At 66.2% G+C, this 107,720-nt stretch carries 98 protein-coding genes, 1 tRNA gene and 1 pseudogene; 55 read left to right on the plus strand and 45 right to left on the minus strand.

The features are described from left to right. The 13 genes and pseudogenes from tssI to VK92_RS03695 all read left to right on the plus strand — a co-directional run. The coding region (tssI, locus tag VK92_RS03650) for a type VI secretion system tip protein TssI/VgrG (protein WP_048024812.1) at positions 1-798 on the plus strand (798 nt) is incomplete at its 5' end. Positions 799-815: 17 nt separating this feature from the next. Next, the gene (locus VK92_RS03655; protein WP_021161429.1) at positions 816-1,274 is read left to right on the plus strand and encodes a DcrB-related protein; all 459 of its coding nucleotides are present in this window, start codon (positions 816-818) and stop codon (positions 1,272-1,274) included. Then, on the plus strand, positions 1,271-5,572 hold the full coding sequence (locus tag VK92_RS03660) for an RHS repeat-associated core domain-containing protein (protein ID WP_231600654.1): 4,302 nt from the start codon (positions 1,271-1,273) through the stop codon (positions 5,570-5,572). Before VK92_RS03655 ends, VK92_RS03660 begins: the two co-directional genes overlap by 4 nt. A 9-nt stretch (positions 5,573-5,581) precedes the next feature. Continuing rightward, positions 5,582-6,004, plus strand: a complete 423-nt coding sequence (locus VK92_RS39390; RefSeq protein ID WP_063808140.1) for a hypothetical protein — start codon at positions 5,582-5,584, stop codon at positions 6,002-6,004. A gap of 578 nt (positions 6,005-6,582) precedes the next feature. Then, complete coding sequence (locus VK92_RS03665; RefSeq protein ID WP_048024800.1) at positions 6,583-7,350, plus strand: RHS repeat domain-containing protein; 768 nt, start codon at positions 6,583-6,585, stop codon at positions 7,348-7,350. Between the two features lie 225 nt (positions 7,351-7,575). Further along, on the plus strand, positions 7,576-7,929 hold the full coding sequence (locus tag VK92_RS03670) for a hypothetical protein (RefSeq protein ID WP_048028265.1): 354 nt from the start codon (positions 7,576-7,578) through the stop codon (positions 7,927-7,929). A 497-nt stretch (positions 7,930-8,426) separates the two neighbouring features. After that, positions 8,427-9,041 (plus strand): hypothetical protein, encoded by a 615-nt coding sequence (locus VK92_RS41490; RefSeq protein WP_131723270.1) that lies wholly within the window; start codon positions 8,427-8,429, stop codon positions 9,039-9,041. Between the two features lie 377 nt (positions 9,042-9,418). Continuing rightward, positions 9,419-9,703, plus strand: a complete 285-nt coding sequence (locus VK92_RS03675; RefSeq protein ID WP_053076291.1) for a hypothetical protein — start codon at positions 9,419-9,421, stop codon at positions 9,701-9,703. Between the two features lie 79 nt (positions 9,704-9,782). Next, positions 9,783-10,106 carry an AHH domain-containing protein gene (locus VK92_RS39395; protein WP_081082777.1) on the plus strand — a complete coding sequence of 108 codons (324 nt, stop codon included), beginning with the start codon at positions 9,783-9,785 and terminating at the stop codon, positions 10,104-10,106. Between the two features lie 148 nt (positions 10,107-10,254). Then, positions 10,255-10,749: a hypothetical protein gene (locus tag VK92_RS41495; RefSeq protein WP_131723269.1), complete on the plus strand. Its 495-nt coding sequence runs from the start codon at positions 10,255-10,257 to the stop codon at positions 10,747-10,749. Positions 10,750-10,941: 192 nt separating this feature from the next. Next, positions 10,942-12,029, plus strand: a pseudogene (locus VK92_RS43460) (RHS repeat domain-containing protein); the annotation flags it as partial. Between the two features lie 104 nt (positions 12,030-12,133). Further along, complete coding sequence (locus VK92_RS39400; RefSeq protein ID WP_081082744.1) at positions 12,134-12,676, plus strand: SMI1/KNR4 family protein; 543 nt, start codon at positions 12,134-12,136, stop codon at positions 12,674-12,676. A 272-nt stretch (positions 12,677-12,948) separates the two neighbouring features. Then, the gene (locus VK92_RS03695; RefSeq protein ID WP_027789678.1) at positions 12,949-13,188 is read left to right on the plus strand and encodes a PAAR domain-containing protein; all 240 of its coding nucleotides are present in this window, start codon (positions 12,949-12,951) and stop codon (positions 13,186-13,188) included. A gap of 169 nt (positions 13,189-13,357) precedes the next feature. Here the strand turns inward: VK92_RS03695 and VK92_RS03700 are convergent, their stop codons facing one another. After that, positions 13,358-13,699 carry a hypothetical protein gene (locus VK92_RS03700; protein ID WP_048024797.1) on the minus strand — a complete coding sequence of 114 codons (342 nt, stop codon included), beginning with the start codon at positions 13,697-13,699 and terminating at the stop codon, positions 13,358-13,360. 291 nt (positions 13,700-13,990) lie between these two features. Here VK92_RS03700 and VK92_RS03710 point away from each other — a divergent pair, with 291 nt between their 5' ends. The 4 genes from VK92_RS03710 (at position 13,991) to VK92_RS03720 (ending at position 16,924) form a co-directional block, all read left to right on the plus strand. Further along, positions 13,991-14,368, plus strand: coding sequence for an immunity 22 family protein (locus VK92_RS03710; RefSeq protein WP_053076290.1), 378 nt, complete (start codon positions 13,991-13,993; stop codon positions 14,366-14,368). Positions 14,369-14,789: 421 nt separating this feature from the next. After that, complete coding sequence (locus VK92_RS41500) at positions 14,790-15,587, plus strand: hypothetical protein (protein WP_131723268.1); 798 nt, start codon at positions 14,790-14,792, stop codon at positions 15,585-15,587. A gap of 359 nt (positions 15,588-15,946) precedes the next feature. Further along, positions 15,947-16,231 (plus strand): hypothetical protein, encoded by a 285-nt coding sequence (locus VK92_RS03715; RefSeq protein WP_042976333.1) that lies wholly within the window; start codon positions 15,947-15,949, stop codon positions 16,229-16,231. A gap of 474 nt (positions 16,232-16,705) precedes the next feature. Beyond that, positions 16,706-16,924 carry a hypothetical protein gene (locus VK92_RS03720; protein WP_048024796.1) on the plus strand — a complete coding sequence of 73 codons (219 nt, stop codon included), beginning with the start codon at positions 16,706-16,708 and terminating at the stop codon, positions 16,922-16,924. A gap of 86 nt (positions 16,925-17,010) precedes the next feature. Here the strand turns inward: VK92_RS03720 and VK92_RS39405 are convergent, their stop codons facing one another. Beyond that, the gene (locus tag VK92_RS39405) at positions 17,011-17,634 is read right to left on the minus strand and encodes a hypothetical protein (RefSeq protein ID WP_082160883.1); all 624 of its coding nucleotides are present in this window, start codon (positions 17,632-17,634) and stop codon (positions 17,011-17,013) included. 811 nt (positions 17,635-18,445) lie between these two features. On the opposite strand from VK92_RS39405, the gene VK92_RS03725 reads away from it, so the two are divergent. The 7 genes from VK92_RS03725 (at position 18,446) to VK92_RS03755 (ending at position 24,373) form a co-directional block, all read left to right on the plus strand. Next, positions 18,446-19,564, plus strand: coding sequence for a branched-chain amino acid ABC transporter substrate-binding protein (locus tag VK92_RS03725; protein ID WP_048024795.1), 1,119 nt, complete (start codon positions 18,446-18,448; stop codon positions 19,562-19,564). A gap of 184 nt (positions 19,565-19,748) precedes the next feature. Beyond that, entirely contained in the window at positions 19,749-20,675 is a 927-nt protein-coding gene (livH, locus tag VK92_RS03730; protein ID WP_027789674.1) for a high-affinity branched-chain amino acid ABC transporter permease LivH, read from the plus strand. An 11-nt stretch (positions 20,676-20,686) separates the two neighbouring features. Continuing rightward, on the plus strand, positions 20,687-21,958 hold the full coding sequence (locus VK92_RS03735; protein ID WP_042976328.1) for a high-affinity branched-chain amino acid ABC transporter permease LivM: 1,272 nt from the start codon (positions 20,687-20,689) through the stop codon (positions 21,956-21,958). Continuing rightward, on the plus strand, positions 21,955-22,728 hold the full coding sequence (livG, locus tag VK92_RS03740) for a high-affinity branched-chain amino acid ABC transporter ATP-binding protein LivG (RefSeq protein WP_027789672.1): 774 nt from the start codon (positions 21,955-21,957) through the stop codon (positions 22,726-22,728). Before VK92_RS03735 ends, livG begins: the two co-directional genes overlap by 4 nt. Then, positions 22,728-23,429 carry an ABC transporter ATP-binding protein gene (locus VK92_RS03745; RefSeq protein ID WP_011694813.1) on the plus strand — a complete coding sequence of 234 codons (702 nt, stop codon included), beginning with the start codon at positions 22,728-22,730 and terminating at the stop codon, positions 23,427-23,429. Before livG ends, VK92_RS03745 begins: the two co-directional genes overlap by 1 nt. Positions 23,430-23,680: 251 nt before the next feature. Beyond that, positions 23,681-23,956 carry an EamA family transporter gene (locus VK92_RS03750; protein WP_226281415.1) on the plus strand — a complete coding sequence of 92 codons (276 nt, stop codon included), beginning with the start codon at positions 23,681-23,683 and terminating at the stop codon, positions 23,954-23,956. Positions 23,957-24,022: 66 nt separating this feature from the next. Further along, a complete protein-coding gene (locus VK92_RS03755; RefSeq protein ID WP_048024792.1) occupies positions 24,023-24,373 on the plus strand; it encodes a VOC family protein in 351 nt (116 codons plus the stop codon). 27 nt (positions 24,374-24,400) lie between these two features. On the opposite strand, the gene VK92_RS03760 is transcribed toward VK92_RS03755, so the two are convergent. From VK92_RS03760 to VK92_RS03770, 3 genes are all read right to left on the minus strand, one after another. Then, on the minus strand, positions 24,401-24,808 hold the full coding sequence (locus tag VK92_RS03760) for a DUF2000 domain-containing protein (RefSeq protein ID WP_021161420.1): 408 nt from the start codon (positions 24,806-24,808) through the stop codon (positions 24,401-24,403). Between the two features lie 44 nt (positions 24,809-24,852). Further along, positions 24,853-25,716 (minus strand): AraC family transcriptional regulator, encoded by an 864-nt coding sequence (locus VK92_RS03765; protein ID WP_048024790.1) that lies wholly within the window; start codon positions 25,714-25,716, stop codon positions 24,853-24,855. An 89-nt stretch (positions 25,717-25,805) separates the two neighbouring features. Beyond that, positions 25,806-26,783, minus strand: coding sequence for an AraC family transcriptional regulator (locus tag VK92_RS03770; RefSeq protein WP_021161418.1), 978 nt, complete (start codon positions 26,781-26,783; stop codon positions 25,806-25,808). Positions 26,784-26,831: 48 nt separating this feature from the next. On the opposite strand from VK92_RS03770, the gene VK92_RS03775 reads away from it, so the two are divergent. Beyond that, complete coding sequence (locus tag VK92_RS03775; RefSeq protein WP_048024789.1) at positions 26,832-27,581, plus strand: SDR family oxidoreductase; 750 nt, start codon at positions 26,832-26,834, stop codon at positions 27,579-27,581. 81 nt (positions 27,582-27,662) lie between these two features. Here VK92_RS03775 and VK92_RS03780 read toward each other — a convergent pair whose 3' ends face one another. Continuing rightward, a complete protein-coding gene (locus VK92_RS03780; protein ID WP_048024787.1) occupies positions 27,663-28,964 on the minus strand; it encodes an aspartate aminotransferase family protein in 1,302 nt (433 codons plus the stop codon). 78 nt (positions 28,965-29,042) lie between these two features. Between VK92_RS03780 and VK92_RS03785 the strand changes: the two genes are divergently transcribed. Then, positions 29,043-29,927, plus strand: a complete 885-nt coding sequence (locus VK92_RS03785; RefSeq protein ID WP_081052663.1) for a LysR family transcriptional regulator — start codon at positions 29,043-29,045, stop codon at positions 29,925-29,927. A 25-nt stretch (positions 29,928-29,952) separates the two neighbouring features. Here VK92_RS03785 and VK92_RS03790 read toward each other — a convergent pair whose 3' ends face one another. The 4 genes from VK92_RS03790 to VK92_RS03805 are packed head-to-tail and all read right to left on the minus strand — an operon-like array spanning position 29,953 to position 34,125. Next, positions 29,953-31,404, minus strand: a complete 1,452-nt coding sequence (locus tag VK92_RS03790; RefSeq protein WP_048024784.1) for an isochorismate synthase — start codon at positions 31,402-31,404, stop codon at positions 29,953-29,955. Continuing rightward, positions 31,401-31,706: an isochorismate lyase gene (locus tag VK92_RS03795; RefSeq protein ID WP_048024780.1), complete on the minus strand. Its 306-nt coding sequence runs from the start codon at positions 31,704-31,706 to the stop codon at positions 31,401-31,403. The genes VK92_RS03790 and VK92_RS03795 overlap by 4 nt, the downstream gene beginning before the upstream one ends. Continuing rightward, positions 31,703-32,476: a thioesterase II family protein gene (locus VK92_RS03800; protein WP_048024778.1), complete on the minus strand. Its 774-nt coding sequence runs from the start codon at positions 32,474-32,476 to the stop codon at positions 31,703-31,705. The genes VK92_RS03795 and VK92_RS03800 overlap by 4 nt, the downstream gene beginning before the upstream one ends. Further along, a complete protein-coding gene (locus VK92_RS03805; protein ID WP_048024777.1) occupies positions 32,473-34,125 on the minus strand; it encodes a (2,3-dihydroxybenzoyl)adenylate synthase in 1,653 nt (550 codons plus the stop codon). The genes VK92_RS03800 and VK92_RS03805 overlap by 4 nt, the downstream gene beginning before the upstream one ends. Before the next feature lie 217 nt (positions 34,126-34,342). On the opposite strand from VK92_RS03805, the gene VK92_RS03810 reads away from it, so the two are divergent. The 10 genes from VK92_RS03810 (at position 34,343) to VK92_RS03855 (ending at position 55,248) form a co-directional block, all read left to right on the plus strand. Continuing rightward, a complete protein-coding gene (locus VK92_RS03810) occupies positions 34,343-35,284 on the plus strand; it encodes a helix-turn-helix transcriptional regulator (RefSeq protein ID WP_021163802.1) in 942 nt (313 codons plus the stop codon). A gap of 123 nt (positions 35,285-35,407) precedes the next feature. After that, complete coding sequence (locus VK92_RS03815; RefSeq protein ID WP_048024775.1) at positions 35,408-39,829, plus strand: non-ribosomal peptide synthetase; 4,422 nt, start codon at positions 35,408-35,410, stop codon at positions 39,827-39,829. Further along, the gene (locus VK92_RS03820) at positions 39,826-45,300 is read left to right on the plus strand and encodes a non-ribosomal peptide synthetase (protein WP_048024773.1); all 5,475 of its coding nucleotides are present in this window, start codon (positions 39,826-39,828) and stop codon (positions 45,298-45,300) included. Before VK92_RS03815 ends, VK92_RS03820 begins: the two co-directional genes overlap by 4 nt. After that, on the plus strand, positions 45,297-46,349 hold the full coding sequence (locus VK92_RS03825) for a Gfo/Idh/MocA family oxidoreductase (protein WP_048024772.1): 1,053 nt from the start codon (positions 45,297-45,299) through the stop codon (positions 46,347-46,349). Before VK92_RS03820 ends, VK92_RS03825 begins: the two co-directional genes overlap by 4 nt. Then, on the plus strand, positions 46,346-48,067 hold the full coding sequence (locus VK92_RS03830) for an ABC transporter ATP-binding protein (protein ID WP_048024771.1): 1,722 nt from the start codon (positions 46,346-46,348) through the stop codon (positions 48,065-48,067). The genes VK92_RS03825 and VK92_RS03830 overlap by 4 nt, the downstream gene beginning before the upstream one ends. Beyond that, a complete protein-coding gene (locus tag VK92_RS03835) occupies positions 48,064-49,866 on the plus strand; it encodes an ABC transporter ATP-binding protein (RefSeq protein WP_048024770.1) in 1,803 nt (600 codons plus the stop codon). The genes VK92_RS03830 and VK92_RS03835 overlap by 4 nt, the downstream gene beginning before the upstream one ends. Before the next feature lie 212 nt (positions 49,867-50,078). After that, the gene (locus VK92_RS03840) at positions 50,079-52,202 is read left to right on the plus strand and encodes a TonB-dependent siderophore receptor (protein ID WP_196799039.1); all 2,124 of its coding nucleotides are present in this window, start codon (positions 50,079-50,081) and stop codon (positions 52,200-52,202) included. Then, positions 52,202-52,465, plus strand: a complete 264-nt coding sequence (locus VK92_RS03845) for a hypothetical protein (protein ID WP_048024768.1) — start codon at positions 52,202-52,204, stop codon at positions 52,463-52,465. The genes VK92_RS03840 and VK92_RS03845 overlap by 1 nt, the downstream gene beginning before the upstream one ends. Position 52,466: 1 nt before the next feature. Further along, positions 52,467-53,978 carry a PepSY-associated TM helix domain-containing protein gene (locus VK92_RS03850; protein WP_048024767.1) on the plus strand — a complete coding sequence of 504 codons (1,512 nt, stop codon included), beginning with the start codon at positions 52,467-52,469 and terminating at the stop codon, positions 53,976-53,978. A 22-nt stretch (positions 53,979-54,000) separates the two neighbouring features. After that, entirely contained in the window at positions 54,001-55,248 is a 1,248-nt protein-coding gene (locus VK92_RS03855) for an MFS transporter (protein WP_048024808.1), read from the plus strand. 109 nt (positions 55,249-55,357) lie between these two features. On the opposite strand, the gene VK92_RS03860 is transcribed toward VK92_RS03855, so the two are convergent. Then, positions 55,358-56,599 (minus strand): MFS transporter, encoded by a 1,242-nt coding sequence (locus VK92_RS03860; protein ID WP_048024766.1) that lies wholly within the window; start codon positions 56,597-56,599, stop codon positions 55,358-55,360. 138 nt (positions 56,600-56,737) lie between these two features. On the opposite strand from VK92_RS03860, the gene VK92_RS03865 reads away from it, so the two are divergent. From VK92_RS03865 to VK92_RS03870, 3 genes are all read left to right on the plus strand, one after another. Beyond that, positions 56,738-57,628, plus strand: a complete 891-nt coding sequence (locus VK92_RS03865) for a LysR substrate-binding domain-containing protein (RefSeq protein ID WP_048024765.1) — start codon at positions 56,738-56,740, stop codon at positions 57,626-57,628. Positions 57,629-57,666: 38 nt separating this feature from the next. Then, on the plus strand, positions 57,667-57,885 hold the full coding sequence (locus VK92_RS41505; protein WP_131723267.1) for a hypothetical protein: 219 nt from the start codon (positions 57,667-57,669) through the stop codon (positions 57,883-57,885). Positions 57,886-58,102: 217 nt separating this feature from the next. Next, entirely contained in the window at positions 58,103-58,588 is a 486-nt protein-coding gene (locus tag VK92_RS03870) for a hypothetical protein (protein WP_131723266.1), read from the plus strand. Positions 58,589-58,854: 266 nt separating this feature from the next. On the opposite strand, the gene VK92_RS03875 is transcribed toward VK92_RS03870, so the two are convergent. After that, positions 58,855-58,939 (minus strand) — tRNA-Leu (locus VK92_RS03875). A 151-nt stretch (positions 58,940-59,090) separates the two neighbouring features. On the opposite strand from VK92_RS03875, the gene VK92_RS03880 reads away from it, so the two are divergent. Next, entirely contained in the window at positions 59,091-60,416 is a 1,326-nt protein-coding gene (locus VK92_RS03880; RefSeq protein WP_048024806.1) for a leucine-rich repeat-containing protein kinase family protein, read from the plus strand. A gap of 40 nt (positions 60,417-60,456) precedes the next feature. Here VK92_RS03880 and VK92_RS03885 read toward each other — a convergent pair whose 3' ends face one another. From VK92_RS03885 to VK92_RS03915, 8 genes are all read right to left on the minus strand, one after another. Next, positions 60,457-61,086 (minus strand): LysE family translocator, encoded by a 630-nt coding sequence (locus VK92_RS03885; RefSeq protein WP_048024763.1) that lies wholly within the window; start codon positions 61,084-61,086, stop codon positions 60,457-60,459. A 98-nt stretch (positions 61,087-61,184) separates the two neighbouring features. Next, entirely contained in the window at positions 61,185-61,358 is a 174-nt protein-coding gene (locus VK92_RS42375) for a hypothetical protein (protein WP_021163271.1), read from the minus strand. Between the two features lie 31 nt (positions 61,359-61,389). Then, positions 61,390-61,836 (minus strand): copper chaperone PCu(A)C, encoded by a 447-nt coding sequence (locus tag VK92_RS03890; protein ID WP_048024762.1) that lies wholly within the window; start codon positions 61,834-61,836, stop codon positions 61,390-61,392. An 80-nt stretch (positions 61,837-61,916) separates the two neighbouring features. After that, positions 61,917-62,282, minus strand: a complete 366-nt coding sequence (locus VK92_RS03895; protein WP_048024761.1) for a copper resistance CopC family protein — start codon at positions 62,280-62,282, stop codon at positions 61,917-61,919. 302 nt (positions 62,283-62,584) lie between these two features. After that, complete coding sequence (locus tag VK92_RS03900; RefSeq protein ID WP_048024760.1) at positions 62,585-62,962, minus strand: DUF2946 domain-containing protein; 378 nt, start codon at positions 62,960-62,962, stop codon at positions 62,585-62,587. Between the two features lie 92 nt (positions 62,963-63,054). Continuing rightward, positions 63,055-63,549: an SRPBCC family protein gene (locus VK92_RS03905; protein ID WP_048024759.1), complete on the minus strand. Its 495-nt coding sequence runs from the start codon at positions 63,547-63,549 to the stop codon at positions 63,055-63,057. A 56-nt stretch (positions 63,550-63,605) separates the two neighbouring features. Beyond that, the gene (locus VK92_RS03910; RefSeq protein ID WP_048024758.1) at positions 63,606-63,908 is read right to left on the minus strand and encodes a 2Fe-2S iron-sulfur cluster-binding protein; all 303 of its coding nucleotides are present in this window, start codon (positions 63,906-63,908) and stop codon (positions 63,606-63,608) included. 82 nt (positions 63,909-63,990) lie between these two features. Then, positions 63,991-65,895 (minus strand): sigma-54-dependent Fis family transcriptional regulator, encoded by a 1,905-nt coding sequence (locus VK92_RS03915; protein WP_048024757.1) that lies wholly within the window; start codon positions 65,893-65,895, stop codon positions 63,991-63,993. 517 nt (positions 65,896-66,412) lie between these two features. Between VK92_RS03915 and VK92_RS03920 the strand changes: the two genes are divergently transcribed. From VK92_RS03920 to VK92_RS42780, 3 genes are all read left to right on the plus strand, one after another. Continuing rightward, complete coding sequence (locus tag VK92_RS03920; protein WP_011354307.1) at positions 66,413-66,604, plus strand: DUF2964 family protein; 192 nt, start codon at positions 66,413-66,415, stop codon at positions 66,602-66,604. Between the two features lie 240 nt (positions 66,605-66,844). Further along, positions 66,845-67,132 (plus strand): DUF1488 domain-containing protein, encoded by a 288-nt coding sequence (locus VK92_RS03925; protein ID WP_011354308.1) that lies wholly within the window; start codon positions 66,845-66,847, stop codon positions 67,130-67,132. Between the two features lie 337 nt (positions 67,133-67,469). Next, the gene (locus tag VK92_RS42780) at positions 67,470-67,619 is read left to right on the plus strand and encodes a tetratricopeptide repeat protein (RefSeq protein ID WP_231600652.1); all 150 of its coding nucleotides are present in this window, start codon (positions 67,470-67,472) and stop codon (positions 67,617-67,619) included. A gap of 90 nt (positions 67,620-67,709) precedes the next feature. Here VK92_RS42780 and VK92_RS03930 read toward each other — a convergent pair whose 3' ends face one another. Then, entirely contained in the window at positions 67,710-69,011 is a 1,302-nt protein-coding gene (locus VK92_RS03930) for an NCS2 family permease (RefSeq protein WP_021163282.1), read from the minus strand. 831 nt (positions 69,012-69,842) lie between these two features. Here VK92_RS03930 and VK92_RS03935 point away from each other — a divergent pair. Then, complete coding sequence (locus tag VK92_RS03935; RefSeq protein ID WP_006480752.1) at positions 69,843-70,121, plus strand: hypothetical protein; 279 nt, start codon at positions 69,843-69,845, stop codon at positions 70,119-70,121. Positions 70,122-70,269: 148 nt separating this feature from the next. Here VK92_RS03935 and VK92_RS03940 read toward each other — a convergent pair whose 3' ends face one another. From VK92_RS03940 to VK92_RS03965, 6 genes are all read right to left on the minus strand, one after another. Further along, positions 70,270-70,647 (minus strand): DUF2917 domain-containing protein, encoded by a 378-nt coding sequence (locus VK92_RS03940; RefSeq protein ID WP_048024756.1) that lies wholly within the window; start codon positions 70,645-70,647, stop codon positions 70,270-70,272. Positions 70,648-70,961: 314 nt separating this feature from the next. Beyond that, positions 70,962-71,339 carry a DUF2917 domain-containing protein gene (locus VK92_RS03945; RefSeq protein WP_048024804.1) on the minus strand — a complete coding sequence of 126 codons (378 nt, stop codon included), beginning with the start codon at positions 71,337-71,339 and terminating at the stop codon, positions 70,962-70,964. Positions 71,340-71,590: 251 nt separating this feature from the next. Continuing rightward, positions 71,591-71,878: a hypothetical protein gene (locus tag VK92_RS03950; RefSeq protein WP_021163286.1), complete on the minus strand. Its 288-nt coding sequence runs from the start codon at positions 71,876-71,878 to the stop codon at positions 71,591-71,593. 79 nt (positions 71,879-71,957) lie between these two features. Then, positions 71,958-72,863, minus strand: a complete 906-nt coding sequence (locus VK92_RS03955; RefSeq protein ID WP_021163287.1) for a metal-dependent hydrolase — start codon at positions 72,861-72,863, stop codon at positions 71,958-71,960. A gap of 30 nt (positions 72,864-72,893) precedes the next feature. Further along, positions 72,894-74,681 carry an SDR family oxidoreductase gene (locus VK92_RS03960; RefSeq protein ID WP_048024755.1) on the minus strand — a complete coding sequence of 596 codons (1,788 nt, stop codon included), beginning with the start codon at positions 74,679-74,681 and terminating at the stop codon, positions 72,894-72,896. 44 nt (positions 74,682-74,725) lie between these two features. Next, entirely contained in the window at positions 74,726-75,622 is an 897-nt protein-coding gene (locus tag VK92_RS03965; protein ID WP_048024754.1) for a M24 family metallopeptidase, read from the minus strand. A gap of 432 nt (positions 75,623-76,054) precedes the next feature. Here VK92_RS03965 and VK92_RS03970 point away from each other — a divergent pair, with 432 nt between their 5' ends. Next, complete coding sequence (locus VK92_RS03970; RefSeq protein WP_048024753.1) at positions 76,055-77,332, plus strand: haloacid dehalogenase-like hydrolase; 1,278 nt, start codon at positions 76,055-76,057, stop codon at positions 77,330-77,332. A gap of 90 nt (positions 77,333-77,422) precedes the next feature. On the opposite strand, the gene VK92_RS41510 is transcribed toward VK92_RS03970, so the two are convergent. The 5 genes from VK92_RS41510 to VK92_RS03995 all read right to left on the minus strand — a co-directional run bounded on the left by VK92_RS41510 (position 77,423) and on the right by VK92_RS03995 (position 82,377). Next, positions 77,423-77,638: a hypothetical protein gene (locus VK92_RS41510; RefSeq protein ID WP_131723265.1), complete on the minus strand. Its 216-nt coding sequence runs from the start codon at positions 77,636-77,638 to the stop codon at positions 77,423-77,425. A gap of 131 nt (positions 77,639-77,769) precedes the next feature. After that, positions 77,770-78,711 carry an Abi family protein gene (locus VK92_RS03980; protein WP_048024752.1) on the minus strand — a complete coding sequence of 314 codons (942 nt, stop codon included), beginning with the start codon at positions 78,709-78,711 and terminating at the stop codon, positions 77,770-77,772. A gap of 156 nt (positions 78,712-78,867) precedes the next feature. Beyond that, complete coding sequence (locus tag VK92_RS03985; protein ID WP_048024751.1) at positions 78,868-79,641, minus strand: slipin family protein; 774 nt, start codon at positions 79,639-79,641, stop codon at positions 78,868-78,870. Next, positions 79,638-81,221 (minus strand): NfeD family protein, encoded by a 1,584-nt coding sequence (locus VK92_RS03990; protein WP_048024750.1) that lies wholly within the window; start codon positions 81,219-81,221, stop codon positions 79,638-79,640. Before VK92_RS03990 ends, VK92_RS03985 begins: the two co-directional genes overlap by 4 nt. 121 nt (positions 81,222-81,342) lie before the next feature. Continuing rightward, positions 81,343-82,377: an AraC family transcriptional regulator gene (locus VK92_RS03995; protein ID WP_021161959.1), complete on the minus strand. Its 1,035-nt coding sequence runs from the start codon at positions 82,375-82,377 to the stop codon at positions 81,343-81,345. Between the two features lie 137 nt (positions 82,378-82,514). Here VK92_RS03995 and VK92_RS04000 point away from each other — a divergent pair, with 137 nt between their 5' ends. From VK92_RS04000 to VK92_RS04025, 6 genes are all read left to right on the plus strand, one after another. Further along, positions 82,515-83,648 carry an acyl-CoA dehydrogenase family protein gene (locus VK92_RS04000; protein WP_027789617.1) on the plus strand — a complete coding sequence of 378 codons (1,134 nt, stop codon included), beginning with the start codon at positions 82,515-82,517 and terminating at the stop codon, positions 83,646-83,648. Between the two features lie 184 nt (positions 83,649-83,832). Further along, positions 83,833-85,539 carry an AMP-binding protein gene (locus tag VK92_RS04005; RefSeq protein WP_048024749.1) on the plus strand — a complete coding sequence of 569 codons (1,707 nt, stop codon included), beginning with the start codon at positions 83,833-83,835 and terminating at the stop codon, positions 85,537-85,539. A gap of 108 nt (positions 85,540-85,647) precedes the next feature. Beyond that, positions 85,648-87,177, plus strand: a complete 1,530-nt coding sequence (locus tag VK92_RS04010) for a CoA-acylating methylmalonate-semialdehyde dehydrogenase (protein WP_048024748.1) — start codon at positions 85,648-85,650, stop codon at positions 87,175-87,177. Positions 87,178-87,195: 18 nt separating this feature from the next. Continuing rightward, positions 87,196-88,098: a 3-hydroxyisobutyrate dehydrogenase gene (mmsB, locus tag VK92_RS04015; RefSeq protein ID WP_027789614.1), complete on the plus strand. Its 903-nt coding sequence runs from the start codon at positions 87,196-87,198 to the stop codon at positions 88,096-88,098. Then, positions 88,095-88,886: an enoyl-CoA hydratase gene (locus VK92_RS04020; protein ID WP_048024746.1), complete on the plus strand. Its 792-nt coding sequence runs from the start codon at positions 88,095-88,097 to the stop codon at positions 88,884-88,886. Before mmsB ends, VK92_RS04020 begins: the two co-directional genes overlap by 4 nt. Then, the gene (locus tag VK92_RS04025) at positions 88,883-90,022 is read left to right on the plus strand and encodes an enoyl-CoA hydratase/isomerase family protein (RefSeq protein WP_048024744.1); all 1,140 of its coding nucleotides are present in this window, start codon (positions 88,883-88,885) and stop codon (positions 90,020-90,022) included. The genes VK92_RS04020 and VK92_RS04025 overlap by 4 nt, the downstream gene beginning before the upstream one ends. Positions 90,023-90,073: 51 nt before the next feature. Here VK92_RS04025 and VK92_RS04030 read toward each other — a convergent pair whose 3' ends face one another. Then, positions 90,074-90,994: a LysR family transcriptional regulator gene (locus VK92_RS04030; RefSeq protein ID WP_048024742.1), complete on the minus strand. Its 921-nt coding sequence runs from the start codon at positions 90,992-90,994 to the stop codon at positions 90,074-90,076. 185 nt (positions 90,995-91,179) lie between these two features. On the opposite strand from VK92_RS04030, the gene VK92_RS04035 reads away from it, so the two are divergent. Further along, positions 91,180-92,718, plus strand: coding sequence for an MFS transporter (locus tag VK92_RS04035; RefSeq protein WP_048024739.1), 1,539 nt, complete (start codon positions 91,180-91,182; stop codon positions 92,716-92,718). Positions 92,719-92,769: 51 nt separating this feature from the next. Here VK92_RS04035 and VK92_RS04040 read toward each other — a convergent pair whose 3' ends face one another. The 7 genes from VK92_RS04040 to VK92_RS04070 form a co-directional block, all read right to left on the minus strand. Next, positions 92,770-94,143: an efflux transporter outer membrane subunit gene (locus VK92_RS04040; protein WP_048024738.1), complete on the minus strand. Its 1,374-nt coding sequence runs from the start codon at positions 94,141-94,143 to the stop codon at positions 92,770-92,772. 13 nt (positions 94,144-94,156) lie between these two features. Continuing rightward, positions 94,157-96,217: a MacB family efflux pump subunit gene (locus VK92_RS04045; RefSeq protein ID WP_048024736.1), complete on the minus strand. Its 2,061-nt coding sequence runs from the start codon at positions 96,215-96,217 to the stop codon at positions 94,157-94,159. Between the two features lie 2 nt (positions 96,218-96,219). Next, positions 96,220-97,413 (minus strand): macrolide transporter subunit MacA, encoded by a 1,194-nt coding sequence (macA, locus tag VK92_RS04050; protein ID WP_048024735.1) that lies wholly within the window; start codon positions 97,411-97,413, stop codon positions 96,220-96,222. 287 nt (positions 97,414-97,700) lie between these two features. Then, positions 97,701-98,429: a class I SAM-dependent methyltransferase gene (locus VK92_RS04055; protein ID WP_048024733.1), complete on the minus strand. Its 729-nt coding sequence runs from the start codon at positions 98,427-98,429 to the stop codon at positions 97,701-97,703. A 55-nt stretch (positions 98,430-98,484) separates the two neighbouring features. Then, positions 98,485-99,066 carry an HD domain-containing protein gene (locus VK92_RS04060; RefSeq protein ID WP_048024732.1) on the minus strand — a complete coding sequence of 194 codons (582 nt, stop codon included), beginning with the start codon at positions 99,064-99,066 and terminating at the stop codon, positions 98,485-98,487. Between the two features lie 82 nt (positions 99,067-99,148). Then, on the minus strand, positions 99,149-99,706 hold the full coding sequence (locus tag VK92_RS04065) for a helix-turn-helix domain-containing protein (RefSeq protein ID WP_048024730.1): 558 nt from the start codon (positions 99,704-99,706) through the stop codon (positions 99,149-99,151). Positions 99,707-99,760: 54 nt separating this feature from the next. Next, entirely contained in the window at positions 99,761-100,438 is a 678-nt protein-coding gene (locus tag VK92_RS04070; RefSeq protein ID WP_048024729.1) for a hypothetical protein, read from the minus strand. 361 nt (positions 100,439-100,799) lie between these two features. Between VK92_RS04070 and VK92_RS04075 the strand changes: the two genes are divergently transcribed. Further along, a complete protein-coding gene (locus VK92_RS04075) occupies positions 100,800-102,203 on the plus strand; it encodes an HdeD family acid-resistance protein (protein WP_048024728.1) in 1,404 nt (467 codons plus the stop codon). Positions 102,204-102,299: 96 nt separating this feature from the next. After that, positions 102,300-102,878: a hypothetical protein gene (locus VK92_RS04080; protein ID WP_021162777.1), complete on the plus strand. Its 579-nt coding sequence runs from the start codon at positions 102,300-102,302 to the stop codon at positions 102,876-102,878. A gap of 81 nt (positions 102,879-102,959) precedes the next feature. Here the strand turns inward: VK92_RS04080 and VK92_RS04085 are convergent, their stop codons facing one another. Beyond that, positions 102,960-103,349 (minus strand): OsmC family protein, encoded by a 390-nt coding sequence (locus VK92_RS04085; RefSeq protein WP_048024726.1) that lies wholly within the window; start codon positions 103,347-103,349, stop codon positions 102,960-102,962. 230 nt (positions 103,350-103,579) lie between these two features. Here VK92_RS04085 and VK92_RS04090 point away from each other — a divergent pair, with 230 nt between their 5' ends. Continuing rightward, entirely contained in the window at positions 103,580-104,311 is a 732-nt protein-coding gene (locus VK92_RS04090; RefSeq protein ID WP_048024724.1) for a ribonuclease T2, read from the plus strand. Between the two features lie 159 nt (positions 104,312-104,470). Here the strand turns inward: VK92_RS04090 and VK92_RS04095 are convergent, their stop codons facing one another. The 4 genes from VK92_RS04095 to VK92_RS42785 form a co-directional block, all read right to left on the minus strand. Then, positions 104,471-105,109: an isochorismatase family cysteine hydrolase gene (locus VK92_RS04095; protein ID WP_048024722.1), complete on the minus strand. Its 639-nt coding sequence runs from the start codon at positions 105,107-105,109 to the stop codon at positions 104,471-104,473. A 430-nt stretch (positions 105,110-105,539) separates the two neighbouring features. Next, the gene (locus tag VK92_RS04100; RefSeq protein ID WP_048028257.1) at positions 105,540-106,418 is read right to left on the minus strand and encodes a hypothetical protein; all 879 of its coding nucleotides are present in this window, start codon (positions 106,416-106,418) and stop codon (positions 105,540-105,542) included. A 556-nt stretch (positions 106,419-106,974) separates the two neighbouring features. Next, positions 106,975-107,436, minus strand: a complete 462-nt coding sequence (locus VK92_RS04105) for a Rid family hydrolase (protein WP_053076289.1) — start codon at positions 107,434-107,436, stop codon at positions 106,975-106,977. Positions 107,437-107,474: 38 nt separating this feature from the next. Beyond that, positions 107,475-107,720 (minus strand): hypothetical protein (locus VK92_RS42785; protein ID WP_048028255.1); only part of this gene is annotated, 246 nt, incomplete at its 5' end.

Here is a 107,720-nt window from a genome sequence, read left to right on the forward strand (position 1 = left end):
AAGGTGCCGTATCGCGCGCCGCGCGGCACGCCGAAGCCGGTGATTCACGGCACGCAGTCGGCGATCGTCGTCGGGCCGAAGGGTGAGGAAATCTACACCAACGGCAGCGCGGTGAAGGTGCATTTTCCGTGGGACCGGCGCGGCAAGAAGGACGGGTCCGATTCGATGTGGGTGCGCGTGTCGCAACCTTGGGCCGGCGACGGCTGGGGTGCGGCGGCGATTCCGCGGATCAAGCAGGAGGTGCTCGTCGCGTTCAACCAGGGCGATCCGGACAACCCGGTGATCGTCGGCCGCGTGTTCAACGGCGAGCAAGGCAATCCGTATCACGGTGCGGCCGGCCAGACGATGGGGATCAAGAGCCAGACGCACAAGGGGCAGGGGTCGAACGAGATCCGCATGACCGACACGAACGGCATGCAGGAGTTCTTCATGCACGCGCAGAAGGACATGAACACCGTCGTCGAGAACAACGAGACGCACAAGGTGCTGGGGCCGATGCGTACCGTGCTGGTGGCCACCGGCAGCGAAGAGAAGCAGATTCCGCAGGGCAACCTGACCGAGACGATCGCCGAGAAGCGCAGCACGACCGCAACCACCGTCGAGGTGACGACGCCGGCCAAGGACGGGGGCGGCGGCACGCAGGTTTACATGGCCGAGCGAGGCATCCTGCTGAAGGTGATGGACAGCTCGATCTCGCTCGCGCCGGAAGGCATTCGCCTCGAACACAAGGGCTCCGTGATCCTGATGACCGACGACGGCGTGATGGTCAACGGCAAGCGCATCGATCTCAACAAATAAAACCAACGAAACCAGCCATGCACTACGCAATTCACGAAGGCACCTTCGAACTGCCGGACGCGGCGCTTGATCGCACGGTCAACATCCTGATGATGAACGCCGGCCCCGGCGGCCTCAATCTCGTGATCGCTCGCGGGCGCTTGCGTGACGGGGAGAATCTCGACGCGTTCGTCGCGCGCGAATGGGAAGTGGCGTCGCGCGATGCCAGGATGCTGACCGAGAAAGCACGCCGGCCCGTGACGGTGGCGGGTCGTGCGGGCATCCAGATCGACTCCACGCACGAACGGGACGGCCGGCTCTGGCATCAGGTGCAGACCATGTTTCCGTCGGACGACGCCGGCCGCGTGCTGGTGATGACGCTGACCAGCGCGGCACCGCTGACCGAAGAACAGCAGGCGATCGCCGACCGCATGCTGGCCAGTTTCCAGCCGCGCGCGGCGCGACCGACCCTGCTCGGGCCGGGTGACGCGTCGTGAGCGCGGAAAACTTCGCGGCCGCTCGCTTCGAAGATCCGATCCAGCACACGTCGTTTCTGGGTGAACTGGTCGGTACGGTCGGGTCGGTGGTCGGCGGCGCCATCGTCGGGGCACTGGTGGCGGAGGCGATGGAGGGGCTGATATTCGCCGGCCTCGCCGCGCTCGAGATCGGCACGGCCGGGCTGGCGACGCCGCTCGTGATCGCGATTGGCGTCGGCGTGGCCGTTGGCTCGGGCGCGCTGATGGAAGCGAGCGGGATGAACGAGGCCATCGACGACGGCGCGAAGGCGCTGGCCAATTCGATGGTGCCGCCCGAGATCAAGGGCAAGATCGCAAGCGGATCGGGGAACGTTTACGTCAACAACAAGAAGGCGGCGCGGGCGGCGAAGCCGGGCGATCTCGATACCGTTGCGTGTACCGATCATCCCGGGCCGCAGATGATTGCCGATGGGTCGGGGAGTGTTTACATCAACGATCAACCGGCCGCGCGGGTTGGGGACAAGACCACGTGCGACGGGACGATTGCCGAAGGTTCGGACAACGTTTTCATCGGCGGCGGCACGCAGCGGGTGAGGGACGTGAAGTCGGCTACCCGGCTCGGATGGCTGGGGGCGGCGCTGGGTATTGCGCTCGCAGTTTGCGGGCGCGGGAAGATGAGCTGGGGGCAGTTCCTGAAGAGCAAGGTGCCGTGTCTTGCGGTGAATTTTGCGGCGGGTGCGTTCGGTACCTGGCTGGGTAGCCTGGCGCGGCCGTCGGCAGGGCATCCGGTCAACGTCATTACCGGCAGCAAGGTTCTCGACGGCACGGACGATACCGACTTCGTACTGCCCGGGCCGTTGCCGATCGTGTGGCAGCGTTTCTATAGCAGCCTCGATGATCGTGCCGACAGCCTGTTCGGGACGGGATGGAGCGTGCCGATCAGCGTCGAACTGCGGCTCGCGCGTGAACACGGCGAGGTTCAGTCGATCACTTACTGGGACGAGCAAGGGCGCGATATCGTGTTCCCGGCCGTGTCGCCGGGTGAGAGTCACTTCAGCGTGCCTGAAGGCATTTACCTGATCTGCACCGCGGGTGGCCACTATGTGGTCGAGACGGTCGATGGTGTGTATCGCGATTTCGGTCGTGCCCGCAGCGATGCGGATAACGAAACGCTCAAGCTGTGGCGTCTCGAGGATCGCAACGGCAACTGGATCGAGGTGGAGCAGGAAGCGGCCGGTGAGGTCGTGCGGCCGGCACGGCTGCATGACAGCGCTGGTCGCGTATTGGCGTTCGCCTACGACAAGTCGCACGCCCGACGCATTGCCGCGATCGAGCTGACCCGTGGTGTGGACGGAGAGCAACCCGATACGCTGGTGCGTTACGCGTACAACGATGCTGGCGAACTGGTTGCCGTTACCGACCGCAGCGGCTATATCGCGCGACGTTTCGCGTACGAGCGTGGACTGATGGTTCAGCACACGTTGCGTGGCGGCTTGCAGTGTTTCTATGCGTGGGAGGGTGTTGGGCGCGATGCACGTGTCGTGCGCCACTGGACCAACGACGGCGAAGCGTACACGTTCAATGCGGACCTCGCCGGGCGCACGGTGACGATCACCGACCAGATCGGCCGCGTGACGCAGTGGACGTGGAACGAGGATCTGCAGCCAACGAGTCATACGGATGCCGAAGGTCACGTGTGGCACCTCGAATGGAACGCGATGCGGCAGTTGGTCAGTACGACCGATCCGGCAGGGAACACGACCCGCTTCGAATATGACGAGCGCGGGCGGCAGACGCAACGCATCGATGCACTGGGCCAGGTCGAGCGCACTGAGTGGAACGGGCACTACGACCTGCCCGTCGCGGAAACCGATCCGGCCAATTCGCGCTGGATCTATCGCTACGACGATCGCGGCAACCTGACGATGACGCGCGATCCGGCGGGCTTCGCGACCGAGTATCACCGGGATGAACGCGGGTTGGTACACACGATCCGCGATGCGCGCGGTGGTTACAAGTTCCTCGAATGGAACGGCCGCGCGCAGTTGACCTCGTACACGGATTGTTCCGGGAAGATCACGCGGTTTGCATACGATGCGCGGGGTACGCTTGCGCGCGTGACCGACGCGATGGGCCAGTCCACCGTCTATGAAACGGATGCGATGGGACGTGTCACGGGGATCGGAACGGCTGACGGCGCGCGCCAGATGTTTCGATACGATGCGGCCGGGCGGCTCGTTGAAGTTGTCGATGCGAACCAGCGCAGCACGCGTTATGAACTTGATCCGCGCGGATTGCTGATAGCACGCACGGATGCGGCTGATCGTGTCGTGCGATTCGGGTACGACGATGCGTTCCGGTTGGCGAGTTTGACCAACGAGAATCGCGAGACGTATCGCTTCCAGTATGACCGTCGCGATCTGGTTTCTGCGCAGATCGGCCTCGATGGTCACAAGCGTACGTACGAATATGACGTGTGCGGCCAAGGCACGAGTGTCCGGGATGGACAGATCGAGACGCGATACGAGCGCGACGCGATCGGTCGACTGACGGCGAAGCAAGCCGCGCATGAGCGGTGTGAATATCTGTACGACAAGGCGAGCCGAATCACATCCGCAGAGTTGTACACGCTGGCTGCTCGCGGCCCGTCGCTGAAGAATCGGGTCAGCTTGAAATACGGCGCTCGCGGTGAGGTCGTCGAGGAATACACACCGACCGGCTGGCTCGCGCATACCTATGATGAACTCGGCAATCGCGTCAGCACCACGATCTCCGGCGAGCGCACGATCGACTGGCTGCATTACGGGTCGGGACATGTGCACCAGATTCGCGTTGACGGTGCTGCGGTCGCCGACATGGAACGCGATGATCTGCATCGCGAGGTGCTGCGAACGCAGGGCAAGCTGACCAGTCGTTTCGGATACGACGCGGTAGGCCGTCGCGCGCGGCACGCTGCGCAGCGGGGCCATGCGGCTGACGACCTGCTTGCGAAGCAGTGGCAATACGATGCGGCGGGCGATGTGATCCAGAAGCGCGATCAGCGTTATGGCACGACGAACTATCGGTATGACCCGACTGGTCGCATTGAACAGGCGGCGGGGCCGGGATTGCCGTCGGAGGTGTTTCGCTGGGATGCGGCGGCTAACCTGGTGTCGAGCGATCATCCGGGTGGCTACGTCGAGCACAACCGGCTCAAGATGTTCGAGGACAAGCGCTTCGAGTATGACGTTTATGGTCGGCTGGTTCGCAAGGTGAGTGGTCATGGGCCTGCCAAGGAACTGATTCTTGAGTACGACGATTGGAACCAGTTGAAGACCGTCGTGACGAAGGATCGGCTTGGGATCTCGACGACGCATTTTGAATACGACGCGTTTGGTCGGCGGATTCGGAAGCTCAATGGCAGTTACGCGAGTACGGATTTCCTGTGGGACGGCATGCGGCTCGTGCAGGAGACGTATCACGACCGTCAGGGCGAGGAAGCGCTGACGTATTTGTATGAGGCTAATAGCTATGTGCCGCTTGCGCGAATCGATCAGGGCAAGCCGGCGGCTAACGATGCTGATGCGAGGGATGCGGTTTACTATTTCCACAACGACGTTTCGGGGTTGCCGGAGGAGTTAACTGACGCAGGCGGCGAGCTGGTTTGGCAGGCCCGCTACAAGGTTTGGGGCAATGCGGTGCAGGAGGAGTGGGTTGCGCGGGCGCCGCAGCGGTCGACGCCTGCATGGGGCGAGGTGCAGGAGACGGCACCTGTGTCTGTCCGTGCGCCACGGTCGCAGAATTTGCGTTTCCAAGGGGAATATCTGGATCGAGAGACGGGGCTGCATTACAACCTGTTTCGATACTACGATCCAGATGTAGGGCGCTTCATTACGCCAGATCCGATTGGTCTCTCCGGTGGACTCAATCTATATCAATATGCCCGCAACCCCATCTCGTGGATTGATCCTTGGGGGTTGACGTGTACGAAGGCATTTAACAAGAGGAATAATATTGCCGAGCGATGGGTTGATCGGCTCACTGGAAAAAAACCTCAGGATGTAGAGTCGTTTCTAACGGATAAAGGGTTTACGAAGAGCATAACAAATCAAAATAGCCCCAAGACTTCTCACACATTGTTCACACGAACGACCGGGAATGGTGACGTAGATGTTCTAGATTTCCACCCTGGAGGCGGAGTTCATGGGAGTGAGTATTGGAAGGTGTATCGAAATGGGGAAGTTCAAGGGCGAATTGGACCATCTGAGTTTCAGAATTTCGACAGAATTTTCGATAGCCCTGTGTATGTGGATGGGAATTTGTCTAATTCTCCAAAATAAGGAATATGGATGCTGAATAATATAATTGTTCCCGCGGAATCTCTGGGTGGAATTTTACTGGGCGAGGAAGTTCAGGGTGTTGTTGATAGGTTGAGTGCGGAGTGTGAGGTAGAGCGAGTCAATCAAAACACCGTCAAAATCAATGGTGGTGCAATTACGATCTACCATGATCCAGAAAGTGGGCGGATTGAAAGTCTTGCTTGCAACAGAAATTTCGGAGGAAATTTTCTCGGGAAACTCTGGCCTGGTATGTCCGTGGGTGACGTGCTGAAAAATTCTGATACTCAGATTGCATGGTGTGGATTTGTTCAGATCGATGGGATAAAGGGAATCGGTCTTTCATTGCCCGATGAGCTGGATGATTTTGAAAGATTGACCGATTTTTTGAGCGCGGAATTTGTTTTTGATGAGTTGTGGGTGTATTCATTTTGAAATTAAATGTTCCCGTGATTGGGGAATTTTGATAGGGGAGGTTGTGTGCTAATAGGCGCTTAGGCGGACGTAAGGCGCAATGATCTATATCGAGAATTTTAAAACACGAAGCAAATGTCGGTTTCTGTTGCTGGTCGTCTCAGTGGGCCACAGTTCATAGCGTCGCGAATATTGATCGGGGGCGATGGGCGAAAACGTGATGTGGTCGTGACGGATGATCAATGTGGGGCAAATTGTGGAGATTCGTGATTCTCTTGTAGAGCTGATTGAGGGTATTCCATTTTTTTTTTGGAAAAGACTGGATTTATGCGAACTTGAATTCATGGAAGAATAGCCAAAAAGAGACGAAATTTATCTAGATGAAGAGGGTGTGGAGATGCCGAAGTCTGTTGGGGGTTGCAATTTGAGATGCTGGATGTTGGTGAGTCAATTGGGCGACATTTTTAAAAACAAGGTCGACCGGAATGAGGGTGTGAAGTGGTTTATCGATGAAATTAATTATTGTATAGAAAATGATGAATTTCGGAGTTGATTTATAGATATAAAATAATTTTCTTGGATGCGACGATTGGAACCAGTTGAAGGCCGTCGTGAGGAAGGACCGACTGGGTATCGGGACGACGCATTTCGAATACGACGCGTTTGGTCGGCGGATCCGCAAGTTCAATGGCAACTACGCGAGTACAGATTTCCGGTGGGGCGGCATGCGGCTCGTGCGGGAGACGTATCACGACCGTCAGGGCGAGGAAGCGCTGACGTATTTGTATGAGACCAACAGCTATGTGCCGCTGGCACGGATCGATCACGGCACGCCGGCGGCTAACGATGCCGATGCAAGGGATGAGGTCAACTATTTCCACAATGACGTGTCGGGGCTGCCGGAGGCGCTGACCGACGCCGACGGCGAGTTGATCTGGCAGGCTCGCTACAAGATGTGGGGCAACTCGGTGCAGGAGGAGTGGGTTGCGCACCGATCCGTAGCGGCTTGGGTTGCGGTGCAGGAGGTGACGCCGACACCTGTTCATGTGCCCAAACCGCAGAACTCGCGCTTCCAGGGGCCGTATCTGGATCGCGAGACTGGACTGCACTGCAACACCTTCCGCTTCTATGATCCGGACATCGGACGGTTCATCAACTCTGGTCCGATTGGATTGATGAGGGGATCTTTATCAATATGCACCGTAGGGTGGGCTGGCGAATATATATTTATTCATTATATCAATTGGGTTCGTTTGGGTTATATATTTAAAATTGTCGCTATAAGTCTAAATTCGATTGAAAAGGTTTATTTGGCGAATATTTTGATTGCGCATGGTGATGTTGAGAGAGATATTTGTTGGAAATGAGGGGGCGGGAAGAGGGGGTTGTGTATTTGTATTCAAGGCAACAGGTGAGCGGATGGTTAATATTAAGTCGTCTTCGCTTCTTGAATATATTCGTGATGGAAGGCTGGGTGTTGGTGAAACGTCGCATTCAGGAAAGAATCCCAATGGAAATTTATCCGGTATGTCATGTGAGGAGCGATTGGGTATGACGAGTCGTCAGATAAATTCTAGAGGAGGTGGATGCGCATGACTGATCAGAGTGAGCCGAAAAAGAGTATTTCTTTGAAGGTGGGCGAAATTAATGCTCTGAAAAAGGCGATACTATATTTGAAATTTTCCTGCGAAGATGCGGGCGCGGATATTTTTGCGTCTAGTTCGCTAATTAATAGTGCGTTTGAGAGTCTTCTTGAGGCTAGTGACCTCGGTGAGATGGAGTTGAAATTTTACCAAAAAGGTAATGAGGTGAATGAGGGGTATGTAATTTCAAGGGTAAATCAAATGGAGGCTCGTGATGGAGATGTGATGAGTGAGGATTTTAAAATGAGGGTTTGCGAAGCGTGGATGTATCCATTTCGCTTGACGAACAATTTTGCTAAATAATTCAAACGAGATGTCTAGCGTATTTGACCCATTCGCGTGATGTTATGCGAGTATCGATTCCCAGTGGGACGGTATATGGATCAAAAGGAGATTTATGACGGCCGCCAGAGCGAGGAATCACGGGTTACTTGTGCGATTCGATAGCTACGTGCCGCTTGGGCGGATCGACCTAGGCAAGCCGGCGGCGAACGGAGTCGATGTACGGCTTACGGTCCACTATTTCTGCAGCAACGTTTCGGGATTGCCTTAGGAATTGACCGACGCCGACGGCGAGTTGATCTTGCAGGCTGCTACAAGGTTCGGAACAGTTCGATGCAAGAAGAATGGATGGTATCGATACGGTCGCCGGAATTGGTTGTAGGGTAATTATGTCGTCAGCGGGGAAAATCTGGGCAGTTTGGGCCGAAGCTGGCAATGTAGATATAGGTGAGGTGCTTGGGGTGCGTGATATTTCGTACGGTGCAACATTCCATGGCTGAAATGCTGAGGTGTGCAAGGTGAGCGCGGAGTTAAGGAAGATTTTTGAAAAAAGATTGCAGGAAGTTCTCACGGAAAAGGTCAGTGAGAGCGGGGCTGAGGTGTCAAAGGGGGAAATTCTTGTCGGTCGAGAGAGTGTGGGTAGCGGGCGAATTGGATTCAGATTCCTGAAGAATGCAAATGGCTACATTCTTTCTGTCGCCGCCGATTCTCCTGATCTTCAGGATTTTTTTAAAAAAAATAATCCACCATATAAACCGAGGATACCTACGGGGTTGGTGCTCGCGATGAATACATCCATGGAGAGAGTGAAGTCATTTTCTCCGGGTTCCGGTGGTGCAGTTGACTTGCCGCGGAACGAGATGGAAGTCGAGACGACATGTCGATGGATATGCGAAAAAGTGACAGGTATTTATTTGCCGAGGGTCATAAATGCGATGGAGGCTGGCGTTGGATTGATTCGGGATGTAATGGAAAATCCAAGCTATTATTCTTATCCATTTTTGACCATTGTGTTTGCGGCGAAAAGCAATGGTGTCGAATTGAGTGGGCTGGATGTTGATTATTTATTGGGAAGTAAGGTGGCGGGAAGTAAGCTGTTTGATGAGGGTATTCTAAAAAAATATTGTAGATAATTGTATGCGTGAGCGATCTGAGATCGGGCGAGGTAGCGTTGCTTTCCTTATTTTCCGAACTCGTATGGGTTTTGATGATTTCTTATCGATTGAAATTTCGAGTCGAATAAAAATAAGCGGATTGATCTATTCATGAAAAGAGAATATTTTCACTCGAGGACGGATTTTCTGTGTGGTTTCGGAGAGATTTTTACGGAATTTGTCAGTGGTGTTGCTACACGCCAGATCAGTCGTCCTGATAGTGGAAGGGTCTACGCGTCTTCATCCCTACAGGATTGGAGGCTGAGCCAGCGAGAACTGTGACGGCGTAGTGCTCGTGCCGTCGGCGCGTGATCTCGAGGATGGTGATCTAGCTTCTTTTTGGGGGGAGTGCTCTGTTGATTCGGCTCGAACAGTACTATGCTGTCGACGATGTCTGGAAAAATTTCTCCGATCTCTTTGCGAAATTCAAGAATTTTCCGGAAGTCCGGGATCTCGCCAAGGCTTTAAATGAGCAACTTGATCTTGCTTGCACGATCTACTGGGTTGCCGGCCCGAAGTCGGCTCAGAAGTGGATAAGTTCGTACGTCCCGGCACTCGACAACATCCGCCCCATCGATTGCACTGACGACCCGGAGTTGATCAAGCGCCTGCGCGAATGTCTAATGCGGATGCCATCGTAACGATCACGGCAACCGCTAAGCGCGTACGCGTTAGAGGAAGGGGAGGCGTAGGCTCACCGCCTGCCGGTAGCGGCTATACGTGGCGCGCGGCCAAGGTCGAACCGTTTCCAACCGTCACGTTCTGATTGCTCGAGTCAGGGAAAGGTCAAGACAGCAGATGGAGGATTTAGGTATTCCGCTGAACGGAGCAAAGAATGGTGCGCGGCTACCCAAAGATGCAAACTCACGTCTTACTGGAGACTTGTCTACTGCTCACTCAGGAGAGGGTGTCCACAGTGATGCGTATAAGCAGTATGTTTTCGACAACCTGATCAATGCGAAAACCGAACCTGAATTCATCGCCGGACTGGATGATCTCAAAAGCGACCTAAAAGGCGAAAAAACTTTCCCCACGAAGCGGTAGGTGAGTAATGCAAAAGGATAGTCTCGTTAAATTGCTTGCCGCGTGTGACGGCGCGTACCCAAGATTTCTCCAAAAAGCTAAAGAGAAGACTAAATCACAGAAGTGGGGGACGGGTGTTGGTGTGCCATGGTCCCTCGAGCCATATCGCATGGAAATGCTGGGAATCAAGCCCGGCCGGATGTTGAAAGGTGAGTCGGAACCCGGCCATCGGCGATATTGCTATTCGTATGATGATGAAGGGCGAGTCATACACGTAGTTAAATATGGCAAGCTGATTGGGCCTGCTGACAACCGAGATTGGATTCGTTCCGATGAATTTTATGAGTATTTCGACGGTTTCGTGATGCGATACGTATATGATGATACGTTTCGCGAGGATCCGGATTCTGAAATGACGCGCATTGTCAAATTTGCCATCGCTGACGATAAAAATTATGTGGCATTTCAGATTGAAAAGGATGATCTGGAATATACGGAGACGATTTATTCTCGGACTGCCACTGGAGGTATCAAAAATATTACTGTTCACTGGCCAGAAGGCCCTTTCCCGGATCGCGCACTTGAGGTAGTCGGAGAGGGGGCGGAGGTGGAGATTTTTGAGATCCGAGGTAGAGTAAAATTGCCAGTTTATCCTGAATCTTAAATTTATAAATTTAACCTATTCCGCTGTCGCGAGATCTGTTTGGTGCGCCGACCACCGCTTGTGCCGGTGGCATCGAGTGATCTCGCATTTCCCAGGAACATCTGTTTGGTTTCCTGCTCATGGCCAAATACTGGTATTGGAGGAGAGTGGAAAAATGGTTCGCGATGCATTTGAATCTTGGTGAGCTTATCGCTGCGAACGCAGGGCAAGCTGACCAGTCATTTCGGATATGACGCGGTAGGCCGTCGCGCGCGGCACGCTGCGCAGCGGGGCCATGCGGCTGACGATCTGCTTGCGAAGCAGTGGCAATACGATGCAGCGGGCGATGTGATCCAGAAGCGCGATCAGCGTTATGGGACGACGAACTATCGGTATGACCCGACTGGTCGCATTGAACAGGCGGCGGGGCCGGGATTGCCGTCGGAGGTGTTTCGCTGGGATGCGGCGGCTAACCTGGTGTCGAGCGATCATCCGGGTGGCTACGTCGAGCACAACCGGCTCAAGATGTTCGAGACAAGCGCTTCGAGTATGACGTTTATGGTCGGCTGGTTCGCAAGGTGAGTGGTCATGGGCCTGCGAAAGAGCTGGCGCTTGAATACGACGACTGGAACCAGCTGAAGACCGTCGTGCCGAAGGACCGGCTCGGAATCGCGACGACGCATTTCGAATACGACGCGTTTGGTCGGCGGATTCGGAAGCTCAATGGCAGTTACGCGAGTACGGATTTCCCGTGGGACGGCATGCGGTTGGTGCAGGAGACGTATCACGACCGCCAGGGTGAGGAAGCGCTGACGTAGTTGTATTAGGCTAATAGCTATGTGCCGCTTGCGCGGATCGATCAGGGCAAGCCGGCGGCTAACGATGCTGATGCGAGGGATGCGGTTTACTACTTCCACAACGATGTTTCGGGGCTGCCGGAGGAATTAACCGACGCAGGTGGAGAACTGGTCTGGCAGGCGCGCTACAAGGTTTGGGGCAACTCGGTACAGGAGGAATGGATCGCACGAGCGCCACAGCGACCGGCATCGGCATGGGGCGATGTGCAGGTGACTGCGCCCGTGCCGACTCACGTTCCGCGGTCGCAAAACCTGCGCTTCCAGGGGCAGTATCTGGACCGCGAGACCGGGCTGCACTACAGCACGTTCAGGTTCTATGATCCGGACATCGGACGCTTCATCAATCCGGACCCTATCGGGCTGATCGGCGGAACGAACTTGTATCAGTACGGGCCGAATCCGATCGTATGGATTGACCCGTGGGGCTGGGCGGCCGATAGGTTGCCGCGCACCAACGGCCGCTGGGACGGTGAAATTCAGTTCATTCCATCTGATCTACATGGAAATGTCCCGCACACGGGATCTGCGGCAGATATGAGGAAGGCGCGATGCTAGACAAACTTTCGCAACTCGGAGCAACTCCTAACAAGTTGTCGTCGGAAACGAAGATGCGACTTTTAGCTTCCGTTGAGGCCGAAGTTGGCCCTCTTCCGGACGACTATAGAAACCTGTTGTTGCATTTTGGCGGTGACATCGAGTTCAATTCGCTCATCAAGTTTCGTTCTGATGAACCGTCACCGTGGGCAGCACAGGACGGTACCGATTCTTTAGAGCTTCTCTACGGACTGTCGAGCAAATATGGATCGACGATACTCGAGAGGGTTGAGACGTATAAGGGCCGTATTCCGGCTGATTGGATTCCAATCGGAGAAGCGCCTAGTGGAAATCAAGTCTGCCTCAGAATTCACCCATCAGGTGTTCGATCGGTTGAGTTCTGGGATCATGAGAGCGAGGTGGGCCCGGGCTTGCCGCCACGAGGTACGGGCTTGACGAAAATCACCGACACATTGCAGGAGTTTGTTAGCCGGCTAACGCCGGAAGATCCGCCGGCGAATGCGCCTCGCGCAGTAAAGGTGGATCTTCAGTTTTGATATGCACGCGGGGCAGTTCCCTATGTCCAGCTATGCCGTGGCCTCCGTAAAACACACGCACCGGCGTGACCCTGTGGGTGACGACCGGCGCGCTGCAACCGCACGACGGGCAAGATTCGGAATTGCTGCAGGATGGAATAGGTGTCCAGTTAGCGGGAACTAGACGGGGCCGGTGCGGATCGCGAGAAGAAACGGACCAAGGTATTGATTCTGCCTTCCGTGTTTGATCGCGTTCCCATCGGACTACGCCGGCCGCGTCACTGGCGAATTCAATGGTGCCGCCCGTGATCAAAGGCAAGACCGCGAGCGGATCGGGGAACGTGTACGTCAACAACAAACCGGCGGCGCGGGCGGCGAAGCCGGGCGATCTCGATACCGTCGCGTGTACCGACCATCCTGGGTCGCAGATGATTGCCGATCGGTCGGGGAGCGTTTATATCAACGATCAACCTGCTGCGCGGGTCGGGGACAAGACGACTTGCGACGAGGCGATTCCAACGGGAACTATCTAACTAACAACGCGCTCGCCTATTTCGTAGCTAAATCGTCCAAATGACTTGCGTGCTCGGAGTAATTGGAAAAAGAGAGCACGTGCGATTCTTGAAATTCCGGAACACGTTCGCGGGCGATGCGATTGCGCGGCTCAGGGCAAAGGAAAATGCCTGAGAGCGTTGCGAGTAGCTATATGGATGGGCGATCCGGGTTGCGTCTGGCGAACTGTATGCGCTGACGGCCAGTGACCAGTCGCTGACGAACCCGGTCAACCTGAACGGCTGGCTCGCGCATACCTATGATGAACTCGGCAATCGCGTCAGCACCACGATCTCCGGCGAGCGCGCGATCGACTGGCTGCATTATGGGTCGGGACATGTACACCAGATTCGCGTTGACGGTGCTGCGGTCGCCGACATGGAACGCGATGATCTGCATCGCGAGGTGCTGCGAACGTAGGGCAAGCCGACCAGTCATTTCGGATATGACGCGGTAGGCCGTCGTGCGCGGCACGCTGTGCAGCGTGGTCATGCGGCCGATGATCTGCTTACGATGCAGCGGGCGATGTGATCCAAATGCGCGATCAGCGTTATGGCACGACGAACTATCGGTATGACCCGACTGGTCGCGTTGAACAGGCGGCGGGGCCGGGATTGCCGTCGGAAGTGTTTCGCTGGGATGCGGCGGCTAACCTAGTGTCGAGTGATCATCCGGGCGGGTACGTCGAGCACAACCGGCTTAAGATGTTCGAGGATAAGCGTTTTGAGTAATGGCATCGACAACCTTCCCGCAGGTCTTCGGCCGCCGATGGAGTAAGAAGAAATGGAAAAAGCTAACAAAGTATCAGTCTGGATCGGGAAGTTCACTGACGGTGATGATCTTACGGACTACATCGAGAACACCTACGACGAAAACGGTGACTCTTCCAATCAGTTTCGAGACGATACCGGAATTGATTGGTTTGACGATGACTTCCGCGAGGCGGACATGCTGCAACCGGATCTAAGCATTCGAGAGAATCTTGTGGGATTTTCTTGGATCGATAGTTTTGCCGACGTGTTGATTCATCAGCTCGAAGCTATGCGCAGTGCTGATGATAATGGTCTGATCCTACTTTATAACTTTCAGTATTTGAGCGCGGAAAGCGTGCGTCCTGCCTCCCACGTGCGCTTCGTCGGGACGTTTGTTTTTCGGAAGTAGACTTGGCGATGTAGTTCAAAACGGGGAGATCAAAGTAAAAAGGGCTTACGAACTCTTGGATACTCCTTATTGTACGTGGGTGAATGTGTTCGGCGCTTCAGGGGGGGCTGCGTATACAAAGGACCTCATTTTTGATCCGCTTCCAGACGATGCCTTCGGCGCAAGAGTCTACTTGCAGGTGGTAGAAAAATTCGAGATGAACGAACTTGGCGCATAGTGTGCCGGAAAGTGATGTATCTTCGAGATGATTCTTGCGGATGGGTGAAAGACAAACCGTAGCGGGGAAGTGCGACAGCTAATTCGGATTCGATTCTTCCTCGGATCTACTGGGCCAGATGCGCCGGAGCTTCAAGAGCCGGAATTTTCCAACTAAGACGCGAACGGAATTGTTCTCGCCTCAATATCAGGAGTCTGAGAAGAGATGAGCGCTGGAATCGTAATTTATGGAACCGATCCGACTCAGGTCGAGTCCGCTCTGTCATTGGCTGAAAGCCTGTTTCGTCAATTTGGTGGAGAAGCAACTAAGGCGGTTTTTCTGGAATTCGTTGTCCGGAACGGAGAGAGATTTGCTGATGATCATGAAACGTCTATCGCTGAATTAAGGGGCAGGATTGCAGCTGGGGAGGTCGTTGAATTTCAGGTATATAACGACGAGGAAAATGGTGGTGTCCCAGTTATTTCATTTGGCCACAATGCTCCGGAATTTGAGGGGCTATCATTTGTTGATGTCCAGATAGGGAGGTCAATTGGCGAGGTGAGTGAAGAAATAGTGAAATTTATAAAGCATGCGGCCATTAATGTGAGATTTAAATACGCGATCGATTACGATGCGGAAAATTCGTCGATTGCGTTCAAATATTCGACTGGTGTTAATCTGGTTGGAATTTTTCCTTTTGAAAATACATCTCTTTTCACCAGGGAGCTTCCTAATAGGTCGCCAGGGTCGGCGAGCTACGAAGGAGCAAAACTCAGGATGGTTTATCCCCTGAATGTTCTCAATGAAGAACATCTGGAGATTCGCGTCAACGATCTTTCATTGAAAGAATGGATCGGATCTGATTCTTCTCGAGGATCGTTGGAAAGCATTTCAAATGGCATGTGGATTTGGTCGGTCGATTCGACTGCTTTGCCCGAAGTCAACAACGCTTGCGGAGAGGCGGGAATATTGCTCGCCTGGCAAAAAGCGTCCACGAATAAGCCGGTGCGAAAGCTACCGTGAGCGCGTTTCCTGATTGGCGCGGATCGTAAGCGATTCGACCGATTCCGAATCACACGCCCGAAGGATGCGGTGGACGACTACACGCGCTACAGCGGCCGACTGTTTACCGCAATACTTGCGCGCTGTTGCCGAAGAAGATTCCGTACCGCGCGGCGACTGGCACACCGAGTATGGAGCTTTCTTATCGCTGCGGTACGGGTGGACGACTGGTATCTGCCGAGGTCCAAGACATCGAGAGCAACTACACATGCACTCACATACGGGAGGCTGAGTCAGCCAGAATTGTGACGGTGTAGTGCTCGTGCCGTTGGCGCATGATCATGAGGATGGCGATCTAGCTTCTTTTTGGGGGTGCTCTGTTGAATCAGCTCGAACAGTACTACGCTGGTGACGATGTCTGGAAAAAATTCTCCGATCTTTTCGCGAAATACAAGGATTTGCCGGAGGTCCGAGATCTCGCCAAGGCTCTAAATGGGCACCTTGATCTTGCTTACACGATCTACTGGGTTGCCGGCCCGAAGTCGGCGCAGAAGTGGATAAGTTTGAACGTCCCGGCACTCGACAACATCCGCCCTATCGATTGCACTGACAACCCGGAGTTGATTAAGCGCCTGCGCGAATGTCTAATGCGGATGCCATCGTAACGACCACGGCAACCGCTATGCGCGTTCGCGTTAGGGGAAGCGCAGGCTCACCGCCGTACCGGTAGCGGCTATACGTGGCGCGTGGCCAAGGCCGAACCGTTTCAAATCGTCACGTGCTGATCAGTCGTGTCAGGGACGGATCGCGCTTGCGTCGATTTGCTCCCCATTGGCTTCGAAGCGCGCAATAAACCGAGGACTGACCAAGTCGCGTGCCTATCCCAATGGCTAACGTGCAGCTCAATACGCGTCGGTGATGGTCTAATAGGCAATGTCCAACTGATGATGATTGCGTGCACGCCGTGCGCGTGAATGGATGTGCCACACGCGCCGACTCCCTATCAAGGCACTGTATCCACCGAATACCAATAAAGAAGGATTCCGAACCACTAAAACGCCGCAGTAAACGAGCGCAGGCCGCAAGTGCTACCAACACTCACGACCCGCTAACCGCGGCCAACTAAGTGGGCGTTGCCCATGGCTAAGCCGAGTCATAAAGCACGACCACCAAAGACGGAACGTTTCGTCACGATTCAGGAAATGTGGGGTACGCCGAAAACCGACCTCAAGCCGGAGAAGATCTTTCCGTACATGAAGATTGGTGGAATGTGGCTGATCAGCGATGCGTGTTTTGTCCCGGGCCGAAAGGCGCGAATCGATATTGACCCCGGCCGGCTAATCGTCACGCAGTTGTAAAAGGCAACGGCGCAGGATGTGGCCGCGCAGCGCGAAGTCGCGCAGCGCGCCGGGCAGGGCAACCTAAGCCACCCGCGACGAGCGGATTACCAAGCGATATTGCAAGAAGACCGCGACGTCCCCGCACCGCCGGTAGCCGTGCAATGCGTCCCCGCTCCATTGTCATAGAACGTCCGCGTCTCCGGCTGCGGCACGGACGGATCGAACGGATTCGGCGCGCCATGCGGCCCGCGCGGCGGATCATACGGCCGCTGCGCCGCATACGATCCGCCACCCCCCGCCGGCCGCGAGCCATTCGCCCGTAGGTATTCATTCCAGTTCTGCTCACGCTGCTCGTATCCAGGCACCGCGCGGCCAAAACTGTCGCTGCCACCCGCCCCGAGTGCGACCCGATTCGCGGGCAACACCAACTCGGGTTCATGTTCCGACGAAGGCGGCGCTGCCACAAGCGCATCGCCTGTTACACGCAACGGCCGCGTATCCGGCGTATCGAAAGGACTACGCTCCACGGGCGCAGCGTACTGCGAGCGGCGGCGGTTCAAACGTGCCGTATGTCCATCATCGCGAATGGCGGCGCGCCGTTCGGAACGAAAGACATTGGCACCGGCCGACCGATCGGTCAGCGTATCGCGACCGGCCGCATTGGCGGTAGAAACAGAAAGCGCGCACGCGATCGCGGCGGCGGAGGAAAGGCGAAACGGATGATTCATGAGCGATCCCAATCAGGTGATGTGCAATGAAAAAAACGGCAGATCACTGGCTGGCGGCTGGGCGACGGGCGGGCGTTGAAGTGTCCCTGAAGCGACTGCGAGGCGCGGTGGACGCGTCTCGCAGGAAGGCTGGCTGGATTGCAGAGGCGAATTCGTATTATTTCACATCAATAACAAGAGCCTTTCGAATGAGCTAAAACCGTCGGCAAATAGAAGGCTTGAGCGCCTCCGCCCAACGCACTGCAATGGTGCTCACCAAACCAATCATCAGTCGATTGAAGAACGACGATGCGACCCTTTACAGCCCCGCCACGCACCACGAAAAATCGCCTATCACCCAATCCCAATCCCGACAAGGCACAGCGCCGAAAAACCCCAGCCAATAGCAACCAGATTGCACTCCCACCAAGCGCCCCAGGGCCTCCGAGGTTGCGCCGTCATTGCTACCGACTGTCACAACCTCTCTACGTGTTTTCCCTCGGTAGACCGGCATTTTTGACAGACGATTTAAAAACGCCCATATAATTTCGACTGCCTTGCCAACGGCTGTCGGACCATCCCTCCGATCAAGCGGTTTGGCAAGCGGGGCAGGCGAAACGCTTGCGCAATGCAAGACGCATCACGATGTCTTTCCGAACCAGACGTCCCCTTCGGGGACTGCAAGAGCCGGGCCCCGCTACGCAACATTCCGCTGGAGTTCCGTCTTCTATGTGTCTCGGGCGTGTCCCATGTCCTCGCCCCGGGTGCTGTTCGATTGCGCAAGTCATGCCGCCTTTGCCCGTATGACTAAACAACATCGAGGAGCTCCCAGATGACGCTGTCCCGTCTTACGTCCATTTCCGTCGCCGCCGTGCTGTTCGCCGCCGGCGCGGCCACCGCGCAAGCGGAAACCGTGAAGATCGCCATCGCTGGTCCGATGAGCGGCTCGGTCGCCCAATACGGCGACATGGTGAAGGCCGGCGCGCTGACCGCGATCGAGCAGATCAACGCGGCAGGCGGTGCGGGCGGCAACAAGTTCGAAGTGGTGATGATGGACGACGCATGCGAACCGAAGCAGGCCGTCGCCGTCGCCAACAAGATCGTCAGCCAGAAGATCAAGTACGTGATCGGCCACGTGTGCTCGGGGTCGACGATCCCGGCCTCCGACATCTACGAGAACGAAGGCATCGTGATGGTCACGCCGTCGGCCACCGCACCGCAGCTGACGGAAGGCAAGAAGCGTCACTTCATCTTCCGCACGATCGGCCGTGACGACCAGCAAGGCCCGGCCGCCGCGCACTTCATCATCAACAACGTGAAGCCGAAGAAGGTCGCGGTGCTGCACGACAAGCAGTCGTACGGCCAGGGCATCGCGTCGTCGGTGAAGAAGGACCTCGAAGCCGCGAAGATCCCGGTCGTGCTGTTCGAAGGCATCAACGCCGGCGATTCGGACTACTCGGCGATCATCACGAAGCTGAAGTCGCAAGGCGTCGACTTCGTCTACTTCGGCGGCTACCACCCGGAAATGGGCCTGCTGCTGCGCCAGGCGCGCGAGCAGGGCGTGAAGGCCACGTTCATGGGGCCTGAAGGCGTGGGCAACAAGGACGTGACGGCGATCGCCGGCCCGGCCTCGGAAGGCATGCTCGTCACGCTGCCGGCCGACTTCTCGGCCGATCCGGCCAACGCGGCGCTCGTGAAGGCGTTCGCGGACAAGAAGCGCGATCCGAACGGCCCGTTCCAGATGCCGTCGTACGCCGCGGTGAAGATCATCGCCGACGCGATCGCCGGCGCGAAGACGACCGACCCGACCAAGGTCGCCGCGTACATGCACAAGACGACGTTCGACACGCCGATCGGCAAGGTCGCGTATGACGCGCAGGGCGACCTGAAGGCGTTCAAGTTCGTCGTGTACACGTGGCACAAGGACGCGACGAAGACCGCCGCCAAGTAATACGGAGTACCCGCCCACGCATCCGCCCTGTCCGAAACCCGGACGGGGCGGGTGTGCATTCGCGCCGCGCATGTCCCCAGTGCGCGGCCGGCAGGCGGCCCGAGACGACACCGTGCGTTGCGCGCGGCCGAATGCCGTGATCCGGCGCGGTACGCGACACAGCGCCAACGGGAGCTTCCCGCACATGACTGACTTCTTTCCGCAATTCGCCCAGCAGCTGGTCAACGGCCTGACGCTGGGTGCGATCTATGCGCTGATCGCCATCGGCTATTCGATGGTCTACGGCATCATCGGCATGATCAACTTCGCCCACGGCGAGATCTACATGATCGGCGCATACGTGGGCCTCGTCACCCTGACGGCCATCGGCATCTCCGCCGGTTATCCGCTGCCGCTCGTGCTCGGCGCCGCACTGATCGTGTCGGTGATCGTCACCGGGTTGTACGGTTTCGCGGTCGAGCGTGTCGCGTATCGGCCGCTGCGCGGCGGCCCGCGCCTCGTGCCGCTGATCTCCGCGATCGGCATGTCGATCTTCCTGCAGAACTACGTGCAGATCGGCCAGGGCGCGCGCGACGTGTCCGTGCCGGTGCTGATCTCCGGCGCGTTCGACATCCATCTCGGCGGCGACTTCGACGTGACGATCCCGTATGCGCGCCTGCTGATCGTCTGCGTGACGGTCGTGCTGATGATCGCGCTCACGCTGTTCATCTCGCATTCGCGGATGGGCCGTGCCTGCCGCGCATGCGCCGAGGACATGAAGATGGCGAACCTGCTCGGCATCGACACGAACCGCGTGATCTCGTTCACGTTCGTGCTCGGCGCGATGCTGGCGGCCGTCGGCGGCGTGCTGATCGGGCTGACGATCGGCAAGCTGAATCCGTATATCGGCTTCGTCGCGGGCATCAAGGCGTTCACGGCCGCGGTGCTCGGCGGCATCGGCAGCATCCCGGGCGCGATGCTCGGCGGCGTGCTGCTGGGCCTCGCTGAAACCTTCGCCGCAGGCTACATGCCGGCCGAGTACAAGGACGTCGTTGCGTTCGGCCTGCTCGTGCTGATCCTGCTCTTCCGCCCGACCGGCCTGCTCGGCAAGTCGGACATCGAAAAGGTTTGAGGGAGACGCAGATGAGTACAGTCATTTCCGTTCGCCGCCCGGCCGCCGACGCTTCGTTCGGCCAGGCGCTGAAAAATGCCGTGGCCGCCGCGTTCCTGACGGCGATCCTCACGATTCCGGTGCTCGGGCTGCAACTGAAGCTCGACGGCTATCAGGTGGTGCTCACGCCGCACTGGCGGCCGGTGTGGATCGCGGTCGCGGCCGTGTTCCTGTTCCAGCTGTTCAAGCCGTGGCTCGTGCGCGCGAAATCGGCGGTGAAGCTGCCGGCGATGCCCGCGATGGGCGCGCGGCAGCAGCGCGCGGTCGTATGGGTGCTGCTCGCGGTCGGGCTCGTGTGGCCGTTCTTCGGCTCGCGCGGCGCGGTGGACGTCGCGACGCTCGCGCTGATCTACGTGATCCTCGGCCTCGGGCTGAACATCGTGGTCGGTTTCGCGGGGCTGCTGGATCTCGGTTATGTCGGGTTCTACGCGGTCGGCGGCTATACGTACGCGATGCTGAACCAGTACTTCGGGCTGTCGTTCTGGGAGTGCCTGCCGCTCGCCGCGATCGCGGCCGCGACGTTCGGCTTCCTGCTCGGCTTCCCGGTGCTGCGGCTGCGCGGCGACTATCTCGCGATCGTCACGCTCGGCTTCGGCGAAATCATCCGCCTGCTCGCGAACAACCTGACGAGCCTCACGGGCGGCCCGGACGGCATCTCGGGCATCCCGAAGCCGACCGTGTTCGGCTACGAGATGGCGCGCAGCGCGAGCGTCGAAGGCGCGAAGACGTTCCACGAACTGATCGGGCTGGAATACAGCGGCGACCACGTGGTGATCTTCCTGTACCTGCTCGCGCTCGTGCTGGTCGGCTTCACGCTGTTCGTCACGAGCCGCCTGATCCGCATGCCGATGGGCCGTGCGTGGGAAGCGCTGCGCGACGACGAGATCGCGTGCCGTTCGCTCGGCCTGAACCCGACACGCATCAAGCTGTCGGCGTTCACGCTCGGCGCGGCGTTCGCGGGCATCGGCGGCGCGTTCTTCGCGGCACGCCAGGGCCTCGTGAATCCTGAATCGTTCACCTTCATCGAATCGGCGCTGATCCTCGCGATCGTCGTGCTCGGCGGGATGGGCTCGCAGCTCGGCGTGATTCTCGCGGCGATCCTGCTGACCGTGCTGCCGGAAGTCGCGCGCGGCTTCGCCGAGTACCGGATGCTGATCTTCGGTCTGGTGATGGTGTTGATGATGATGTGGCGTCCGCAGGGCCTGCTGCCCGCGAGCCGTCCCCACGTGGAGCTGCCGCGATGAGCGCACATGCAGAACTGTTGAAGGTCGCCGGGCTGCAGATGCGCTTCGGCGGATTGCTCGCGGTGGACGGGATCGATTTCGACGTGCGCCGCGATGAGGTGTTCGCGATCATCGGGCCGAACGGCGCGGGCAAGACCACGGTGTTCAACTGCGTCGGCGGCTTCTACAAGCCGACCGGCGGCGACGTCGTGCTCGACGGCCATGCGATCGCGGGGCTGCCGAGCCACAAGATCGCGTTGAAGGGCCTCGTGCGGACGTTCCAGAACATTCGCCTGTTCAAGTCGCTGACCGTCGTCGAGAACCTGCTCGTCGCGCAGCACCGCAAGGTGAAGGCGGGATTGCTGCCGGGTCTCTTCTCGACGCCGGCGTATCGCCGTGCCGAGAAGGAAGCGCTCGAGCGCGCGGCGGTGTGGCTCGACCGGATGGGGCTGACGTCGGTCGCCAACCGGCCGGCCGGCACGCTGTCGTACGGGCATCAGCGGCGTCTGGAGATTGCGCGCTGCATGATCACCGAGCCGCGCCTGCTGATGCTCGACGAGCCGGCGGCCGGCCTCAACCCGCAGGAGAAGGTCGAACTGCAGCACCTGATCGACAAGCTGCGCCGCGAGTTCGGCGTGTCGGTGCTGCTGATCGAACACGACATGAGCCTCGTGATGGGCGTGTCCGACCGCATCCTCGTGATGGAGCACGGCCGGCCGATCGTGATCGGCACGCCGGAAGCGGTCCGCAACGACCCGCGCGTGATCAAGGCGTATCTGGGGGAAGAGTGATGCTGAAGCTGGAACAGGTCCATACGCACTACGGCGCGGTCGAGGCGCTCGCGGGCGTGTCGATCGAGGTGAACAAGGGCGAGATCGTCACGCTGATCGGCAGCAACGGTGCCGGCAAGACGACGCTGATGATGACCGTGTGCGGCACGCCGCGCGCATCGTCGGGCCGCGTGCTGTTCGAGGGCAACGACATCACCGCGATGTCGACGCACCAGATCATGCGGCAGGGGATGGCGATCTCGCCGGAAGGGCGGCGCGTGTTCCCGAGCCTGACGGTGCTCGAGAACCTGAAGATGGGCGGCTTCTTCGCGAGCCGTCACGAGATCGACGACGGCATCGAGCACGTGTTCAAGCTGTTTCCGCGCCTGAAGGAGCGCGCGACGCAGCGGGCCGGCACGATGTCGGGCGGCGAGCAGCAGATGCTGGCGATCGGCCGTGCGCTGATGAGCAAGCCGCGCCTGCTGCTGCTCGACGAACCGACGCTCGGCCTCGCGCCGCTCGTGATCGCGCAGATCTTCGACATCATCCGGACGATCCGCGACGAGGGCGTCACGGTGTTCCTCGTCGAGCAGAACGCGAACAAGGCGCTCGGTGTGGCCGATCGCGGCTACGTGCTCGAAACGGGGCGCGTGGTGCTCGCGGATACGGGCGCGAACCTGCTCGCGAACGACCGGATCAAGCAGGCGTACCTCGGCGGTTGATGAAGGAAGCCGCCGGCCTGCAACGGGCCGGCGGTCGACGCGAATGGTGTAGCCGATTCGGCTTCGATCGTAGTTGATCCGGCTACGACTTGCGGCGACGCGAACCACCTCTATCGGCAGCCGTTCGACCTCGACCTCGACCTCGACCTGCCGATGCCTTTTCTACCCTGGCCGATCCTGAACGTGCTTTTCAGCACGTCGCGCAAATGCAGCGCGGCGCGATTGCCGTCGTCCGTCAGCCGGATGTGTGGGTGTCCGTCGTGTGGCTGACGGTTTTCTCGACCTTCATCGCCTACCTGTCGTTGTGGGCGCTGCTCAAGCGCATGCCCGCGACGCGCGTGGCGACCCTCGTTTATCTCGAACCGCCGGTGACGCTGACCTGGGCCGCGTGGATGTTCGGCGACAGCATCGCGGTGTCGACCTATCTCGGCATCGTCGTCGTCGCGATCGGTGTGTGGCTGGCCGGCAAGCCAGGCGAGCGGGCCACCCGGGCCCGGCGTGCCAGGATGGAAGCGGCCGGGCGCTGATGCGCTGGTTGTGCAAGCGATTCCGGTGTAGCGTCGCGGTACTGTCACGACCTGTGAAGGAATCCGATGAAGGTCAAACGGATCGTCGCCAATATCGACACACGATCAGTCGACGACGCAAAGCGCTTCTACCAGCGGATCTTCGGCCTCGACGTGCTGATGGACCACGGCTGGATCGCAACCTATGGCAATGCCGAGCAGATGGACGTGCAGATCAGCTTCGCATCGCAGGGCGGGGCGGGTACGCCGACGCCCGATCTGTCGATCGAGGTCGACGACGTCGACGAAGCACTCGCACGCGTGCATGCGGCCGGGATTCCCGTCGAATACGGCCCGGCTGACGAGCCTTGGGGCGTGCGGCGGTTTTACGTGCGCGATCCGTTCGGCAAGCTCGTCAACGTGCTCGCGCATCGTTGATCCGGGATGCGGGGGCGGCCGGGGTGTTCACGTATGCAGCGCCAGCCCCTTCACGGCCTTGTCGACCGCCTTCTTCGGCCCGCGCAGCGCCAGCCCGACGAGGTCGGGATGCTCGGCATCGCCGGCACGAAAGACTTCGCGGTTCGCTGCGTCGTGCCCGGTTGAAAACATCGCGTGCACGTAGGGCACGATCGTGAGCTCGCGCGACAGCGCCTGCCGGTGCGCGGCCTGCAGGCCGTTCAAATCGGCCGCGAACACCAGCATCGGCTGGCCCAGCATGCGGCCGTAGCGGCGTCCCGCCGCATCCTCGTAAGGCTCGCCGAGCGCTTCGGGCGCTTCAGCCGCGACGCCCGTCGCGAGAAACGCGACGACATTGAGTTTCTGCCACGCCGCGAGATCGTCGCGCACGATCAGCGCCACCTTGGTATCGAACATGATTGCTCCTCGTTGAAGCGCACATGATCGGATGCCGCGTGCGATCAGTCTGGAACGTTTGTGCACATCTGCCGGTACGCGGCCGGCGTGATCCGGTATGCGAGGCGGAACCAGCGGCCGAGGTGGCTCTGGTCGGCGAAGCCGACGTCGGCCGCGACCTGTGCGGGCGTGCGGCCGGCGGCCAGCAGGCGGCGCGCGGCGCGTAGCCGCACGCGCACCAGGTATGCGTGCGGCGACGTGCCGTACGCGCGCTGGAACAGCCGCGTCAGCCGGAACCGGTCGATCCCGGTGAGATCGACGAGTGCATCGAGGCCGATATCGTCGCTCATGCGCGCATGCAGCAGATCGCGCGCGCGGGCAATCGCGGGCGCGACGGCATGGCCGCTGCTCTCAAGCGGGGCGCGCAATTCGCCGCCGAGCCGCGTCAGCAGGCGGTCGAGCGCCTGGTCGCGTGCGAGCTTGCCCTCGTTGCCGTGGAGCGCGACGAACGCCTGCCGGATCGTGTCGACGAGGCCGCGATCGTCGACCAGCGTGTGGCCGAACGCGGCTTCGACGCCGCCGAGGCCCGGCAGGTCCAGCCGGCGTGCCGCTCGCTCGACCCATGCCTGCGGGAGGTACAGCATTCCGTACGTGAAGCCGCCGGCTTCGGGCGCGTGGCCATCGTGCAGCGCGCCCGGCTCGATCAGGATCGCGCGGCCCGGCACGCTCGTATGCACCGACCGGTGGCACTGGAATTGCTGCACGCCCTGTTCGGTGAAACCGACCAGCATGTCGTCGTGATCGTGCGCATCGTATGCGTGGCCGCTGAAATGCGCATGCAGGCTTTCGATGCCGGTGTCCGCATCGCGCCGAGCGACGAGCCAGTGGTCGCGCGTGTCGTTGCCGTTCGTCGCCGTGTCCCTCTCCATCGCTCGTTTCGTGCCGCGTCGTGACGTGTCCTGCAGTGTACGCCGATGCCGCCCGCTCACGCGCTGCCGGATGCCCTGGCCCCGGCCATTCACGCGTCGTTCGTCGTCGCCTGTTCGTCGCGCGCATATTGCGCGGGCGGCCGGCCGACGTGACGCGTGAACGCGACGCTGAACGTGCTGGCCGAGCTGTAGCCGACACGCCCCGCGATCTCCGCGATACGGCCCTCGTTGCGCCGGAGCAGGTCCTTCGCGAGCGCCATGCGCCATGTCAGCAGGTATTCCATCGGTGCGACGCCGACCGCGCGGCTGAAGCGTTCGAAGAACGTCGAGCGCGACAGCGCGGCTTCCTTTGCCAGCTCGACAACCGTCCAGGGGTGCGCGGGACGTTCGTGCATCCGCCGGATCGCGGCTGCGAGGCGGCTGTCGGCAAGCCCGCGCACGAGGCCGGGCGACGCGTTCGTGCCGGACGTGAAGCGCAGCGCCTCGATCAGCAGCACTTCCAGCAGGCGCGCCAGCACGATCTCGCGGGCCGGCCGCTGCGCACGCGATTCGTCGCGCACCAGTTGCACGAGCGTGGTCAACCGCGGTTCGCCGCGCACGTGCACGAATTGCGGAAGCAGCGACACCAGCAGCGATGCATCGGGCGAACCGAAGCTGCAGTTGCCGGCCATCATCCGCGTGTCGACCGGGTTGGCGGCGTCGCCGATCCGGTATTCGCCGTGGTCGAGCGCGACTGGCGGCGCGGTTTCGACGCCCGGTGCCGGCGGTTCGAGGCTCGACATCGCGACGCCTTGGGCAGCCGGAATCAGCATGAAGTCGCCGGGCAACAGTTCGATCGGTGCGTGCCCGTCGATCGCGATCCGGCACCCGCCGTCGAGGATCGCGCAGTAGAACGGTTCGCCGGCGACCGTGCGGCTGATCGCCCACGGGCTCGCGCCGCGCACGTACTTCGAGTACCGCGCGCCCGGTTGCAACAGCGTCACGACTTCGGTCAGCGGGTCGATCATCGCCGGACTCTCGCAAAAGAAAAGCGGATTTTCGATTGTAGCGAATACGGATCCGGCCATCTATCGTACGAACACCTGCCCGACACATGACACATCACAGGAGTTCACATGAAGACCGTACTGATCACCGGCTGTTCCTCCGGCTTCGGCCTGGAGATCGCCCGCCATTTCCTGGCTCGCGACTGGCAAGTCGTCGCGACGATGCGCACGCCGCGCGAAGACGTGCTGCCGCCGTCGGCCAACCTGCGCGTGCTGCCGCTCGACGTGACGAACGCGGACAGCATCCGTGCCGCGATCGACGCGGCGGGCCCGATCGACGTGCTCGTCAACAACGCGGGTTTCGGCGCGGCCGCGCCGGCCGAGCTCATGCCGCTCGATACGGTGCGTGCGCTATTCGAGACCAACACGCTCGGCACGATCGCGCTCACGCAGGCCGTGCTGCCGCAGTTTCGCGCGCGCGGGGCCGGGGTGGTCGTGAACGTCACGTCGAGCGTCACGCTGAAGGCGTTGCCGCTGGTCGGCGCGTACCGCGCGAGCAAGGCGGCGGTCAATGCGTACACCGAATCGATGGCGGTCGAGCTCGAACCGTTCGGCGTGCGCGCGCATCTCGTGTTGCCGGGCCGGGCGCCCGACACGCGCTTCGGCGACAACGCGCGCGCGAACATGCACGGCTTCGAGCATGAAGCGTATGCGGAGTTTGTCGGGAAGGCCGTCGCGCGAATGCTCGATGCATCGGGGCCGATCACCCATGCTCAGGACGTCGCCGAAGCCGTATGGCGGGCGGCGACCGATCCGTCGAGCCCGATGCGCATTCCGGCCGGCGCGGATGCCGAGGCGTGGGCGGCCGAGGCGCGTTGATCGATCGGCTATTCGTCGCGCCGGTCGGTCGAGCCGGCGCGACGGATTGCGTGATGCGGGGAAGGGCGTTACCGCGCGCCGCTACAGCGCCCGTTCGATCGCCTGCCCCAGCAGCGACAGGCCAAGATCGATCTCTTCCTCGCTGACGGTCAGCGGCGGCGCGATCCGGAACACGCCGCCCATGCCGGGCAACTGCACGATGTTCATGCTGAGCCCGAGGTTCATGCATTCGCGCGTGATCTTCGCGCCGAGCCCGTCCGCCGGTTCCTTCGTCCGGCGATCCTTGACGATCTCGACACCGAGCAGCAGCCCGCGCCCACGCACGTCGCCGATGCAGTCGAACCGTTCCATCAGGTCGAGCAGGCCGCGCCGGAGCCGGTCGCCCATCACGTTCGCCCGTGCGACGAGCCCGTCGCGCTGCACCACGTCGAGCACGCGCAGGCCGACGGCCGCCGGCAGCGGGTCCGACACGTGCGTCGTGTAGAACAGGTAACCGAGTTCGTGCGCGCGTTCCTCGATCGCCGCGGACGTCACGATCGCCGCGAGCGGCAGCCCCGCGCCGAGCGTCTTCGACAGCGTCAGGATGTCGGGCGTCACGCCGTCGCGCTGGCACGCGAACATCGTGCCGGTGCGCCCGACGCCGGTCTGCGCCTCGTCGAGGATCAGCAGCATCCCGCGTTCCTCGCACTTGCGCTTGAGCGCCGCCATATAGCCTTCCGGCGGCTCGATGATCCCGCCCGAACTGAGGATCGGCTCCGCGATGAACGCGGCGAGGTTGCCGCTCGACTGGCGGTCGATCAGGTCGAACGCGTAGTCGAGTTCGGCGAGATGGTCGTAGGTGCCGTCGCGCTCGAAGCGCGGCCGGTACGTGAACGGTGCCGGGATCGCGAACGAGCCGACGGCGGCCGGGCCGACGCCCTTGCGGCCGGCGCTGTACGTGGCCGATGCGGCGGCGCCCGTCATCCCGTGCCACGACTGCGCGAAGCCGACGATCTCGTACTTGCCGGTGACGAGCTTCGCCATCCGGATCGCCGCTTCGTTCGATTCCGCGCCGGTGCTGAGCAGCAGTGCGCGATCGAGCCCGTCGGGCGTGATGTCGGCGAGGCGTGTCGCGAGGTCGACGACCGGACGCGACAGCATCCCGCTGAACAGATGGTCGAGCTTGCCCGCGTATTCGCCGATCACGGAGACGATCTCCGGATGGCTGTGGCCGAGCACCGCGCTCATCTGCCCCGACGTGAAATCGAGGATCGCGCGGCCGTCGGCGTCGTAGACGAAGCTGCCTTTCGCGCGCTCGATGATCATCGGCTCGAACGTGCCGCCATAGCGGACCAGGTGCTGCCTGGCGTTGCGCCAGAAGGTCGGGTCGTCGTTCAGGGACATCGGGCTTCTCCGAGCAAAAGGGCAGGGGGCGCTTGCAGTCTAGGCGTGTGTCTGGTTTGATGGAAACGAATAGTTCTTATGCAAGGTAGAAAAGGAGCTAATACCTTGGGGCTTTCGCTTGAAATCGACCTGCTGCGCTCGTTCGTCGTGATCGCGGAGGTGCGTGCGCTCAGCCGCGCGGCCGCGCGTGTCGGCCGCACCCAGTCCGCGCTGAGCCAGCAGATGAAGCGGCTCGAGGAGGCCGTCGACCAGCCGCTGTTCCAGCGCACCGGGCGCGGCGTGGTGCTGACGCATCCGGGTGAGCGGCTGCTCGTGCATGCGCAGCGCATCCTGCGGCTGCACGACGAGGCGATGGCCGACCTGTGCGGCACGGGGTTGTCGGGGACGATCCGCTTCGGGTGCCCGGACGATTACGCGCAGGTGTGGCTGCCGTCGCTGCTGCGGCAGTTTTCGAGCCAGCATCCGCAGGCGATCGTCGAGGTCGTGTGCGGGCCGACGCCGCGTCTCGTCGAACAGCTGGAGAAACGCGCGGTCGACCTGGCGATGATTTCATTGCCGGACGACGGCGCGAACGACGACATCATTCGCCGCGAGCAACTGGTCTGGATCGGCTACCCGGGGCTGGAACCCGGGCATTTCGATCCGCTGCCGCTTGCGTTGTCCGATCGCGACACGCTCGACCACATCGCGGCCTGCGAGGCGCTGGAGCGCGCCGGCCGTCATTACCGTGTCGCATACGCGAGCAGCAGTCTCGCGGGGCTGATCGCGCTGGTGCGTTCGGGGCAGGCGTTCGCGGTGATGACGCAGACGGCGGTACCGGCCGACCTGGCGATCGTCACCGGCGATCCGCGCCTGCCGCCGTTGCCTGCCGTGGGCATTACGCTGAAGTTCGATCGCAAGCGGCCGTCGCACCTGACGGCGGCGTTCGCCGAGCATATCCGGCTCACGCTGCCGCTGTTGTGATGCGCGCGGCCGCCGCGCCGCGGCGTCACTCGACCGTCGACGAAGCCGACACCCGTGCCGGGTCATGCGCATCCGATGCCGCCTCCACCCCCGCTTCCACGTCACGCACGCGGATCGCCGCCTGCATGCCAGACAACTTGAGTTCGGTCTCCTGATATTCGTTGACCGGTTCGGAATCGGCGACGATGCCGCAGCCCGCGAACAGCCGGCAGGCCCCGCCGTCGACCAGCGCGGAGCGCAGCGCGACGATGAAGTCGCCGTTGCCGTGCGCGTCGATCCAGCCGACGGGCGCCGCATACCAGCCGCGATCGAATCCTTCATGCGCGCGGATGTGGTCGAGCGCCGCGTCGCGCGGATGGCCGGCCACCGCCGGCGTCGGGTGCAGCGCCGCGATGACCTGCAGGAGCGTCGCGTCCGCGTTCAGCGTCGCGCGGATCGGCGTGCTCAGGTGCTGCAGCCTCGGCAGCCGGTGCAGCGACGGTTCCGCGGGCACGTCGAGCGCGCGCGACAGCGGCGTGAGCGCGGCGCGGATCGCGTCGACGACGAGCGCGTGTTCGAGCCGCTCCTTGGCGGAAGCCATCAGGGCTGCGCCGAGTGCGCGATCGTCGTCGGGCGTGGCGCCGCGCCGGATCGTCCCGGCCAGCGCATGCGTGCGCACGTTACCGGCCGCGACACGCGCGAGCCGTTCCGGCGTGGCGCCGACGAAGCAGGCGCCTTCTCGGCGAACCGCGAACAGGTGCGCGTGCGCGTCGCGCTTGCGCAGCCGGCGCAGCAGCGGCGCGATGGCAACGGGCCGCGCGTATTGTTCGAGCACGTCGCGCGCGAGCACGACCTTGCCGAACGCGCCGCCGTGGATCGCGTCCACCGCGCGCCGGACTTCGTGCTGCCATTCGCTCGCCTGGAGCGCCTGCGTGTGCAGCAGATGCGGTGCAGCGTCGTCGCGGGCGGCCGCGAGCGAGCCGAGCGACTCGATGCGCGCGAGACACGCATGCGCGAGCGCGGCCGGATCGTCGTGCGCGGCGACGACATGCTGGCAGACGGCCCAGTGCGCGTCGCCTTCGCGCACGATCAGCAGCGTCGCCACCGTCATGCTGGCGTCGGGAAACGGCGCCCAGTGCGCGCCGCGCGCGCCGCGCGGATCGAACCGGAAGCCGCCGACGGCGCGCGGCGGCTGCGGGCCGGCCGTCACGGCATCGCGAACGAGCGTGCGCCAGCGCGCATCGATCTGCGCGAAGCGCGTGTCGCCGGTGGCGGTCAGTTCGAGCGCGTTGTCCCAGCCGAACAGCGTGACGGATGTATCGCCGGCTTCGTGGAAGAACCACGGCGTGGCCCCGTCGTCCCACGCGGCGATCAGGTCGAAGAAGTCGAGCGGCCGCACCGGCACCGACACCGACGCGAGCGTCGGCGTGCCGGTGTCGGCGGCGCGGCGGGCCGCACGGGCGAACGTGTCGTGCAGCAGCGGGAGGCCGGCGTTCATGCGAGCCCCCGTTGCCGGCGCCAGTGCTGCGTTTGCTGCGCGATGTACCACGCGATCAGGCCGGCGAACAACGTTTCGACGTAGTCGCCGTCGAGGCCCGCCTGTTCGGCCCAGCGGCGCCGGTCGGGCAGCATCGCGGCCACCCGTTCCGGCGCGGCGATGCTCGCCTCGTCGGGCTTGAAGCGCGATGCAGCCTTCACGTACTGCATGCGCCGGCCGAGCGCGTCGATGATGCCGGCGTCCAGGCGATCGATGGCTTCGCGAATGTCGGGCAGCCCCGTGCAGGCGTCCGGTGTTTTCATGTGTACTCCTTTCCGTAACGAAGGGATTGGTCGATCCGTTCGACCAGGTGCGCGATCAGCGCCGGGTACTGGTGCCGCAGGTAGAAGTGGTCGCCGCTGAACGTCTCGATGCGGATCGGGCGCGACGCGACGTCCTGCCACGCGCGCGCTTCGTCGTCGTCGAGCTCGGAATCGGCAAGCGGCAGCATCACGCCGAGCGGCGTGTCGAGCCGCGGCGGCCGGTCGCGGCGATACGTCTCGATCGCACGGTAGTCGTGGCGGATCATCGGCAGGTAGATCGCGCGCATCTCCGGATCGGCGAGCAGCGCGGCGTGCTCGCCGGACAGCCGCGCGACATCGGCCACGAGCGCGTCGTCGGATTGCAGGTGCAGGTCGGACAGGCGCTGACGATGCGGCGGCGGCAACGCGGATACGGCCAGGTAAAGCGGCGCCGCGCCGCGCGCCTCGAGCCGCACCGCCACCTCGTACGCGAGCGCCGCGCCGAGGCTGTGCCCGAACAGCACGAGCGGCGCGTGCGCATAACGTTGCAGCGCGTCGGCGGCGGGGCCGGCGAGGGCGTCGATCGTCGTCAGGCACGGTTCGCCGAAGCGCTCCTCGCGGCCCGGATATTGCAGCGCGAGCAGGTCGACGTCCCATCGCAGCGCGCGGCTCCAGTTGCGAAAGAAATTCGCGGTGCCGCCTGCATGCGGGAAACACACGAGCTGCGCGCGCGGGCACGGCGACAGGCGCAGCTCGCGGATCCAGTTCGAACCGGTCGGTCGCGCGCTCATGCGGCCGCCGCCTGCAACTGGCGGCGCAGCAGGTCGCGCAGCGATTTCTTGCTGGTCTTGCCGATGCCGGTTTCCGGGAAGCGCGGCATGAACTCGATGCGATCGGGAATCTTGAAGGCCGCGAGCCCGCAGTCGCGCAGGTAGCGTTTCAGCACCAGCCTCGACGGCGCGGGTGCGCGTGCGACGACGAACGCGCACGTGCGCTCGCCGAGCAGCGGGTCGGGCATCGCGACCACCGCGGCGTCATGCACCTGCGGGTGCGCGAGCAGCAGGTTCTCCACTTCCTCGGCGGAGACCTTCTCGCCGCCGCGATTGATCTGGTCCTTGTCGCGGCCTTCGACGACGAGGTCGCCGTCGGCGGTGCGCCGCACGCGATCGCCGCTGCGATAGAAGCCGTCGGCCGTGAACGCGGTTGCATCGTGCCCGGCGAGCCGGTAGTAGCCGCGTATCGTGTACGGGCCGCGCACCTGCAGTTCGCCGATCTCGCCCGGTGCGACCGGTTCGCCGGTTTCGTCGACGATGCGCACTTCGTCGCCGTCCGACACCGGGCGGCCCTGTGTATGCGCGATCCGTTCCGGTGAATCGTCGAGCCGCGTGCAGCAGATGAGCCCTTCGGCCATCCCGAACACCTGTTGCAGCCGGCAGCCGAGCACGGGCGTCACGCGCGCGGCGGCGTGGTCCATCAACCGCGCGCCGCCGACCTGCAGCACGCGCAGGCTCGACAGGTCGGCCCGGCGTTGCGGCTGTTCGTCGAGCCACAGCAGCGCGAGCGGCGGCACGAGCGCGGTATGCGTGACGCGCTCCTGCGCGATCAGCGCGAAGCTCTGTTCGGGCTCGGGCCGCCCGGTCGCGACCACGCGGCCGCCCGCGAGTAGCGCACCGATCGTGCCGGGGCAGCACAGCGTGAAGTTGTGCGCCATCGGCAGCGCGGCGAGGTAGACGGTGCCGGCGTCGAATCCGCTCGCGACGCTGCACGCGCGCACGTTGTACAGGTATTCGCGATGGCGGCGCGGGATCAGCTTCGGCGTGCCGGTCGTGCCGCCCGACAGCTGGAAGCACGCGATGTCGTCGGCGCGTGCCGCGCATTCGCGCAGCGGCGGCGCGTCGTACAGCGCGTCGAATGGTGTGAACGCGTGATCGTCGCCGTCCATCACGACGTGCTCGAGCGTCGGGCAGTCGGCCTGCAATGCGGCCGCGAGCGGCCGGCAGTCGAACTCGCCGAGGTGTGCCGCGCACAGATACGCGCGCGCGCCGGCGAAGCGGCAGAACGCGCCGATCTCGTAGTGCCGGTGGGCAGGCAGCGCGAGCACCGGCCGCACCCCGAGCTGGAACAGCGCGAAGCAGGTCTCGATGAAGCGTGCGCCGTTCGGCAGATGGACGACGACCGCGTCGCCGCGCACCAGGCCCAGACGCGCGAGGCCGCCCGCAAGCCGGCGGATGCGCGCCAGCAGGTCGCGATAGCTGAGCCGGCAGGTGCCGTCAACGACCGCGAGCGCGTCGGGGGTGCGCTGCGCTTGCGCGTCGAGCGCCTCGAAGAACGTCGTGTCCTGCCAGTAGCCGGCGTCGCGATAGCGGTGTGCGAAGTCGTCGGGCCAGTCGGGCGCGTCGGCCGGGATGGCCGGCGCCACGGAGGGAAGGGAGGAGTGCATGCGCTGACCTTGGGTTCCGGCAAGTTGTCAAAAAATGTAAATGAGAGGTATTATCATTTGTAACAAGTGCCGCGATAACGTCGTTTCTTTCGATATCGCGGCAATTTCATTCGATCGGGCGCCTGCCGCGCGGCGCCCGCCCGGCCCGGCCGGAGAATCGGCCGGTTGCCGCCGGCGCGCGCCGGGCCGCGCGTGCCGCCTAACCAACGGACCTCCGATGAGCTCGACCTCCTTCGCTTCGTCACGACGTCACCCGCCGGTGCTCGTGCCCGGCAATCATCCGGGCGTGGTGCACATCGACGCGGGCATGAAACTCATGAGCGGCACGCTGTGCTCGGACAGCCGCGACTGGTACGAGGAGCCGCTCGAAAAAGGGCTGAAGCTCGTCCTCGTGCAGAGCGGGCAGTTGCGCTGCCGCGTGCCGGGCCAGCCCGAGCAGTGCATCAAGGGGCCGGGCCTGTGCGTGATCGCCAACGACGGCGAGTTCACGACGCACCAGATCTACGACCGCGACGTGCCGCTGCGCTACACGATCGTGCAGCTCGGCCTCGATGCGCTCGACCGCAACCTGAGCCTGTTGCCGGAGAAGATGCTCGCGCCGACGGGCGGCGATCCGCGCATCGTCAGTTGCCCGGCATCGAAGGCGCTGCAGGCGCTCGCGGTACAGATCGCGACGTGCCCGTTCGAGGGCGCGGTGCGCGAGTACTACCTGAAGGCCAAGGCATTCGAGCTGACCGCGCTGAGCGCGCAGCTGCTGGCGACGCAGCGGCAGTTCGCGCCGGCCGACGTGCGCGTCACGTCGTCGGACGTCGAGCGCGTGTACGCGGCGAGCGACATCCTCACGCGCGAGCTCCAGCAGCCGCCGACGCTCGATGCGCTCGCGGGCCGGGTGGGGATGAATTCGCGCAAGCTGACGGCCGGCTTCCGCAAGGTGTTCGGCACGAGCGTGTACGCGTACCTGCAGGAATACCGGCTGCGGACCGCGCACGCGATGCTGTGCGCGGAGGACGCGAACGTGTCGACCGTGGCGTACCGCGTCGGCTACAGCCCCGCGCATTTCTCGATCGCGTTCCGCAAGCGCTACGGCATTTCGCCGAGCGACATTCGCGCATCGTCGAACGCGATCGACGATGCCGAACTGGAGAGCGCGGCAATCTAAAACAACTGACCGGCCGCCTAAAGCAATCGACCGGGCTCATGGGCGTGAATGCGATAGATTCTCATTCACGGGTGGCCGCCGCCGCGCGGATCCGCCATCGAACGACCCATACAAGGCGTGCCCATGAGCCAGACCGCTGTCGATTCAACCATCGATCATTCCGATCCTTCCTGTTTTTCTCCCATTGCCTTTCGCTCGCAGCTCGTCGCGATGATCGCGGCGCTGCTCGACGAGCCCGTCGACGAAATCGCGTCGCTCGACGATGACGAGGACCTGCTGAGCTGCGGCCTCGATTCGATCCGGCTGATGTATCTGCAGACGCGCGTGAACCGGCTCGGCTACGCGCTGACGTTCGATGCGCTCGCGCGTACGCCGACGCTCGGCGCGTGGGCCGAGCTGCTCGCGAATGCACCGCGCGGCGCATCCGCGGCGCCCGACGTCGAAGCCGCCGAGGCGGTCGATGTCGACGTGCATGCGCCGTTCGACTTGTCCGCGGTGCAGCAGGCGTACTGGCTCGGCCGCGGCGACGGTGAAGTGCTCGGCAACGTGAGCTGCCACGCATTCCTCGAGTTTCGCAGCCGCGCGATCGATCCCGTTCGTCTCGACGCGGCGTGCCGACTCGTGCGCGAACGCCATCCGATGCTGCGTGCGCGCTTTGCCGGTGGCCGCCAGCAGATCGTCGCGGCACCCGAGGCGCCGGTGTTCGCGCATGCGGACTGGCGCGACCGGACGCCCGCCGAAGCGGAAACCGAATGGGTGTCGCTGCGCGCGTTCCGGTCGCACGAATGTCTCGACGTCGAGCACGCGCAGGTCTTCATGATGGGCCTCGCGCAGATGCCCGGCGGCGAGGATCGCGTGTGGCTGAGCGTCGACCTGCTCGCGGCCGACGTGGACAGCGTGCGGCTGCTGATGCAGGAGATCGGCGCCGCGTATGCCGAGCCGTCGGCGTTGCCCGACGCGCCGTCGACGTGGTTCCCGACCTGGCTCGCGCGTCGCGCGGCCGATACGCGCGATGCGCGGGCCGCGGCGCGCGACGCATGGCAGGCGCGGCTCGCGACGCTGCCGGAAGGGCCGGCGCTGCCGCTCGCCCGTGCGCCGGAAACGATCCGCGCGCCGCGTTTCAGCCGCGTCACGCATACGCTGAGCACGGCCGAACTGACGCGCCTGCAAGCGCGGGCCGCGCAGCATGGCGTCACGCTGTCGTCGGTGTTCGGTGCGGCGTTCGCCGCGGTGCTCGCGCGCTGGAGCGGCCGGCACGCGTTCCTGCTCAACGTGCCGCTGTTCGACCGGCACGGCGATGCGCCCGATCTCGGTCGCGTGATCGCCGATTTCACGACGCTGCTGCTCGTCGAATGCGACATGCGCGCCGACGCGAGCGCGGCCGACACGGTGCGCGCGTTCCAGCAGCGCCTGCACGGCGCGATCGCACAGGCTGCCTATCCGGCGCTCGACGTGCTGCGCGATGCGCGCCGGCAGGGTGCGCCGCGGGCGGCGCCCGTCGTGTTCTCGTGCAATCTCGGCGACGCGCCGTTCGTGCCCGACGCATTCGCGCGCGTGTTCGGCGATCTGCACGACATGATTTCGCAGACGCCGCAGGTGTGGCTCGATCACCAGCTCTATCGCGTGCCGGACGGCGCGTTGCTCGCATGGGACAGCGTCGACGGCCTGTTTCCCGACGGGATGGTCGATGCGATGTTCGGCGCGTATGTCGCGCTCGTGCAGGCGCTGTGCGATCGCGACTGGCGGCTGCCGATCGCGGTCGAGCTGCCGTCCGCGCAGCGACGCGTGCGCGATGCGCTTAACGCGGTGCCCGCTCCCGCGCGGCCGCGCACGCTGCATGCCGACTTCTTTGCATCGGCCGCGCGCGAGCCGGCGGCCGTCGCATTGCGGTGCGCCGAGCGCGTGGTGACGCGCGGCGAACTGGCCGCGCAGGCACTGGCGATCGCGGGTGGCCTGCGTGCCGCCGGGATCGGTCACGGCGATGCCGTCGAGATCAGCCTGCCGCGCGGGCCGGAACAGGTGGCCGCGGTGTTCGGCGTACTGGCCGCCGGCGCGTGTTACGTGCCGCTCGACATTGCGCAGCCGGCCGCGCGCAAGACGCTGATCGAACGCGCGGCCGGCGTGAAGGCCGCGATCGGCGACACGGCGCACGCGGATGCGTCGCTGCCGCGCTTCGATGTTGCCTCGCTGATCAAACATGCGCCGCTGGCCGCGCCGCTCGCGGTGGCGCCGCAGGCCACCGCGTACGTGATCTACACGTCCGGTTCGACGGGCGTGCCGAAGGGTGTCGAGATGACGCACGCGGCGGCGCTCAACACGATCGATGCGATCGATGCGCTGCTCGGCGTGCGTGCGCAAGACCGGCTGCTCGCGGTATCGGCGCTCGATTTCGACCTGTCGGTGTACGACCTGTTCGGCGTGCTCGGTGCCGGCGCCGAGCTCGTGCTGCCGACCCAGGACGACGCGCGCGACGCGGCGCGCTGGATCGACCTGATCGCGCAGCATCGCGTGACGCTGTGGAATTCGGCGCCCGCGCTGCTCGAAATGGCGCTGGCGGTGCCCGCTGCGGCCGACGCATGCCGCAGCGTGCGCGCGGCGCTGCTGTCCGGCGACTGGATCGCGCTCGACCTGCCGGCGCGGCTGCGCGAACGGTGCGGCGACGCATGTGCGTTCCATGCGCTCGGCGGCGCGACCGAGGCCGGCATCTGGTCGAACGTGCAGACGGTGCGCGACGTGCCGCCGCACTGGCGTTCGATTCCGTATGGCCGGCCGTTGCCGGGGCAGGCCTATCGCGTCGTCGATGCCGACGGCCGCGATGTGCCGGATTACGTGCCGGGCGAACTGCTGATCGGCGGCGACAGTCTCGCGCGCGGCTACCGCAACGATCCCGAGCTGACCGCGCAGCGCTTCGTGCAGCACGCGTCGGGCCGCTGGTATCGCACGGGCGACCGTGGCCGCTACTGGCCCGACGGCACGCTCGAATTCCTGGGGCGCGAGGATCGCCAGGTGAAGGTGCGCGGGCACCGGATCGAACTGGGCGAGATCGAGGCCGCGCTGGCCGCGCATCCGCAGATCGACGGTGCGTGCGCGAGTGTCGTGAATGGCGAGGTTGCGCGCATCGTCGCCGCATTCGTGCCGGCCGATTGCGGTGCCGACTGTGGTGCGGATCGCGTTGCCGATGCCGCGCCGCCGTCGCTTGCGGAGGCCGACCTGGCCGATACGGTCGAGGCGGAAGCGGCCGTTGTGCGCGCCGTCGCCGATCGGCTGCTCGATGGCGGCGCAGGCCTGCCGCCGTCGTTGCGTGCGCACCGGCACGCGAAAGGCGATGCGTCGATCTCCATCGACCGTGCGCTCGATCGGCTCGACTGGCATGCAACCGATCTCGACGATCTGACGGCGTCGCTGCGCGCGCTCGCAGCCGATCCGGATACGGCCGCGCAGCGCGTACCGCTGGACCCGTGCGTGGCACCGCTTGCGTTCGCGACGCGTTTGCCGGACGGCGCCCGCGCGCTGCGCGAGTTTGCCGGCGTGCTGGAGGCACAGGCCGCTGCACGCACCGGTGTGCTGCGGGTCGCGGTGATCGACGCCCGCGCCGGGCAATGGTTCGAAGCGGGCCTCGGCGTGCTCGACGATCCACGTTTCGACGTGACGCTGTTCGACGTGTCGCCGGGGCTGCTGCACACCGCACAGGCACGCTTCACCGTTACGAGGCCGGCGCTTCACACGATGCAGGACGGCTTGTTGCCCGCGCGGCATCTCGGAGAATTCGATTGCGTGATCAGTTTCGCGGCCGCGCATCTGCGCGACGATCCGCGCGATACGTTCCGGATCGCGGCAGCGTTGCTGGCGCAGGATGGCCGTTTGCTGTTCGCCGACGTGCTGCGCGACTCGCCGTTGCGTGAACTCGTCGCGAGCGTGGCGGGTGATGCGTCGTTGCCGCGGCCGTTCACGCCCGATGCGATCGCCGCCGCCGCGCATGCGTGCGGTTTTGCGCTCGACTCCCGAAGCTGGCGTTCGAACGCATTCGCGTGCATCGACGCGCGCCGTGCCGGCGAACCGGCCGCGCAAGCGGCGCTGGCCGACTGGCTGCGCGACCGCTTGCCCGACGCGATGCGCCCCGATGCGCTGTGGTGCATCGCGCGCTGGCCGCTCAACGCGAACGGCAAGATCGACCGGCGGGCGGTGGGCGAGGCGCTCGCGCGCGCGCTCGGCGACGCACCGGCCGCCCACGATGCATTCGTGCCGGCCGACGAACGGCAGGCGACGCTGCTCGCATGCTGGGAGCACGCGCTCGGCCGCCCGGCGAACGCGCGCGACGCGACGTTCTTCGCGCTCGGCGGCGACAGCCTGCTCGCGACGCGCCTGCTCGCGCAACTGCGCGAGCGGCTCGGCGTGCGGGTCGGGATGGCGGCGTTCTACCGGCAGCCGACGCTCGCGGGTCTTGCCGCGCAGCTCGACGAGGCCGCACCGGCCGCGCCGGCCCTGCAAGCCTCGCAGGCCGACGGCGACACGCGGGTTGCGACGATCGAGGAGGGCGTGCTGTGAGCTTCGATGACGTGCTCGATCTCTGCCGCGAACGCCAGATCGAACTGTGGTGCGACGACGGCGGCCAGTTGCGCTATCGCGCGCCGGCCGGCGCGCTCGATGCGGACCTGGCCGCGCGCATCAAGGCCGAACGCGACGCGTTCGTCCGCTTCCTGCAGGACGGCGCATGGCGCTGCGATCCGGTGCGCCGGCACGAGCGGTTCGCACTGACGCCGGTGCAGGCCGCGTACGTGCTCGGCCGCCACGAATCGTTCGAGTTCGGCGGCAATGCGTGCCATCTGTACGTCGAATACGGCGAGCCCGCGAATCTCGACTGCGTGCGCTTCGAGGCGGCGTGGAACGCGTGCGTCGCGCGGCATCCGATGCTGCGCGCGATCATCGAGGACAACGCATGGCAACGCGTGCTGCCCGACGTGCCGTGGCAGCCGCTCGTGGTGAACGACCTGCGCGATGCCGACGCGAACGCGTTCGACGCGCACGTAAGGCGCGTGCGCGAGCGTCTCGACCATGCGGTGCACGCGCTCGACCGCTGGCCGGTGCTGCAGCCGGAAGTGAGCCTCGGGCCGGATGGTGCGGTGCTGCACCTGTCGGTCGATTTCACGCTGATCGACTATGCGAGCCTGCAATTGCTGCTCGCCGAATGGCGGCGCCGCTACGACGACCCGCAGTGGCAGCCCGAGCCGCTCGACGCGACGTTCCGCGACTACGTCGTCAACGAAGCCCATGCCGGCACGCGCGCGGATCATGCGCGCGACAAGGCGTGGTGGCTTGCACGCATCGACGATCTGCCGCCGCGCCCCGATCTGCCGGTGGTGCCCGCGATGCCGTCCGACGCGCGGCCGCGCTTCACGCACCGGCATGCGCGGCTCGATCGTGCGCAATGGGCCGCGCTGAGCGGCCACGCGAGCCGCTTCGGCCTGAGCGCGGCGAGTGTCGCGCTGGCCGCGTTCGCCGAAGTCGTCGGCCGCTGGAGCCAGTCGCCCGCGTTCTGCCTGAACCTGACGGTGCTGAACCGGCCGCCCGTGCATCCGCGCATCGACGCGGTGCTCGGCGATTTCACCGCGCTGAGCTTGCTCGCGGTCGATGCGACGCAAGGGCGCGATTTCGTCGAGCGTGCCCGCACGATCGGCGCGCGGATGTTCGACGACCTTGACCATCGAGCGTTTACCGGTGTCGACGTGATGCGCGAACTAGCGCGACGGCGCGGCAAGGATGCGGCGCTGATGCCGGTGGTGTTCACGAGCGGCATCGGCAGTGTCGGCCGGCTGCTCGGCGAACACGCGGCCCGCGCCGAGCCGCCGCGCTACATGATCAGCCAGACGCCGCAGGTGTGGCTCGACTGTCAGGTGACCGATCAGTTCGGCGGCCTGGAAATCGGCTGGGACGTGCGCGACGACCTGTTTCCGGACGGGATGCCCGCGGCGATGTTCGACGCGTACGTCGCCCTGCTGGGCCGGCTCGCCGCCGACGCGGCATGGTGGTCGCGCGCGGGCGACATCGTGCTGCCGTCCGATGCGCCCGCCGCCGGAATCCATCCGGATGCGGAGTCGCACATCGCGGCCGGTTTCGCCGCGCAGGCGTTGCGTACGCCCGATGCGCCGGTGGTGATCGATGCGCAGGGGGCGCGCACGTATCGCGACGTCGCGCAGCACGCGGCGGCGCTGCGGTCGGCGCTCGAACAGGCCGGCGTCGCCGCGGGCGATACCGTCGCGGTGCTGATGCCGAAGTGCGCGCACCAGCTCGTGGCCGTGCTCGCGATCGTCCAGGCGGGCGCCGCTTACGTGCCGGTCGACAGCCGCCAGCCGGCGCTGCGGCAACAGGCGATCCTGCGCAATGCGCGGGTGCGTGCGGTCGTCAGCGTGCAGGCGATCGAGTTCGAACACGACGGGTGCGTGCGCATCGATGTCGATGCCGTGCCGATCGATCCGCAATGGCCGCCGCGCGCCGCGCGCGACATCGCCGGCGACGCGCTCGCGTACGTGATCTATACGTCGGGCTCCACCGGCGAGCCCAAGGGCGTGATGCTGAGCCACGCGGCCGTGTGCAACACGCTGGCCGACATCAGCGCGCGCCATGAAGTGGGCGACGGCGACGTGGTGCTCGGCCTGGCCGAGTTGAGCTTCGACCTGTCCGTCTACGACTTCTTCGGCGCGACCGCGCGCGGCGCGTGCATCGTGCTGCCCGATCCGGCGCGCGGCAACGATCCGTCGCATTGGGCCGCGCTGATGGCGCGCCATCGCGTGACGCTGTGGAATTCGGTTCCCGCGCAAGGGCAGATGCTGATCGACTACGTCGAAAGCGAACCGGCGCTCGATATGCCGGGCCCGCGCCGCGTGCTGTGGTCGGGCGACTGGATTCCGGTGACGCTCCCCACCCGCTGGTGGCGGCGCTGGCCCGACAGCGCGCTGTTCAGCCTCGGCGGCGCGACCGAGGCATCGATCTGGTCGATCGAGCATCCGATCCGTCCGGCGGACACGCAGCTGGCCAGTATTCCTTACGGCCGCGCGCTGACCGGGCAGACGATGGAGGTGCTCGACGCGCTCGGCCGGCCGTGCCCGCCGGGCGTGCGCGGCGAGATCCATATCGGCGGCGTCGGGCTGGCGACGGGTTACTCGAACGATCCGGTGCGAACGGCCGAACGCTTCATCCGTCATGGCGACGGGCGGCGACTCTATCGCACCGGCGATCTCGGCCGCGTGCGCGCGGACGGTTCGCTCGAATTCCTCGGGCGGCAGGACGATCAGGTGAAGATCCGCGGCTACCGGATCGAGCTGGCCGAGATCGATGCGGCGCTGACCGCACATCCGCTCGTCGGCGCGGCCGCGACGATCGTGCTCGGCGACGGCACGGAGCGCCGGCTCGCGAGCTTCGTGTCGCTGCATGGCGCGGAGCCGCCGCAGCAGGACGACGCGCTGCACGAGATCGCGGCGCACGTGCGCACGGCGTTCGACGCCGCGCGCTGGCCCGCGCACGCGGACGTGGCGCGGTCGGTCGCCCGGCTCGAAGCGGCCTGCGTTGCGTCGCTGGCAGCGTGGATCGTGCCGGCGGGGGCGCTGACCGAGGAGGCGGCGACGGACTTCGCGACGTTGTGCGAACGGTTGCGCGTGCCGGCGGCGCGACAGCATCTGCTGCGTCACTGGCTCGCGATGCTCGACCGGCACGGCGTGCTGCACGCGGATGCCGATGGCGGCTGGCGCAGGCGGCCCGATGCCGGCCACGCCGATGCGCATGCCTGCTGGGACGCGTTTGCGCAGGATGCGTCGCCCGATCTGTGGCCAGCCGTCCTCGTCGACTACTTCCGCGACAGCGCGGGATGCATCGACGTGCAGGTGGACGGCACCGTGTCGCCCGCCGGCCTGATGTTCCCGGAAGGCGCGTCGCATATCGCCGTCGCGATGTACAGCGACGGCGAACATGCGCGGGCCCTGCATGACGGAATGGCACAGGCCGTGCGTGCGATCGTCGCGCGCGAGCCGCAGCGCCCGCGGCGCATCCTCGAGATCGGCGCGGGCACGGCCGCGGCGACGCGGGCGATCGTCGACGCGCTCGCGCCGCTGGTCGAAGCGGGCGCGCGGATCGACTACCTGTTCAGCGACGTGTCGAGCTATTTCCTCGCGGCGGCACGCGAGCGCTTCGCCGCGTATCCGTGGATGCGGTTCGAGCGGTTCGACATGAACGCGGCGCTCGACGCGCAGGGTATTGCGCCGCATTCGATCGACATCACGATCAGCTCCGGCGCACTGAACAATGCGCGCGACACGGTCGCGCTGGTCGCCGGATTGCGTGCGCTGTCGGCGGCGGATGCGTGGTGGGTGATCCAGGAACTGACGACCGAGCATCCGGAGATCAGCATCAGCCAGGGGTTGATGATGGAAACGCCGCACGACGCGCGCGTCGAATCGGCGCGTCTGTTCGTGCCGCGCGCGCAGTGGCTCGAATGGCTGCAAGCGGCGGGCGGCGATCGCGCGCTCGGTTGCGTGGCACCCGGCACGCCGCTCGACGCACTCGGTTACGACATCCTGCTCGCGCACGTGAAGCGCGGGGCGGCGCGCATCGCGCCGGACGCGCTGCTGGCATGCGTCGCGGAGCGCGTGCCGGGTTACATGGTGCCGTCGCAATTGCGCGTGCTCGACCGCCTGCCCGTGACCGCGAACGGCAAGATCGATCGCCGCACGCTGGCCGGCATCGCCGGCATCCGCGAACCGGAGCCGGCGACTGCTCGACAGGCTCACGCGCAGGCCGCCGCCGATCCGCTGCTGGCGCGGCTGATCGGCTTGTGGGAAGCCGTGCTCGATACGCGCAACGTCACGCCCGATCAGGACTTCTTCGCCGCGGGCGGCGATTCGCTGCTGATCGCGCAACTCGTGTCGCGGCTGCGCGGCGAGGAACCGCTCGCGCATGCGCATCCGTTCGACCGGTTGCTGCGCTGGGTGCTCGCGCAACCGACGCCCGCCGCGTTCGCGCAATGCCTGCGCGACGCGGATGCGCAGCCGTCGGGCAGCGCATCGCCGGTTGCGCCGGCCGCGCCGCGCAGCGCGCACGTTTCGGCGGTCGTCCATGCGCCGGCGCCGCGCGTGCGCGCCGACGTGCGGCCGATCCCGCTCGCGCCCGGCGACGGCGTGCCGCGCGTGATCGTGCATGAAGGGCTCGGCACCGTGCACGCGTATCGTCCGGTCATGCCGGCGCTCGCGCGGCTCGGCCCGGTGCTCGGCTTCGCGGTGCGCGACGCGCAGGACTATCTCGACCTGCCGGCACGCCACCTGAACGCGACGCTCGGCCGGCGTTATGCGGATGCGCTGTGGCGCACCGGCGTGCGCGAGGTCGACGTGCTCGGCTACTGCTCGGGCGGGCTGGTCGCGCTCGAAATGGCGAAGTCGCTGGTGCAGCTCGGCGTCGAGGTGCGCACGCTCGACATCGTGTCGAGCTACCGGATTCCCTACCTGATCGAAGACGAGCGGCTCGTGCTGTTCAACTTCGCGGCGACGCTCGGGCTGCCGCTCGACGCGCTCGGGTTTCCGGAAACGTATGTGCTGGCCGACGCACTCGCCGACGCATTGAAGGCCGACCCCGCGCGTCTCGCGCCCGGCAGCCTGCAGGCGCAGCTGGAGATTTTCGGCGACCGCTGCGAGCCGCTCGACACGTTGCGCCGCCGCGTGCTGCGTGCGGCCGCCGGATTGTCGATGCAGGACGAAGTCGCGCATCCGCTGCTCGACGAGCGCGAACGGCTATACCGGCTTTTCATGCATTCGGTGCAGGCGAGCCACTGGGCGGGCGACGCGCCATACGCGGGTGCGCTGCGGCTGTTCGTGCCGGAGCGCTGCAACCCGCTGATTCCGCAGCAGCGCGCGGCGCTCACCGAATACTGGACGGCACAGGCGCTCGGCGGCATCACGTCCGTCGACATCCCCGGCGGTCATTTCGACTGCCTGAACGCCGCGTTCGTCGACACCCGCCTGAAGGAGGCGCAATGAAGGCTCATCCGCTGCCGGTCGTCGTGGCCGGCTCCCGCTTCGGCCAGTTCTATGCGGCGGGCCTCGCCGCGTCCGGCACGTATCGCGTCGCCGGCATCCTGGGGCAAGGCAGCGCGCGTACCGCCGCGCTGGCCGCGCGCGTCGGCGCGCCCGTGTTCGACCGTCCGGAAGCGTTGCCCGACGACGTGCGCGCCGCGTGTGTCGCGGTCGGCGGCGCGGCGCGCGGGGCCAACGGGGCCGCGCTCGCGTGCCGGCTGCTCGAGCGCGGGATCGACGTCGTGATCGAGCATCCGCTGCTGCCCGACGAATGGGACCGCGTGCTGCGCACCGCGTCGCGTCACGGCCGGCGCTGCCTGCTCAACAGTTTCTATCCGAACCTGCCGGTCGTCTCCCGCTTCATCGCGGTCGCGCGACGGCTGCGTGAAACGAGCGCGCCCGTGCATGCGGATGTCGTGTGCTCGGTGCAGGCCAGTTACGCGGCGCTCGACGTGCTCGCCGCCGCGCTGCAGGGCGTGGGCCCGTGGTCGGTCGAGCCGGTCGGGCCGGCACTGTCGTCGATGCGCGAATGCGCGATGGTGCTCGCCGAAACGCCGGTCTCGCTGCGCGTGCACAACGAGATGGCGGCGGCCGACGACGGCCGGATGAGCATGCTGTTCAGCATCACGCTGACGACGGACGCCGGCACGTGGACGCTCGCGTCGCCGCATGGCCCGCTGTGGTGGGCGCCCGCGCTGCGCGAACCGGCGACGGACGACGACGGGCTGTTCCCGATCTTCGGCGACGCGGCGGGCGACGACATGCCGAGCATCCAGATCTGCGACGATGCGCGCGATACGTGGGGCGCGATTCATGCCCGCAGCTGGCCGCAGGCGGCCGTGCGCGCGGTCGACCGGCTCGTGTCGGGCGAAGGGTTGCACGCGTGCAACCAGCGCAGCATCGACGTGGCGCGCGTCTGGCAGCAACTGACGATGCAGCTCGGTTTTCCGGAGCAGCCGCCGGGCGACGCGTGCGCTGCCACGCTCGGCATGCTGCTGGAGCGTGCCGCATGAAGGGGCCGTTGCTTTCGATGTTGCGGCCGTTCGCGGTGCCGCTTGCGGCGGCGGTCGTGCTGCAGGCGCTGGCGGGTGTCGCGTCGCTCGTGCCGTGGCTCGCGCTCGGCCGTATCGCCGACGCATGGCGCGCGACGGCCCAGCTCGACGCGACGGCGCGCGGCTGGCTCGTCGCGGCCGTGGCGGCCGGCGTGTGCTGGCTGGGCGGCCAGACGGTCGCGCTGCACCTGACCCACCGTGTCGACGCCGATCTCGCCGACCGCTTGCGCAGGCGGCTCGCCGATCATCTGCAACGCTTGCCGCTCGGCTGGTTCGCGCGCGCGGGCAGCGACCGCGTCGCGCGTCACGTCGACCAGGACGTGCGCGCGCTGCACCAGCTCGTCGCGCATGCACCGGCCGACGTCACGCAACTCGTCGTCGTGCCGTGCGCGGCGCTGGCGTGCCTGCTTTACCTGAATCCCGTGCTGCTCGCCTTTGCGCTGGTCCCGCTCGTCGCGGGCGCCGCGCTGTTCCGCTGGATGCGCTCGGCGCGGTTCGCACCGGCTGTCGCGGCGCGCAACGCGGCACTCGAACAGCTGATGGGCGATTACGCGCAACTCGCGCAGAACCCGGCGCTCGTGCGGCAGTATCCGGGCGCGGGCATCGAGGCGGCCGCGCTCGCGTCGACCGGGCGCTTCGACCAGGCGTTTTCGGCGTGGGTCGGCCGCGTCGGCGGGCCCGGTGCCTGCACGCAGGTGCTGCTCGGCACGCCGTTCCTGCTCGCGTGGGTCGTGTTCGGCGCGACGTGGCTCACGGCCGGCCGCCTGCCGGTCGGCGAACTGTGCGCGTTCGCACTGCTGATCTGGGCGGTCGCCACGCCGGTGCGGGCGCTCGGCCACGGTGCCGATGCGTTGCGCGAAGCGCGCGCGGCCGCTGTGCGCCTCGATGCGTTGCTCGCGCAGCCGGGCCTGCCCGAGCCGGCCGACGGCGCGGCACTGGTGCCGCGCGATGCGTCGATCGAGCTGCGCGGCGTGAGCGTCGACATCGACGGCACGCCGATCCTGCGCGACATCGACGCGACGGTCGCGGCGGGCACGACCACCGCGATCGTCGGGCCGTCGGGTGCCGGCAAGAGCACGCTGCTGATGCTGCTCGCGCGCTTCATGGACCCCGACCGCGGCACGGTGCGGCTCGGCGGCGCCGACCTGCGGCTGCTCGCGCCGGATACGCGGCGCGAGCAGGTGGCGATGGTGTTCCAGCAGGCCGCCGCGCTCGACGTGTCGATTGCCGCGAACATCGCGCTGTACCGGCCCGATGCCGATCACGACGCGATTCGCGCGGCCGCGCGCGCCGCCTGTCTCGACGAACGCATCGATGCGTTGCCGGGCGGCTACGGTTGCGTGTGCGGGCGCGACGTGCGGCTGTCCGGCGGCGAGCTGCAGCGGCTGGCGATTGCACGTGCGCTGCTGTCGACGGCGCCGCTGTTGCTGCTCGACGAACCGGCATCGGCACTCGATCCGCAAACCGGGCGCGCATTGCGCAATGCGCTGCGCGGCGACGCGCGTACGCGCGTGATCGTCAGCCACGATCTCGACGCGATCCGGCAGGCGGACCAGATTCTCGTGATGGACCGCGGCCGCATCGTCGAGCGCGGCACGCATGCGGCGCTGCTGGCCGCGTGCGGGCTGTATGCGCGGCTGTGGCGCGAACGCGGTGCCGCGGACGGGGAGGCCGCATGATGATGAAATCGCTCAAACGTTTGCAGTGCCTGCCATCCGGCACACGCCGCGCGCTGTGGCGCGGGGTCGGCTGGGCGGTGGCGGCCGCGTTGCTCGACGGCGCCTGCGGGTTGCTGCTCGTGCCGTTGATCCGCGCGTGGTTCGCCGGCGCGCAGGCAGCCGTGTTGCACTGGACGATCGCGCTCGGTGTGCTGACCCTGTGCCACGCATTCGTGCTGTACGTCGCGCAGCGCGGCGGCTATCGCGCGGGCGGCGCGCTCGCGGCCGGTCTCGTCGAACGCCTCGTGCGGCACCTGCCGCGCATCGTGTCGTGGCAGGCCGTGCGCGACAGTCATCCGGCCGGGCTGTTGCGCGGGCCGGTCATGCAGGCGATGGGGATTCCGGCGCACCTGCTCGGGCCGCTGATCGGCGCGGTCGTGACGCCGCTTGCGGTCGTCGCCGGGCTCGCGTGGATCGACTGGCGCATCGCGCTGTGCCTCGCGGCAGCCGCCGTGTTGCTGTTCGCGCTGCTCGAGCGCGGCGGCACGCGCACCCTTGCGTTCGAGCAGGCGCGCGCGTCCGGCGATCGCGACATGGCCGTTCAGCTTCAGACCTTCGCCGCGCATCAGGGGCTGCTGCGCTTCGCGGGCCGCGAAGGCGAAGCGCGCGCGGCGCTGATGCACGCGTTCGACGCGCAGCATCGCCGCACGCGCGCGCTGATGCGCCGCTCGCTGCCGATCGAACTCGGCTTCGCGGGCGCGGTGCAGGGCGTGTTCGTCGCGATGCTGGCGGGCGGCGCATGGGCCGTCTCGGCGGGCCGGCTCGATGCCGCGACGGCCGTGGCGGTGCTCGTGCTGCTCGTGCGTTTCATCGAACCGCTCGCGCAGCTCACGCAGCTCGACCAGGCGCTGCGCGGCGCCTGGCGCGCACTCGACACCGTGCTCGCGGTGCTGCATGCGCCGCGTTTCGACAGCCCCGAACGCGGCACGCCGGTACACGACGCGAGTGTCGACGCGGTGCGCGTCGGCTACCGTTCGCCCGCCGGCGCGACGCTGCTGGACGGCGTCGACCTGCATTGCCCGGCGGGTGGCTTCGTCGCGATCGTCGGCCCCACGGGTGCCGGCAAGAGCACGCTGCTCGGCCTGCTCGCGCGGCTCGACGATCCGGGCGCCGGGCGCGTGCTGCTCGGCCGCGCCGATGTGCGGCACCTGAGCGAGGCGACGCTCGCGGCGACGCGCAACCTCGTGTTCCAGGACAACGGGCTGTTTCGCGGCAGCCTCGCGTGGAACGTGCGGATGGGCCGCCCGGACGCGACCGATGCCGAACTGCGCGACGCGCTCGACGCGGCCGGCCTGCTGCACGACGCCGAGCGCTTGCCGGACGGGCTCGAATCCGACGTGGGGCCGGGCGGCCAGTTGCTGTCGGGCGGGCAGCGCCAGCGGGCGTGCCTGGCGCGCGCGCTGCTGTCGCGTGCGCCGGTGCTGATGTTCGACGAGCCGACCGCGAGCCTCGACGAATCGAGTGCGCGGCGCGTGCGCGACAGCCTCGTCGCGCTGCGCGGGCAGCGCACGCGCATTGTCGTCACGCACCAGCCGGCGCTCGCGGCGGCCGCCGACACGATCGTCGTGCTCGATGCGGGCCGCGTGCGGGCGACCGGCACGCACGCGCAGCTCGTCGAGGCCGACGCGTGGTACGCGGCCTTCGCCCGCGCGGGGCGGGGGCTCGACGGGCTGCCGCCGGACGATCTGGAGGCTAACGACGCAGAGGACGCTGTGGGCGCTTCGAACGCGGAAGCCCGGCCGGCCGAATCCGAACACTGACGTGAACAATGCGGGCCGGCGTGCCCGGAATCGATAGGAAAAGCCCCTCGATCGAAAAATGGCCTGCCGGTTCTATTTGATAATGAGAATGATTATCAAATACGGGGGCGTGAATGCGGAACGAGGTGCTGGAACCTGGGAGATCGATGACGAAGGGCGCGCGCGTCGCCCGTCTGGGGCGAGGGCGCTGGCGCCCGTCGCTGTATCTCGGCCTGCTGATCGCCGCACATCCGGCGGCGGCGTTCGCCGATGCGGCGCCGGCGGCCGGCGCGGAAGTCCGGAAGGAGGAAACGACCGCCGTGAAGCCTGCCGCGGGCGAGCTGAAGGCGATTTCCGTGACCGCGTCGCGCGGCGTGGCCGACGATCCGGCCGTGGCGACGGTCGGCAAGATGCCGCTCGCGTTGCGGGAGATTCCGCAGTCGGTCAGCGTGACGACGCGCGAACGGATCGACCAGCAGAACCTGTATTCGCTCGACGAGGTGATGCAGCAATCGGCGGGCGTGACCGTGCAGCCATACGTGCTGCTCACCACCGCGTATTTCGTGCGCGGCTTCAAGGTCGATTCGTTCGAATTCGACGGCGTGCCGGTGGTGATCGGCGACATGGCGAGCGCGCCGCAGGACATCTCCGTGTACGAGCGCGTGGAGATCCTGCGCGGCGCGAACGGCCTGCTGCACGGCTCGGGCAACCCGGCCGCGACGGTCAACCTCGTGCGCAAGCGGCCGCAGTACCAGTTCTCCGCGAACGCGAGCGTGAGCGTCGGCAGCTGGGACCGCTACCGCGCGGAAGCCGACATCGGCGGCCCGCTCAATGCGGCCGGCACCGTGCGCAGCCGGCTCGTCGCCGCATACGAGGATCGTCATTTCTTCTACGACCACGCGAAACAGGACACGCGCTCGATCTACGGCATCACGGAAGTCGACGTGACGCGCGACACGCTGCTCACGTTCGGCGCCCAATACCAGACGACGCGCTCGGTGCCAGACATGTCCGGCGTGCCGATGGCGCGCGACGGGTCGAGCCTCGGCCTGTCGCGCTCGACGTTCCTCGACACGGCGTGGGGCCACTTCGACTGGGACACGACGCGCGCGTTCGCGTCGGTCGAGCAGAAGCTCGGTGCCGGCTGGAAGGCGAAGGTCAGCGGCGAATACCAGAGCGTGCGTTCCGACCTGAAATACGCGGGCTCGTACGGCGCGATCGATCCGTCGACCGGTGCGGGCGGCGCACTGACGGGCGGCGCGTACCAGTTCAGCAGCTACAGCCGCAGCATCGATGCGAACGTGCAGGGGCCGGTGCATGCGTTCGGGCTGACGCACGACCTGCTGTTCGGCGTGACCTACGCTAACAGCAGCAGCGGGCAGATGTCGGCGCAGCTGCTCGGCAACGTGGCCGGCACGCCGGTGAACGTCTACCGCTGGAACCCGAGCAGCGTGCCCGAGCCGGGCGTCGGCCCGTACCAGCAGTCGCAGCAGAACGACGTGTCGCAGAAGGGCGTGTACGGGCTCGGCCGCATCAAGCTCGCGGAACCCGTCACGCTCGTGCTCGGCGGCCGGATGAGCTGGTGGAACCAGGACAGCCTCGGCGCGCACTACAACACCGGCCACCAGTTCACGCCGTACGGCGGGCTGATCTGGGATTTCGCGCGCGACTGGTCGTGGTACGCGAGTTATGCGGAAGTGTTTCAGCCGCAAACCAAGTCGATGTGGGGCGGCGGCATCCTGACGCCGGTGAAGGGGCGCACCTACGAGACGGGCGTGAAGGGCGAACTGGCGGGCGGCAAGCTGAACGTGTCGCTCGCGGCGTTCCGCATCGATCTCGACAACAATCCGCAGGTCGATCTCGCGCATCCGTGCGCGGGGCCGAACTGCTACTACGTGAACGGCGGCAGCGTGCGCAGCCAGGGCTTCGAGTTCGAGGCGAACGGCCGCATCACGCCGTGGTGGAGCGTGTGGGCGAGCTATACGTACGACACGATGCGCTATGCGGACAACCTCGCGAACGCGGGCACGTTCGCGCCGCTGCTGAACCCGCGCCACCTGTTCCGGCTGTGGACCAACTACGACCTGCCGTGGCAGGAACGGCGCTGGAGCGTCGGCGGCGGCGTGCAGGTGCAGAGCAATTACTCGGCGCAGGCGAACGGTGTCACGATGAGCCAGGGCGGCTACGCGCTCGCCAGCGTGCGGCTCGGCTATCGCTACGACAAGCACTGGAGCGCGGCCGTCAACGTCAACAACCTGTTCGACCGCAAGTACTACCTGAGCCTGAGCCAGCCGGGCTGGAACAACCGCTACGGGGAACCGCGCAACGTGATGCTGACCGTGCGCGGGCAGTTCTGATGGCGGGCGGCTGGGGGACGCGGGCGGCGCTCGCGATCGCAGGCGTGCTGCCGGGCGCGGTCGCGCTGGCGGTCACGCTGGCCCGTCATTACCCGGCCGACGGCCTGAACCGGCTCTACGCGGCGGTGCTGCTGTCGCTGGCCGCCGGTGTCGCCGCGCTGCTGTGGGTGCTCGTCGCGCCCGGGCGGCGGCAGGCCGCGTGGCGCACCTGCCTGTGGCTCGCGGTGCTCGTGCCGTGCGCGATGTTCTGGGGAGGGCGCTGACATGGACGCTTCATCGCGTTCGCGCTGGCGCGCGCTGCATCGCGGCGCCGGTGCGCTGTTCGGCGTGGTGCTGTTCGTCGTGCTGTTCAGCGGCACGTGGAGTCTCGCGACCGATTCGATGCAGGGCTGGTGGCGGCCGCCGCCGGTCGCCGTTGCGCGACCGGCGTTGCCGCTCGATGCGCTCGTCGCGCGCGCGGCGGCGCTCGGCGTGCCGTTGCGCGATGCACGCATCGTGCTGCCGCAACCGGACGATCCGGCGATCCGTTTCTGCGACGCGCGCCAGGCCTGCACGCTGGCGCTCGACCCGGCGACGGGCGAGCGGCTGGCCGACGGCGGACGCGCGGCGTTGCTCGTCACGCTGCACAAGACGCTGTTCGCGGGCTTTCCCGGGCGGATCTTCGTCAGCCTGTGGGGGATCGTGCTGCTCGTGCTCATCGTAGCGGGCCTGGTCGTGCATCACCGGCGCTGGCCCGCCGCGGCGCGCATCCGGCGCGGCAGCGGGCTGCGCGCCGCGCTGTTCGACCTGCACGCGTGGATCGGCCTGTGGGGCGCGCCGTGGCTCGTGCTGTTCGCGTTCACCGGCGCGTTGTCGGGGCTGGGCGCGCTCGGCACGGTGTCGCTTGCGGGCGTCGCGTATCCGGGGCAACCGCAGCGCCCGTTCGCCGAGCTGCTCGGCGGGCCGCCGCCGACTGCCGCCGGCGGCGCGTGGCAACGCGCGCCCGATCTCGAGGCGCTGCTGCGGCGCGATGCGGCGCGCACGCCGTATTTCCGGCGCGAAGCCGTCGTGCTGCATCGGTGGGGCGACGTGAACGCGCGTGTCGAGATTGCCGGGACGACCGCCGGCCTGCCGAGCACGGCGGTGTTCGAGCGCCACCTGTATCGCGCGGTGGACGGGCAATGGCTTGCGGACGCCACGTCGCGCGGCCGAGGCTTCTGGTTGCGCGCGTTCATCGCGGTGCAGCCGCTGCATTTCGCGCAATACGGCTGGGTCGGTGCGATGGGCGGCGTGCTGCGCGTGCTGCATTTCCTGATGGGACTCGCGGCGTGCGCGCTCTGCGCGACGGGGCTGCATCTGTGGATCGAGCGGCGGCGGGCGCAGCACGACCGCTCGGCGAACGTGCTGGCCGCGGTCGCCGTCGGCACCTGCGGCGGGCTGGTCCTCGCCGGCGGCGTCCTGCTGCTCGCGGGGCGTGCGTTGCCCGCCGGCGTGCACGTCGACCATGTGCTCGCGATGCTGTTCTGGGCCGTGTGGGGCGGTGCACTCGCGCTCGCGGCCTGCGTGGCCGATCGCGCGGCCTGGCTGCGCACGCTGATGCGTGCGGCCGGCGCCGCTTACGGACTGGCCGGGGCGACGCATTGCGCGATCGCGCTGCTCGGCGCGGGCGAACCCGTGTACTGGCCGATCGACGCGGCCCTCGTCGCGTTCGGCGCATTGCTGCTGCGTGCCGCGCGCCGTCCGCGCCGCGATGCGATGCAGCGCGCGCGCGTGCCGGCCGGTGCCGAACCTTTTTAATTTCATGCAACTGGAGACTTCGATGCGCGATCTGCTCGAACATCGCCGCCTGGTCATCACGATCACGCTGCTTTACCTGTCACAGGGAATCCCGATCGGCATCGCGATGGATGCGATGCCGACCCTGCTGCGCCACGACGGCGCACCGCTTCATGCACTGGCGTTCCTGCCGCTCGTCGGTTTGCCGTGGGTCGTGAAGTTCCTGTGGGCGCCTGTCGTCGACAACCGCTGGTCGCCGCGCATCGGCCGGCGGCGCAGCTGGATGCTGCCGATGCAGACGCTCGTGGTGCTCTGCCTCGGCAGCCTCGCGCAGATCGGGATGACCGTCGCGACGGCCGGATGGGCGGTCGGCCTGCTGGCCGTCGCGTCGCTTGCGAGCGCGACCCAGGACATCGCGAACGACGGGATGGCCGCCGAGCACTTCAGCGGCGACACGCTCGCGAAGATCAACGCGATCCAGATCGCGGGCGTGATGATCGGCTTCTTCGGCGGCGGCGCCGGCACGTTGACGCTGATCGGCCTGTTCGGCCAGCGGGCCGCGTTTCTCGCGCTGGCGGCCGTGCCGCTCGCGAGCCTGGTCTGCGTGCTGTGGGTGTTGCCGCGCGATGCGGATCGTGCGCGCGCGAAGCCCGAGCATGATGCGAGCCTCGTCCGTTTCGCGAAGCGGCCGCGCTCGTGGTCGCTGCTGTCGCTTGCGCTGCTGTCGGCGATGACGGCCGTATCGGGCTTCGGCCTGTCGAAGCTGTTCCTCAACGACGCGGGCTGGACGCTCGACGCGATCGGCAAGCTCGGCATGGCCGGCGGCATCGTGACGGTCGTGCTCGGTTGCGGCGGCGGTGCGTGGCTCGTGAGGCGGCTCGGGTTGTGGCGCGCGTTTACGGCCGGCGTGAGCTGTGCGGGCGCGGCCGCGCTGCTATGGTTCGCGCAGGCGGGCGGGTGGCTGCCGGTGTCGCCGTCGTGGGCATGGCTGTGCACGGTACTCGGTTCGCTGGCGACCGGGATCACGTCGGTGTCGATCATGACGGCCGGCATGCGCTTTGCGGGTGGCAGCGACCAGGCCGGCACCGACGTGACGGCCGTGCAGAGCACGCGCGACCTCGGCGAGCTGATCGCGTCGTCGACGATTTTGTCGCTCACCGCGAAAGTCGGTTATACGGGCGGGTTTCTCACGGGCGCCGCGCTGGCGGTGCTCGCGGCGCTGATCGCGATGCGGCTGAAGCGGCGCGAGTCGGCGTATGCGGTGAAGGGGGATGATGTGCTGGCGTCTTGATCGGCGCGCGGCTGGCCTGATGCGTCGCGCGCTTGAAGCTCGCGACGAATGACCGGATCGCGCGGGGCGTTCACTGCACTCACTGCGCCCATTACGTCTGCTACACCCATTACGCCCGTGCCAGCCGGCGCGCCGCCAGCAGCCCGAGCGCGAGCAGCACCGCGACGTAAGCGGCGACGCCCGTCCACGCGCCGTGTTGCCAGAACGTGCCGCCGATCGACCCGAGCACGCTCGACCCGAGATAGTACGCAAGCAGGTACAGCGACGCGGCGTGCCCCTTCGCGGCCCCCGCGAGGTAGCCCACCCAGCCGCTCGCGACCGAGTGGGCAATGAAGAAGCCGATCGTCACGAGCACGATGCCGACGACGATCGCGACGAGCGAATGCGACAGCGTCAGCGCGAGGCCCGCCGCGAACACGAGCACGCCGCTGACGAGCACCGGTGCGCGGCCGAGGCGGTCGGCGAGCGCGCCTGCGCTCGATGACGACACCATCCCGAACAGGTAGGCGCCGAAGATCAGCCCGCACGCGGTCGCACTCAGGTTGAACGGGGCCGCGGTGAGCCGGAACCCCGCGTAGTTGTAGATCGTCACGAATGCGCCCATCACGAGGAAGCCGATCGCGAACACGAACGGGAGCCGCGCGTGACGCAGTTGCTCGCCCCACAGCCGGACGTGATGGCGCAGCGTCAGGTCGGTGCGCTTCACGAAGCGCCGCGACGGCGGCAGCAGCATCACGAACGCGGCCGCCGCGACGAGATCGACGACGCCGATCGTCAGCATCGCCGTGCGCCACGAGAAGTGCTCTTCCAGCATGCTCATGCCGATCCGTCCGACCATGCCGCCGAACGCGGTCCCGCCGACATAGAGCCCCATCGAGAAACCGAGCCCTTCCGACGCGATTTCCTCGGCGAGATACGCCATCGCGACTGCCGGGACGCCGCCCAGCGCGAAACCTTCCAGCGCGCGCCAGACCAGCAGCAGGTTCCAGTCGGGCGACAGCGCGGCGAGCACGTTGAACAGCGCGGCGAGCGTCATCGACGCGAACATCAGCCCGCGCCGCCCGACGCGTTCGGACAGCGCGCCGGCGCACAGAATGGAGATCGCCAGCATCCCGGTCGACAGCGACAGCGAGAGCGAACTCGAGGCCGCGCCGAGCCCGAACTCGCGTGCGAACGCGGGAAGCAGCGGCTGGACGCAGTACAGCAGCGAGAACGTGGAAAAACCGGCAAGGAAGAGCGCGAGAGCGATGCGCTTGTACGCGGCCGAGCGCGGGGAAACGCCGGCGGGCAGCGCATCGGGCGTGGCCTGTTGCGTGCCGGGCAGCGCACGGGAAAGCGAAGGGGAGGACATGACTGCGCTCGATGTGCGAAGGAATGCCTGAATTCTTGCGCACGGTCATGTATATGTCCAATATATGAAAGTAACCGCAGCGATATGTTTAACCACTGGCTGGTAAGTCAACCCGGCACACCGTGAGAGCACGTACGAATGGAACTCCGGCATCTCCGTTATTTTCTGGCCGTGGCGGCCGCGTCGAATTTCACCAAGGCGGCAGAGGCGCTCGGCATCGGGCAGCCGCCGTTGAGCCAGCAGATCAAGGCGCTCGAAAGCGAACTCGATGTGGAACTGTTCAGGCGGACCGCGCGCGGCGCCGAGCTGACGCTGGCGGGCGAGGTCTTCGCGCAGGAAGCGCGCCGCGTGCTCGACGCCGCCGAGCGTGCGGTGCGCGCGGCAAGGCGGGCCGCGCGCGGGGAAACCGGGCATCTGCGCGTGGGTTTCACCGGGACGGCGGCGTTCAATTCGAAAGTGTCGGACCTGATCCGGCGCTTTCGGGAAGCGTTTCCGGATGCCGAGCTGACGTTGCAGGAGGCCGCGTCGCGGATGCTGCTGGAGGCGCTGGAGGCCGGGCACCTCGACGTCGCGATCGTGCGGCCGGCACGCCGGGCCGCCGCGACGTTGCGGTTACTCGACTGGGACGACGAACCGATGTTCGTCGCGTTGCCCGTTGCGCACCGGCTGGCGCAGCGGCGGCGGATCGATCTCGTGGAACTGGCGGACGAGTCGTTCGTGCAGGTGCCGAGGGAGGCCGGCGGCGCGCTGTTCGACCATATCGTCGCCGCGTGCAATGCCGCCGGGTTCGAGCCGCGCATGGCGCAGCCCGCGCCGCAAATGGCGTCCGCGGTGACGCTGGTCGCGGCCGGGCTCGGCGTGTCGGTCGTGCCGAAGGCGATTACGCAGGTGCAGGTTGCCGGAGTCGTTTATCGGCCGTTGGCGGGGGATGCGTTGCGGGCACGGCTCGCCATTGCGTCACGATGCGATGAATCGTCGGCGGTGGTCCGGAATTTCCTGTTGCTGGCGGGAGAGGATGGGGCGGTGTGAGGGCGGCGGAAACAAAAACCGCGTAGCGATGTGGCGTCGTGTTTTTCGAGCATGCTGGAAGCGCGATGATGTCGTATTCGACGGGCCGTTGGTCTTCGCATTTGAATGACTTCAATATCGATGAAGACGTATTTTTGCTAATTGTTGCGCGCTGCGGTCTGCAATCTGTCGATGTTGATCGCGAGATGAAAATAAAGGATGGATTCCGGAATTTGCAATCGATGATCGTCGTGACCGGTTGTGAAGCTTATCGATGAGGGATTCACTATTCATTCGCTACGCCTGGCAGAAGCGGGTTGCCTGCTTGCACATACATCACCAGCCCCTATGATGCCCCCGAGGGTGCCGTGATCGTCTACGATACGACCGATGAATCGACTCATGGTCAGGCCGGGGTCGTACTGCCCGGACCGTTGTTCGTGCGTGATTACATCAGCCCGAATAGGGTAGAAAGGTGACGGGAGTCTGGATCAAATGAAATGGAATGCCTGGTTTTTGATTTCTGGCGCAGTGCTTTCTTGCTGGGGGGTGACGGTTCTGGCCGATCAACGCAACGCCGATCCGTTCGTCGCGTTTCAGCAGCGATTCGGCGGCAATCAGGAGTTCGTTTGCACGGCAAAGGGAGGGAAGAAACTTTCCGTCAGTGTTGGCGTGCCTCAGGCGGATGCCGATCAGATGAAGGTGGTGCCCCGTCAGGAGTGGGGCAATACCCTGTCGGTCTACCTGTCCGCTGGCGACGGGAAGCCGATTGATTCGTCATGGGGAACGCCGACATTCGATCAATCGATGAAGTTCATGTCGATACGGTTGCGGAACGGCAAGACGCTCGTTTTCGAGCGATTTCGAAATATCCCCGATCCCGATGCGGACGAAAGGCATCTCGATCGCAATCCGTACTTCAATCTGACGATCGATAGCGGCGCAAAGCTGCCTTGCAGTCAGGTCTTCAACTTGTCCTGACGCGTGGCCGGGCCGTCAGTAAAGAGTGACGCGCAGCATTCCCGACAGTGTCCGATCGAATGGACTTCAAGCTGGAAAGGGGAGCGTGCGGTTATCGATGTGGGCCATGCTCCGACAGGTCTTGTCGGCCGGCAATTGGCACATGCCGCGCCAGGCGGGCGATGAGGAAGGAATCACGACGAAAACCTCGTTGCGAGGCGGCTGGATCGTCGGAACCTCGACGCCAGGCGGGGACTGCTGAACTCGAAACGCGGTTAAACCGCATCTGGTGCCGACGGCGAGACTCGAACTCGCACAGCTTTCGCCACTACCCCCTCAAGATAGCGTGTCTACCAATTTCACCACGTCGGCACTGCATTGCACTGCAAGGGGCGCAATTGTAGCGTCACATTTCGCGTTTGTGAAGAGGGTGTGACACGATGGGCGGATGCGCGAAAGCGATCCCGGTAGAATTCGGGCGATCGACCCGATGGCCGCCGCAACCGCAACCCGTTTTCTCCGCGTGACACATACCCTCGAACAACTGCAGGCCGGGCAACTGGCCGGCGCACGGCAACTCAAGCTCGCATGCGGGTTGACGGCATTCCCGCGCGAGATTTTCGATCTCGCCGACACGCTCGAAGTGCTCGACCTGACCGGCAATGCGCTCACCGCGCTGCCGGACGACCTGCCGCGCCTGCATCGCCTGCGCATCCTGTTCGCCTCCGGCAACCGCTTCACCGCGTTCCCCAGCGTGCTCGGCGCGTGCGAACGGCTCGACATGATCGGCTTCAAGGCGAACCGGATTCAAACGGTGCCGCGTGGATCGCTGCCGCACGCATTGCGCTGGCTGATCCTCACCGACAACGCAATCGACGAGTTGCCCGCCGATATCGGCGATTGCTCGCGCTTGCAGAAGCTGATGCTCGCCGGCAACCGGCTGCGTACGCTGCCGGCCGGGCTGGCAGCGTGCCGCGCGCTCGAACTGGTGCGCCTGTCGGCGAATCGCCTGGACGAACTGCCGGACTGGCTGCTGCGCCTGCCGCGGCTCGCGTGGCTTGCTGCCGCCGGCAATCCGTTCGGCGCGGCACCGGAAGCCGCGGCGTCGGCGGAGCCGGACATCGCCGACGTCGATTGGGCATCGCTCGCATGCGAGCAGAAGCTCGGTGAAGGCGCATCGGGCGTGATTTACCGCGCGCAATGGACGGCGGAAAACCGTGCGCCGCGCGCGGTCGCCGTCAAGCTGTTCAAGGGCGCGGTGACGAGCGACGGCCTGCCCGATTGCGAAATGGCCGCGTGCCTGCATGCCGGCCGCCACCCGAACATGATCCCGGTGATCGGCAAGGTGCGCGGGCACCCGGACGGCACGCACGGCCTCGTGATGGAACTCGTCGATCCTGCGCTGACGAATCTCGCGGGGCCGCCGAGCTTCGCGACCTGCACGCGTGACGTGTATACCGACGGCACGGAATTCGAGCCTGCCGCGGCGCTGCGAATCGCACACGGCATCGCGTCGGTCGCGGGCCATCTGCACGAACGCGGCATCATGCACGGCGACCTGTATGCGCACAACATCCTGCACGACGATGCTGGTGGCGCGTTGCTCGGCGATTTCGGCGCGGCGTCGCTCTACGACGTGAACGACCGCATGCGCGGTGCGCGGTTCGAACGCCTCGAGGTGCGTGCGTTCGGTTACCTGCTCGGCGAGTTGCTCGATCGATGCGGGCAACAGGCGTGGGCCGGCCGGCGCGCGCTCGACGCGCTGGCAGCCGCCTGTTTGAACGAGGATGTCGACGCGCGGCCGTCGTTCGTGGAGATCACCGCCGCGCTGGCTGCGCAAACACGCTGACGGGACGGCGCGGCAGGTTCGGTCTCGACAATACGAGCGCTTACGCCTGCCGCGCAGTCAGCAGCTTGATCCCGAGCCCGACGAACAGCAGCCCGCTGGCGCGCTTGAGCGCACGCACCGCGCGGCTCATGCCGAAGCCGCGATGGAACCGGCGCACGCCGGCCGAATAGACGCTGTGAACGACCACGACGGTGCACGCGATCGTCGCGTACATCACGACGAACTGCAGCGCGAGCGGGCGGTCGTGCACGATGAACTGCGGCATGAACGCCGACAGGAAGATCATCGTCTTCGGGTTGCTGCCCGACACGAACAGCGCTTCGCGGAACAGCTTCCCGCGGTCGGGTGCGGCGACCTCCGCCGCGCTGGTCGACGTGCCGGCCTTGCGCTCGCCGCGCAGTTGCCTGACACCCAGGACCATCAGGTACGCGGCGCCGGCCACCTTCATCGCGACGAACAGCGGCGGCATCGCGGCGAGCACCGCGCCGACGCCGAGTGCGACGAGCACCACGACCACGCCCTGCGCGACGAGATTGCCCGCGATCGTCGCGGCCGTGCCGTGCGTGCCGTAGCGCACCGTGTTGCGGATGACGAGCAGCACGTTGGGCCCCGGCGACAGCGTCGTGGCGAGATAGGCTGCGGCAAACAGCATCCAGGTCTGAAAGGACATGCGGCGCTCCGAGAGGCGGTTCCGGCGGGCGGGATGACGCGATGATGCCACGCCAATATATGGCCCGGCCTTGCCCGGAACCGTGCCGTCGCGGCGCGTCAGCGTGCGTCGCGCATGCAGTAGGCGGGGATCGACGGCGGCGTATCGATCGCGGCGGGCCGCGTCATCCACGCGATCCATCCGGCCCATATCCCGCAGACGATCAGCACGGCGACGTTCAGCGGCGTCCGGTAGCGGACGATCAGGTCGGCCAGCGGCAGGCGGTGTTTCATGTGCGTCTCCTTCGATCGGGGGCGGGCGGCGTTACTGGCCGGCGTAGGTCGGCGCCTTGGCGTCGCAGGTCACGGATACCGTCGAGCCGTCCGCAAAACGCAGCCGGAACGGCACCTTCGCGCCGGGCGCGACGGCCTGGCGCGGCTGCTCCAGCATCACGTGATAGCTCTTCGGCTTGAAGGTCACCGTGCCGTGCGCGGGCACTTCGACGGCGTCGACGTGAACCATCTTCGCGGTGCTGCCGTTCGTTTGCGTTTCATGCAGCATCGCCATTCCGTATGCGGGCGTGTCGAGGCCCGTCAGCGTGGCGGGCGCGTCGCCGTCGTTCTTCAGCGTGAAGTAGCCGGACGACGGCACGGTCGCCGGCATCGCACGAATCCAGCAGTTTTCTGCCTGTACGGCCGGCGCGGCGAACGTGGCGGGAGCCTGCAGCGCGAGCAGTGCGAACAGCAGGCCGGTCGGAATCGGGCGTTTCATGGTTGGTTCTCCTGATGGGTGGATGCGGCGGGTATCGGCGGCGACGCGATCGGCACGAAACGCCGATGCGCTCGCGAACGTCATTTCAGCGTGAACGCGTAGTGGCCTTGCGTGCGATGACCATCGCTGGCCACCGCGATCCACGTGACCGTGTACGTGCCGGCGGTCAGGCTGGCCAGCGCGACGTGCATGCGTTTCCGGTTGCCGGCGTCGACGGACGATTTCCCGTCGGCGACCGACTGCCCGTGGCTGTCGGTCACGGCGATCGAGCTGAAAGCGGGCTCGAGCGCTTCGCTGAAACCGATCGAGACCGCATGCGGCGCGGTTGAGAGCGCGGCGCCGGCGGCCGGTTCCTGCGTCTTCGGGAGTGCGTGTGCGTGGGCGGCCTGGATGACGACGAAGCCGAGTGCGGCGAGCGTGCCGCGAATGAAATTGGCGGTTTTCATGGTTGAGTGTGCGAGTGGCGAATCGGATGAAGCAACACGGATTCGACGGACGGATGCACGCGCACCATCGCAGCAGCACCGATGGCGGCCGACGCCGGCGCGAACGTGCACGGCCAGGCGTTTGCCCGCGGGCGAATGCGGGCGCGACGGTACGCACCGGCAGCAAGCGGCCGCACGCACGGAACGACGCCGCGCGCAATACGGTGAGACATGATCGTCCTTCGAAACGTGACACGTCGCGCATGCCGGCGGCGTGCGCGGGCCACGCGATGCGCTACGGCATCACGGGCGTTGACGACGAATCAGGACGTGAACGGAGGGGCGCGCGGTTGCGCGGCCGTGAGCGGCAGCGCGCGGCGCAGGCTTTCGAAGCGGGTCGCTTCGCGATGCTGAATGATGTGGACGTTGGCCGCGAACGTCAGTTCGGGCGCGGGCAGTGCGGGCGTATGGGCGAGCAGGCTGCAGTAGCCGCATGCCTGGAGGTGGGCCTGCAGGCTCTTCCGCGACGCATCGGCGGCGCGCTCGCCGGTGGCCGGCGCGGCCGTGCAGTAGCCGGCCAGCAGCGTATCGACGCGCTGCTGCGTCGTCAGGGCCTGCGAGATCGTCGGCGCGAGCGCCGTCATCAGGATGGCGAGCATCCCGATCAGACTGCCGATCTTCCGGAGACGACGACTCAGCATGCGATGCGCGGCGGCGTAGGGGCGACGATGGAGCGGATTATGCCACGCACGTCGAGTCGCATGTCGACACGGCGGTGCGACGTTGCGGCGCGCTACGCGTGCGTGGCCAGGTATTTCGCGATCAGCGTCATCTGCGCGGCCCAGCCCTGATCGTTCATCTCGCGTGCCTTCGCGCGGCGCGTTTCGAGCAACTGATCGAAGCCCGTTTCGGTGACCGTGAGCAGCGTGCCGCCGGCCTGCGCCGCGAGCGCGAACGTGACGAGCGTCATCGGCTCGGAGGTGTAATCGACATTCGGGTCGATCGCGAACGGATGCCAGCGAAAGGAGAACAGTTGCTTCGGTTCGACGCGATCGACGACGATTTCGAACACAGTGCCCGCATAGGGCTCTTGCGCCTTGGCGACGTCGTCGTCGACGCGGGTCGGCGTGATGCGGCCGAACAGCGGCTGGCCGGCCGCGAACGGCCCGTCGAACGAGACGCCGAACCACTGGCCGAATTCGCCGGAATTGCTGACGGCTTCCCACACGCGGTCGGGCGATGCGTCGAGCAGGGCCTGTTTCTCGATGCGATCGGTTTGCTGGGTCATGACGTTCTCCACACAGGATCAACCTTTGCCGGACGGCACGCGACCGCGGGCCGCGTCTAGTCGAGCATGACCGCGTCGGGCACGTCGAGCACGAGGTCAGAAGTCGCGACGGCCACGCACGGCAGCGTATAGCCGTCGACTTTTTCTTCGCGGCTCAGCCCCGGCCATTCGATCGTGTAGCGTACGCTGCCGCTGACGATCCGGCAAAGGCAGCTTCGGCATGTGCCGTTGCGGCACGAACGCGGCAGCGACACGCGCGCGAACGCGGCGGCTTCGAGCAGCGTGAGCGAATCGGGTGCATCGAAGGTCGCGCCGAGCGGCTCGATGCGCACGAGGGGAAGGTGTTCCGGATGGGTCATGGCGAAGGCGGGCGGCGATTCGGCGGCAACGCGCCAAGCATACCCGAACGGGCTGGCGGCCGGCGTCGGCCAGCCGCCGGCGTCAATGCCGGCGCAGGTGCCGGTACACGGTATTGCGGGCGAGGCCGAGCTCGCGCGCGGCCGCCGACACGTTGCCGCCATGCCGTGCCAGCACGGCATCGATCACCGCGGCCTGATGGTGTTGCAGCGTCGTGCCTTCGTGCGAGCCGGCCGATGCGGCCGGTGCCGCGGATGACGGCGCCGCCGGTGCGTCGTCGCAGTCGAGCCAGAAATCGTCGGGCAAATGGGTGAGCGTGATTTCGTCTTCGTCCTCGGCCAGCATGCCGGCCGTGCGCAGCACGTTGGTCATCTGGCGCAGGTTGCCGGGCCAGCGGTGGCGCGTGAACGCGTCGAGCACGTCGGCCGCGATGCGGCGCGGCATCGGTTCGCTGCGCGCGAGCCGCGCGAGAATCCGCTCGACGAGCGCAGGCAGGTCGGTGCGTGCGGCGAGCGCCGGCAGCGTGACCGCGAGCCCGTTGATCCGGTAGAACAGGTCTTCGCGGAACGTGCCTTCCGCGATCATCGCGCGCAGGTCGCGATGGGTCGCGCAGACCACGCGCACGTCGACCGGCACCGCGCGCGCGCCGCCGAGCGGCATCACCGCGCGTTCCTGCAGCACGCGCATCAGCCGGACCTGCTGCGCGAGCGGCATGTCGCCGATTTCGTCGAGAAACAGCGTGCCGCCATCGGCCTGCACGATCTTGCCGGGGCTGCCGCGCTTGCGCGCGCCGGTGAACGCGCCGTCTTCGTAGCCGAACAGCTCGGCCTCGATCAGCGAATCGGGCAGCGCCGCGCAGTTGACCGCGACGAACGGGCCGTCCGCGCGAGGCGATGCCTGGTGCAGTGCGCGGGCGAGCCATTCCTTGCCGGTGCCGGTCTGGCCGAGGATCAACAGCGGCAGGTCGCGCCCGCGGATCTTCGCGACGCGTTCGAGCACGGCGGCCATGCGTGCGTCGCCCGTGTCGAGCGTCGCGAACGTGATCGCATCGGGGTCCGGTGTGCGCACGCGTGCGGCGGGCGCGGGCGGCGTGACGGCGACGGCGGTCTTGTGCGCTTCCGCGAATTCGCAGCGCGCCAGCACGCGTACCCCGGTCGACAGCGTGAGGCGGAACATTGCGCCGGGTGCACGTGCCGCCTGCTGCGCGAGCTGGCTGAAGCGCATGCCGAACAGCGCGTCGCTGGCCTGATGTTGCAGTGCGTCGAACGACGCGCCGAGCTGGAATTGTGCGCTGCGGTTCGCGGCGATCAGGCCCCCGTCGGGGCCGAAGGCGACGAGCCCGGCGAACAGTGAATCGACGCATTCCTCGTGCGCATGAAAGCGCAGCCGCAGGGCTTCCGCGCACTGGTTCGCGAACAGGTGGTTCTCGATCAGTTGCGCGGACATCCGCACGAGCGCGAGCGTGTGCGGGCTCGAGCCGCGCGGATCGCCGCTGACGTCGAGCGTGCCGAGCGTGCGGCCGAACGGGTCGAAGATCGGCGCGCATGAGCAGGTGAGGATGTGGTTGGCGCGCAGGAAGTGTTCGTCGCCGTGCACGGCGACGGCCTGGCCCGATGCGAGCGCGGTGCCGATCGCGTTGGTGCCGCGTGCGCCTTCCGCCCACGAAACGCCCGTGCACAGCGCGACGCGGTTGGCTTTTTCGATGAAGTCCGCGTCGCCGATGCTGTGCAGGATGACGCCGTCCGCGTCGGTCAGCAGCACGAGGCTTTGCGTGTCGGCGATTTGCGCGTGGAGGTTCTCCATTACCGGGCGGGCGTGCGAGAACAGCGCGTGATTCGTGTCGAGCAGTTCGCGCAGCGCGAGGCGCGACAGCGGCGAGAAATCGGGGCGTTCGTGCGCGCGCAGGCCGACCGCGGTCGAACGCGCATGCGCCTGCGCGAGCAGGTCGGTGCGACCCGCGGTGGCGGGCAGCACGAAAGGTTGCGGCATGACTTGTCTCCTGTCGACCAGAGTTAGCGCTTTAGCGCTTACTCTGGTCCCATGCTTCGCGGTCGACCAGAGTTGGCGCTTTAGCGCTTGCTCGGGTCCCATGCTTCGCGGTCGACCAGAGTTGGCGCTTTAGCGCTTGCTCGGGTCCCATGCTTCGCGGTCGACCAGAGTTGGCGCTTTAGCGCTTGCTCGGGTCCCATGCTTCGCGGTCGACCCGAGTTCGCGTTTTAGCGCCACCCAAGCCCCACGCTCCTCGAATCCGGCCGATCCGGCACACACGTGCTCGCCGGATTTCTCTACCGGTTCCCGCCTGCGCGTGCGGCGCACCATCGACGCGCGAACGCCGGCCATCCGGGCACACAACATCATACAAGCGCCGCGTGCGATGTGCGACCGCGTACAAAATCCACTTGCTTTTAAATACCCGCCTGCAATGATGGAAACGGAGCACGCACGCGCCGTGTTCCGCATTGCAACATGCATGCGACGCGACATGCATCCGTTCGGGAGACGCATCATGGTTCGGACGGAACTGAGAGTCGTGCTGGCGGCCATCGCCACATTCATCATGCTGGGCGGCATTGCCGTGGCGATCCACGGGCTGCTGTTCGATCTGACCGATGCGGTGCGATACGGGGCGGCCGCGATTGCGGTCGGCGCCACGACGGCCGCAATCGCGCTCAACGTCTGGCCCAACGATCCTCACTGACGCCGGTCTCCGAAACGGTGCCGGATGCCGCGCTGATCAGATGAAATGCGCGTCGGAACGACGCACGCCGTAAATTTTGTCTCCCGCGCGAAACCGTCTAAAGTGGAAAGCAACCGGCATGCATTACCCGCGCCATTACCCGTGGGCCGTGCCCCCGCCGGCGAGCCCGCGTACATTTCGTCCGGCCGGTGGCGGACGACGGACGCGGTCATTCGTTTTCTACCGGTCGAGGCGGGTCCCATGCAAATCCATTTCACGAACGAGAAGCCCGAGTATTCGGGGCGCGACCTGATGCTTGCGTTCACGGCGTTGGTGAATGGCGAGCGCGTTCAATGTCAGATCACCGCCGAGGCACTGGAAGACCACTTCGGTGCGGCTTCGCCGCGCTTCGAGGACATGGTCGGTGCATTCGACCAGCACCGCGACCGTATCGAGGCGGCTGCACGGCGCCTGCTGTCGGAGACGCGCGCGCAATGCGTGACGCTGCGCAGCGGCTACGTCCGCTTCTACGAGGCCAACTGGCGCTGACGACACGACGCCCGTCTTGCTGCGCGCGTCGCTGAACGCCGCGCACGCGAAGACGTTGCCTTTCATGCGATGCCGTTCGGCGTGCCCGGGCGGCATTTTCGTATGCGGGGCGCACCGGATTGCTGCCGCGCCCGGCCGGCTGCTGGTGTGCCGGCACGACCCGGCGTATCGATTCGTCAGGATCGCAGAGAAAATCATTCGAATCAGGCGTTGAAGCTAGATCCGGCGAACCGGCTGGCGCTCGAGGCAACGGGCATCGCGGCGATCCGCGGCAACCGGCCCGATGCGGCGGTCGGGATCTTCGAGGGCATGAACCGCGTATCCCGACGACGCACACGTGAACGTGATCGCCAACCTGGCGGTCGTCTATCGCCGCACCGGGCGGATCGATGACGCGATGCAGTTGTACCGCCGCGTCAAGACGCTGAATCCGCCGCTGGCGCAGCGGCTGTACGACGAGGAACTCGAGGGCGTCGCGACGCCGTGATGCGCGCGGGCGGGCCTGCGCGGCCCGCCCAACGAAAACGCCACCCGAAGGTGGCGTTCGTTCGTCGAGCATCGCGCCGAAGTGCGACCGTCACTCGCTGCCGAGATAGAAGAAGCGGAACAGGAACACGGCCGCGATGATCCACACGATCGGCTTGACCGAGCGGGCCTGGCCCGTCAGCAGCTTCAGGCCGCCGTAAGCGATGAAACCGAACGCGACGCCGTTCGCGATCGAGTACGTGAACGGCATCAGCAGCGCGGTGAGCGCGGCCGGCACGGCTTCCGTTGCATCGTCCCACGGCACCTCGACCATTTCGCGCAGCATCAGGCACGACACGTACAGCAGTGCCGGTGCCGTCGCATACGCCGGCACGACGCCGGCGAGCGGCGCGATGAACAGGCACGCGAGGAACAGCACCGCGACGGTGATGGCCGTCACGCCCGTGCGGCCGCCGGCCTGCACACCCGATGCGCTTTCGATATACGCGGTGGTCGACGACGTGCCGAGCACCGAGCCCGCGACGATCGCCGTGCTGTCGGCGAGCAGCGCCTTGTTCAGGCGGTTCATCTTGCCTTCGACGAGCAGGCCCGCGCGGTTCGCGACGCCCATCAGCGTGCCGGTCGCGTCGAACAGCTCGACGAGGAAGAACACGAGGATCACGTTGATGATGCCGGTCGACAGCGCGGCGCCGATGTCGAGCTTGAACAGCGTCGCATCGATCGACGGCGGCGCGGAGAACACGCCGTGGAACTGGTTGCCGCCGAAGAAGAACGACAGGATCGTCACGCCGATGATGCCGATCAGGATCGCGCCGCGCACGCGCAGGTGGTCGAGCGTGACGATCGTGAAGAAGCCGATGATCGCGAGGATCGTCGTCGGCTTGTGCAGGTCGCCGAGCGTGACGAGCGTGGCCGGGTTGCCGACGATCACGCCCGACGTCTTCAGCGAGATGATGCCGAGGAACAGGCCGATACCCGCGGTGATCGAGATCCGCAGCGATTTCGGAATGCCGTTGACGATCGCCTCGCGCACGCGGAACAGCGTGACGAGCAGGAACAGGCAGCCGGAGATGAACACCGCGCCCAGCGCGGCCTGCCACGTGAAGCCCATCCCCTTGACGACCGTGTACGCGAAATACGCGTTCAGGCCCATGCCGGGCGCGCATGCGATCGGGTAGTTCGCGTACAGCCCCATGATGATCGATGCCAGCGCCGCGACGAGGCAGGTCGCGACGAACACGGATTCCTTCGGCATGCCGGCGTCGCCGAGGATCGCGGGGTTGACGAAGATGATGTAGGCCATCGTCAGGAACGTGGTGACGCCCGCGAGTATTTCGGTGCGGAAGTCGGTGCCGGCTTCAGCGAAGCCGAAATACCGCTTGATGGATTCCATGAAGGCGTTTCTCCGGTCGGGTTGTCGTGTTGCTTGTTGTGCCGAATTGTTGTACAGGCAGCGGACGGCCGGCTTAATGTAACCAGCCACTATTGCCCGGCTATCGGCGGATTGTAATAGCGCGGATAGCTCGGACGATATAGTTGGAGGGCACGATCGCAAGATCGGTCGGCTGCCCGCGCGCGAACGGTCTGGCAGCCCGGCCGCGCGGCGAAGGCGCGCATTTTACCGGTTCGGGTGGAACGAACCGGAAGAAATGGCGGAAACGGGAGCAAGGCAAGGAAGCAACACCAGCGAACGGAGCCGGCCGATGCGTGCGCAACAACGTGCGCAACAACGAGATAACCGAGTGCAAGCCGGACGTGCAGGCGGACGCACAAAGCGGCGCGCGGTGTGGTGCGCGTGGCGGGTGCGGGATGACATCCGGCTGAAACGGATCGCCCGCATGCTGCACGAACGCGGGGCAGGCAGCACGTGCGCGGCCGGCGCGGAGGCCTGGCAGCGGCGTGCGGCGGCCATTCTTCAGGCCAGGGGGAGCAGATATCGCGCTATCGTGCGCCGAAGCCGTCCCGCCCGCAACTGTCATTTCGCGATGCGGGGGCGACTGTGGTTTCTGTGTAAAAGATTGCAAGACCCCATCGCATAAACCGGCAAGTCTTTCTAGGATAGATACACCGCGCATGCACACGCCGGCCGGTAATTGCCGACGCGGGGGAGTCGCAGTCCGTGCAGGCCGGGCGGTGAAGTGCGGTCAAGGCCGTTGCGCGTTCGGGCAGGCACGGCCGGTTGCGATTGCCCGATGCGGGTTCGTCCGTAATCACGGAGGTCAGCATGTTGAACTGGATCAGCCGTTGGGCGATGCGACACGCCCCCACGCCGGAAAAAACCGCTGCGTCGATGCTCGTGACGGCGCGCATGGAACTGTTCGCTGCCGAACAGCGCGTCATCGACGCGAAATTACAAGCGGATTACTGGCGCACACGTGTGTCATTCCTCGAAGAGGTGCAGAAGCAGGGCATCGATCCGTGGGTGACCTCGCAGGCAGCGCAACGCCCCGACCTCGATTCCACTCCCCGCAGCACGGGCCCGCGTCTCGCCGCCAGCACCTGATGCACCAGCTGCATCGCGGCGCGCGATCGCTCGCGGCACGCACCGGCGTGCCGCGTCATTCGATGCGCACCCGCGGCGCCTCATGCCGCGGGTGCGTCCGTTTCCGGTCGCGGCCGTTCCGCGTCTCGCGTGCCTGACGGCACGTCGCTCATCCGCTCCTGCCCGCTATCCCGAAGAGCAAACGTTGCACTTGTGCGAGCGTGCGCCTGAAGCGCTCGCCGCGACGCACGTATGCGGTCGTGAGCGTCGCTTCGGCCAGCCGGTCGTCGGCAACGGTGCCGAGCCAGATGCGTTCGCCGCGTGCGATGCGCAGCACGTCGCCGGGCTGCACCCAGCAATCGTCGACGCTCGGCGGGCGCGTGACCCACAGCGCCGCGCCATGCGTGCGCAGCTCCGCGTCCCGCGGCGCGCGCCAGGTCATCGTCGTGCGCGGCGCGACCGCGAAACGGATCACGACAGTCGGTAACGCGATCGTGCCGGCGTGGCGCCGATCGGGACGGTCAAACAGCGGGCTTGCCTGGTCCATCGTCTTCTCCAGTGATTGAGCCGGATGGATGACGCGCACCAGAACAAAAAGGCCTCATCCGTTTCCGGCGAGGCCTTGTGTGACATGCGGTACTGCCCGATTGCTAACGCACAAGCGCCTCCCGTGAACCATTCTTTCGAATGTTCATCGATCGATGAATCGAGGCGGAGACGAGCGTGTACGTAGGCATGCGAACGAGTTTGTCTTCGTGGAACGGCGTTGTCAACGACAATTTTCGAGATAGTGCAGGGGATGCGTCGGAGGCTGCGCGCAAGCGGCCGCGCTCCCGGATCGCATGCGTCGCGACACGTTCGTCATGAGCGACTTCGACATCGTTCGCGCAACAGGCTGCGCATTCGCGCGAGCGCATGCGCCAGCCATGCGCCGCGTCCCGTCGCGTACGCGGTCGTGATCGATGCTTCGGCCGGACGGGTGTCGTCGGTGCTTATCCAGATGCGATCGCCGCGCCGCACGCGCAGCACGTCGCCGGTTCGTATCCAGTAGTCGTCGACGCTGCCCAGCCGCGTGACCCACAGTGTCGCGTCGTGCACGCGAATCTCGGCATCGTTTTGCGCGCGCCACGCCAACGTCTTGCGCGGCGCGACCGTGAACTGGATCACGACCCGCGGCAACGCGATCGCATCGGTGCGGCACCGATCGGGGCAGACAACCAGCCGGCTTGCTTGGTCCATCGTCATCTCCTTCCGTTGAGCCGGGCGGGATGACGCGCACCAAAACAAAAAGGCCTCATCCGCTTCCGGCGAGGCCTTGTGACATGCGCAACTGAATCTCGATGCTAACGCACAAGCGCCTCCGGTGCTCGCCACGGATGGGCGTTCACTCGGTTTTCATGCGCGATGGCGGCGGGCTTGAGCATAAGCATGCGAACGAGTGTGTCGTGGCAGCGCATCGATGTCAACGGAAATTTCGAGATACGTGACGGTTACGCGTCGCGTTGCGCGAGGCCGTTCACGAGCAGCTCGGACAGCAGGCCCGTCATCCCTTCCGGGTGCGTGGCCGCGCGCGCCTTCAGCTGTTCGACGAGTTCGGCGTTGAGCTTGCATGCGAACGGCACGAGGCCCTGTTCCTGGTCGAGCTTGCGCTGCGCGCGGCGGTCGAGCTTGGCGACTTCTTCGGCACCCTTGCCGAAACGTGCTGAGCTCGACTGCTTCATCGCGTGCGTCAGCTTGAGCGCCTTGTTCTTTTCGAGATCGGTTTTCTTCATGGCCATCGCGGCACCTCCGGGAAATTGAAGCCGCGATTGTACGCATTTCGGCGGGCGCCGCCCGTGGAGCCGGCAAGAAACCCGCTCAGGCGCCCTTCGCCGTGCCCCAGTTGCCGCCGTGCGCGGCCGCCTGTGCGGCCGGCGAGCGGGCGAGGTACGCGAGCGCCTGTTCGGTCGAGCCTTCGTGATGCGGCGTATAGCCGGGCTTGAAATAGCGCAGCGCCGCGCCGATCACCTTCCAGAACGACGGCAGGTGGCCGCGCCGCGAGCCTTGCCACCACGCGAGCACGAAACCCGGGTAGCGGCCGGCGTCCGGGTCGCGCCGGTACATGAACTTCGCGCCCGTCGTGATGTAGTAGAGCAGCAGCAGGATCACGAACGCCATGTGCACGCAGCGCTCCGGGTAGGTGCCGCCCATGTGCCGGTAGATGTCGAACGCGACCGTGCGGTGCTCGACCTCCTCCGCGCCGTGCCAGCGCAGCAGGTCGACCATCGTCGGATCGGCTTTCCCCTCGTCGAGCCCGTGCGCGTTGAGCACCCAGTTGCCGAGATAACCGAAGAAATGCTCGAGCGACGCGATCACCGCGAGCTGCTGCCGCAGCCAGAAACGCGTGTGGCCGATCTTCAGCCCGAGCGGCTGTTCGCCGAGCACGCGCGTGAACAGCCGGTTGAGCTTTTGCGTGAACGGCTTCGTGTCGATCCCGTGCCGGTCGTAGTAATGCTTCAGCACGCCGCCGTGCGAACGCGAATGCACGGCCTCCTGCCGCAGGAAGCCTTCGGCCTCGTCGCGCAGGCGCGCGTCGGTGATCAGCGGCAAGGCCTTGTTGTACACGCGGCAGAACCACAGCTCGCCTTCCGGGAACAGCAGGTTCAGCGTGTTGATGATGTGCGTGCTGCCCGGGTCGTTCGGCACCCAGGTGACCGGCGTGTCGCTGAAGTCGAACTTCACGTGCCGGGCCTTGATCTTGTGATAGTCGGCGGTATCGGTCATCTTTGTCTCCCTGTGCGGCGGCGTGCGCCGTCAATGTGATGCCATGCTGACGCGGGCGATCATCCGGCCGAGCCACGGCATGAAGCGGCCGACGAAGCGCATCGCGTGCGCCTCGCCGCCGACGGCGACGACGGGGCGGTTGCGCAGCACGCCGTCGACCATCGCCTGCGCGACGGTTTCGGGTTTCAGGCCGCGCATCTGGTACAGCTTCGTCGCGCGCTTGCGCAGCCGCGCTTCGTCCTGGGCATTGGCGCCCGCGTATTGCGTCGACGCCATGATTCCGGTCTCCGCGAAGCCGGGGCACACGGCCGTCACGCCGATACCTTTTTCCGCGAGCTCCGCGCGCATGCATTCGCTGAGCATCAGCACGGCGGCCTTCGTCGTCGCATACGCGGGCAGGTCGCGCGACGGCCCGAACGCGGCGGCCGACGCGGTGTTGACGATGTGCCCGCCGGTGCCGCGCGCGGCCATCTGCTGCGCGAACAGCCGCGAGCCGTGGATCACGCCCCACAGGTTCACGTGCAGGATGCGCTCCCAGTGCCGCGTGCTCGTGTCGAGGATGCCGCCGGCCATGCCGATGCCGGCGTTGTTGATCACCACGTCGGCGCCGCCGAGTTCGTCGCCGACCCACGTCGCCAGCGCTTCCATTTCGTCGGCGGACCCGACGTCGACGCGTTTCGCGTGGGCCTGCGCGCCGGTCAGCCCGATCAGCAGCGCGGTGCGTTCGGCGCTTGCGGGATCGATGTCGCAAGCGACGATCGTCGCGCCTTCGCGCGCGAACGCGAGCGCCGCGCAGCGGCCGATGCCGCTGCCCGCGCCGGTGACGACCGCGACCTTGCCGCTGAAGCGGCCGCTCGTTGCGCGGCGGCGCGCGTTCGCGAGCGCGGGCGGCTCGTTGCCCGATTCGACCGCGTCGATCAGTTGCCCGGCCAGATCCGCGAAGCGCGCCGGATCGGCGAGCGGCAGCCAGTGGCCGGCCGCGACCTCACGGCGGTAGTACTGCGGCACCCAGCGCGACAGGTTCTCGGACAGCGCGGGGCTCACGTACTTGTCGACGAGCGGCACGATCGTCTGCACCGGGGCATGCGCATGGCGTTCGCGCGGCGCGAACAGGCAGCGGATGAAGTTCGCGCGATAGAGGCGCACGCCGCGCGCGCCGTCGTCGGCTTGCGTCGGACGCGGCGCGACGGGCGTTTTCTCGAGCCGGCGCAGCAGGCGCGGCCACGCGCGGCCGAGCCACAGCCGCCAGCCGAGCTCGGGGATGAACGGCAGGTGGAACAGGTACACGTACCACGAGCGCACGAGCTGGCCGCCGAGCCTGGCGAGCGACGCGGGCGTCGGGTGCAGCACGCGTTCGCGCAGCCAGAAGCCGACATGGTCGAGGCACGGCCCCGAGCACGACGTGTAAGACGCGATGCGGCCGGAAAGGCGCGGATCGGTGACGAATTCCCAGCCCTGGATCGAGCCCCAGTCGTGCGCGACCAGATGCACGGCGCGGCCGGGGCAGAGCGCGTCGATCACCGCGACGAAATCGTCGGTCAGCTTCGCGAGGTGGTAGTCGGCCGTGCGCTTCGGCGCGCCGGACAGGCCCGCGCCGCGCACGTCGTATGCGATCACGTAGTGCTTGCGCGCGAGCAGCGGCGCGACGTGCTGCCAGACGCTGCTGTCGTCGGGATAACCGTGCACGAGCACGACCGGCGAGCGGGCCGGGTCGCCCCAGGTCCTGACCGCGAGCGTCAGGTCGCCGGAGGCGACCGCCGTTTCGCCATGAACCGATTCGAACAGGGCCAGCGGCGCTTCGTTGGAAAGAGGCTGCATCGTGAGTCCGTCGTTCAGGGAGTCGGGGAGAAGGCGAGGATGCGTCAGGCGGCGGCCGGTACGGTCGCGACGGCCTGCGCACGCTCGGCCTGACGGCGCTGCCAGCGGCGCACGTGCGGCAGGTCTTCGTCGAGCCAGTACGCGTCGTCTTCGGTGATCACGAGCAGCTCCTCGAATTTCGCGCCGACACCGGCGAAGCCGAGATGCGGTTCGACGGCCCACAGGCCCGGCACGGGCGCATGCTCGGAGCGGCGGTCGATCGACCACAGCGGCGACCAGCCTTGCCGTTTCGCCGCGCGGCCCTGGTCGAGCAGCAGGTTGCGCGTCGCGTTCAGCCCGAAGCGCGCGACGAAGCGCGGCTTCGACAGCTTGTGGATCTTCGCGACGCGATGCGCGAGCACCTTGAACGGATAGGCCTTGTGGCGCGGCTCGACACCCTGGCGGCGGCACAGCGCGTCGACTTCCTGCGCGACCTCGGCCATCGGCCGGCGCGCCTTCACGAGCCGCACGATCAGGTCGCGATGGTCCATCAGGTCGTCCTGCAACTGCTCGAGGATCGGGTTCTGGCCGAGGCAGTGCGCGTAGCCGACGTCGGCCACGATGCCGTCGAGCACCGGCGCGACGTCTAGGATCACCGGCATGTCGGTTTCGAGCTGGCGGTTGCTCGGGAAGAACGCGAGATTGAAGCCGCCCATGTGCTTGAGGCCCGAGAAGCCTTCGAACGCGGTGCGGTCGCCGAACCACGCGAACGGCTTGTGCAGCCAGTCGTGTACGCCGTTGTCCTGCAGCCATTCGGTCAGGAGGCGTGCGGCTTCCTTTTCGGTGATGCCGGGGTAGAGCATCGCGCCGACGGTCTCGACACAGCGGTACGCAAGCTGCTGGACCGCGCGGAATTGCGGCAGCTCGTCGAGGTGGACTTCCGGCAGCGAGTGGTCGGCCATGATGCGTCTCCAAGGGGGGGCGCTGATCCGGAATCCGTCCGCCGGCGTCGCCGTCGCGGGTTATTCAGTCAGCATTTAATGTGTCATTGATCAATGTAACGATCATAGACGGTTCCACGTGCCGGGACGTGAGGATTTGTCCTAATGGCAGGGGGAAATGGAGGGGAGCCTCTAGGTTTCCGGACGATGTCGCGAGCGGGTGCGTCGCCGGCCCGGACGGCCGTGTTCGATCGCTTCGTGATGCCCGGCATGTCGCGCCGGATCAACTCGCCGTCGTGTGGCGGCGTGACGCTGTCAAATTGCCGAAATAATTTCGTCACATCATTCGTCCCCCGATTCGAGGCAGTCCCGGCTTCGCGGTGGCGATGACCCGCCAGTGCGCCGCACGGGGCAGTGACCGGAACCGATTCGACATTTCCACGGAGAGAGACCATGCAACGCCGCCAGTTCATGAACACCCTTGCCGCGGCGACCGCTGCGACGTCGCTGATGCTCAAGGCCGGCACCGCCGACGCAAAGAGCGCCACCGCGCCGGACGCGCTGGACCCGGGCCGCTGGTCGCCGTTCAACGCCGCGCGCCTGCAGGCGGTGCTCGACCAGCATGGCGTCGCGAGCGCGCGCTACGACGAAAAGCGCCGCCCGTACGCGGTGTTCGACTGGGACAACACGTGCATCATGAACGACTGCGAAGAGGCGTTGCTGATGTACCAGATCAACCATCTGCAATACAAGCTGACACCGGACGAATTCGTCGGCGTGATGTGGAAGGACGTGCCGAAGGGCACGTTCATGAAGGACTACACGACCGTCGACGGCAAGCCGGTGACGATGGAGGATCTCGCCGCCGACGTCGAATCCGACTACCGCTGGCTCTACGCGAACTACAAGGGTTTCGGCGGCAGCAAGAGCCTCGACGAGATTCACGAGACCGACCAGTTCAAGGATTTCCGCGCGAAGCTGTACTTCATGTACGACGCGATCTGCGACACGCACCCGCTCGAAGTCGGCTACAAGTGGATCATCTATTTCTACAAGAACATGACGACCGCCGAGCTGCAGGCGATGGCGGAAGCGTCGGACAACTACGGGATCGGCGACGCGCTGCGCAAGGTTCGCTACGAAAGCCCGAAGACGCTGCCGGGCAAGGCCGGCGTCGTCGCCGATACGCATTTCCACGGCATTCGCATCCATGAGGAAATCCGCGCGGTGATGCACACGCTGCGCGCGAACGGCATCGACGTGTACGTGAGCACCGCGTCGCTCGACGATGTGGTGCGCGTGTTCGCCGGCAATCCGAACTACGGCTACGGCGTGCCGCCTGAAAACGTGATCGGCCTGCGCCTCGACATGCAGGACGGCAAGTACACGAGCACCTATCCGGCCGGCTGGCATTTCAACTGGGGGCCCGGCAAGACGGTGGGTATCCGCAACGTGCTCGAATCGAAGAAGGGCTACGGCCCGCTGCTGGTGTTCGGCGACAGCGACGGCGACGCGTGGATGCTGCGCGACTTCAAGGACACCGCTGCCGGCGTGATCGTCAACCGGATGAAGAAGGGCGAGATCGGCGCGGACAGCAAGCTCGCGGCCGGGCAGATCGGCCAGCCGGATGCGCGTTTCCTGCTGCAGGGCCGCGACGAGCACACGGGCCTGATGATTCCCGACGAGAAGTCGATCAAGTACGGCAAGACCGAGCGCAAGCTGCTGGCCTGACGTGTGCTTGATGCCGGGCCGTGGCGGCCCGGCGTCCGGCATCCGGGGGGATCGACGGCGGCGCGTCGCGCGAGCCGGAACTCGCGTGTCTCAGCGCTCGCGCGGCGTACCCGGCCGATCCAGCAACGCCCCCAGCAGATCGATCGGCAGCGGAAACACGAAAATGAAGGAGAAGCGCCGGACGATCGATCGGGTGCGGGAGTGGTACCGAATCCGGGGAGGGAAGCGGATCGAGCTCGCAACGAAGGAGGCGGGCAATAAAAAAGGACGCTTGCGCGTCCTTTTGCCGTCTGAAGTGTTGCGCATCGTCGAGAGGCGTCCCCAGCGTTTTCATCGGCAATCCTAGCGAAGTATCGAACGAATGTCAAAATGCATCGTGTCGAAAACGGATGCATGACGGGCATCCTGCCGCGTGTTCGGTTGTATCCGCCCTGAACTCACCGCCACGCCGGCGTCGAATGCCAATCGGTCGTGAAGCCGAGATGGGCCACCGCGTCCACGTGCTCACACCCCGTCAACGTCGCTCGCAAGGCTTCGCGCCATTCGCTCCCATGACCGAGTGGGTCGAGCAGGGCCTTCATCATCGTTGCGCGGGCGTAGAACGTCTCCGGCCGGGTCATTTCCGGAGCATACCGGGCAAGCGTTCGCCCGGCCGGCTTGGCGGGAGGCGATACCGTCAGCTTCATTCCCCAAAGCCGGGCGTGGTGCGCACACGCATTGCGCAGGTCGGTGAGCGATTGCAGCCAGCTGGTGAGCACCGTATCAGGGATGTCCGGCCACGCATGGCGTCCGGCGACCTTGCGGTCGCGCATCGAGAGCGCACTGAAAATTCGGGACAATGCGCCCAGGCTCAGCCGCTCGCAGACCAGCCAGATCGGCGGCAGGTCGGGGCTGGCATAGGTCCGATAGTAGTGAGTCAGTGCCGAACCCTTCCGGGTTTCACACTCCCGGGCGATCTGATCCAGAACGCGCGCGTAGTGGCGCAGGTCGACGAAACGGTCCCTCTCGACGTACCAGTGGCTGCCGTAGTCGATTGCGAGGGGATTGCTGAGTGCGGCGCGCAGCGCAACCTCGATGCGCTCGACCGCGTCCATCGTGATCGAGCGCAGACGTCGATCGAATGCGTAGAGTTCAACGATGTCGGAGAATCGGGTTCGAGGCCAGAATCGCCTGGTCGTGGGGTTCTGGAACCGCCGCATGTAGACCAGCAACCGGAAATGGCCGATCGACCGGAGCATGCGCAAGTTCGCCGGGCGATCGTCGATGCGCAGGCCGCGTTGCCACAGCCGATGAAGCGTTTCCTCGGCACTGAGGGCCACCTTGCCATAGGCCCTGGTTGGCGTCGCCGGTGCCGTCTTCCTTGTCCGAGTCTTGCCCATCGTCGATCCGTACTGCCATGCATGAGGATCTCGTTGTATACGCCATCGGACCGTAAGCGGCCACCTTCCATACCATTCGGCAGATGGGGGCGCCGGTCGGTATCGATGCCTGCTGCCTCTCGTCCGGCGAATCCGGGGAGGATCCGAATGTCTGCCTCATTCCTCCCGCTTTCCTCCCAGCCGCTCCAGCAACGCCCCCAGCAGATCGATCGGCAGCGGAAACACGATCGTCGAGTTCTTGTCCGCCGCGATCGTCGTCAGCGTCTGCAGGTAGCGCAGCTGCATCGCCTGCGGCTGCAGCGCGAGCCGCTGCGCGGCCTGCAGCAGTTTCTCCGACGCCTGCAGTTCGCCTTCCGCATGAATCACCTTCGCGCGCCGCTCGCGTTCGGCCTCGGCCTGTCGCGCAATCGCGCGGATCATCGTCTCGTTCAGGTCGACATGCTTGATCTCGACGGTCGACACCTTGATCCCCCACGCATCGGTCTGCGCGTCGAGCGTCTTCTGGATGTCGGCGTTCAGCTGCTCGCGCTCGGCCAGCAGCGCATCGAGCTCGTGCTTGCCGAGCACCGAACGCAGCGTCGTCTGCGAGAGCTGGCTCGTCGCGTCGAAGAAGCGCGCGACCTGGATCACGGCCTTCTCCGGATCGACCACGCGGAAATACACGACCGCATTGACCTTCACCGACACGTTGTCGCGCGTGATCACGTCCTGCGCGGGCACGTCGAACACGACGGTGCGCAGGTCGATCCGCACGACCTGCTGAACGATCGGGATGATCAGCACGAGCCCCGGCCCCTTCACCTTCCAGAAGCGGCCGAGCATGAACACCACGCCGCGCTCGTACTCGCGGAAGATGCGGATCGACGACGCGACGAGCACCACGACGAAGACGATCAGGACGCTGCTGAAGCCGAATGTGTAGCCGATCATGTTGGTTCACCTTGGTGTTGTTGTTCCTGCGCCGGCACGTCGTACAGCGGCGCGACGGTGAGCAGCAGCCCCTGGCGGCCGGTGACGCGCACGCGGCAGCCCGCGGCAAGCGGCGCGCTGCTGGCCACGCGCCAGCGCTCGCCATGCACGCGCGCCCAGCCCGCGGCCGATGTAGCCGTGCCGGCCGCGTCGTGCGGCTGGTCGGCGCGCAGGCCGTCGTCGAGCACTTCGCCGATGCTGCCGACCATCGCCTCGGCACCCGTCACGACCGGGCGCCGCCGCGCGCGCAGCGCGACGCTCGACACGCCCGCGACGAGCAGCCCGCCGCCGAGCGCCAGGCTCGCGATCACGGGCCATGGAATCCCGTAGCCGGGCACGTCGGTGTCGATCAGCATCAGCGCGCCGATCGTGAACGACACGATCCCGCCGAAACCGAGCACGCCGAAGGTCGGCAGGAACGCCTCGGCGACCAGGCAGCCGAGGCCGAGCAGCACGAGGCCGAGGCCCGCATAGCTGATCGGCAGCAACTGCATCGCGAACAGCCCGACCAGCAGGCAGATCGTGCCGGCGACGCCCGGCAGCACGAAGCCGGGGTTCGCGAACTCGAAGAAGAGGCCGTAGATGCCGATCGTCAGCAGGATCAGCGCGACGTTCGGATCGGCGATGATCGCGAGGAAGCGGCTGCGCCAGTCGGGTTCGACGATGACGAGCGGCGCATGCGTGGTCGCGAGCTTCATCGTGCCGGCGGTGGTCGTTGCGGTATGGCCGTCGAGCTGCCGCGCGAGGTCGACCGGATCTTGCGCGATCAGGTCGACGACGTGCTGCGCGCGCGCCTCGCTGGCCGACAGGCTGACGGCTTCGCGCACCGCACGCTCGCCCCATTCGGCATTGCGCCCGCGCAGCTGCGCGAGGCCGCGGATGTAGGCGGACGCGTCCTGCATCGCCTTGCGGATCTCGGTCGATTGCGTGTCGGTCGGCAATGCGGCCTGCGTGGCGGCCTCGGATGCGCCGGATGCCCCTGACGCACCCGGGGTTCCGGCCGGCGGGCGTGGTGCAGCGGGGTTCGCACCCGGCGGCGCGGCTCCCCCGATGCCGAACTGCACCGGCGACGCCGCGCCGAGATTGGTGCCGGGTGCCATCGCCGCGAAGTGGCTGGCATAGACGATGTAGGTGCCCGCGCTGGCGGCCCGCGCGCCGCCCGGCGCGACGAACGCGGCGACCGGCACGGGCGAGCCGAGGATGGCCTTGATGATCTGCCGCATCGACGTGTCGAGGCCGCCGGGCGTGTCGAGCTGCAGGATCGCGAGCGGCGCGTGCTGGCGTGCCGCACGGTCGAGCGAGCGCACGATGAAATCGGCGCTGGCGGGCCCGATCGCGCCGTTGATCGGGATCACGATGACCGGGCGGGCGGCGGCGGATGCGGCGGGTGTGTCGGCGGACGGCGGCGCGGCGACCGCGGCACACACGACCAGCAGCGCCGCGAACAGCGCGGCGCGCGCGACCCGCGCGGACAGCGGGTGACGAGGGTGGCCGCCGGGCGTGGCAGGCACCGGCGACGGCCCGTGACGGTGAAAGTGCATCGGGGCGTCCGGGCGGCGCGTGGCCGTGCGCCATCCGGCTTGCGGAGAGGGCGTGGGCCCGATGCTTAAAGATTAGGCGGTTTCGGCGGAAAGCGCGAAGCGAGCGCCGTGCCGCCCGGCCTCAGCTCGCGCCGCCGCCGCGCGCAAGCACTTCGTCGCGATAGTCGGCCGGGCTGCGTCCGCTCCATTTGCGGAACGCGCGGTAGAACGCGCTCGGTTCCGCGAAACCGGTTGCAGCCGCGACGTCGGCGATCGTGCGCGCGGGGTCGGCCAGCGCCTCGAACGCGAGGTCGCGCCGCAGCGTGTCCTTGATCGACTGGTACGCGTGGCCTTCCTGGTGCAGCTTGCGGCGCAGCGTGGCCTCGGCCACGTGCAGCCGCGCGGCCATCCCGCCCGCGCCCGGCCACGCGGCGGGCGGCATCCCGCGCAGCACCGCGCGCACGCGCTGCGCGAGCGCGTTCGGGTTGCGGTACTTGACGATGAAGCTCGCCGGCGCGTTGCGCAGGAACGTCTTCAGCGTCTTCGCGTTCTGCACGACCGGCAGCGTCGCGAATTCGGGATCGAAATCGACATACGAATCGGGTTCGTTGAAACGCATGTCGTCGCAGAACATCGCCGGGTATTCATGGTCGGCGGGCGGCGTGTCGCAGCGGAAGCTCGCATGCAGCAGCGGGATGCGCCGCCCGATCAGCCAGCAGGTCAGCCCGTAGACGATGATGAAATAGGTCGCATACGTGAACATCGCCGGCGTCGCGCCGTTGTTGCGGTGCACGAAGCGCAACCGCACGCGCTGCGGGTTCGCGTCGAGCTCGGCGTGCAGGTCGTCGAGCACGCAGTGCATGAAATTCACCGCGCGCGCCATCGCGTGCAGGCCGTCGCGCGCGGTCAGCGCCGCCTGGCTCATCGCGATGAAACTGCCGCTGCGCATCGGGTGGCGATCCTGCCCGAAAAACTCGTCGTCGAGCGTGCGCGCGATCGCGTTCCACAGTGCGCCGTATTGTTGCGCGGACACGCGTGCGCGCGGCTGTCCGAGCAGCGCCGGGGCGATGCCGGCCTGCGCGAGCAGCGGTTCGGCCGCGACGCCGCGCCGGGTCGCGAGCGCGACGCTGTAAGCGACGAGGCTGATCGCGACGGTTCCCTTGTCTTCCTGCTTCATCCGTGCCGCCGGTGTGGCAAAAACGCTCAGTGTAAATGAGCGGCGCGAGCATCGAACAGTCGCGCGTGCTTGCCTACACTTGTTGCATCGAAACGCAAGGACGGTCGCGCCCGGCGGCCGCGGGAGACAGCAGCACCATGGACGAGCTTTACACCGAAGACCAGCGGATGATCCGCGACGCCGCACGCGCCTTTGCCACCGAGATGCTGGCGCCGAACGCGGCGCAGTGGGACCACGATGCGCACCTGCCCGACGCCATCGTCGCGCAGCTCGGCGAACTCGGCCTGCTCGGGATGATCGTGCCGCAGGAGCTGGGTGGCTCGTATACGGACTACGTGGCCTACGCGCTGGCGATGGAAGAAGTCGCCGCCGGCGACGCCGCGTGCGCGACGATGATGAGCGTGCACAACTCGGTCGGCTGCGGGCCGATCCTCGGTTTCGGCACGCCCGCGCAGAAGGATCGCTGGCTGGCCGACATGGCGGCGGGCCGCGTGATCGGCGCATTCTGCCTGACCGAGCCGCAGGCCGGCTCCGAGGCGAACAACCTGCGCACGCGCGCGGAACTGCGCGACGGCAAATGGGTGCTGAACGGCGCGAAGCAGTTCGTGACCAACGGCCAGCGCGCGGGTGTCGCGATCGTTTTTGCCATGACCGACCCGGAAGCCGGCAAACGCGGCATTTCCGCATTCCTGGTGCCGACCGACACGCCGGGCTTCATCGTCGGCAAGCCCGAGAAGAAGATGGGCATCCGTGCATCGGATACGTGCCCGATCACGTTCGAGAACTGCGCGATTCCGGAAGAGAACCTGCTCGGCAATCGCGGCGAAGGGCTGAAGATCGCGCTGTCGAATCTCGAGGGCGGGCGCATCGGCATCGCCGCGCAGGCGCTCGGCATCGCGCGTGCCGCGTTCGACAAGGCGCGTCGTTACGCAGGCGAGCGCGTGCAGTTCGGCAAGCCGATCGCCGAGCACCAGGCGATCCAGCAGAAGCTCGCCGACATGGCCGTGCAGATCAACGCCGCGCGCCTGCTCGTGCATCACGCGGCGAAGCTGCGCACGGCCGGCTTGCCGTGCCTGTCGGAAGCGTCGCAGGCGAAGCTGTTCGCGTCGGAGATGGCCGAGCGCGTGTGTTCGGACGCGATCCAGATCCACGGCGGCTACGGCTACCTGGTCGATTACGAAGTCGAGCGTCACTATCGCGACGCGCGCATCACGCAGATTTACGAAGGCACCAGCGAAGTGCAGCGGATGGTGATCGCGCGGCAGCTTTGAGCCGCGGCGCTCCGATCCGGCATCACGCAATCGAACGAGCAGGCGCACGACGCAGGCACGAGGGCAGCGCGGCGAACGCGGCACGCAAAGACGTGATCGTGCGCCGTGCAACACGGAACGGCAGCCTGTGCTGCAGCACAGGCGCCGCTTGACCGCTGGGCATGGAGACTGGACGGAGACACACATGACGGTACAGGCATTCCTGAACGCACGCGACTTTCTGCTGCGCCATCGCACCGACTACGAAACCGCGTACCGCGATTTCGAATGGCCGGTGCTCGACGCGTTCAACTGGGCGCTCGACTACTTCGACCCGATGGCGCGCGGCAACGACCAGCCCGCACTGTGGATCGTCGACGCGGCCACCGGCACGGGCGATCCGTATTCGTTCGCGCAGATGTCCGAGCGTTCGTCGCGGATCGCGAACTGGCTGCGCTCGATCGGCGTCGTGCGCGGCGACCGCATCCTGCTGATGCTGCCGAACCGTGTCGAACTGTGGGACGCGATGCTCGCCGCGATGAAGCTGGGCGCGATCGTCCTGCCCGCCACCACGCAACTGTCGCCCGACGACGTGCGCGACCGCGTGCAGATCGGCGGCGCGAAATACGCGATCGTCGACGAGAACGAAACCGCGAAATTCGACCAGCCCGACCTCGGCCTCGCGCAGAAGATCGTCGCGGGCGCGCCGCGCGCGGGCTGGCTCGCGATGAACGACGGCTATGCGGCGAGCGCCGAATTCGAGCCGGACGCCGTCACGCACGCGAACGATCCGATGCTGCTCTACTTCACGTCGGGCACGACGTCGAAGCCGAAACTCGTCGAACATACGCACCGCACCTATCCGGTCGGGCACCTGTCGACGATGTACTGGGTCGGCCTGCAGCCGGGCGACATCCACTGGAACATCAGCTCGCCGGGCTGGGCGAAACACGCGTGGAGCTGCTTCTTCGCGCCGTGGAACGCGCAGGCCTGCGTGTTCGCATTCAACTACGCGCGCTTCGAGCCGAAGGTGGTGCTCGATGCGCTCGTCAAATACCAGGTGACGACGCTGTGCGCGCCGCCGACCGTGTGGCGCATGCTCGTGCAGCAGCCGCTCGCGTCGTTCGACGTGAAGCTGCGCGAGATCGTCGGCGCGGGCGAGCCGCTGAATCCCGAGATCATCGAGCGCGTGAAGAAGGCGTGGGGCATCGCGATTCGCGACGGCTACGGCCAGACCGAAACGACCTGCCTGATCGGCAACTCGCCGGGCCAGCCGGTGGTCGCGGGCTCGATGGGCCGGCCGCTGCCCGGCTACCGCATTACGCTGCTCGACCCGGACGGCGCGCCCGTGACCGAAGGCGAGGTTGCGCTCCCGATCGGCGCCGACGTCACGCGCCCGGTGGGCCTGATGAAAGGCTATGCGAACAACCCCGATGCAACCGCCTACGCGATGCGCGACGGCCACTACCGCACGTCGGACATCGCGATGCGCGGCGACGACGGTTATTACGTCTACATCGGCCGCGCGGACGACGTGTTCAAGTCGTCCGACTACCGGCTGAGCCCGTTCGAACTGGAAAGCGTGCTGATCGAGCATCCGGCGATCGCGGAAGCGGCCGTCGTGCCGAGCCCCGACCCCGTGCGGCTGTCGGTGCCGAAGACCTTCATCACGCTGCGGCAGGGCTACGAGGAAAGCCCCGCGCTCGCGCTGGAGATCTTCCGTTTCTCGCGCGAGAAGCTCGCGCCGTTCAAGCGCATCCGCCGCCTGCAATTCGCGGAGCTGCCGAAGACGATCTCGGGGAAGATCCGCCGCGTCGAGCTGCGCCGCCGCGAGATCGAGCGCGGCGACGACGCGACCGCGCGCATGCCCGGCGAATACTGGGAAGAAGATTTTGCTGCCGAATTGAAATGACGTGACCGCGGGCCGCGCGCCGCATTCCGCGGCCGCCGCCCGCAGCCGAACTGAACCGGCCGCGCGGCGATTTCGCGCTTCGCGGCCCTCTGCAAGGAGAAGGGATCGATGAACGCGAATCCGACGCCCCGGACGGGGCAAGACGTGCCGACGGTCAAGCTGCTGATCGACGGCGCTTTCGTCGAGTCCGCCACGAGCGAGTGGCGCGACATCGTCAACCCGGCGACGCAGCAGGTGCTCGCGCGCGTGCCGTTCGCGACCGTCGAGGAAGTCGACGCGGCCGTGCAGGCCGCGCACGCCGCGTATGCGACGTGGAAGAACACGCCGATCGCCGCGCGCATGCGCATCATGCTGAAGTTCCAGGATCTGGTGCGCACGAACCAGCAGCGCATCGCGAAGACGCTGACGGCCGAGCAGGGCAAGACGATCCCCGATGCCGAAGGCGACATCTTCCGCGGCCTCGAAGTGGTCGAGCACGCGTGCTCGATCGGCTCGCTGCAGCTCGGCGAATTCGCGGAGAACGTCGCGGGCGGCGTCGATACCTACACGCTGCGCCAGCCGCTCGGCGTGTGCGCGGGCATCACGCCGTTCAACTTCCCCGCGATGATCCCGCTGTGGATGTTCCCGATGGCGATCGTCTGCGGCAACACGTTCGTGCTGAAGCCGTCCGAGCAGGACCCGATGTCGACGATGGAACTCGTCGAGCTCGCGCTCGAAGCCGGCGTACCGAAAGGGGTACTGAACGTCGTGCACGGCGGCAAGGAAGTCGTCGACGCGATCTGCACGCATCCGCTCGTGAAGGCGATCTCGTTCGTCGGCTCGACCGCCGTCGGCACGCACGTGTACAACCTCGGCAGCGCGCACGGCAAGCGCGTGCAGTCGATGATGGGCGCGAAGAACCATGCGGTCGTGCTGCCCGATGCGAACCGCGAGCAGACGATCAATGCGCTCGTCGGCGCCGGTTTCGGCGCGGCGGGGCAGCGCTGCATGGCGACGTCGGTCGCGGTGCTGGTTGGCGAAGCGCGCGACTGGCTGCCCGATCTCGTCGCGAAGGCAAAGCTGTTGAAGGTGAATGCGGGCGCGGAAGCCGGCACCGACGTCGGCCCGGTCGTGTCGAAGGCCGCGAAGGCGCGCATCCTGTCGCTGATCGAAGCGGGCGTGAGCGAAGGCGCGAAGCTCGAACTCGACGGCCGCGACGTGAAGGTGGCCGGCTACGAAAGCGGCAACTTCATCGGCCCGACGATCTTCTCGGGCGTGAAGACCGACATGTCGATCTACACGCACGAAATCTTCGGCCCGGTGCTCGTCGTGTTCGAAGCCGACACGCTCGACGACGCGATCGCGCTCGTCAACGCGAACCCGTTCGGCAACGGCGTGGGCCTGTTCACGCAAAGCGGCGCGGCCGCGCGCAAGTTCCAGAGCGAGATCGACATCGGCCAGGTCGGCATCAACATCCCGATCCCGGTGCCCGTGCCGTTCTTCAGCTTCACGGGCTCGCGCGGCTCGAAGCTCGGCGATCTCGGCCCGTACGGCAAGCAGGTCGTGCAGTTCTACACGCAGACCAAGACGGTCACCGCACGCTGGTTCGACGACGACACGACGGCCGGCCCGGTGAATACGACGATCCGGCTGCACTGAGCCGTGGAGGACACCAACATGAAAATCGGTTTTATCGGCCTCGGCCACATGGGCGCGCCGATGGCGCTGAACCTGCTGAAAGCCGGCCACGAAGTGCACGCGTTCGACCTGAGCGCCGACGCCTTGCGCGCACTGCAGGATGCCGGCGCGCAAGTGGCCGCGTCGCCGCGCGATGCCGCATCGGGCGCGACGTTCGTCATCACGATGCTGCCGGCCGCGCCGCACGTGCGCTCGGTGCTGTCCGGCGAGAACGGCGTGCTCGCCGGCCTCGGCGCGGGCGCGACCGTGATCGATTCGAGCACGATCGACCCGGCGAGCGCACAGGCGTTCGGCGCGCTCGTGCGCGAGCACGGCGGCGCGTTCGTCGATGCGCCCGTGTCGGGCGGCACCGGCGGCGCGGCGGCGGGCACGCTGACCTTCATGGTCGGCGGCAGCGACGCGGATTTCGAGCGCGTGAAGCCCGTGCTCGCGGGCATGGGCAAGAACATCGTCCATTGCGGTGCGACGGGGATGGGGCAGGTCGCGAAGGTCTGCAACAACCTCGTGCTCGGCATCTCGATGGCGGCGGTGTCCGAGGCGATGTCGCTCGGCGTCGCGCTCGGCATCGACCCGAAGGTGCTGGCGGGCATCGTCAACACGTCGACGGGCCGCTGCTGGAGCTCGGACACCTACAACCCGTATCCGGGCGTGATCGAGACCGCGCCGTCGTCGCGCGGCTACTCGGGCGGCTTCGGCACCGACCTGATGCTGAAGGATCTCGGCCTCGCGAACGATGCCGCGAAGCAGGCGCGCCAACCCGTCTATCTCGGCGCGCTCGCGCAGCAGCTGTACCAGACGATGAGCAGCCGTGGCGACGGCCAGCTCGATTTCTCGGCGGTGATCCGCCTGTACCAACCGGCCAGCAAGAAGGACGCGTCATGATCGAACTGGACTACGTCGACGACGGCGCGATCGCGTGCGCGACGCTCAAGCGTCCGCCCGCGAACGCCTTTACCGCCGACGGGCTGCGGCAACTGCAGGACACCGTCGCCGAACTGAATGCGAACCCGCGCGTGCGCGCGCTGGTGGTCACGGGCGACGGCCCGAAATTCTTCAGCGCGGGTGCCGACCTCAACACCTTCGCCGAAGGCGACCGCGCGGTCGCGCGCGCGATGGCGTCGCGTTTCGGCGCGGCGTTCGAGGCGCTGCACGACGCGCGTGTCGTGACGATCGCGGCGATCAACGGCTACGCGATGGGCGGCGGCCTCGAATGCGCGCTCGCGTGCGACCTGCGGATCGCCGAGACCCATGCGCAGATGGCGCTGCCCGAGCCGTCGGTCGGCCTGCTGCCGTGCGGGCTCGGCACGCAGACGCTGCCCTGGCTCGTCGGTGAAGGCTGGGCGAAGAAGATCATCCTGACCGGCGCGCGTGTCGACGCGGCCACCGCGCTGCGCATCGGCCTCGTCGAGGACGTCGTGGAGTCGGGCGCGTCGCGTGATGCGGCGCTGGCGCTGGCGCGCAACGTCGCGCGGCAGAGCCCGCACGCGGTCGCGTACAGCAAGGAGCTGATCGGCCTCGCGCGCCGCGGCGTGCCGCGCGGCGCGGCGCTCGCGGTCGAGCGCGAACGCTTCGTCGACCTGTTCGATACCAGCGATCCGCGCGAAGGCGTGGCCGCGTTCCTCGGCAAGCGCGCGCCGCAGTGGCACACCGACGGGGAGGGGCAACGATGAGCACGCCGGTCACGAATCACGACGCGTTCGTGGAGCATGCCCCCGAGGTGCTGTTCCGCGTGGTGAATCGCGTGGCGCTGATCACGCTGAACCGGCCGGCCGCGTTGAACGCGCTGTCGTACGCGATGATCGGCGAGCTGGCCGCGCTGCTCGAACGCTGCCGCCATGACGACCAGATCGTCGCGGTCGTGTTGCGCGGAGCGGGCGAGAAGGGCTTCTGCGCGGGCGGCGACGTGCGCGCGCTATCCCGGATGGTCGCGCAGCGCGAGACCTGGCTGCCGTTCTTCGTCGACGAATACCGGCTCGACTACGCGATCCATACGTTCCCGAAGCCGGTGGTCGCGCTGATGGACGGCGTGACGATGGGCGGCGGGATGGGCCTTGCGCAGGGCGCCGCGTTGCGCGTCGCGACCGAGCGCAGCAAGATCGCGATGCCGGAAACGCGCATCGGCCTCGTGCCCGATGTCGGCGCGACGCATTTCCTGTCGCGCATGCCGGTCGAACTCGAGCTGTACGTCGGGCTGACCGGCGCGATGCTGTCGGGTGCCGACGCGCTGACCGCGAAGCTCGCGGATCTGTGCGTGCCGTCCGCGTGGCTCGACACGTTCGAGACGCGCATCGAAAGCGTCAAGTGGGAAGGCGATGCGCTGCCGCTGCTGCGCAAGGTGTTCGAGCCCCCGTGCAACGTCGTGCCGCATGCGGCGCTCGACGGGCAGATGCCGTGGATCGTGCGTCACTTCGACAAGCGCTCGACCGTCGAGCGGATCGTCGCGACGCTGACGCAAGATCTCGCGCGCGAGGAACTGTCGCGCGAGCACCGTCAATGGCTGCAGGCGACGCTCGATGCGCTCACGGGCCATTCGCCGACGATGCTGTACGTGACGCGCGAGGCGCTGCTGCGCGGCCGGCAGATGACGCTCGCCGAATCGTTCCGGATGGAGCTCGGCATCGTCGCGCGCGCGATCGAGGAAGGCGACTTCTGCGAAGGCGTGCGCGCGCATCTCGTCGACAAGGATCGCAAGCCACGCTGGGCGCCCGCGTCGCTCGTCGAACTGCGCGCCGAACGCGTGCGGCATTTCCTCACGTCGCCGTGGAAGCTGTTCGCGCATCCGCTCGCCGATCTCGGCGCGGCGTGATCTTTGCGTGACGACCCGGCGCGCCGCATGGCGCGTCGGTTTCCACTCGTCTCAGCGCGCTTCGTCCGGGCGCTCGATCATCGGCGGCACCGCCTGCGCGAGCGCGTCGATCACGCAGCGCGTCTTGCGCGGCAGGTAGCGCGTCTTCGGCCAGATCGCGTGAATGTCGCCTTCGCAGACGAAGCAGCGATCGAGCACGACCACCATCTCGCCGCGCTTCACGTAATGGTCGAGCAGCCAGCTCGGCACCCACGCGATCCCGAACCCGGCCGCACCGGCCGCGGCGATCGCCTGCACGTCGTCGAAGCTCAGTTGATGCGGCATGTCGATTCGCACCGTCGAGCCGTCCGGCGCGCGCAAGTCCCACGGCTGCACCACGCCCGAACGCGAATACGCGATCGTCCGGTGGTGCTTCAGGTCGTCGAGCGTCTTCGGCATCCCGTAGCGCGCCAGATACGACGGCGCCGCGCCGAGGCTGCCGTACTGCGTGCCGAGCCGCCGCACCGCGAGGCTCGTGCTGTCCGCGAGCGTGCCGATCCGCACCGCGAGATCGATGCCTTCCTCGACGAGATCGACGAAACGGTCGGTGATCGACACGTCGATCCGCAGATGAGGATAGTTGCGCGCGAGATCGAGCACGATCGGCGTCACGCAGTGGTGCCCGAACGCGAGCGGCACGCTCAGCCGCAGCTTGCCGCGCGCTTCGTGGCGGCCGCAGTCGAGATCGGCTTCCGCCGCTTCCAGCTCCGCCAGCGCGCGCACGCATCGGTCGTAGTACGCCTGGCCGTCGTCGGTCAGGCTCTGGCTGCGCGTCGTGCGCTGCAGCAGCCGTGCGCCGAGCCGCTTCTCGAGCCGCGCGATCGCCTTGCCGACCGCCGAACGCGTCATGTCGAGCCGCTCCGCGGCCAGCGCGAAGCTGCCGGATTCCACGACCTGGACGAAGGTCGTTACGCCGTCGAGTCTGTCGGTCATCGCGGGTTGTGTGCTGCGTCAATTGGGTCCTGAGATTCCCCAGTGCATGGAAATGCGCGCGCCAATGGGGAGGTGAATTCTCACTATAGTACCGATTCCCGCCCAGCGTGCGTCGCCGGCCGCACGCGGCGAATCCTACTTACCTGGAGGCGCGCGGCCCGTTGCCGGGCCGCCGCGCAATACGCATGACGCTATCCGACTCCCGCAGGAATGCGGTCGCGCTCGCGGCCGTCTGTCTCACGTCGCTGATGTTCGGCCTCGAAATCTCGAGCGTGCCGGTGATCCTGCCGACGCTCGAACACGTGCTGCATGGCGATTTCAACGGCATGCAGTGGATCATGAACGCGTACACGATCGCGTGTACGACCGTGCTGATGGCGGCCGGCACGCTCGCCGACCGCTTCGGCCGCAAGCGCGTGTACGTGATTGGCACCCTGCTGTTCGGCGCGACGTCGCTGCTGTGCGGGCTCGCGCCGAACGTGCCGGTGCTCGTCGCGGGCCGGCTGCTGCAGGGCGCCAGCGGCGGCGCGATGCTGATCTGCCAGATTGCGGTGCTGTCGCACCAGTTCCGCGAGGGGCGCGAGCGCGGCCGCGCATTCGGGATCTGGGGGATCGTGTTCGGCATCGGGCTCGGTTTCGGGCCGATCGTCGGCGGCGCGATCGTCGCGCTGGCGAACTGGCCGTGGGTGTTCCTCGTCCATGCACCGCTCGCGGCCGTCGCGCTCGCGCTGATCGGCGGCGCGGTGCAGGAGTCGCGCGATCCGCACGCGGGCAGCCTCGACGTGGCGGGCATCGTCACGCTGTCGCTCGCGGTGCTCGGCCTGGCCTTCTACATCACGCAAAGCGCGGAACTCGGGCTGACGAGCGCCGCCGGCCTCGGCGTGCTCGGCGCGACCGTGCTGGCGGTGGCCGGCTTCTTCCTCGCGGAACGCGCGAGCGCGCGGCCGATGTTCGACTTCTCGGTGTTCCGGATCCGCGCGTTCACCGGCGCGATCTTCGGCTCGATGGGGATGAACTTCAGCTTCTGGCCGTTCATGATCTACCTGCCGATCTGGTTTCAGGTGGCGCTCGGCTACGACAGCGTGACGGCCGGCCTCGCGTTGCTCGCGTACACGCTGCCGACGCTGGTCGCGCCGCCGTTCGGCGAACGGCTCGCGCTGCGCTACGGGCCGGGCGTCGTGATCCCGGGCGGCTTGTTCACGATTGCCGCCGGTTTTGTGCTGATGCGGATCGGCAGCGCGGCCGACCACGCAAGCTGGGTGACGATGCTGCCCGGCTGCGTGATCGCCGGCATCGGGCTCGGGCTCACGAACACGCCGGTGACCAATACGACGACGGGTGCGGTGCCGAGCGCGCGGGCGGGGATGGCGTCGGGCATCGACATGAGCGCGCGGATGATCTCGCTCGCACTGAATATCGCGGCCATGGGCTTCGTGCTGGTCGCGGGGATCGTCGCGAGCCTGAAGGGCGGTGTCGCGGGCACGATCGGCGACGGGGCGCTGCGCCGGCTCGCGCAGGAGATTGCTTCCGGGCGAACCGACGGGCTGCACGAGATCGCACCGGCGCTCGCACAGGCCGACCCGACCGGCGCGGCGTTGCATGCGGCGCTCGTGCACGGGTTCGGCTGGGTGATGGTGTACGGCGCGGCCGGCGTGGCCGTGCTCGCGACGGCGAGCGCGGTGGCGTTCGCGCCGGCGCGGCGCGGGGCGGCCGTGTGCGAATGACGCCGCGCATGGCCGGCGGGGCAGGGGCGGCCGGCCCGGTGCGCGGGCCGGTCAGGACATCCCGCCGCCGAGCGCGCGGTACAGCGTCATCTGGTTGTTGAGCCGGTCCAGCCGCGTCTGTTCGTCGGCGCTTTGCGCATCGCGCAGCCGCTGCTGCTGGTCGAGCCACGGTTGCACGGCGGTCGCGCCGGCCGCGAACTGCGCGGCGGCGAGCCGTTCGGCGCGCCGCGCCTGTTCGAGCGACAGCGCGCGCTGTTCGGCCTCGCGTTCGAGCTGGACGCGCGCCGACAGCGCGTTCTCGACTTCCGCGAGTGCCGTGTAGAGCTTCTGCCGGAACCCGACGACGGCCTCCTCGTACTGCGTCTTCGACACCTTGATCTGCAGCTGCATCGTGTTCCACTGGATGAACGGCAGGGCGAGGCCGAGCCCGAGCGTGCCGACCGGATTCGCGAGCACGCGCTCGAGGCTCGTGCTCGACGTGCCGGCCGCGCCGGTCAACGTGAAGGTCGGGTAGAAACTGGTACGTGTCGCGTCGACCTGCGCGAGCGATTCGCGCAGCCTGAATTCCGCCGCGCGCAAGTCGGGGCGCCGGCCGAGCAGGCTGGCCGGCAGGCCGGCCGCGACCTCCGGCGGCGGCGCGTCGGGCAGTGCCGGCGGTTCGGCCGCGCGCTGTTGTGGCGGCCGGTCGAACAGGATCGCGAGGGCGTGACGGTTCTCGGTACGCTGCTGGATCAGGCGTGTCTGCGCGGCCCGTTGCGTGGCGAGGCTTTGTTCGGCCTGTGCAAGGTCGAGCCCCGACACGGCGCCGGCCGTGTGTCGTGACCGGACGACCGCGAGCGTGCGGACCGCATACGCGATGTTCGCGTCGCCGAGCGCGATCTGCCGGTTCAGGAAGCCGATCCGCCAGTACAGCGACGCGGTCGTGCCGATCAGCGACAGCCGCGCGGCTTCGAGATCGGCGGCCGTCGCGTCGGCTTCCCAGCGCGCGGCGTCGCGCAGCGCGGCCAGCCGGCCCCACAGGTCGATTTCATAGCTGAGCGAAGCGTTCGCGTTGCTCGACCGGCGCATCTGGTGCGTATCGAGCGTGCGCGACACGGCACCGTTCGCGCCGAGCGTCACGTTGGGCGTCAGGTTCGTATTCGCGAGCCCGGCCTGCAGTTGCGCGCGGTACACGCGGATCGCCGCGATCGCGAGGTCGTTGTTGGCGCGCAGCGCGTCGTCGATCAGCGTGTCGAGTTGCGGATCGCCGAAGCTGCGCCACCAGTCGCGCGTCGTGGCCGGTGCGTCGGCGGAAACCGGCGCCGCCCAGTTCGCGGGCATCGCGACGGCGGGCAGCGGGTCATGGCGCGCGCCCGCGCAGCCGGCGAGCAGCGCGGCCGCGCATGCGAATGCGCCGAGGCGCTGGAGCGGTGAGGAATGCGTCATGGCGGGCCTTGCGTCAGTCGCGCGCGAGCGCATCGATCGGATCGAGCCGCGATGCGTTGCGCGCGGGCATGAAGCCGAATATCACACCGGTGAGCGTCGAGCAGACGAACGCGGTCACGATCGCGCCGGCCGAGAACACCATCTTCCACTGCGCGACGAACATCGAGAACAGCGCGCCGAGCCCGAATGACAGCACGATGCCGATCGTGCCGCCGAGCAGGCAGACCAGCACGGCCTCGACGAGAAACTGCTGCAGGATGTCCGACTGGCGCGCGCCGACCGCCATCCGGATGCCGATTTCGCGCGTGCGCTCGGTAACCGACACCAGCATGATGTTCATCACGCCGATCCCGCCGACGACGAGCGAGATCACGGCGATCAACGACAGCAGCAGCGTCAGCGACTGGCCCGTCTTCTCGACGGTCTTCACGACGCTGTCCATGTTGTACGTGAAGAAGTCCTTGCGGCCGTGGCGCTGCTTCATCAGCGTTTCGAGGCTCTTTTCGGCGGCGGCGCTCGGCTGCCCGTCGCGCACGCGCACGGTGATGCTGTCGAGATAACGCTGCCCGAAGAGGCGCCCGCTCGCGGTCGTGTACGGCACCCACACGTTCAGGCTCTTCACGCTGCCGAACGCGCTCTTCTTGTCCGCCGTCACGCCGATCACGACGCACGGCACGTTGTCGACCAGGATCACTTCGCCGATCGGGTTGCGCGTCGCGCCGAACAGCTTGCGGCGCGTGTTCTGGTCGATCACGGCCACCTGCACCTGGCGGCGCACTGCATCCTCATCGAATGCGACACCGAGCGCCAAACGCATCCCGCGCGCCTGGAAGAAGCGGTCGCCGACGCCGCTCACGAGCGCGTTCACGTCGACGTTGCGGTAGCGCAGCAGCAGCGTGCGCGACGTTTCGGGCGTCGCGCTGTCGACATACGGCTGCTCGGCGAGCGCGGCGACGTCGGCGGGCACGAGCGTCTGGATCGCATCGGCGCGGCTGTCGCCCCAGTCGGTGCCCGGGTAGATGTTGATCGTGTTCGTGCCGATGCTGCCGATCTCGTCGAGCATGTAGCGCTTCGCGCCTTCGCCGATCGCGACGATCGACACGACCGACGTGATGCCGATGATGATGCCGAGCATCGTCAGCAGCGTGCGCAGCCGGTGCGACACGAGTGCGATCCACGCCATCCGGCAGGCCTCGGCGAAGCGTCCGGAGCCGGCCGCGAAGCGGCGCACGCGCGGGGCGGCATCGGCCTGCGGATCGGGGGCGACTGCCGCGGGCGGCGACAGCGTGTCGTGACGATCGCGGGTGGATGGTGTGCCGGTGGCCGTTTCGCTCGCTTCCGCTGCATCTGTGCCCGCGGCTGCTTCCGCGAGGGCTTCCGCATGGTGGCGGTTCGGCCGGTCGGCGACGATCTCGCCGTCGCTGATCTCGATGATGCGCCGCGCATGGCGCGCGACGGCCTTGTCGTGCGTGACGATGACGATCGTGTGGCCGAGCGCGTTCAGCTCGTGCAGGATGCGGATCACGTCCTGGCCGCTTTTCGTGTCGAGCGCGCCGGTCGGTTCGTCGGCGAGGATCACGTGGCCGCCGTTCATCAGCGCGCGTGCGATGCTCACGCGCTGCTGCTGGCCGCCGGACAGTTGCCCGGGGCGATGGTGCGCGCGATCCGCGAGCCCGAGGCGCGCGAGCAGCTCGCGTGCACGCGCGTGCCGCTCCGCGCGCGGCGTGCCGGCATAGATCGCGGGCATTTCGAGGTTCGCGACGGCGTCGACGTGCGGCAGCAGGTGATAGCGCTGGAACACGAAGCCGAAGTGCTCGCGACGCAGTTGCGCGAGCTCGTCGCTGTCGAGCATGTGCGTGTCACGTCCGCCGACCGTGTAGGTGCCTTCGCTCGGGTGGTCGAGGCAGCCGAGGATGTTCATCAGCGTCGACTTCCCGGAGCCCGATGCGCCGACGATCGCGACGATCTCGCCCGCGTGGATCGACAGGTTGACGTTGTTCAGCACGACGACGTCCTTGTCGCCGGCCGGAAAGCGTCGTGTGACGGCGGAGAGTTTCAGCAGGGGCTGGCTCATCGTCACACCACGTCCGCCAGCGGCGCGTGGTCGTCCGCGGACGCTTCGCCGATCACCACGCGTTCACCGTCCTTCAGGCCGGCCAGCACTTCGACGCGCACGTTGTTGTTGATGCCGATGCGGACGTTGCGCGTTTCCGTGCTGCCGTCGGCGCGCAGCACGCGCACCGCGTAGGTGCCGTCCTTGCGTTTCTCGCCGAGCGCGGCGGCCGGAATGCTGAGCGCGTTGCGCGCGTTGCCGAGCACGATGTTGACCTGCGCGGTCATCGAGATGCGCAGCCGGTGCTCGGGATTCGGCACCTCGAACAACGCGTTGTAGAACACCGCCGAATTCGGTTTCGCGCCGCCGCCCGCGCCGCCGCCGAGCGCGCCTTGCGTTTCGGCGTAGTTCTGCGGCGCCGGCTCGATCGCGCGCAGCTTGCCGTAGTGGCGCCTGTCCGGTTCGCCCAGGATCGTGAAATACGCGGTCTGGCCGGCGTTCACGCGGATCACGTCGGCTTCCGACACTTGCGCCTTCACGGTCATCGTGTCGAGATCCGCGAGCTTCAGGATCACCGGCGCCTGCTGTTGCGCGATCACCGTCTGGCCTTCCTGCGTGACGATCGCGACGACCTGGCCGTCGATCGGCGCGACGATGCGCGTGTAGCCGAGGTTGGCCTGCGCGGTCTCGATCTGGATGCGGGCCGAGCGGATCTGCGCGGCGAGCGACGCGAGCGTCGCGCGCTGCACGTCGAGCGTCGCGCGCGCGGCTTCGAACGACTCGCGCGACGTCGCGTCGTCGGGCAGCATGGCCCGCTGGCGCCGGAACGCGAGTTCCGCCTGCGTGAGTTGCGCGGCGGTCGATTGCTGCTGCGCGCGCAGGCTTTCTTCGCTGGCGCGTGCCTGGCGCAGCGCGTTTTCCGAGAGCACGGGGTCGATCTCGGCGAGCCACTGGCCTTTCGTGACCTTGTCGCCGAGCTTGACCTTCAGCGATTTCAACTGCCCCGAGACTTGCGCGCCGACGTCGACCTGCCTGAATGCCTGCAGTGCACCGGTGGCCAGCACCGCGTTTTCGAGGTCGCCGCGCGAGACGGGCGCGGACAGGTATTGCGGATGCTTGTCGGGTGCGCACGCCTTCAGCGTGACACCGGTGGCGATCGCGACGATGGCGAGGGAAGCCAGCACGATGCGCCGGCGGCGATGGGTCTTCTGAGTCATGAGAGCGCAGCGAGGATGAAGCGGGCGCCGGCGATGCGTGCGGCCGACCGGGACGATCCGGCCGGCGTCGCATGCAGGGCGTGTCGCCCGCGACGGAATCCGCGTACGCATCGCGCGGGCGTGCCGATTCGAATCAGGCGCTCATGGTAAGCGAGGAATTCACGACAAATCGTGTGGAAATTGTGCTGAATTGTGCGGACGCCGCGCCGGAGCGGGGGCCGCGCGACGTCATTGTTGCGATCTGTGAAGTCTGCGGACGACGGCCCGCGTGCGTACCGCGCTCCGCGTTATCGCTGCGCGGCGACGAGTGCCATCATCGGCCGGTCGCGTTCCTCGTCGAGTGCGGGCAGGGCATCGACCTGTTCCTGCGTCGGCCCCCATTCGTCCAGGTGCGTGAGCGTGAAGCCGCCGCCGATCAGCAGGTTCACGAGCGTGCCGAGCGTGCGGTGCTGCTTGACGACGCCCGGCGCGAGCCAGTCGGTCACGCGTTCGCCTTCGCGCTGATAGCCGTCGAGCGGCCACGAGCGGTTGCCCTGCGCGTCGACGACGAAACCGGGCCGGCGCGGTGCCGTATAGACCGGATGCTCGATCGAGAACACGAGCCGCCCGCCCGGCACGAGCGCACGATGGAGCGTGCGGAACAAGGTATCGAGGTCTGCGATGTAATGGAACGCGAGCGAACTGTACGCGAGATCGAACGCGGCATCCGGCAGCGCGAGCGTTTCGAGGTCGGCGCGGCGGTACGTGATCGCCGGATGCGCGGCGCTCGATGCCGCACGTTCGAGCATGCGCTCGGACACGTCGATGCCGAGCACGCTTGCCGCGCCCTGGCCCGCGGCCCAGCGGCTGAACCATCCGTAGCCGCAGCCGAGGTCGAGCACGCGGTGACCGTGCAGGTCGGGCAGCAGCGCGCGCAGCGCGGGCCATTCGGGGGCGCCGTCGAGTCCGTGGATCGAGCGGTTCAGGCGGCTGTAGCCTTCGAAGAAGGCCGGGTCGTCGTAGATGTTCTGCGTCATGCGTAGGGCCTCGTGCGGGCAGGGTGCGCGGTGTCGCGCGCCCGGTTCCGCGAGCTTACGCGTGCTGCCCGTTCGCGTCGATCCGGCGTTGCGTGTCGGCGTCGACGATGTCGCGGATCGCGCTGAACAGCGGTGCGGCGTCGGTATAGCGGCGGCCGTAGCCGAGATTGAACGCGTAGTCGAAACCGGGCGGATTGCGGCCCTGGGTGTGCTGCAGGATCGTCTCCAGCTTGTCGAACGCTTTTGCCGCGCGCGCTTCCGGCGACGCGGCCGCTTCGTATTCATCCCACAGTGCGACGATCTCGTCGCGCTGCGCCGGATCGAGCGGCGCGGTCAGCGTCAGCAGGTCGTCGCGTTCGTGCGCGCTCTTGTCGGGGTGCGCGGCCTGCTCGATCGCGGGGATGTCGCCGTGCAGCGCCTCGCCGAGATCGTGGACGACGCACAGCTTCAGCAGCTTCAGCGTGTCGATGCCGGGCAGCGCGTCGGCGAATACGAGTGCCATCAGGCACAGCCGCCAGCTATGCTCGGCGGTGCTTTCCGCGCGCCCGGCCGACGTGTGGCCGCTGCGCAGCACATCCTTCAGGCGTTCGGCTTCGCGCAGGAACGCGAGCCGCGCGTGGATCGTATCGGGGTTCATGGTCGGTGTCCGTGCGATGAGCCGTCAAGCGTAAGGCGGCCACGCACGGTTCGTCCACGCATGAAATATGCGCGGGGTCGTACTACAGCGTTTCCACGAGCCGCGCGGCCGACCCGTCCGACAGCGTCATCCGTGTCCACCGGCACAGGCTGCCGTGGATCGGCACGACGCGCGACGCATTCGCGCCGGTGTCGAATTCGACGCTCGGCGGTCCCGCGCGATCATGCCAGCCGAGCGTGTCGAGCGCGGTTTCCATGCGGACGATTTCCGGCGTCGCATAGCGCCACAGCGACGTGCCGAGCAGCATCGACAGCGGTTGCGAGAATTCGGCTGCTCGCGCAGGCGAACAGGCGAGCAGCCGGTGCGTGAGGTCGCACACGAGATGCATGCGGCCCGCGCTGCCCGCGACGAGCCGCGCAAGCGCGTGATCGCCGGCGGAATCGAGGCGCGCGGCGAGCAGCCGTTCGGCCGTCGCGCGTTCGCCGGGCGACATCTGTTGCAGGCCGGCTTCCCAGCGCGAGATCGTCGACTGCGCCACGCCGAACAGTTCCGCCGCGTGGCTCTGTTTCACGCGGTGCAGCGCACGCCAGCGCTTGAGTTGCGGGCCGAGTGGCGGCGTGTGTAGCGGTGAGGCAGACATGGCGATGCTCCGTTCGGTGTGTGCGTCGCGTGGCGGCTGCGGTGGATGGAATCGTCATTCCTGCGGCGCCTGAAGCACGACGAGTTCGACCGGAACCAGTGCCGCGCCGCCGACGACGAGATCGCCATCGGCGGTGGCGGTGATCGGCGTGGGTTGCATCGTGAGATTCAGGCCCGCCAGTGCTGTTGTCACATGCCGGGCAGGGATCGTGTACGGCCGGTCGAGCAACTGGGCGGCGACCTTCGGCGGTATGTCGAAACCCTGGGTGGAATAACGCATACCGGCGATATTGCCCTCGAGCGCGAAACCGTCCCGCACGGCGACGTACCCGTGCGCGACCGCTGCCAGCCGATCGATTGCCGAAGCGCCATCCGGCAGCACGACACGGTAATGGCCTTTGACATGCCCGCCGATCGCCTGCAATTCGGTAAACGACCAACGCAGCGACGCCCGGTAGCGGGACGACAAGGCCGACCGCAGCGTGTCCGGCAGATCGAGGACGAAGTGCACGGGGCGACCCAGCACGACCAGCTTCGTATGGTCTGCGGTGGTCATGAAGCCGGATACCACTTCGTCGTACGGCGCGTCCCGCACCAGCCCCGACTTGAACAGCTGATCCTCGGATGGCGGTGGCTCGGCTTGCGCCTGCGGCTTGTGACAGCCCGGCAGCGCGACGCAGCCCGCGGCAAATGCGGCGGCGAGCCACCGTCGGCGTGCGATCGATATGGTCATGGTCTCGTCCCGTCTTGTGCGGTTTGGTCTTTTGACGCCCTCGGAAGCCGGATTCTCGCGTATCCGCCGCGCGTTGTCGAACGGGAAATCTGCCTGGGCAGCGCTCGCAATCCGGCCCTGTCCAGCGGCATGCTGCGCTCTCCCGACCCGCCGCCAACGTTTTCGTCGCGCTTTCAACCGCCTCCGGCATATCTTATTATTCGGCCAGTGCGGAGGCGTACCGGCCGCCAACGGTCATGTCGAGGCATGACGCGCCGGCATGAATGACCGCTTTTCGGCCGGTGCGTCGCTCGACGCGCGGTCGAAACGACAGGACCCGCGTGGCCAGCGCGTGTCCCCAAAAAAATCACGAGAGGGCGCGATGGTACGACTGGTCTTGCTGCTGCTGGGCATCGAATACTTGCGCACCCGCTGGCGCGGGCTGACCGCACTTGGCTGGGTGTGGGTCGTTGCGGGTGTGGTGATCTTCGTCGACGCGCTCGACGGCGCGCTGCATTTTCCGATCCAGATCTTCGCGTGGCTGTTCCTGATCGAGGGGCTCGCGACGCTCGCGGTGGCCGGCAGCGGCGTCGGCGGGCAGCGCGTCCTGCGCTACGTGAAGGGGATCGCGGTCGTGGTGGCCGCCGGGCTCGTGTTCGCGGGGCATCATCACGGCCATTTCCTGCTGTCGATGATCTTCGGCACGCTGTTCCTCGTCGACGGGCTGCTGCAGTGCACAGCCGCGTGGATGGTGCGCTATCGCCGCTGGAACGTCGCCTTCGCCTGGGGCGTCGTCGAAATCCTGCTGGCGATCTTCTTCTACCAGCCGTACCCGACCCACTACGTGGGCACCGTGCCGTACTGCCTCGGCCTGCTGCTGATATTCGGCGGGATGCACATGCTGAGCCTCGCCGCACGCGTGCGGCGACTGACGCGCAATCCGGCGTTCGCGACCTCGCCGGCGCCGGCACTCGCGCCGGACCTCGACGATGCGCGCGACCTGCCGCATTTTTCCCAATCCGAATGGGACGGCCCGCCGGCCGACGGCGAGCATGCGCTCACCGTGCACGTGTGGACGCCGACCGGCACGTCGAAAGCCGAAGCGCAACGCTACCCGGTGATCGACCGCTATATCGCGGCGGTGGACGTCAACGGCGTGATCTCGACCGGGCACGCGGCGCTGGAATCGCCGGAGGGCATCTATATCAGCCTGTATCCGGGCGTCGAAATCGATCGTTCTCCGGACGAATTCACGCGCATCCTGCGTGCAACCCGCGAAAACGACGTGCCGGGCCTGTTCCAGCCCGACTACGCGACCGAGTCGAAGGCATGGTGCCCGTCGACCGTGCGCGTGCGGATCCGCAACTACGATCCGGCGAAGCTGGACGCGTTCTGGTCGTCGTACCGGCAGAACGTGACGTACAACCTCACGCACCGCAACTGCTCGAGCACCGTGTCGAACGCACTCGAAGCCGCGCTCGACGGCGCGGTGTGGCGGCTGAAGGGGGCGCGCGCCGGATGGGGCGCGTTCGTGCGCTTGCTGCTCACGCCCGAGCTGTGGGTTGCCGCGCAGATCCGCAAGCGCGCGGTGACGATGGCATGGACGCCCGGGCTCACGCTCGACTATGCGCGCGCGCTCAGCATGCTTGCCGACCCGCGGCCGTTTGCGTGGTGGAAGGTCGCGCGCTCGGCCGTGAAGGCGATCATGGAGTCGCGCCGCACGTGGCGCGAGCAGGACAACGCGGCGCTGTCGCCACGCGGATCGGAGGCTGCGTCGTTGAAGTGACCGCGTGCCGCCGGACGAGGGCCCGGCGTCACTGAGGCCGCCACCGCGCGGCCCGGCGATGTTGCCCGCCACAAGAACCCACAGATACGAACAACAATGAACAAGACGAGCGCATTCCGCATCCTGATTCCCGCCGTGCTGGCGCTGACGAGCGCCGGTTTCGCGCAGGCGAGCGCGGACGAAGTGCCGCACATGAGCGACGACGTGTACCGCACCTCGGTGTCGTTCTGCTCGAACGTCGCGGCTGCGGAGAAGATCGCGTGCCAGGGCGACATGATCGCCGCGGGCAGCCGGATCGTCGCGGCGATCGGCGGCCTGCCGCCGGCATCCGCCGTGTCGATCGACGAAGGCGCGCGCAACAAGCTGCCGGCGGCGGAGCGCAAGGGGCTCGCGCCTGTCGAGCCGCGCGCGATCGACAAGGACGACGACGTTGCCGGTCTCGCCGGCATGGTGCGCCTGTGCGACGTGTACGAATCCGAACCGGCATCGCGTGCGCGGCATCACGCAGCGTTGAAGCAGCAGGCGCCGGATGCGGCACCGCGCGTCGAGGCGTTGCTGGCCGATGCGTCGACGGCGGCGCGCCAGCGCGTCAGCATCGGCGTGTGGCAGATCCTCGCGCTCGAAGGCCCCGAAGCGTCCGCCCGCGCGTGCACGCAGCTCGGCACTGGGTCGTGAGTGCCTGTTCGCCACGGATGCCTGTCGTGTGTTCATCGACGCGCGGCCGTCGATCGTGCCGAGTCCGGCGGACCGTGACGGTCAGCCGCTGACGATCGTGGCCGGCCTGACCCGTATCGGCTTGCCGAGCGTCCGCGCGACCGGAGAAGCCTGCACCGCGTCGCGCACGAGTGTCTGCTGCGCGTGCGACAGCGGCGCCGCGAAGCGCAGTGCGATGTCGAAGCCCGTTTCGTGGTCGAGGCGATCGACGGTGACGTCCGCCGTGCACGCGGGCAGAGTCACGCCCGCGCGTCGTGCGGCCAGGTCGATCGACATGCAGACGCAGGCCGCGAGCGCGCTTTCGAGCAGTTCGTGCGGCCGCATGCCGGCGTCGCCGCCCTGGCCGTCCTTGTGCGTGTCCGAGCGCACGACGCTGCGCCCGTTGCCGATCTCGACGCAATATGGCTTGCCGAGCCGTGTCGCGGTCACCATGGCGATGCTCCGTTGCAGGATGAGGGTGGCGACACGGTACGCCGGCGTCGCGTGCGGCGGAAGGCAACCGCTGGTACCGGTACCGGATGTAACCGGCTCGGCGGCGACCCGCGCATTCTTTCGTCCACCTTCACATTCGTGCCACGTTGCGACGGCAACAATCGCGGTCGGACATTCGACAACCGTGCGGCGCATCCCGCGACCGCATGCCTTTTCCGAGGAAACACGCCATGCTCAAGACGCTCGCCCGCGCCGCTGCCGCACTCGCCGTTGCTTCCGTGTCGCTGCACGCCGCCGCGCAGACCAGCTACGACTACCTGTTGCTCGCCGCATCGTGGGAGCCCGGCTTCTGCGCGTCGCACGACATGCCGGAATGCACGAACCTCGCCGGCTCGTATGCGGCGACGAGTCTGTCGCTGCATGGCCTGTGGCCGAATCGTTATGACGGCAACCAGCCGTTCTACTGCGGCGTGCCGCAGAACGACATCGACCTCGACAACGCGCACCAGTGGTGCAGCATGGACGCCTACCCGATCAGCAGCGCGACCCGCAACACGCTGTCGACGTACATGCCGGGCGTCGCGTCGTGCCTCGACAAGCACGAATGGTTCAAGCACGGCACCTGCTCGAACTCGGCGACGCCCGATGCGTACTGGAACCAGGCGTCCGGCATGATCAGCCGGCTCGGCAATACGTCGTTCAACGCATTCCTGCAGGCGAACGCGGGCAAGACGGTCACGCGCAACCAGTTGCTGTCTGCATTCGAAGGCGCGTTCGGCAGCAACACGCGCAGCGCGGTGTCGCTGAAGTGCACGAAGACGAATGGCGTCAGCTATTTCACCGAAGCATGGATCGCGGTGAAGACCAATGCGACCGCGCAGTTCCCGAGCGCCGCGTCGCTCGTGACCGACGGCAATACGCAGGGCACGTGCCCGACGTCGGGTGTGTTTATCGCGAAGTGACGCGGAAGAGGGAGGCGGCGCGCGCGGCATCGCGCACGCCGTCGCCCGTTACGGGTTCGGCGGGACGCTCGACCACGGCAGCCGGGCCTGGTGGCCGTCACCCTGCAGGTCGACTCGGGGGATGACGTTGGCCTGTCACGCTCGCGTGCGCGCGTGCGTTTACGCGAGCAGCTGCAACGCGTCTTCGAGCGACAGTACCGTCGTGCGCGATTCGAAGGCGGTGGCGAACAGGTGTTCGTGAACCACCGGGTCCGGGTCGTAGCAGCAATCCTTGACCGTAAAGAGGCGGAAGTCCGCATCGCTCGCGTGGGCGACCGACGACAGCATCACGCCCGTCGACGCGATGCCGACCATGATCAGCGAATCGACGCCTTGCTCGACCAGGCGCGCTTGCAGATCGGTGCCGAAGAACACGCTGGCGCGGTGCGCGACGATCAGCGGCTCGTCGGCCTGCCGACCCAACTCCGGGCATGGGCCGTCGTCGATGAAGCGGCCGAGCTGCTTGATGCCCTGGCCGTTCTTGTTGCGCGGGCTGACTTCCGGATAGCCGGGACTGAACCGGAGGTTCGCGAACCAGACGCCGATGCCGCTTGCCCGCGCCGCGTCGCAGAGCCGGCGCGTATTGGCGAGCAAACCGGGCGCGTCCGACGGAAAGAGGCCGAGGATGTCGGTCTGGTAATGCATGACGAGCAGCGCGGTGCTTGACGGCACGATGGCGGGAATCGGGGCGGATGGGGCGTCCCCGGGGTTCGTGCGGGGGGCCGTTGTTGCGATTTCCGGTGCGGTTTGCCGAGTCATGAACGAGGGTCTCCGATAGCTCGCGGGGAATTTCAGCGTCCCCGATTTGTACCGGAAAATCGGGGTGGCCGCCGATGCGATTTTCGTAGGGGCATTTTGTTGCGTCGCGCGGTGGTCTCCGTCACGCCGGCGCCACGTTTGTGCGCAGCCGCAATTAGAGACCAACGGTCGTTCGCGGTGAATCTGAAACCGGTGGCGCATCAGCACGGCCCGGATCTGCCCGAGGGCTGACACGCATCGTTGCACGCAACGTCGCTGCCAGAAAGGATGTGTGAATACGTCCAACGCAACATACGTATGCGGCGACCGTTCAAACTGAAGGAAGCGTCGATATGCGTTCGATCGACATCGTGTCCGTTGTTGCCGAAAATACCGGCCTATTCGTCGCGGGTGGGGGCCGGACAAGCCGCTGCCACGGCACTAGTTGTCTTTACTCCTGACCGGGGTGCGCAATACGCTCACCGACTTTTCGATATCCCTCAAAGAGCGTGAGACTGCCGTCTTGGTCCCTCGATACCCTAATCGTTTTCCCGCGAGGTAGCTCGTAGTCCCCCACACGTTGATCTACGGCCGAGATGCAGGAGAGGTGTTTGAGTGTGTCGTATTCAAATGCCCCTGCACCACATTCAATGCCGAAAATTTTCCACGAGTGGGGTAGCTCTCCCGAAATCGACTCTGAGACGGTACCGTCGACAGCGTGCGCCTTGACGCGGGCTCCAGCAGGGAGATCGAGTTCGCGGTCTCGAAACCCGGAGGCAAGCGTGCACTCCACGTCGTCCAGATATTTTTCGTGGTCGAAGAAGGTGCGCTCCTTACGATGTGTAAATTGGCCGGGTGCACACTCGATCCCGCCGATCGACGCCGGCTTCGCAAGCGTCCCGTAATAAATGTAGCTCGTGCTGTCGTCGGAACGTAGCACGTAGAAGTCGCCGCTCACGTTCAGTCCCAGAAGCGGTGTGTTCGACGGGACGGTGCCGCTTTTGACCGAATGGGGTGAATTCACTTCGAGAACGACCGTTGAGCCGGGCGGAAACGTCATTCCGTCAAATACCGTTGCCCGTGTGAGGTGGTGGGTGTACCAGGCGCTTATAGCATGGTCATAGCTGTCAGCAATTGAACGATGGTTGGCAAATGCGATAGCCTGCACGAACACCAGGCAGCAGAGAAATACGACGCCGCGTCTCCATGTCTTATGCGCTCGAACGCGACTGTTTAACCCGAAGGCCGCGACGATCAGCGTGACCGGTATGGTGGCGGCAAGCGCCAGAAAAAACAGAATCGCCCAGTCTGATATCCCGTATAACGCCACGATCGAGTCTCCGTTTGATCAGTTTCTGCCACGATCCTCGTTGAAGTGCTGTCCGTATCGACCAGACCCTGATGTCGGGCAGATGTGCAGCGAGCATAGCTTATGTGTCGGGGCCGCTATTGAAAACACCGTGGTCCGGGCGATTCGCCAAGCGTGCGTTGCTTATCCGCACGCCTTTGGAGTTTCGATTGTGTTACTGCTTTTGCAGCTGAATTAACCATGTCTGACTTCGCCCGGCTCTAAAAAATCGACCTTCCCGAATAAGTCGTCAACCACTCCAACGCCAGCGTCCCCGCACTCCGTGAATGTAAACCGTTGGCGACCGGATCAGAATATTGAACCACTGGTGTAGGTTGCCAATTGCTCAAGCCCCTGAGCGCATGTGTTCAGGAAATATGGCTCTCATGTGACTCCTTTGGCACGGACGGGACGGGCGAGCGGCACGCCTCCTTTGGCGTCCGAGATTGGCCACAAGAGGGCCGCTTACCGACGTGTCAGGATTGTCGACAATGTTGCGGAATCGATAAACAAATGCGTCGGATTGAAAGTAGCGCGATCAGGCATTCGTGACCTTCGCTGCTGTCACGGTCACCTCGACCAGCCAGCCGGGCTCGACAAGCCCAACTACCTGTGCGCGAGTCCGGACCGGCAGGTTTGGTTGCACTGCCGAACCAAAATATTCAGCATAGACACTCGAGAAACGCTCGTAGTCCGGGGCACCGCCGCTCGCGGGATCAGCGACGAAAAGCGCTTGCACGGCAATCACATCCCCCAATGCATACCCTTTTCTTTCGAGGATTCGCTGGATTTGATCCAGCACACTTTTAGTCTGTGTTTGTATATCACCGAAATAGTCGATCGTGTGCGGCTCGGCATCGAGGTTCGACGGCAGTGCGCCTATCCCGCTCAACGTAATGGTTGTCGCGCATGCAGGGATCTCGATTGCTTCCGAAAATTCGCGTGCCCACGATTCTTCGAGATACGCGGGGGTGGGGTGCCGCACAATGGTGACGCTCATCAGGTGCTCCAGAGGTGAGACTGACGGTCCTGGTGCCGTCAGTTGAATTGCCTTTCCGTGACGTACATCTGCCACTTGCGACGAGCCCGCTCGTTGTCGATGCGGATATCGAGGCTGTGTCGACGGGGAATAATACGGAGGTATCGACGATCGGGAAAATGAATTGATTCGATAAAATCATTCGACAGCGTCGATCGATGCTGCTGCGTCTGCCTAAGCCCACTGGGAGACATATGGAACTGCGCCACCTTCGCTATTTTCGGGGGTGTCAGGATTTCCGTGTT

This window comes from Burkholderia sp. LK4 (genome assembly GCF_001043615.1).
GTDB classification, from domain to species: domain Bacteria; phylum Pseudomonadota; class Gammaproteobacteria; order Burkholderiales; family Burkholderiaceae; genus Burkholderia; species Burkholderia cepacia.

Coding starts and splice junctions, on each gene's coding strand:
- VK92_RS03655 (WP_021161429.1), top strand. CDS start 816: ATGCACTACGCAATTCACGAAGGCACCTTCGAACTGCCGGACGCGGCG.
- VK92_RS39390 (WP_063808140.1), top strand. CDS start 5,582: ATGCTGAATAATATAATTGTTCCCGCGGAATCTCTGGGTGGAATTTTA.
- VK92_RS03670 (WP_048028265.1), top strand. CDS start 7,576: ATGACTGATCAGAGTGAGCCGAAAAAGAGTATTTCTTTGAAGGTGGGC.
- VK92_RS41495 (WP_131723269.1), top strand. CDS start 10,255: ATGGAAATGCTGGGAATCAAGCCCGGCCGGATGTTGAAAGGTGAGTCG.
- VK92_RS39400 (WP_081082744.1), top strand. CDS start 12,134: ATGCTAGACAAACTTTCGCAACTCGGAGCAACTCCTAACAAGTTGTCG.
- VK92_RS03695 (WP_027789678.1), top strand. CDS start 12,949: ATGGTGCCGCCCGTGATCAAAGGCAAGACCGCGAGCGGATCGGGGAAC.
- VK92_RS03700 (WP_048024797.1), bottom strand. CDS start 13,699: ATGACCACGCTGCACAGCGTGCCGCGCACGACGGCCTACCGCGTCATA.
- VK92_RS03710 (WP_053076290.1), top strand. CDS start 13,991: ATGGAAAAAGCTAACAAAGTATCAGTCTGGATCGGGAAGTTCACTGAC.
- VK92_RS41500 (WP_131723268.1), top strand. CDS start 14,790: ATGAGCGCTGGAATCGTAATTTATGGAACCGATCCGACTCAGGTCGAG.
- VK92_RS03720 (WP_048024796.1), top strand. CDS start 16,706: ATGGCTAAGCCGAGTCATAAAGCACGACCACCAAAGACGGAACGTTTC.
- VK92_RS39405 (WP_082160883.1), bottom strand. CDS start 17,634: ATGAATCATCCGTTTCGCCTTTCCTCCGCCGCCGCGATCGCGTGCGCG.
- VK92_RS03725 (WP_048024795.1), top strand. CDS start 18,446: ATGACGCTGTCCCGTCTTACGTCCATTTCCGTCGCCGCCGTGCTGTTC.
- livH (WP_027789674.1), top strand. CDS start 19,749: ATGACTGACTTCTTTCCGCAATTCGCCCAGCAGCTGGTCAACGGCCTG.
- VK92_RS03735 (WP_042976328.1), top strand. CDS start 20,687: ATGAGTACAGTCATTTCCGTTCGCCGCCCGGCCGCCGACGCTTCGTTC.
- livG (WP_027789672.1), top strand. CDS start 21,955: ATGAGCGCACATGCAGAACTGTTGAAGGTCGCCGGGCTGCAGATGCGC.
- VK92_RS03745 (WP_011694813.1), top strand. CDS start 22,728: ATGCTGAAGCTGGAACAGGTCCATACGCACTACGGCGCGGTCGAGGCG.
- VK92_RS03755 (WP_048024792.1), top strand. CDS start 24,023: ATGAAGGTCAAACGGATCGTCGCCAATATCGACACACGATCAGTCGAC.
- VK92_RS03760 (WP_021161420.1), bottom strand. CDS start 24,808: ATGTTCGATACCAAGGTGGCGCTGATCGTGCGCGACGATCTCGCGGCG.
- VK92_RS03765 (WP_048024790.1), bottom strand. CDS start 25,716: ATGGAGAGGGACACGGCGACGAACGGCAACGACACGCGCGACCACTGG.
- VK92_RS03770 (WP_021161418.1), bottom strand. CDS start 26,783: ATGGCCGGATCCGTATTCGCTACAATCGAAAATCCGCTTTTCTTTTGC.
- VK92_RS03775 (WP_048024789.1), top strand. CDS start 26,832: ATGAAGACCGTACTGATCACCGGCTGTTCCTCCGGCTTCGGCCTGGAG.
- VK92_RS03780 (WP_048024787.1), bottom strand. CDS start 28,964: ATGTCCCTGAACGACGACCCGACCTTCTGGCGCAACGCCAGGCAGCAC.
- VK92_RS03785 (WP_081052663.1), top strand. CDS start 29,043: ATGCAAGGTAGAAAAGGAGCTAATACCTTGGGGCTTTCGCTTGAAATC.
- VK92_RS03790 (WP_048024784.1), bottom strand. CDS start 31,404: ATGAACGCCGGCCTCCCGCTGCTGCACGACACGTTCGCCCGTGCGGCC.
- VK92_RS03795 (WP_048024780.1), bottom strand. CDS start 31,706: ATGAAAACACCGGACGCCTGCACGGGGCTGCCCGACATTCGCGAAGCC.
- VK92_RS03800 (WP_048024778.1), bottom strand. CDS start 32,476: ATGAGCGCGCGACCGACCGGTTCGAACTGGATCCGCGAGCTGCGCCTG.
- VK92_RS03805 (WP_048024777.1), bottom strand. CDS start 34,125: ATGCACTCCTCCCTTCCCTCCGTGGCGCCGGCCATCCCGGCCGACGCG.
- VK92_RS03810 (WP_021163802.1), top strand. CDS start 34,343: ATGAGCTCGACCTCCTTCGCTTCGTCACGACGTCACCCGCCGGTGCTC.
- VK92_RS03815 (WP_048024775.1), top strand. CDS start 35,408: ATGAGCCAGACCGCTGTCGATTCAACCATCGATCATTCCGATCCTTCC.
- VK92_RS03825 (WP_048024772.1), top strand. CDS start 45,297: ATGAAGGCTCATCCGCTGCCGGTCGTCGTGGCCGGCTCCCGCTTCGGC.
- VK92_RS03830 (WP_048024771.1), top strand. CDS start 46,346: ATGAAGGGGCCGTTGCTTTCGATGTTGCGGCCGTTCGCGGTGCCGCTT.
- VK92_RS03835 (WP_048024770.1), top strand. CDS start 48,064: ATGATGATGAAATCGCTCAAACGTTTGCAGTGCCTGCCATCCGGCACA.
- VK92_RS03845 (WP_048024768.1), top strand. CDS start 52,202: ATGGCGGGCGGCTGGGGGACGCGGGCGGCGCTCGCGATCGCAGGCGTG.
- VK92_RS03850 (WP_048024767.1), top strand. CDS start 52,467: ATGGACGCTTCATCGCGTTCGCGCTGGCGCGCGCTGCATCGCGGCGCC.
- VK92_RS03855 (WP_048024808.1), top strand. CDS start 54,001: ATGCGCGATCTGCTCGAACATCGCCGCCTGGTCATCACGATCACGCTG.
- VK92_RS03860 (WP_048024766.1), bottom strand. CDS start 56,599: ATGTCCTCCCCTTCGCTTTCCCGTGCGCTGCCCGGCACGCAACAGGCC.
- VK92_RS03865 (WP_048024765.1), top strand. CDS start 56,738: ATGGAACTCCGGCATCTCCGTTATTTTCTGGCCGTGGCGGCCGCGTCG.
- VK92_RS03870 (WP_131723266.1), top strand. CDS start 58,103: ATGAAATGGAATGCCTGGTTTTTGATTTCTGGCGCAGTGCTTTCTTGC.
- VK92_RS03885 (WP_048024763.1), bottom strand. CDS start 61,086: ATGTCCTTTCAGACCTGGATGCTGTTTGCCGCAGCCTATCTCGCCACG.
- VK92_RS42375 (WP_021163271.1), bottom strand. CDS start 61,358: ATGAAACACCGCCTGCCGCTGGCCGACCTGATCGTCCGCTACCGGACG.
- VK92_RS03890 (WP_048024762.1), bottom strand. CDS start 61,836: ATGAAACGCCCGATTCCGACCGGCCTGCTGTTCGCACTGCTCGCGCTG.
- VK92_RS03895 (WP_048024761.1), bottom strand. CDS start 62,282: ATGAAAACCGCCAATTTCATTCGCGGCACGCTCGCCGCACTCGGCTTC.
- VK92_RS03900 (WP_048024760.1), bottom strand. CDS start 62,962: ATGCTGAGTCGTCGTCTCCGGAAGATCGGCAGTCTGATCGGGATGCTC.
- VK92_RS03905 (WP_048024759.1), bottom strand. CDS start 63,549: ATGACCCAGCAAACCGATCGCATCGAGAAACAGGCCCTGCTCGACGCA.
- VK92_RS03910 (WP_048024758.1), bottom strand. CDS start 63,908: ATGACCCATCCGGAACACCTTCCCCTCGTGCGCATCGAGCCGCTCGGC.
- VK92_RS03915 (WP_048024757.1), bottom strand. CDS start 65,895: ATGCCGCAACCTTTCGTGCTGCCCGCCACCGCGGGTCGCACCGACCTG.
- VK92_RS03920 (WP_011354307.1), top strand. CDS start 66,413: ATGGTTCGGACGGAACTGAGAGTCGTGCTGGCGGCCATCGCCACATTC.
- VK92_RS03925 (WP_011354308.1), top strand. CDS start 66,845: ATGCAAATCCATTTCACGAACGAGAAGCCCGAGTATTCGGGGCGCGAC.
- VK92_RS03930 (WP_021163282.1), bottom strand. CDS start 69,011: ATGGAATCCATCAAGCGGTATTTCGGCTTCGCTGAAGCCGGCACCGAC.
- VK92_RS03935 (WP_006480752.1), top strand. CDS start 69,843: ATGTTGAACTGGATCAGCCGTTGGGCGATGCGACACGCCCCCACGCCG.
- VK92_RS03940 (WP_048024756.1), bottom strand. CDS start 70,647: ATGGACCAGGCAAGCCCGCTGTTTGACCGTCCCGATCGGCGCCACGCC.
- VK92_RS03945 (WP_048024804.1), bottom strand. CDS start 71,339: ATGGACCAAGCAAGCCGGCTGGTTGTCTGCCCCGATCGGTGCCGCACC.
- VK92_RS03950 (WP_021163286.1), bottom strand. CDS start 71,878: ATGGCCATGAAGAAAACCGATCTCGAAAAGAACAAGGCGCTCAAGCTG.
- VK92_RS03955 (WP_021163287.1), bottom strand. CDS start 72,863: ATGACCGATACCGCCGACTATCACAAGATCAAGGCCCGGCACGTGAAG.
- VK92_RS03960 (WP_048024755.1), bottom strand. CDS start 74,681: ATGCAGCCTCTTTCCAACGAAGCGCCGCTGGCCCTGTTCGAATCGGTT.
- VK92_RS03965 (WP_048024754.1), bottom strand. CDS start 75,622: ATGGCCGACCACTCGCTGCCGGAAGTCCACCTCGACGAGCTGCCGCAA.
- VK92_RS03970 (WP_048024753.1), top strand. CDS start 76,055: ATGCAACGCCGCCAGTTCATGAACACCCTTGCCGCGGCGACCGCTGCG.
- VK92_RS41510 (WP_131723265.1), bottom strand. CDS start 77,638: ATGCGCAACACTTCAGACGGCAAAAGGACGCGCAAGCGTCCTTTTTTA.
- VK92_RS03980 (WP_048024752.1), bottom strand. CDS start 78,711: ATGGGCAAGACTCGGACAAGGAAGACGGCACCGGCGACGCCAACCAGG.
- VK92_RS03985 (WP_048024751.1), bottom strand. CDS start 79,641: ATGATCGGCTACACATTCGGCTTCAGCAGCGTCCTGATCGTCTTCGTC.
- VK92_RS03990 (WP_048024750.1), bottom strand. CDS start 81,221: ATGCACTTTCACCGTCACGGGCCGTCGCCGGTGCCTGCCACGCCCGGC.
- VK92_RS03995 (WP_021161959.1), bottom strand. CDS start 82,377: ATGAAGCAGGAAGACAAGGGAACCGTCGCGATCAGCCTCGTCGCTTAC.
- VK92_RS04000 (WP_027789617.1), top strand. CDS start 82,515: ATGGACGAGCTTTACACCGAAGACCAGCGGATGATCCGCGACGCCGCA.
- VK92_RS04005 (WP_048024749.1), top strand. CDS start 83,833: ATGACGGTACAGGCATTCCTGAACGCACGCGACTTTCTGCTGCGCCAT.
- VK92_RS04010 (WP_048024748.1), top strand. CDS start 85,648: ATGAACGCGAATCCGACGCCCCGGACGGGGCAAGACGTGCCGACGGTC.
- mmsB (WP_027789614.1), top strand. CDS start 87,196: ATGAAAATCGGTTTTATCGGCCTCGGCCACATGGGCGCGCCGATGGCG.
- VK92_RS04020 (WP_048024746.1), top strand. CDS start 88,095: ATGATCGAACTGGACTACGTCGACGACGGCGCGATCGCGTGCGCGACG.
- VK92_RS04025 (WP_048024744.1), top strand. CDS start 88,883: ATGAGCACGCCGGTCACGAATCACGACGCGTTCGTGGAGCATGCCCCC.
- VK92_RS04030 (WP_048024742.1), bottom strand. CDS start 90,994: ATGACCGACAGACTCGACGGCGTAACGACCTTCGTCCAGGTCGTGGAA.
- VK92_RS04035 (WP_048024739.1), top strand. CDS start 91,180: ATGACGCTATCCGACTCCCGCAGGAATGCGGTCGCGCTCGCGGCCGTC.
- VK92_RS04040 (WP_048024738.1), bottom strand. CDS start 94,143: ATGACGCATTCCTCACCGCTCCAGCGCCTCGGCGCATTCGCATGCGCG.
- VK92_RS04045 (WP_048024736.1), bottom strand. CDS start 96,217: ATGAGCCAGCCCCTGCTGAAACTCTCCGCCGTCACACGACGCTTTCCG.
- macA (WP_048024735.1), bottom strand. CDS start 97,413: ATGACTCAGAAGACCCATCGCCGCCGGCGCATCGTGCTGGCTTCCCTC.
- VK92_RS04055 (WP_048024733.1), bottom strand. CDS start 98,429: ATGACGCAGAACATCTACGACGACCCGGCCTTCTTCGAAGGCTACAGC.
- VK92_RS04060 (WP_048024732.1), bottom strand. CDS start 99,066: ATGAACCCCGATACGATCCACGCGCGGCTCGCGTTCCTGCGCGAAGCC.
- VK92_RS04065 (WP_048024730.1), bottom strand. CDS start 99,706: ATGTCTGCCTCACCGCTACACACGCCGCCACTCGGCCCGCAACTCAAG.
- VK92_RS04070 (WP_048024729.1), bottom strand. CDS start 100,438: ATGACCATATCGATCGCACGCCGACGGTGGCTCGCCGCCGCATTTGCC.
- VK92_RS04075 (WP_048024728.1), top strand. CDS start 100,800: ATGGTACGACTGGTCTTGCTGCTGCTGGGCATCGAATACTTGCGCACC.
- VK92_RS04080 (WP_021162777.1), top strand. CDS start 102,300: ATGAACAAGACGAGCGCATTCCGCATCCTGATTCCCGCCGTGCTGGCG.
- VK92_RS04085 (WP_048024726.1), bottom strand. CDS start 103,349: ATGGTGACCGCGACACGGCTCGGCAAGCCATATTGCGTCGAGATCGGC.
- VK92_RS04090 (WP_048024724.1), top strand. CDS start 103,580: ATGCTCAAGACGCTCGCCCGCGCCGCTGCCGCACTCGCCGTTGCTTCC.
- VK92_RS04095 (WP_048024722.1), bottom strand. CDS start 105,109: ATGACTCGGCAAACCGCACCGGAAATCGCAACAACGGCCCCCCGCACG.
- VK92_RS04105 (WP_053076289.1), bottom strand. CDS start 107,436: ATGAGCGTCACCATTGTGCGGCACCCCACCCCCGCGTATCTCGAAGAA.